This is a genomic window from Pseudomonas sp. Xaverov 259 (assembly GCF_019352915.1).
Classification (GTDB): Bacteria; Pseudomonadota; Gammaproteobacteria; order Pseudomonadales; family Pseudomonadaceae; genus Aquipseudomonas.
On sequence record NZ_JAAAFV010000057.1, the window covers coordinates 1,057,371 to 1,141,108 of the forward strand.

Consider the following 83,738-nt stretch of genomic DNA (forward strand, 5'->3'; position numbering starts at 1 on the left):
CAAGCCAGCTCCCACAGGTGTTTTGTGGTGTATTGGGAGGCCAAGCTAAGCCCGAAACCTTGGTTCACGGGCAGTCTTTTGATCGGTTTTGCGGTACGCCTCACCTTTGTGCAACACGCCTGAGCACGCTGACCACTTCACGTCATCTTTTGTATCAAAGACGCGTGTAAGATAGGCCGCACTTTGCCAGGGATGCTCACCATGTTCGATTCGTTGAAAGCGATCAGCCGCCGAATTCTCGGCGCTTTATTGACTGTGGTGAGTGCCGTCTTTGGCCAATGGCAGCCGCCAGCCTGGCTGCGAGCCACGGGCCGTGGCGTGGGGAGCCTGGGCAGTAAAGCCCGCGCCCATCCGCGCCAGGCGGGTGCCGGGGTCTTGGGCCTGGTGTTGCTGGCCGCCGCCGGCTTCTACGGCTGGCACTGGTATTCGAATTTGCCGCAGCCCCACACCGTGGGTTATTCGCTGCATAAGCCGAACCTGACCGATTACACCCAGCAGCCTGCGGTTGTGGATAACTTGCAGGTGCGTTTTGCCGAGTCCGTGGCTCCGCTGGCGGCGATTGGCAAGCCGGTCACTGAAGGCATTACCCTTAAACCCGCTGTAGCCGGTGCCTGGCGCTGGTCCGACGACCGCACGTTATTGTTCGTGCCCGAAAAAGATTGGCCTGTGGATGCTCATTACACACTCGACCTGGCCAAGAAAAAACTGCTGGCTGACGGCGTGCTGCTGAGCCAATACAGCAGCCAGTTCTCGACCCAACCGTTCCGCGCCACCCTGGCGCAAAACGAGCTGTACCAGGACCCGTCCAACCCGACGCTGAAACAGCTGGTGGCGACCTTTCACTTTTCCCACCCGGTGGATGAAGACAACCTGCGCAAGCGCGTCTCGGTAACCCTCGGCAAAGGCCTGGCCTACCGCGACGCCCAACTGCCCAACCGCCCGGAAATCACATTCGACGAGCTCAAACTGAATGCTTACGTGCGCTCCGCCGCCCTGGCCACGCCACTGGAAAGCACGCCGGTCAGCGCCAAGCTCGATGAAGGCATCAAGGCCCGTGACGGCGGCAATGCCAGCACCGCGCCACTGGTGGCGGAAGTCACCGTGCCCGGCCGTTATCGCCTGACGTTTACCGCTGCCGAAGTCAGCTTTGTCGACAACGAGCGCGGCGAACCGGAGCCGGTATTGATGTTCAGCAGCTCCAGCGCCGTGGCCGATGACACCATCGCCGGCAAGGTCCAGGCCTGGCTGCTGCCGGCCAAGGCCGAAGACGACACGCGCCCTTACACCAGCAACGATATCGATGACGCAATGCTGGCGCGCAGCACCAAGGTCAGCCTGACCCACGTGCCCAGCGTCGAGCCGCTGAACACCCTGCATGCCTTCAAGTTCAAAGCCCCGGCCGGCCGCGCGTTGTACGTGCGCGTGCCTGCCAACCTGGAAGCCATCGGTGGCTACCTGGCGAAAAACCCTACCGCCTCGCTGATCAGCATGCCGGCATATCCACGTACTTTGCAGTTCTTGTCCGACGGCGCGCTGCTAAGCCTCAACGGCGAAAAACGCCTAGGCTTCATGGCCCGTGGCGTGCCCGGCGCCCATGTGGAAATCGCCCGCCTGCTGCCCAACCAGTTGCAGCATTTGGTCGACCAAAGCAGCGGCAGCTTCGCCCGGCCGAATTTCGGCAATGAATACTTCGACCGCATGGTTGAGCGTCAGTCGCTGGATATTGCGCTGTCGTCCAATGACCCGGCGAAAACCGTCTACGACAACGTGGACCTGAGCCACTACCTCACCGCCAATGGCGGCCGTCGCGGTATTTTCGTGCTCAAGCTGAGCCCGCAGGATGACCCGGCCGAGCGTACCTTCGAGTACGAACGCAACAGCACCAGCGACCTGCGTTTTATCGTGGTTACCGACCTCGGCATCATCGCCAAGCGCTCCAGCGACGGCAGCCATGATGTCTTTGTGCAGTCCATCGGCAACGGCTCGCCGGTCGCCGATGCACAAGTGGACATCATGGGTCGCAACGGTCTGCCGGTCGCCAGCGGCCGCACCGACGCCGAAGGCCACGCGCATTTCGCCAAACTGGACGAACTGCGCCGTGAGAAAACGCCGCTGATGTATGTGGTCACGCGCGGCAATGACCAGTCGTTCCTGCCGATTGCCCGTCAGTCCCAGCAGTTGGACTTTTCACGCTTTGATGTAGGGGGTTTGGAAGAAGACGGCGCGATTAATCGCCTCAACGCGTATATGTTCACCGACCGTGGCCTGTACCGCCCGGGCGAAACCGCACACCTGGGCATGATCGTGCGCAGCGGCGACTGGAAAGGCGCCTTGCAAGGCCTGCCGGTAGAGCTGCAAATCACCGACCCGCGCGGCCTGGAAGTGATTCGCCAGCCGCTGAAGCTGTCCACCAGCGGCTTTGAAACCTTTGATTTCCCCAGCAGTGAAGTCGCCCCCGCCGGGGAGTACACCGCGACCTTGCAGTTGATCGGCCAGAAAAACACCCGCACCGACCTGGGCAGTGTCAGCTTCAAGGTCCGCGACTTCGAGCCGGACCGCATGAAGGTCAGCCTGAGCCTGCATGACACGCCGGTGTTGGGCTGGATCCCGCCGGACCAAGTGGTGGCCAAAGTCACCGCCATGCACCTGTTCGGCGCTCCGGCAGCCGGCCGGCGCGTCACGGCGAAGATGTCCCTGAGCCCGACGCTCGCGGCCTTTGACCGTTACCCCGATTACCGCTTCCGCCTCAACGACTCTCTGGAAGAAGCCAGCACCGAAGACCTGGCTGAAACCAGCGTCGACGACAACGGCCAGGCCGTGCTCGACCTCAACCTGCAACGCTTCGCCAGCAGCACCTATCGCCTGCAGGTGATGACCCAGGTGTTCGAGGCCGAAGGTGGCCGCAACGTGGCGGCGCAAAGTGCGCTGCTGGTGTCGTCTGCGCCTTATCTGGTCGGTGTGAAAAGTCAGGACTCGCTGTCGTACGTCGCCAAGGACGCCCCGCGTCAGGTGCAATGGCTGGCCGTCGCGCCAGACCTCACGCCGATGGCAGTGGATGGCCTGACCAGTGAAGTGGTCGAACACCGTTACGTGTCGGTACTGGTGAAACAGTCCAACGGCACCTACAAATATGAGTCACGCATCAAGAACATCAGCCAGCCGGCCTCACCGCTGACGATGACCAAGGACGGCGCCAAGCAGACGCTCAACACCGGCACGCCGGGTGATTTCACCCTGCAAGTCAAAGACGCCAATGGCCGCCTGCTCAACCAGATCGACTACAGCGTGGCCGGGCGTGGCAACACCTCGCGCTCCCTGGAGCGCAACGCCGAGCTGCAACTGCGCCTGGATAAACGCAGCTACGCCACCGGTGATGAGATTGCGATCAGCATCCGCGCGCCGTACACCGGTGCCGGCTTGATCACCATCGAGCGTGACAAGGTTTACACCCAACAGTGGTTCAAGGCCGACAGCACCAACAGCGTGCAACATATCCGCGTGCCTGCCGGGCTTGAGGGCAATGCCTACGTTAACGTGCAGTTTGTGCGCGACATGGGTTCGCCAGAGGTTTATATGAGCCCGCTGTCCTACGGCGTGGTGCCGTTCAGCATCAACCTGGATGCGCGGCGCATGGCGCTCAAGGTTGAAGGCCCGCAGAAGATCGAGCCGGGGCAGACGCTGGACATCAAGGTGACCGCCGACCGCCCAGGCCGCGCGGTAGTTTACGCGGTGGACGAAGGCATCCTGCAAGTGGCGCGTTACCAGACGCCCGACCCGTTGGGCTTCTTCTTCCAGAAACGCGCCTTGGAGGTTGGCACCAGTCAGATCCTTGACCTGATCCTGCCGGAATTCAGCCGCCTGCTCAGTGGGGCAGCGCCCGGTGGTGACACCGAAGGCGCGCTGGCCAACCACCTCAACCCGTTCAAGCGTAAACACCAGCCGCCAGTGGCCTGGTGGTCCGGGCTGGTTGACCTGCCCGCCGGTGAAACCGTACTGCACTACCAAGTGCCGGACAGCTTCAACGGCAAGCTGCACCTGTTTGCAGTGGCGGTGGACAGCGACAGCGTGGGTGTCAGCGAGGCCAATACCGAAGTGCGCGGGCCGATTGTGATCACGCCGAACGTGCCGGCCTTTGTGGCACCGGGGGATGTGTTCAATGTGAGCGCCGGGGTGTTCAGTAACCTCGACGCGGCAGCGGACGTGAAGTTTGAAGTGCAGACCAGCGACGGCCTCAATGTGCAGGGCGACAAAGGCAGCACCCTGTCGCTGCAACCGCGCAAGGAAGGCACCGCCGAGTTCAAGATCAAGGTGGGTGAAACCCTCGGCTCGGCGGACCTGCGTTTTGTCGCGGTACTGCCGAACGGCAAACGTATCCAGGTGGCGGAAACCACTTCGATCCGCCCACTGAGCGAGCATCGCGTGGCCTTGAGCCTGGGCCGGTTCGACAGCGCCAGCAAAGAGCTGAAACCGACCCGCGAACTGTTCAGCCAATTGCGCGATGTGCAGTTGGGTGTGGCCGCCTCGCCGCTGGTATGGGCCAACGGCCTCAAGCATTACCTGGATGACTATGGCTACGCCTGCACCGAGCAATTGGTGTCCAAGGCCATGCCAGCGTTGATCTGGGGCGGTACCGCACCAGAAGCCGAACAAGCCTTCAGCGGCGCGGTGCGCATGCTGCGCCAGCGCCAGAACTCGGCCGGTGGCTTTGGTTTGTGGGCCGCCAACCCGGACGTGGCGCCGTATGCCAGCCTGTACGCCACCGACTTCCTGATCGAAGCCAAGGAACGCGGGCTGCCGGTGCCGGAAGACCTGCTGGCGCGCTCCAACGCCTACCTGACCGACTTGGCCAATGGCCCGAGCGAAGGTCTGTCGGAATTGCGCAACCGTGCCTACGCCAGTTACCTCTTGAGCCGTCAGGGAATTCTGGTGAGCGGCGCCTTGAGCGATATCCGCGAGCGTTACGAGAGCTACTTCAAAGACACCTGGCAGAACGACTTGGGCGCCGCTTACCTGGCGGCCAGTTACAAGCTGCTCAAGCAGGATCGTCAGGCCGATACCTTGTTCCGCAAAATCCCGTGGCGTTCGCTGGTGGATAAGTGGGAGAGCGATGGCCTGTATTACGACCCGCTGGTACACGATGCCGAGCACTTGCACCTGCTGGCGCGTCACTTCCCCGAGTTGCTTGACGATGTACCGACGGCGCTGCTGGATAAACTCGGCAAGCGCCTGAACGAACAGCGTTACAACTCGCTGTCGGCCGCCCTGCTGCTGCGCGCCCTGGACAACTATGGCCAGCGTGCCCAGAGCGACATGACCCTCAAGGCGACCGCCTGGCTGGGTGACAAGCAACAGCAATTGCTGGAGATGGCCGGCCAGCCACCGCGCGCCGCCGTGCCGGGTAAAACGCAGAAGCTGGTGATGGAAAAAACCGACGGACCGGCCGCCTTCTACATGCTCAGCGAAGCCGGTTTCGACAAGGGCGCCAAGCTCAAGCCGATCAACAATGGCCTGGAAATCATCCACGAATACCTCGACCTCAAAGGCGAGACGGTGAGCAAAGTCGCGGTGGGCGACGAGTTCCTGGTGCGCCTGCGCCTGCGCGCCACCGACCGTGACCAAGTGCAGCAAGTGGCCGTGGTCGACTTGCTGCCAGGCGGTGTCGAGCCTGTGTATAACTTGCCACCGGAGCCGGAAGCGGCCGCCAGCAACGAAGAAAGTGAAAGTGAAGGCGACGATTCCGAGTACGTGGAAACCGCCGACGGTGATGAACTCGATGCCTGGCAGGCGCCGATCGGCGAGACCGAGCTGAGCAACTGGCAGCCGGACTACGTGGACGTGCGCGATGATCGGGTGGTGTTGTACGGCACCGCGCTGCGTGATGTAGGCACTTTCGTGTACCGCGTGCGCGCCACCAACGCGGGGACGTTCAATACGCCACCGGCCTACGCCGAAGGCATGTACGAAACCACCCTGCAAGGGCGCGGCAAAGTAGGCCAGCTTGAAATTACCAAGCCTTAAACGCCTGACGCCGCTGCTTGCAGCGGCGGGGCTCGTTACAGGCACGCTGGCGGGGCTGCGATGGTGGCCCCACGCCCCCCTCGAACAGGCCGTCACCTCGTCCCGCGTGGTGTTGGCCGACGACGGCGCGCTGCTGCGCATGACCTTGGCGCAGGATGGGCAATACCGCCTATGGCTGCCGCTTGCGCGCATGTCGCCATCACTGGTCGAAGCCTTGTTGCTCAAGGAAGACCGTAATTTCTATTGGCACCCGGGCATCAACCCCCCGGCGTTGCTGCGTGCGGCCATGGCCACCTACAGCGGCGGCCAGCGTCAGGGCGGTTCGACCTTGAGCATGCAGTTGGCGCGGCGGCTGTGGGACCTCAACACCCGCCAAGTGCCAGGCAAATTGCAGCAGATGGCCCTGGCGCTGTGGCTGGAAGCGCGCTACAGCAAGCACGATATCCTTGAGGCTTACCTGAACCTGGCGCCCATGGGCGGCAATATCGAAGGTGCCGAAGCGGCCAGCCGGATTTACTTTGGCAAGTCGGCGGCGCAGTTGTCGTTGTCCGAAGCGCTGGCGCTGGCGGTGATCCCGCAGCAACCGGGGCGGCGCGCACGCTTCGGGCCGTCGCTGCAACATGCGCGGCTGCGCTTGATGGCCGACTGGCGCGAAACTTATCCACAGGACCCGCGTAACGACAGCTTGCTCGACTTGCCCCTGGAGGCGCGCAACCGCCAGCAGATCCCGTTTCTGGCGCCGCACTTGAGCGAACAGTTGCTGGCGTCGCAGCCCGGCAACGAGTTGAACACCACCCTCAACCTGCCTTTGCAGCAACTGCTCGAACGCCTGATCACCGGTTTTATTGCCGAGCGGCGCAGTACCGGTGTGGAAAACGCCACGGCCATCCTTGTGGACAGCCGCGACCAGAGCGTCAAGGCGCTGGTAGGTTCGGCGGATTACTTATCCACAAGCATCCACGGCCAGGTCAACGGCGTGTTGTCACGGCGCTCGCCGGGGTCAACGCTCAAGCCATTTCTGTATGGGTTGGCGCTGGATCAGGGGGTTATCCACCCCATGAGCATCCTCAAGGATTTACCCAGTAACTTCGGCTACTTCCAACCGGAAAATTTCGACGGCAGTTTTGTCGGGCCACTGACGGCGCGGGACGCGTTGATCCGTAGTCGCAATATTCCAGCGGTATGGCTCGCCAGCCAGGTGCAGTCGCCCTCACTGTATGGCTTGCTGCAACGCGCCGGTATCAAAGGCCTGCGCGGTGAAGCCCATTACGGCCTGGCCTTGGCCTTGGGCGGCGGCGAAATGACGCCCGAAGAGCTGGCGCGCTTATATGTGATGCTCGCCGGTGACGGGCACTTGCGGCCGTTGCGCTATTTGCAGGAACAGCCGCAAACCACCGGCGCGCAACTGCTCACGCCCCAAGCGGCGTTTATGGTGCGCGACATGCTGCGCCGCAACCCGCGCCCGGATGGCCTGCCCGGCCGCCACTGGCGTACCGCGTGGAAAACCGGCACGTCCTGGGGCTTTCACGATGCCTGGAGCGCGGGCCTGGTGGGGCCGTATGTGCTGGTGGTGTGGGTGGGCAACTTTGATGGGCGGCCGAACCCGACGTTTATCGGCGCCAAAACTGCTGCGCCGCTGTTCTTCCGGATCGCCGATGCATTGCCCCTGGCCTTGCCCAATGTGGTGATCAAACCCGACAAGCCGCCCGCCGGGCTGGTGCGCATCGACGTGTGCGCGGCCTCCGGCGAGCTGCCCAACCGCTGGTGCCCGCAAACTCGCAAGACCTGGTACATACCCGGCGTGTCGCCGATTCGCGTGTCCAACCTGCATCGCCCGGTACTGATCGATACGCGCACCGGCAAGGCCGCGTGCCCGCCGTTCGAGCCGCAATACACCCGCGAAGAAGTCTTCGAATTCTGGCCAAGCGATGTGCAGCGCCTTTACCGCGCCGCCGGCCTGCCCCGGCGCACACCGCCTAATGTGATGAAAAATTGCCAGCCCAACCGCATCAGCGACCAAAGCGAAGCGCCGCAGATTCGCTCGCCGCTGACCCAGGTGAGCTACCAGTTGCGCCTGTCCCAGCCGCAGGAAAGTATCCCGCTCAATGCCAACGCGGCCAGCGACGCGACCACGCTGTACTGGTTTGCCGACCAGACGCTGATCGGCCAAGGCCCGCCGCAGACCACGTTGAACTGGCGGCCGGGCAAGTCGGGCGAATACCAGTTGCGGGTAAGTGATGATCAGGGCCGCAGTGCGAGCCGCAGGCTGAAAGTGGAGTTTGTGCCCTGATCCCACAGTTGATCTTTGCTGCTTTGAGGGTTGTGGTCTTGCCTCTTCAATCGCCCTGATCAGGCGTCTTCATCGCCGAAGCTGGCTTTGCCCACGCGCTTGGCATAATGGTTGTACGCCGCGCCAAGTTTTCTCTGCTCGAAGATTGAGAACACCAAGGTGCCCAGCAGGATCAGCATCCACACCAGAAACAACTTCATCGTATCCACATGGGCAACGAACAGCAGCAGGGTCACTACGCCGCCAATCACCATGCCCAAGCCCATCCATGCTCCCAGTACGCGCCCCACGGCCAGGCGAATACCTTTGGGCAGGACTAGCCGGGTAGCCATCATGACGACGATAAGGGCCAAAAAGAAGCCAAACGCAGCCATGAACGGAATCTGAAAGCCGCCCTCGCGGTACAGCCAGGCGAGCAATTGATAGAACGGGCCCCGTTCGGCCATCTGTGGATAAGTCTCGGGGCCGGGCAAATGCAGTTGAGCGAAATGCGCTGGCGTCATGGCCATGACGCCCACCCCGAGCAGCCCAACCACCGCGCCATAAAAACCACCGGCGCGCCATAACGGCGCCAGCACTCGGCGGTTTTCCACATCCTCAGTCAGTACTACGCCGAACACCGCCTTCGGGTGTCTGCCCTGTGAAATAACCGTTTGGCCTTCTCGCTCACCGGCGTCGCCAATCAGCATCACGTCCAGGTCCTGGACCAACAGGATTTCACCCTGGCGGCGGGAACTACCGAGCAGCTCATACTCGACAGGCGATTTATTACCAAACAGGTCAATCCCTTCAGCAATCACGCGGACCTCACCGCTGGCGTCCCGCAGCCGGAAGTCATGACAGCGCGCCTCACCCAACACCCGGCTCCAACTCCAATCGCCGTCCTTGTCTTTGGTCCCCTCTTCGACAATCAGCACATAACCCACACACGGCTTGCCATAGACCGGCGACAGCATGGTCTGGTCGGCAATCACCTTGCCGCGCACTTCCACCAGGCCCATGGCCAGCGAACGAATCTGACTGGTGGCCAGGCGCTGCTCGGTTTTGTAGAAGCTGGGGCCAAAGCTGACCAGCAATCCGAACAGAATGCCCACAGGGAAAAACAGCGCAATCAGGATGTTTGGCGCATAAACCAACAAGGCGATAAAGCCGGCGAGGAACACCAGCGCCAGCGCGGTTTTCCACTTCGGCTTTTTCACCACAACGCCTGCCTGGGTGGTTTTCATGCCCCCGGCACCTCAAGTTTCACGCCTTCGTAGCGGGTTTCTTCGGCGCTGATGGCCAACAGCGGAATACGCTGATAGCTGAGCATCCGCGCAAAGAACAGGTCGGGGAACACCGCGATGGCGATGTTATAGAGGTTCACCGACTCATTGAAGAACTCACGCCGGTCAGCAATGCGCTCCTCCACAGCCGAGATAGCCTGTTGCAACTCGACCATGTTCGGCCCCGAGATCAGCGCCGGATAACTCTCCGCCACCGCAATCACCGACTTGAGCGCCGCGTTGAGCTGGTTGGACGCATCGACCTTAGCGTTGAGGCTGCTGGCGTTCAGGTATTGAGTGCGCGCGTCGCTGAGGCGGGTAAACAATGCGTTCTCATGGTTCATGGCGGTCTGCACCACGCGCATCAGGTCGGGGATCTGATCGGCCCGTTGCTTGAGCAGCACGTCAATATTGGCGAAAGCTTTATCCACATCGTTGCGCCGCATCACCAGGCCGTTGTAGACGCCGACCATCCAGCCGATCAAGCCCACGACAATGATCAGCACGACGATACCGGCGATAAGCAGTTCTATGTTCATGGTGAAGGCGTTCCCTGGCTGAGTTATCCACAGGGAGGCATTCTAGGGCTAAAGCGCAGTGAAGCACCCGGACTTAGCGCACAGAACCGACAAGCGCATCGTTCAAGGCTAGAAACGTCTGTGCAAATCGGGAAAGATCAACTGTGCAAACCACACAGGCAGTCCCGGAAAGATCGACCGTGATTTTGCTGAAGAGGCTTCAACTACGCCCAAATCAATGAGTTTTCTGAGTTGCTCACTGGCAACTCGGTCGTGCAGGCCGGAAAACGTCTTGAAGTCGGCTCGAAGCATCTCGCCTTGGGTCAGCAAGATATGGATCGCTTTGGCCATTTCCTGCTTCACGCCTGCCTGGATAAATCGCGGCTCAAGCCCGACGACCCGTTCCAGCCGGTGGCGCAAGGACACAAGGTCCATGGCTTGCTCGACATAGTCCATTTGATCGATGCAAACCTGCAGCATGAATTCCACAAAGCCAAACAAACCCGCTTGGGTGAGTTGACCCCGACCATCCAGATCGCCTCGGCGAGGCTGATCCGCTGCGCGCAGATGGGCATAGTATTCATCCTGCTTCCGTGCCAACCCTCTGGACAGTGACCACAATGGTGAAGCAAGCCCAAGCCGCATCAGTTGCAGGTGGGTCATCATGCGTATAACCCGGCCATTACCATCTTCAAAAGGGTGCACGAAAGCAAGGCGATGATGGTAAGCCAGCGAGCCAAGGATTCGCGGGGTCAGGTCAGGTTGTCTGCCATAGACCTGCTGAAGCCGAGTGAGCATGGGCGTTACAGCCTCCCAGGCTGGCGCAGCATGGTCACCCACCAGAACGTTTCGCTGCGCGGCGTCACGCAGTTGGCCAGGCACCAGCAGGTGGCCGTCACCCAGCCGTAAATCTTCATCACTCGCCTCGCGGAAAAGGCGGCGATGAACAACAGACACCAGTTCTGGCGCGAAGAACAGATCCCAAGGGGCGTCCATGGATTGGGGCCGTCGCAAGGCTCTCTCCAACAATTCCTGAACGCCAATATGACTTTCGGCGAGAGCTCGCAGCTCCTTGGGGTCACGCCTGGGCACGCGAGCCGACAACGTGACCGGCTCCGTAAACTGGCCCTCGATCAGGTTGCTGTAATAGCTACTGGTGATCCGCATCAAACCGCCTATGCGGTTGGCCGTTTGCCTGGGCAAGAGCCCTGTCAGCTTTCCAGCGCGAAAGCCGAGGGACTCTGCCGTACGCACTGTCGACGCAGGAAACCCCGGGGAAGGCCAGATAGGCTCAAGCCAATGGTTTCCAGAAATAAATTCCTGCGCCATTACGGTTACCTTTTTCCGATTTGTTTTCCGATATTTTTTTTCACAATGATCAATATTAGCTGGGCTTATCCCGGTTTTAATATCGATATTCAGATTTATTTTTCCGATATTTTTTCCGACTTTTTAATTTAGGAAAAATCTGCATTCAATGCCATACGTATTTCCTCGTCCGGTATGAGTTCGATATAGCTGGATTTCCCGCCGCCGGTCGCCCCCGACAGCCAGCCCCACTCGAAGCCCAGCGTAGTACGCCCGACGTCGTCATAGCCGACAGTGCCACGGGACCAGCCGGCAAGGAGCTCTCCTTGCGTGGTCAGGCACTGGTACAGAAGCTCGATGGAATCCTCGCCTGTCACACGCCCGACCTGCTGCCCCAGGTGGATTCGGCCGCCTTGGTAAGTGCCGGTAATAGCATCACCCTCGACCAGGTAGTGAAACACCGTGCCGGAGCCGGAAAGCCCGTGGGTGTTGTTGGCGACAGCGAACCTGCGATTGTTCAAACGCTCGCGGATCGTTGAAAAGGGAGTTTGCTTCAAAACCGAATCCTTTCGTATGACGAGGTCCATTTCGACAGCAAGCTGGAGACCCGAGGGCCTCCAGGGTATGGCCTGTTACTCCACCGTCACCGACTTCGCCAGGTTACGCGGCTGGTCAACGTCAGTGCCCTTGAGCACGGCAACGTAATACGACAGCAGTTGTAACGGGATGGTGTAGAGGATCGGCGACAGGGTGTCGTGGATGTGCGGCATGTTGATCACGTGGGTGCCTTCGCCGTTGGTCATGCCGGCTTTTTCATCGGCGAACACGATCAGCTGGCCGCCACGCGCGCGTACTTCCTGCAGGTTGGATTTGAGCTTTTCCAGCAGTTCGTTGTTCGGCGCGACGGTGACCACCGGCATGTCGTCATCCACCAGGGCCAATGGGCCGTGTTTGAGTTCGCCGGCCGGGTAGGCTTCGGCGTGGATGTACGAGATTTCCTTGAGCTTGAGCGAGCCTTCCATCGCCACCGGGTATTGCGCGCCACGGCCGAGGAACAGGGTGTGGTTCTTGTCGGCGAACAGTTCGGCGACTTTTTCCACGGTGCTGTCCATCGCCAGTGCTTCGCCCAGGCGGGTCGGCAGGCGGCGCAGTTCTTCGACCAGGGTGGCTTCGACGCCTTCGGCGAGGGTGCCGCGCACCTGGCCCAGGGACAGGGTCAGCAGCAACAGGCCAACGAGTTGGGTGGTAAAGGCTTTGGTGGACGCCACGCCGATTTCGCGACCGGCCTGGGTCAGCAGGGTCAGGTCGGACTCACGCACCAGCGAGCTGATGCTGACGTTGCAGATCGCCAGGCTGCCGAGAAAGCCGAGCTCTTTAGCGTTACGCAGCGCGGCCAGGGTGTCGGCCGTTTCGCCGGACTGGGAGATGGTCACGAACAGGGTGTCAGGCTGCACCACCACCTTGCGGTAGCGGAACTCGCTGGCGACTTCGACCTGGCACGGGATGCCGGCCAGTTCTTCGAGCCAGTAACGGGCAACCATACCGGCGTGGTAGCTGGTGCCGCAGGCGACGATCTGCACATTGCGCACTTTGGCGAACAGCTCGGCGGCTTGCGGGCCGAAGGCGTTGACCAGCACTTGGTTGTGGCTCAGGCGGCCTTCCAGGGTGCGTTGCACCACGGACGGTTGCTCGTGGATTTCCTTGAGCATGAAGTGGCGGAATTCGCCTTTATCAGCGGCCTCGGCACCATCACGGTATTGCACGGCTTCGCGCTCGACCGGCACGCCGTTGACGTCCCAGATCTGCACGCTTTCACGGCGAATATCGGCGATATCGCCTTCTTCCAGGTACATGAAGCGGTCAGTCACTTGGCGCAGGGCCAGTTGGTCGGAGGCGAGGAAGTTTTCGCCCAGGCCCAGGCCAATCACCAACGGGCTGCCACTGCGTGCAGCCACCACGCGGTCGGGTTGGCTGGCGCAGACCACGGCCAGGCCGTAGGCGCCGTGCAGTTCCTTGACGGTGGCCTTGAGGGCGACGGTCAGGTCGCCAAGGTCCTTGAGCTTGTGGTTGAGCAGGTGAGCGATGACTTCAGTGTCGGTGTCCGAGGTGAACACGTAGCCCAAGCCTTTGAGTTGTTCGCGCAGCACTTCGTGGTTTTCAATGATGCCGTTGTGCACCACGGCCAGGTCGCCGGAGAAATGCGGGTGAGCATTACGTTCGCACGGCGCACCGTGGGTGGCCCAGCGGGTGTGGGCGATACCCAGACGGCCCACCAGCGGCTCGCCGAGCAGGGCTTGTTCCAGCTCGCTGACTTTGCCTGGGCGACGCATGCGCTCGAGTTTACCGGCGTTGGTAAATACGGCTACACCGGCGCTGTCATAGCCGCGGTATTCCAGGCGCTTGAGGCCTTCAAGCAGGATGGCGGTGACGTTGCGTTCAGCGACTGCGCCTACAATTCCACACATGGTGTATCTCCTAGATGATTGCCGCGCATATCAGCGTAATGCCGCGGGCTTGGATCTGGTCGCGGGCCTCAAGCGGCAGGCGATCATCGGTAATTAGGGTATGGACGCTGCTCCAGGGCAGTTCCAGGTTGGGAATCTTGCGGCCGATCTTGTCGGATTCGACCATCACCACCACTTCACGGGCGACCTCGGCCATTACACGGCTCAGGCCCAGCAGTTCGTTGAAGGTGGTGGTGCCACGTTCCAGATCGATGCCATCGGCTCCGATAAACAACTGATCAAAATCGTAAGAACGTAGCACTTGTTCGGCGACCTGGCCCTGGAATGAATCCGAATGCGGGTCCCAGGTGCCGCCGGTCATCAACAGCACCGGCTCATGTTCCAGCTCGCTCAAGGCGCGGGCCACGTGCAGGGAGTTGGTCATCACCACCAGACCGGGCTGCGGGCCCAGTTGAGGAATCATGGCGGCGGTGGTGCTGCCGCTGTCGATGATGATGCGCGCGTGTTCACGCAAGCGCATGACGGCCGCACGGGCGATGGCGCGCTTGTAGGCCGAGATGGGCTGCGCGGCGTCGCCGACCAGTTCTTGGGGCATGGTGATCGCGCCACCATAGCGGCGCAGCAGCAGGCCATTGCTTTCGAGGGCGGCGAGGTCCTTGCGGATGGTCACTTCCGAGGTTTCGAAACGCTTGGCCAATTCGTCCACGCTGACTTCGCCCTGTTCATTGAGCAGGGTCAGAATGTTGTGGCGCCGTTGGGGTGTATTTCGTTTCGACATGGTGATGATAAGTTTCGCTTCGAAAGATAACGAAGGCAATCAAAACCTATTGGCAGGAAATCGTCAAGCAGATGGAAAAGTTTTTGCACAACACTGAGCACAATGTGGGAGCGGGCTTGCTCGCGAATGCGGTGTGTCAGTCAACTTTTCAGTGCCTGACCGAACGCTTTCGCGAGCAAGCCCGCTCCCACATTTGAACTGTATTGATCTTTGGGTTGTGGATAACTCAGGTCTTTTTGATTTTGACCGGGCGTTTCCAGCCGTCGATGTTGCGCTGGCGGGCGCGGGCCACAGCCAGTTGCGACTTATCCACATCCTGGTTGATGGTCGAACCTGCCGCAGTGTTGGAGCCATCACCGATAGTGACCGGCGCAATCAGCGAGTTATTGGAGCCGATAAACACATCTTCACCAATGGTCGTCTGGTACTTGTTGGCGCCATCGTAGTTGCAGGTGATGGCACCAGCGCCGATGTTGCTGCGCGCGCCGATCACTGCATCGCCGAGGTAGGCCAAGTGACCCGCCTTAGCGTCGTCGCCCATTTTTGCGTTTTTAAGTTCGACGAAATTGCCGACGTGCGCACGGGCACCCAGCACACTGCCCGGACGAAGGCGCGCAAACGGGCCGGCATCGCTGCCCTCGCCCATCACCGCGCCATCAAGATGGCTGTTGGCCTTGACCACCACGCCTTTGCGTAAGGTGCTGTCCTTGATGACACAGTTGGGGCCAATCACCACGTTGTCCTCGATGATCACGCGGCCTTCAAGGATCACGTTGATATCGATCAGCACGTCGCGGCCAACCGTGACTTCACCGCGCACATCGAAGCGCGCCGGGTCGCGCAGGGTTACGCCCTGGGCCATCAGGCGGCGGCCTTCGCGCAGTTGATAGTGACGCTCAAGCTCGGCAAGCTGCTTGCGGTCGTTGGCGCCCTGCACTTCTATCGGGTCGTGGGGCTGTTCGGTGGCAACCAGCAGGCCGTCACTTACCGCCATTTCGATGACGTCGGTGAGGTAGTACTCGCCCTGGGCGTTGTTGTTCGACAAACGGCTCATCCAGTCAGCCAGCTTGTTGGCCGGCACGGCGAGAATGCCGGTGTTGCCTTCAGTAATCGCACGTTGGGCTTCGCTGGCGTCTTTGTGCTCGACGATAGCCGCGACCTTGCCGCTGGCATCGCGCACGATGCGACCGTAGCCGGTAGGATCGTCCAGCTCAACGGTGAGCAGCCCCATCTGGCCGGATATTACGTGCTTGAGCAGGCGTTGCAGGGTTTCAACCTCGATCAGCGGTACGTCGCCATAGAGGATCAGCACGGTGTCGGCGCTGATGAACGGTACAGCTTGCGCCGTCGCGTGGCCGGTACCCAGTTGCTTGTCCTGCAACACGAAATTCAGGTCATCCGCGGCCAGGCGTTCACGCACCACGTCAGCGCCGTGGCCGATCACCACGTGGATGCGCTGTGGGTCCAGTTGTCGGGCGCTGTGGATAACATGGCCAAGCATGGAATTGCCCGCGACCGGGTGCAGCACCTTGGGCAGGGCCGAACGCATGCGTGTGCCCTGGCCTGCGGCGAGAATGACGATTTCAAGAGACATTAATGGCTACCAATCCTGGGCGGTCCGACTTCAGACCTGAGAAGTGTTTTGCTGAAAAAGAAAAAGGGTAGCCGAGGCTACCCTTTTTAATCAATCGCGCTTGAAGCATTGCGGCCAGGCCGCTTACTTCTTGCGGATCTGCTGGAGCGTGCGCAGCTGAGCTGCAGCCTCGGCCAGACGTACAGCAGCAGCGCTGTAGTCGAAGTCCGCACCCTTTTCGTTCAGGGCCTTCTCGGCAGCCTTGACGGCTTCCTGAGCGGAGGCTTCATCCAGGTCGCCAGCACGTTGCACGGTGTCGGCAAGTACCTTGACCATGTTCGGCTGAACCTCGAGGAAGCCGCCGGAGATGTAAAACACCTCACGTTCCCCGCCTTGCTTGGTCAGAGTGATCGGACCTGGCTTCAAGCTGGTGATCAACGGTGCGTGACCCATGGCGATACCAAGATCACCCAGATCGCCGTGTGCAATCACCATTTCTACCAGACCGGAGAAAATTTCCCCTTCCGCGCTGACGATATCGCAATGGACTGTCATAGCCATCTGATTGCCTCAACCTGATGAGCGCCCGTTTCCGGGCGCCGAGATTACAGTTTCTTGGCTTTCTCGATCGCTTCTTCGATGCCGCCGACCATGTAGAACGCTTGTTCTGGCAGGTGGTCGTAGTCACCGTTGAGGATGCCTTTGAAGCCAGCAATGGTGTCTTTCAGGGAAACGTATTTACCCGAAGCACCGGTGAAGACTTCAGCCACGAAGAACGGCTGCGACAAGAAGCGCTGGATCTTACGAGCACGGTTTACCAACTGCTTGTCGGCTTCCGACAGCTCGTCCATACCCAGGATCGCAATGATGTCCTTCAGTTCTTTGTAACGCTGCAGCACGTACTGAACGCCGCGAGCGGTGTCGTAGTGCTCCTGGCCGATCACGTTCGGATCCAGCTGGCGCGAAGTCGAGTCGAGTGGATCGACCGCTGGGTAGATACCCAGGGAAGCGATGTCACGGGACAGAACGACGGTGGCGTCCAAGTGGGCGAAGGTGGTCGCAGGCGACGGGTCAGTCAAGTCATCCGCAGGTACGTATACCGCTTGGATCGAGGTGATCGAACCTTCTTTGGTCGAAGTGATACGTTCCTGCAGAACGCCCATCTCTTCGGCCAGGGTCGGTTGGTAACCTACTGCAGAAGGCATACGGCCCAGCAGTGCGGATACTTCAGTACCGGCCAAGGTGTAACGGTAGATGTTGTCGACGAACAGCAGAACGTCGTTACCTTCGTCACGGAACTTCTCGGCCATGGTCAGGCCAGTCAGTGCAACGCGCAGACGGTTACCCGGCGGCTCGTTCATCTGACCGTAAACCAGTGCCACTTTGTCCAGAACGTTGGAGTCCTTCATCTCGTGGTAGAAGTCGTTACCCTCACGAGTACGCTCACCAACACCTGCGAACACGGAATAACCGCTGTGCTCGATGGCGATGTTACGGATCAGTTCCATCATGTTTACGGTTTTGCCTACACCGGCACCACCGAACAGACCGACTTTACCGCCTTTGGCGAACGGGCAAACCAGGTCGATAACCTTGATACCGGTTTCGAGCAGATCGTTGCCGCCAGCTTGTTCGGCGAACGAAGGAGCTGGACGGTGAATGCCCCAGCGCTCTTCGGTGTCGATCGGGCCAGCTTCGTCAATCGGGTTGCCCAGTACGTCCATGATCCGGCCCAGGGTCGCTTTACCGACCGGTACGGAGATGGCAGCGCCAGTGTCAAGCACACCCAGACCACGTTTCAGGCCTTCGGTGGAACCCATTGCAATGGTCCGTACCACGCCGTCGCCCAGCTGCTGCTGAACTTCCAGAGTGGTGCCGGCATCGCTTTGTACTTTCAAAGCGTTGTAGATGCTCGGTACGCTGTCGCGTGGAAATTCCACGTCGATAACGGCGCCGATGATTTGAACGATACGTCCGCTACTCATAGCTGGATCCTCTGAATATTTGAACCGTTAAACCGCGGCAGCGCCGCCGACGATTTCCGAGATCTCTTGGGTGATCGCAGCCTGACGCGCCTTGTTGTAGATCAGCTGCAAATCGCTGATCAGATCACCGGCGTTATCGGTAGCGTTTTTCATCGCGATCATCCGCGCCGCTTGTTCAGCTGCGTTGTTCTCGACCACCGCCTGGTACACCTGCGACTCCACGTAGCGCACCATCAAGCCGTCAAGCAGCTCTTTGGCGTCTGGTTCGTAGAGGTAGTCCCAGTGGTGCTTGAGTTCCTGATCCGGAGTCGCCACCAGTGGAATCAATTGCTCCACGGTTGGCTGCTGGGTCATGGTGTTGATGAACTTGTTGGATACCACGGACAGGCGGTCAATCCGGCCTTCCAGGTACGCATCCAGCATCACCTTCACACTGCCGATCAAATCATTGATCGACGGCTCTTCACCCAGGTGGCTGATAGCTGCAACGACGTTACCGCCGAAGTTACGGAAAAAGGCCGCACCCTTGCTACCAACAACACACAGATCGATCTCGACGCCCTTTTCGCGGTTTACCGCCATGTCCTTGACCAGGGCCTTGAACAGGTTGGTATTCAGACCACCGCACAAACCACGGTCACTGCTCACTACCACATAACCCACACGCTTAACTTCGCGGTCGATCATGAACGGGTGGCGGTATTCCGGGTTGGCGTTAGCCAAATGCCCAATTACCTGGCGGATACGCTCCGCATAAGGACGGCTAGCAGCCATGCGCATTTGTGCCTTGCGCATTTTGCTGACCGCCACTTTTTCCATGGCGCTGGTAATCTTTTGCGTGCTTTTGATGCTCGCAATCTTACTGCGAATCTCTTTTGCGCCTGCCATGTAACACCTATCAGGTTAGCAAGCGGGAGCCTTGCGGCCCCCGCTGCGGCTTACCAGGTTTGGGTGGCCTTGAACTTCTCGATACCGGCTTTCATGCCAGCGTCGATTTCGTCATTGAAGTCACCCTTCACGTTGATCTTGGCCAACAAGTCGGCGTGATCGCGGTTGAAGTAAGCAATCAGCGCTTGTTCAAAGCTGCCGACCTTGGTGATTTCGACGTCAGTCAGGAACCCACGCTCAGCGGCATACAGCGACAACGCCATGTCAGCGATCGACATTGGGGCGTATTGCTTCTGCTTCATCAGCTCGGTAACGCGCTGACCATGCTCAAGTTGCTTACGGGTCGCTTCGTCCAGGTCAGAAGCGAACTGGGCGAATGCCGCCAGTTCACGGTACTGAGCCAGAGCGGTACGGATACCACCGGAGAGCTTCTTGATGATCTTGGTCTGAGCGGCACCACCCACACGGGATACCGAAACACCGGCGTTCACAGCAGGACGGATCCCGGAGTTGAACATGGCCGATTCCAGGAAGATCTGACCGTCGGTGATGGAAATCACGTTAGTCGGAACGAACGCGGAAACGTCGCCAGCCTGGGTTTCGATGATCGGCAGTGCGGTCAGGGAACCGGTTTTGCCGGTTACTGCGCCGTTGGTGAACTTCTCTACGTATTCTTCCGAAACGCGGGATGCGCGCTCCAGCAGACGGGAGTGGAGATAGAACACGTCGCCTGGGTAAGCTTCACGGCCTGGTGGACGGCGCAGCAGCAGGGAAATCTGGCGGTAAGCCACTGCTTGCTTGGACAGATCGTCATAAACGATCAGCGCGTCTTCACCGCGGTCGCGGAAGAATTCACCCATGGTGCAACCGGAGTACGGTGCCAGGAACTGCAGCGCAGGAGATTCCGAAGCACTGGCAGCCACGATGATCGTGTTGGCCAGGGCGCCTTTTTCTTCCAGCTTGCGAACCACGTTGGCGATGGTCGATTGCTTCTGACCAATGGCTACGTAGACGCAGAAAATGCCGCTGTCTTTCTGGTTGATGATCGCGTCGATCGCCAGAGCGGTTTTACCGATCTGACGGTCACCGATGATCAGCTCACGCTGGCCACGGCCGACTGGGATCATGGCGTCGACAGCCTTGTAGCCAGTCTGTACAGGCTGGTCTACCGACTTACGCCAGATCACGCCTGGAGCAACTTTCTCGACCGCGTCGGTCTCGGTGTTGCCCAGTGGACCTTTACCGTCAACAGGGTTACCCAGTGCGTCGACTACGCGACCCAGCAGTTCCTTACCAACCGGAACTTCCAGGATGCGGCCTGTGCACTTGGCGCTCATGCCTTCGGCAAGAGACTGGTAAGCGCCCAATACAACGGCACCTACGGAGTCTTGCTCCAGGTTGAGGGCCATACCGTAGACGCCGCCCGGAAACTCGATCATCTCGCCGTACATTACGTCGGCCAGACCGTGAATCCGCACGATGCCGTCAGATACGCTGACGACAGTGCCTTCGTTACGGGCTTGGGAGGTCACATCGAGCTTGTCGATGCGGCCCTTGATAATTTCACTTATTTCGGAAGGATTGAGTTGCTGCATTGCTCTGCTGCCCCTTCAAACTCAAGATTTCAATGCTTCGGCAAGTTTCGCGATTTTGCCGCGAATCGAGCCATCGATAACCAGGTCGCCGGCACGGATAACAACACCACCAATCAGGGATGCGTCCTCCGAAGCTTGCAGGCGCACTTCCCGATTGAGTCGTGCACTGAGAACCTTGGCGAGTTTGTCTTGCTGTTCTTGGTTCAATGCAAAAGCACTGGTCACTTCAACGTCTACCGATTTCTCTTCTTCGGCCTTGTACAGGTCGAACAGAGCGGCGATCTCCGGCAAAAGCGGGAGACGGTCGTTCTCGGCAACGACGTGAATGAAGTTCTGTACCTTCACATCAAACTTGTCGCCGCACACTTCAATAAAAGTGGCGGCCTTGTCTGCGCTCGTCAGTCGCGGGGCCTTGAGCACGCGCTGCATGGTGTCGTCTTGCGACACTGCTGCAGCCAGGCCGAGCATGGCTGACCAAGAGGCCAGCTGCTGGTGGGCCTGGGCGTGCTCGAAGGCTGCCTTAGCGTAAGGTCGGGCCAACGTGGTCAATTCTGCCATGATCGCCCTCGCTTAGATTTCAGCAGCCAGTTTGTTAACCAGCTCCGCGTGCGCGTTTTGATCGATTGTGGCACCCAGGATCTTCTCAGCACCGCCGACGGCCAGAGCACCCAGTTGGGCACGCAGCGCATCTTTGACACCGTTCAATTCCTGCTCGATCTCGGCCTGAGCCTGAACCTTCACACGGTCAGCGTCGATACGGGCTTTTTCAACAGCCTCTTCAACAATCTGATTACCGCGTTTCTTGGCTTGCTCAATGATTTCAGCTGCCTGTGCCTTAGCATCGCGCAGTTGATGGCCCGCTTTCTCTTGGGCCAACTCCAGGTCGCGAGCTGCACGGGTGGCAGCGTCCAGTCCATCCGCGATCTTCTTCTGACGTTCGTGCAAAGCTGCGATGACCGGAGGCCATACGAACTTCATGCAGAAAACGACAAAAATCAAGAACGCTAAGGACTGACCAATAATGGTTGCATTAATGTTCACGCCAATACCTCGCTCGTTCGTTGCACAACACACCAATCACTCGAAAAAACGAGTGATTAACCGGCGAGTTGACCAACGAAGGGGTTCGCGAAGGTGAAGAACAGAGCGATACCAACACCGATCATGGTCACGGCGTCGAGCAGACCGGCAACGATGAACATTTTAACTTGCAGCATTGGAACCATTTCTGGCTGACGCGCTGCGCCTTCCAGGAACTTGCCGCCCAGCAGGCCGAAACCAATGGCAGTACCCAGGGCGCCCAGGCCGATCAACAGTGCAACAGCGATAGCGGTTAGACCAACTACAGTTTCCATCTTTCCTCCCGACTTTTACGTCGTATGGTTTAGGTTTTTTAGATTTTAAAGCGGTAAAACAAATCGTTTCATAGCCCTGGTGGGCCACCTTCCCGTTTCACCGGGAAGGACATCAGACTAGTCGAGACTGGTCTTAATGGTTCTCTTCGTGCGCCATCGACAGGTAGACGATGGTCAGCATCATGAAGATGAAGGCCTGCAGGGTGATGATCAGGATGTGGAACACAGCCCACGCCCACTGCAGAACAATGCCCAGGCCGCTAAGCCAGAGCAGACCACTGCCGAACATCACAGCGATCAGAATGAACACCAGCTCGCCGGCATACATGTTGCCGAACAGTCGCAGAGCCAGGGAGATCGGCTTGGCGATCAGGGTGACGAATTCCAGCAGGAAGTTCACCGGGATCAGCAGCGCTTGAACGAAAATGTTCTTGCTGCCGAACGGGTGCAGGGTCAGTTCACCGATGAAGCCGCCGATGCCCTTGATCTTGATGCTGTAGAAAATGATCAACGCGAATACCGACAGGGCCATGCCCAGGGTAGCGTTAGGGTCAGTGGTCGATACGGCACGGAATGGAATGTGCGGGTCGCCGCTGATCGCCATGGCGAGCTGAGGAATCCAGTCGACCGGGATCAGGTCGACGGCGTTCATCAGGAACACCCAGACGAAGATGGTCAGTGCCAGCGGTGCGATCACCGGGCTACGGCCATGGAAGCTGTCTTTCACGCTGCCATCGACGAATTCGACCAATACTTCAACGAAGTTCTGCAAAGCACCTGGCTGACCGGAAGTCGCCTTTTTTGCCGCCATGCGGAAAATCAGGACGAAGATCAGACCCAGTGCGACCGACCAGCCCAGAGTATCCAGGTGGAAAGCCCAGAAACCCATTTCTTTGGCTTCTGCTGCGGTGTGGGCGAAGCCCCAGCCGCCGTTGGGAAGCTGACCGAAGGTCAGGTTCTGCAAGTGGTGCTGGATATAGCCCGAAGCGGTTGTTTCTGCCATGGTTGCCTCAAACGCCCTAAGGTTTCGAAAGTCTTGTTTTCATTAGCAGGGGAGCGAACCAGCTGACCAGTTGGGTCAACACGAAGACGCCGAATACAGCCAGCGGCGCCAATGGCTTCACACCTGCAAAGGTCAGTGCAAACAGCACTGCCGTCAAAATCAGTTTCCCCGCCTCGCCGGCATAAAATGACCGGACGATAGCCTGGGCTGCTCGGGCGCCGGAAAACCGAAAGGCCCTGTGAGCAAAATACATATTGGGCAGCAAGGCTATCAGGCCTCCGCAGAGTCCTGAATATCCGGCTACGACTCCATGCCAGTACCAAAGCGCCAACGCGGCGATTAATAAAATGACAAATTGAGCCAATAAAACCGGGAAAACAGCCAAGCGATGGAACGGCAACGTGTTTGGCGTGCGGGTTTCCATCACTCTTGCTCCTCAATGGTCGGCTGCCGAGAATCAATAACTTGGCATAATTTGTGCCGACAAAATGCGCGCAGAGTATAGGGGCGGTTCAGCCCCTATTCAACTGTCGGGTAGTGTTTTCCGATCGCGCGCTACATAAGCAAATGTTTCAGCGGATGTGGGCAAGGACGCCCTGAAGCTCGTCAAGCGAGTTATATCCGATGACCAATTGCCCTTTGCCCTTCTTGCCGTGACGAATTTGTACCGCAGAGCCCAGCCGCTCGGCCAGGCGCTGCTCGAGGCGTGCGATATCCGGATCAGGTTTGGCGGTTTCGACCGGTGCAGGTTTGCCGCTCAGCCACTGGCGAACCAGCGCCTCCGTCTGACGCACCGTAAGCCCCCGTGCGACAACGTGTCGCGCCCCTTCAACCTGTTGATTTTCCGGCAAACCGAGCAAAGCACGGGCGTGGCCCATTTCCAGGTCACCGTGGGACAACATGGTCTTGATGACTTCCGGCAACGCGATCAGACGCAGCAAGTTGGACACGGTGACGCGGGATTTACCCACCGCGTCGGCCACTTGTTGCTGGGTCAGCTGGAATTCCTGCTGCAAACGCTGCAACGCAATCGCTTCTTCGATCGGGTTGAGGTCTTCACGCTGGATGTTTTCGATCAACGCCATGGCGATGGCGGTTTCATCCGGTACATCGCGCACCATTGCCGGGATGGTTTCCTTGCCGGCCTGCTGGCTCGCGCGCCAGCGGCGTTCGCCGGCGATGATTTCAAAACGACCGCCGCCGATCGGGCGCACCACAATCGGCTGCATCACGCCCTGGGCCTTGATCGAGTTTGCCAGTTCTTCCAGCGCCTGAGGGTCCATATCGCGGCGTGGCTGGTATTTGCCACGCTGGATCAGGTCCAACGGCAGGTGTTGCAGCTCGCGCTCGTCGGCCTGCACCGCTTGTTCTTCAAGCGAAGTGACAGTCGGACCACTCAGCAGTGCATCCAGTCCACGTCCGAGACCTCGTTTCTTGACGGCCATGGGGATTCCTTAAGTTGGCTGGGCTGCAGCGGTGCGTGAGTTGCGGCGTTGACGGCGAACCATCTCGCCGGCCAGTGCCAGGTAGGCAATGGCACCACGCGATGATTTGTCGTACGCCAGCGCGGGCATGCCGTAGCTTGGCGCTTCGGCCAGGCGGATGTTGCGTGGGATCACCGTATCGTAGAGCTGATCACCGAAGTGTTCCTTGAGCTGCGCCGACACATCGTTCATCAGGCTAAGGCGCGGGTCATACATGGTCCGCAGCAGGCCTTCGATTTGCAGGTTCGGGTTGAGCAACTCGGCAATACGCTTGATGTTATCCACAAGGTCACTCAGACCTTCCAGCGCGAAGTACTCGCACTGCATGGGGATAATCACCCCATCGGCGGCCACCAACGCGTTGAGCGTCAGCATCGACAGCGACGGTGGGCAGTCGATCAAAATGTAATCGTAGTTCTCGCGGATCGGCGCCAAGGCGCTGCGCAGACGGCTTTCTTTCATCTGCATTTCGAGCAGCACCACTTCCGCCGCGGTCAAATCGCGGTTCGCCGGCAGCAGTTGGTAACCACCGTGCTCGGAGTAGTGCATGGCCTGGGCCAGGTCACACTCGCCAATCAGCAAGTCGTAGACTGAATTTTCCAGGCCGTGTTTATCCACACCGCTACCCATGGTGGCGTTGCCCTGTGGATCAAGATCAATCAACAGCACCCGACGCTTGGTGGCGACCAGGGATGCTGCGAGGTTGATGCAGGTGGTGGTTTTGCCCACGCCACCTTTCTGGTTCGCTATCGCGAATACCTTAGCCATTCTTGCTTGTGTTCCCAATCATGCCGTGCGGCGCAGTATCAGCAGATGGCGTTGGCCTTGGCAACCGGGTACGGCCAAGGCGTGTTCGCTATCGAGGTGGAAGTCTGTCGGCAATGCTAACAGCTCGTCGCTTGGATGAACGCCCTTCATTGCCAGCCAGCGGGTATCGCGGTCGCCCAAGTGGCGCGTCCAGCTGCTGAAGTTCTCCATACTGCTGAAGGCCCGGGAAACAATTCCGTTGAAGGGCAGTTCAGGTGTGAACTCTTCTACGCGACTGTGGATAACTTGCAGGTTGTCCAGTTTGAGCTCGAGTTTGACCTGGGTCAGGAAGCGGGTTTTCTTGCCGTTGCTGTCCAGGCACGTCACTTGCGACTCGGGAAACAGGATTGCCAGCGGAATGCCAGGCATTCCACCGCCACTGCCCACGTCAAGCCAACGGCCATTTTCGATAAACGGCATCACGCTCAAGCTATCGAGCAAATGCCGCGAAACCATTTCGTCAGGGTTACGCACCGCAGTCAGGTTGTAAGCCTTGTTCCACTTGATCAACAGGGCCAGATAGCCCAGCAGCAATTCGTGCTGGGCTGCGGTCAGGTCCACGCCCAGCTGGCGTGCACCTGTGGATAACTCTTCGGCGTGTTGCGAGGTGACCAACGAACTCAAGCGCTTTGCTCCAACTGACGGCCCGCGCCGCGTTTTTTCAAATGAATCATCAACAGCGAAATGGCTGCTGGTGTGACGCCGGGAATACGCGAAGCCTGGCCCAGCGTCTCCGGCCGAGTTATCCCCAGCTTGCTTTGGATTTCTTTCGACAACCCGGAAATCCCGGTGTAATCGATATCCACAGGCAGCTTGGTGTTTTCACTGGCGCGCAGGCGAGCGATCTCGTCCTGTTGGCGGTCAATGTAACCGGCATATTTGGTCTTGATCTCGACCTGCTCGGCAACCTGTGGGTCTTCTGCGCCCTGCCCTGTCACTTCGACCAGACCAGCGTAGTCGATTTCCGGACGCGACAGCAGGTTCAGCAGGTTGTATTCGTGGGTCAGCGGCGTGCCGAATTTTTCCGCAATCGCGTCGCCCTGCTCGGTGCCGGGGCGAACCCAGGTACTTTTCAGGCGTTGTTCTTCGAGCGTGATGCTTTCGCGTTTTTTGCAGAAGGCTGCCCAACGCGCGTCATCGACCAGGCCCAGTTCGCGACCTTTTTCGGTCAGGCGCAGGTCGGCGTTGTCTTCGCGCAGGATCAAACGGTATTCCGCCCGGGAAGTGAACATCCGGTACGGTTCCTGGGTGCCCAGGGTAATCAGGTCATCGACCAATACGCCGATGTACGCTTCATCGCGACGCGGGCACCAGCTGTCTTTGCCCTGCGCGCGCAATGCAGCGTTGGTCCCGGCCAGCAAACCTTGGGCGCCGGCTTCTTCGTAACCGGTGGTGCCATTGATTTGGCCGGCGAAAAACAGACCGGCGATGACTTTGGTTTCGAGGCTGTACTTCAGGTCACGCGGGTCGAAGTAGTCGTACTCGATGGCGTAGCCCGGACGCACGATGTGCGCGTTTTCCATACCGCGAATCGACTGCACGATCTGAATTTGCACGTCGAACGGCAAGGATGTGGAAATCCCGTTCGGGTACAACTCATGGGTGGTCAAGCCTTCCGGCTCGATGAAGACCTGGTGGCTTTCCTTGTCGGCAAAGCGATGGATCTTGTCTTCGATCGACGGGCAATAACGCGGGCCGATACCTTCGATCACCCCTGAATACATCGGCGAACGGTCGAGGTTCGCGGCAATGATTTCGTGGGTGCGGGCGTTGGTGTGGGTAATCCAGCAGCTCACCTGTTTCGGGTGCTGTTCTTTGTTGCCCATGAACGACATGACCGGGATCGGTGTGTCACCGGCTTGTTCGGTCATCACCGAGAAATCCACAGAACGCCCGTCGATACGTGGCGGGGTTCCGGTTTTGAGGCGACCGACACGCAGCGGCAATTCACGCAGGCGTTTTGCCAGGGCAATCGACGGCGGATCACCGGCGCGACCGCCGGAATAGTTCTGCATACCGATGTGGATAAGTCCGCCCAGGAATGTACCGGTGGTCAACACCACGGATTCTGCGAAGAAACGCAGGCCCATCTGGGTGACAACGCCCTTCACCACGTCCTGTTCGACGATCAGGTCATCGGCAGCTTGTTGAAATATCCACAGGTTCGGCTGGTTTTCCAGGGTTTCACGCACCGCAGCCTTGTACAGGATGCGGTCGGCCTGTGCCCGAGTAGCGCGTACGGCCGGGCCTTTGCGGCTGTTGAGCACGCGAAATTGAATACCACCTTTGTCAGTAGCCATGGCCATGACACCGCCAAGGGCATCAATTTCTTTAACCAGATGGCTTTTGCCGATCCCGCCAATGGCGGGGTTGCAACTCATGGCGCCGAGGGTTTCCACGTTATGCGTCAGCAACAGGGTTTTAACCCCCATGCGTGCTGACGCCAGTGCTGCCTCGGTACCGGCATGACCGCCGCCGATGACGATCACTTCAAAACGGGAAGGGAAATCCACCACGCACCTCGTGCCTGCTTATGTAGGTAATCAGGAATTGTTTGTTGAAAGAGTTTTAGAGCTTTGGCGGCAAGTATAGGGACTTAGCCCTTCCTAAAGAACCCTTTGCACAAAATTTAACCAGCTGTGGATGAATCACAGACAATAGAAATTAAAAAAGAAGAAATTTATAAGATCTTTGTTTTTATGTTTATTTCTACTGAGCCTGTTTTCTGTGGATAGATCTCTACAGGCCTTAATTTACTTTATGTACAGAGATTCAAAAGTCTGTGGTCATGTGCCAATGAGGCCCTTGGATAAGTGCTTTAAGCCTGTGGATTAAAGAGGTGGTTATCCACAGAGGGGTTTTTACTCAGGTTTCAGGCCCTGTTATCAACTGGGCACAGGTGCGGTTATTCACAGGGCTTAATCCACAGAATTCCCTCCTTGAGGGCATGGCAAGGCCACCAAAGCTTTCGATTCGGTGTATGGATCTAAAAAAAAGCAGAGCTATTGTGAGAATTCGGCGGCGCAGTTAATAATAGCGATTATCATTAACCTGTCCTGTCGCGCCCTATGCCCTTTCCTTCACACACGGCTGCCGTCCAGCACATCTATGAGCAGCACCATTCATGGCTGCACGGGTGGCTTAAAGGCAAGTTGCACAACGCTTGCGATGCAGCCGATGTGGCACATGACACCTTCGTGCGTATCCTGGGCGGTCGCCATGCAGGGCAAATCCTTGAACCGCGTGATTACTTGGCCACAATCGCCAGGGGTTTGGTGATTGACCGCTATCGTCGATCCGCCATTGAACAGGCTTATAAACAGTCGTTGGCCGAGCGTTCTGAAGCCACTGCCATCAGTGAAGAAGACAAGGCAATCATCATCGAAACCCTGGTGGCTGTGGATAAAGCCCTGTCGGATTTGGGGCGGCGCACACGCCATATTTTCATGCTGTCGCAGATTGAAGGTCTGACTTATCAACAGATCGCCCAGCAGTTGCAGGTATCGCTGACGACGGTCAAGAAACACATGATCCGTGCGCTCACCGAATGCTCATTGATCATGGCGACCCTGTAATGCCCGCGCCGGATCGCAAGGTTTTCGAGGCGGCTGCCAGCTGGTATGTGCAGTTTCAAGCGCAGGTGCCAACGGCGGCCGAACGGCATGCCTGGCAGCAATGGCTCAACGGCGACCCCTCTCACCAAGTGGCATGGAACCAGTTGGAGCAATTACAGCGTAGCCTCGGCGCCCTGCCCCAGGATTTCACGCGTCGCGCTTTATCGGCTACGCAACAACGGCGCCAGGTGCTCAAGTGGATGTTGGTATTGGGCGCCACCGGCTATCTGGGCTTCAATGTCCAACAACACACGGCCGTGGGCAATTTCTGGGCGGATTATCGAACACGCGTCGGTGAACGCCGGCGCATCGAGTTGGCTGACGGTACTCAGATTGATCTGAACACCAGCACCGCAATTGATGTGGTGTTTGATCAACGCCAGCGTCTGATCCGCCTGCGCGACGGTGAGGTACTTATCCACACCGGCAAACTGGGTGGGCAAACGCCTTTTTACGTCGAAACTCACGAAGGCCGCGTCCAGGCACTGGGGACTCGGTTTACCGTGCGTCAACTAACGGGCTCAACTCGGGTGGGAGTGTTGGAAGACCAAGTGAGCCTTTCGCCTGCCGACATGCCGGATCACAAGCGATTGCTCAATGCCGGCGAAAGTGCTGACTTCGACCGGGAAAATGTGCAGCCCAGTCATCTCTATCGCCGCACGCAAGCGGCGTGGGTCGAGGGTCAGGTCATCGTTCTCGACGCTCGCCTTGGGGATCTGCTTGCCGACCTTGCGCGCTACCGCCCCGGCGTTCTGCGATGCGATTCGGCTTCGGCACGCTTGCGAGTCTCCGGGACGTTCCGCCTGGACTCCACCGACGCGGTACTCGCTAACCTGCAAGCCACGCTGCCGATACAGGTGAAATATTTCAGCCGCTATTGGGTCGCGGTCACGCATCTGGGCTGAAAGCAAAAAATAACCCACAGGGGGGTTATCTTTTTTTTACCTGGCCCGGCCCTACAGGTAATCACGACGCTACCTACAGGGCTTCACCACCTATGCGCCTTCCTACCAAACTACGCCAACGCCTTTCTCACCATGGCATGACCTACAGTTTATTACTGTGCTCGGCCGCCACCGCAGGTTTATTGCTGCCAGCCGGTGCCATGGCCGCCAGCACGGCGCAGTACTTCACCATCGCTGCCGGCCCGCTGGACGCAGCCCTCAGCCAGTTTGCTGCCAGGGCCAATGTGATCCTGTCGTTTTCCCCTGAGCAAACCGCAGGTTTAAACACGCCAGGGTTGGAAGGTGATTATTCGGTTGATCAGGGCTTTGCACTGCTGCTGCAAAACTCGGGGCTGCAGGCTACGGTGCAGGCGCCCGGCAGCTATGTGTTGCAAGCCGCGCCCGCCGGGCAACTGACGTTGGCACCCACGACCATCAGCACGTATCAACAACTGGGTTTCAACCAGGATAGTGCCGGTGACGTGGGCTACAAGGCACAAAACAGCCGTATCGGCACCAAGACCAGTACGCCGCTGTCGGAAACGCCCCGGTCGGTATCGGTGGTCACCGGCCAGCGCATCAAGGACCAGAAGTCGCAGACGCTGACTGAAGTCTTGGGTTATGTACCGGGGATCTTCGCCCCACCCTTTGCCGCCGGCGATGGCTTGGCCGGTGATCTGTTCTTCATTCGCGGCTTTAACGCCACGGATTATGGCTACGGCCTGTTGCGCGACGGCCTACGAGTGCAAGGTAACCGGTATGACACCACCAGCGAGCCCTATGGCCTGGAGCGCGTGGAAATTTTCCGCGGTCCTTCATCCCTGCTCTACGGCGAAAACGCACCGGGTGGCTTGGTGAACCTGGTCAGCAAACACCCGACTGCCACGCCGCAAGGCGAGGTGCAATTGGGCTATGGCTCCAACAATCGGCGCCAATTGGGTGTTGATATCTCCGGGCCGCTCAATGACAACGCCAATGTGCTTGGCCGCGTGGTCATGCTGGGCCGCAAGTCCGACACCCAGACCGACCATGTACCCGATGATCGCCTGTATATCGCACCATCCCTGACCCTGAACTTCGACGACTACAACACCCTGACGCTGCTGGCCAACTACCAGAAGGACCACACCAACCTGGAACTCGGCCTACCGGCCGCCGGCACGTTGCTCAGTAACCCCAACGGCAAGCTGTCCAAACACACCATGCTTGGCGATCCGGATTGGAACACCTTTGAACGCGAAGCCTGGAGCACCGGTTACGAGTTCAGCCACAGCTTCAATGACGACTGGCAGTTCCGTCAGAACTCGCGCTACATGCAGTCGCGCATCAACCGCCATGAAACCTGGCCGAGTGCCTTGAATAATCGCGGCTTTGGCACCCAGCTGAACATGACCGCCTACGACCGTTACAACAAGTCGATGGTGTATTCCCTGGATAACCAACTCGAAGGTAAATTCCAACTGGGTGACCTGCAAAACACTGTGTTGTTCGGCGCCAGCTATGACCGCACCTCGTTCAATCAGGACTGGGACGCAGGGTTTGCCGGCACTATCAATGTGTATAACCCGGTGTATCTGCGCGACCCACTCACGCCGATCGCGGTACAGAACACCTTGCTTGAGCAGCAGATGAAAGGGGTTTATGCACAGGTGCAGAGCAAGTACGACCACTGGCTGTTCCTGCTGGGTGGTCGCCAGGACTGGGTCAACAGTGATTTTCGCGACAAGGTAAACAAGGCCAGCAACACCGGCTCTGAGGACAAGAAATTCACCTATCAAGGCGGGGTGATGTACCAGTTCGACAACGGGCTGACCCCGTATGTCAGCTACTCCACCGCCTTCGTCCCGGTGCAGCAGATTTCCAACGCCGGTTCGCCGTTAAAGCCGATTACCAGCCGCCAATACGAAGTGGGGGTTAAATACGAGCCGATCGGCTGGGACACCGCGATGACATTGTCGGTGTATGACCTGCGCAAGCAAGACGACACCTACCTGGACGCCACCACCAACAGCTATCGCCAAGTCGGTGAAAGTCGCGCCAAAGGTGCAGAAGTCGAGATCAACAGCAATCTCACGACTAACCTGAATATCACCGCCGCCTACACCTATACCGACGCAAGGATTACCAAGGATTCTGCGACGTCACTGGTTGAAGGGCATCAAATGACAGGGGTTCCACGTAACCAGGCGTCGGTATGGAGCAAGTACCGCTTCCTCGATGGCCAGCTCAAGGGTTTGTCCCTGGGCGGTGGTGTGCGTTACTTCGACAGTACCTTTTCCTACACCGCCCCTACGCTATACGGCAAGTTGGATGCGGGAAGCGTGACGTTGGTGGATGCGGCCGTGGGTTATCAGATCAACCCACACTGGTCAGTGGATCTGAACGCCAAGAACCTGTTCGACAAGGAATATGTATCCGGTTGCAACGATGCCGGGCGTTGCTACTGGGGTGACAGCCGTACCTTGCTCGGCACGGTGTCCTACAACTGGTAAGGCGCTGTGGATAACTTGGCTACTTACCAATACAGAAGCTGGAAAAGATCCGTCCCAACAAATCATCGGAGCTGAACGCACCGGTGATTTCCCCAAGCAGCTGCTGTGCCTGGCGCAAATCTTCAGCCAGCAGCTCGCCAGCCCCCGCCAAGGTCAGTTGAGCCCGACCGTGTTCCAATGCCGCACTGGCATGGCGCAGCGCCTCCAGGTGCCTGCGGCGTGCGCTGAAGCTGCTTTCGGAGGTCTGCTCATAGCCCATGCAGGCCTTGAGGTGGTCGCGCAGCAATTCCAGCCCATCGCCAGCCGACTTTGCGCTCAGGCTGATGGTGACGTGGCCATCGTCGCTGGTCTGCATGGCAATGGCTTCGCCGGTCAAGTCGGCCTTGTTACGGATCAAGGTAACTTTGGCCGGGTCTGGCCGCTGCTCGAGAAATTCCGGCCACAGGGCAAAAGGATCCATAGCCTCTGGCGCAGTGGCATCCACCACCAGCAATACACGGTCCGCTTCACTGATCGCCTTGAGCGCCCGTTCCACACCGATCTTTTCCACCTGGTCGTCGGTATCGCGCAAGCCGGCGGTGTCAACCACGTGCAGCGGCATACCATCGATGTGGATATGTTCGCGCAAGATGTCCCGGGTGGTGCCGGCAATCTCGGTGACGATCGCAGCTTCTCGGCCAGCTAACGCATTGAGCAGGCTGGACTTGCCAGCATTGGGTCGCCCGGCGATCACCACTGTCATGCCGTCACGCAACAAAGCACCCTGCCCGGCCTCGCGTAGGACGGTGGATAACTCATCACGGACTTTATCCAGCATCGCCAGGACGTGGCCATCAGCGAGGAAGTCGATTTCTTCCTCTGGGAAGTCAATCGCAGCCTCAACGTAGATACGCAGACTGATCAACTGCTCGGTCAAGTTATGCACACGCAGGGAAAAAGCCCCCTGCAGCGAGCGCAGCGCATTGCGCGCCGCCTGTGCAGAACTGGCTTCGATCAAATCGGCAATCGCCTCGGCTTGGGCCAGGTCGAGTTTGTCGTTGAGGAACGCCCGCTCGCTGAATTCGCCTGGTCGCGCCAGACGGCAGCCCAATTGCAGGCAACGCTGCAGCAACATATCCAGTACCACCGGGCCGCCATGGCCCTGCAGTTCCAGGACGTCTTCACCGGTGAACGAGTTAGGCCCGGGAAAATACAGCGCCAACCCCTCATCCAATACCGTTTCATCAGCATCCAGGAATGGCCCGTAATGGGCATATCGGGGTTTCAACTCACGGCCGCTGATGGCCTGGGCTGCCATGCTGGCCAGCGGCCCGGAAATTCTAACGATACCGACACCGCCGCGACCTTGAGCGGTAGCGACAGCAGCGATGGTTTCACGAGGAGCGCTCATCAGCAGGTTCCAGAACAAAAGTGACAGAAAGCAAAACGCCCCACTAGGGGGCGTCTTGAGTGGTTATCCACAGAGTAAATTACGCCGCAGCTTTTTTGGTAGCCGCTTCGATTTTACGTGTGATGTACCACTGTTGAGAGATCGACAACACGTTGTTGACCACCCAGTACAGCACCAGACCAGCTGGGAACCACAGGAAGAAGAAGGTGAAGATGATTGGCATCATTTTCATCACCTTGGCCTGCATCGGATCCGGCGGAGTCGGGTTCAGGCGCTGCTGGATAAACATGGTCGCGCCCATGATGATCGGCAGAATAAAGAACGGGTCTTTAATCGACAGGTCAGTTATCCACAGAATGAACGGTGCCTGGCGCATTTCGACGCTTTCCAGGAGCACCCAGTACAGCGACAGGAATACCGGCATCTGCACCAGAATCGGCAAGCAACCACCCAGCGGGTTGATCTTCTCTTTCTTGTACAGCTCCATCATGGCCTGCGACATTTTCTGCCGGTCGTCACCATGTTGCTCTTTCAGAGCCGCCAGTTTTGGCGCAACGGCACGCATACGCGCCATCGACTTGTAGCTGGCTGCCGACAACGGGAAGAAGATCCCTTTGATCAGCATGGTCAGGAAGATGATCGAGAAGCCCCAGTTACCCACAATGCTGTGGATATGTTGCAGCAGCCAGAAAATAGGCTGGGCAATGAACCACAGAATGCCGTAATCCACAGTCAGTTCCAGACCTGGGGACAACTCTTTGAGCACAGCCTGGCTTTTCGGGCCGGCGTACAGGGTAGTGCTGGTTTCAGCCTTGGCACCTGGAGCGACGGTCAACGCCGGGCCAGTAAAACCAATGATGTAGTTGCCTTGGCTGTCTTTGCGGGTTTGAACCAGGTTGGCGTCACCCTTGTTCGGGATCCATGCGGTCACGAAGTAGTGTTGCAACCAGGCAACCCAGCCGCCTTGGACGGTTTCTTTCAGCGTGCCCTTGTCGATATCTTTCATCGACACTTTTTTGTACGGCTCGCTACTTGTCCACAGGGCGGCGCCCAGGTAAGTCGCGGTGCCGGTGGCGGTGCTGGAAGAAGGGTCGGCGCTGTTGTCACGCTTGAGCTGGGCAAACAGGTTGCCGGTCCATGGTTTGGCGCTTTCGTTGTCGATCAGGTAAGTGACCTTCAAGTCGTACAGACCACGGGTGAAGCTGAAACGCTTGATGTAGTTGACGCCGTCGAGGCTGAATTTCAGGTCGACATTCAGCTGGTTCTGGCCATCGGCCAGTTGATAAGTCTTCTGTTCGGTCGAATAAACCGGACGACCGGTAGCACGAGCATCCGGACCGTCAGTGCCGGTCAGGCCGCTTTGCGCCAGATAAGTACGTTCACCACCGTTATCGAACAGTTGGAACGGAACATCCGGATGGTCTTGGCGACGTGGATACAGCGGCAGTTTCAACTGCGCGATATCACCACCTTGTGGGTCGATAGCCAGGTCGAGCACATCCGTTTTCACGTGGATGAGGTCTTTATTGGTGACCACTGGCGTTTCTAGAGGGGCGCTTGTCTCGCCATTCGCGCTGGGAACATCGGCACTCGCGGACGCATTGTTACCCAACGGGGTGTCCGGAATAGCCGGCGCAGCCTGGTTGGTAGCAACATTCTGAGTCGGCAGGGCAGCCTGGCCGTAGTCTTGGTTCCACTTAAGAACCATGACGTAGGACACGATTGCCAGGGCGACGATCAGGATCGTGCGTTTAATATCCATGATTACTCGGCCATCGAAGAAGAACGGGAGGTAGGGATAGGTGGAACCGGGTCGAAACCACCGGGATTCCACGGATGACAGCGGCCTAAACGACGAAAGGCCAGCCAGCCACCGCGCAGAAGACCATGATTTTCTATGGCCTCTAACGCGTAGCAGGAACAGCTGGGGTAGAAACGACAGTGGTCTGCCATCAGAGGACTAATGGCATAACGGTAAAACTGGATCGGAACGAGCGCCAGTTTACGCATTGGTGCTGTCTACCCCTACAGTTTCGGTGCTGACTGCTGGTGCTGGCTTGTTGGTACGCGCCAAACGTTTCCAGAGCTTGCCGAAATGCTGAATCAATTCGGGGTTTTCTACATCCCCCAAGCCTTTGCGCGCGACGATAACAATATCCCAACCAACCAGAGTGTCCTGGTGGAGGCGAAACGATTCGCGCATCAGACGCTTGAGGCGATTGCGCTCAACGGAGAGCTTTACGCTCTTCTTGCCGATCACCAACCCGAGACGGGGGTGATCCAGATCGTTGTTACGCGCAAGGAGCAGGAGATTTTTCCCCGGAACCTTGCCGGTGGGGGAGTCAAAGACTGCCTTGAAATGCCGGGGGGTTAGCAGACGCTTTTCCCGACTGAAGTCCTGACTCACCACCAGTACCGGATTATCAAACTGCCAGACGCGCACGACCTTTGGCGCGGCGACGCGACAGGACAGCACGGCCGTTCTTGGTAGCCATGCGAGCACGGAAGCCGTGAGTACGGGCGCGTTTGATGGTGCTTGGTTGGAAAGTACGTTTCATGGCGTTGTTACCTGGTTCGTCCACAACGGGCCGGAATGGCCCCCGTTTTAAGAGACCGGCGATTCTAGAGAAAGCAAGCCTCTAGGTCAATTTCCAACCAGCTTTTCCTTCAATTAGATCTTCTATGGGTAATCGGTCCTTTTCTGTACGCCAGGCTTTCACGAGCAATGCCATAGATATAAAAATAAAGAAGGAAGTTATTTAAAGCTTTTCTGTAAAGCTTATAAAAGCTAGGCAGGCGATCATCTGTGGATAACTGCCTTGAGGCCATATTCCACCTGCTGTACAGAGAATGACAAGTACGGGGGAAAACGGTGCTCTGCCTGTGCTGCGCTGTCGGATAAGCTGTGGGTGGAATGGGTTGTTATCCACAGGCCAGTTACCCACAGACTTTTGACCCCACTTGTACAACGGGCTTAGGTGCGCTTATCCACAGAGCTTATGCACAGACCATTGGTCGGCTTTTTTGTACTTAACACATTGATTTTGGCTGCCCTGTGAGCAACCTACATGTGGATAAGTGGGCGACTGGCCGCTACAATGGCGGCTGTTTTTGCCTCACCGGCTTTCAACTTAGGGGATATCCGTGTCAGTGGAACTTTGGCAGCAGTGCGTGGAGCTTTTGCGCGAAGAGCTGCCTGCCCAGCAATTCAACACCTGGATCCGTCCGCTACAGGTCGAAGCCGAAGGCGACGAGTTGCGTGTCTACGCGCCGAATCGTTTTGTTCTCGACTGGGTCAACGAAAAATACCTGAGCCGCGTTCTCGAATTGCTCGATGAACACGGCAACGGCATTGCGCCCGTGCTTTCCTTATTAATAGGCAGCAAACGCAGTTCTGCACCTCGCGCTGCGCCGAATGCGCCGTTGGCTGCTGCTGCGTCGCAAGCCCAAGCGGCACCGGCACCTGTTAATAACTCGTCGGCGCCCGTTGCCCAGGCACCGTCGAAATCCTCATCGCAGAAAAACGCGCCTATAAATGAAGAGCCGTCGCGTGACAGCTTCGACCCGATGGCCGGCGCCAGCTCCCAACAAGCACCGGTTCGCGCCGAACAGCGCACCGTGCAGGTGGAAGGTGCGCTCAAGCACACCAGTTATCTGAACCGTACGTTTACCTTTGAGAACTTCGTCGAAGGTAAATCCAACCAGTTGGCCCGCGCGGCCGCCTGGCAGGTAGCCGATAACCCCAAGCATGGTTACAACCCACTCTTCCTTTATGGTGGGGTTGGCTTGGGTAAAACCCACTTGATGCACGCTGTGGGTAACCATCTATTAAAGAAGAACCCGAATGCCAAGGTTGTGTACCTGCATTCGGAGCGCTTCGTCGCTGACATGGTCAAGGCCTTGCAGCTCAACGCAATCAATGAATTCAAGCGCTTCTACCGTTCGGTGGACGCTTTGCTGATCGATGACATTCAATTCTTCGCTCGCAAGGAACGTTCCCAGGAAGAGTTTTTCCACACCTTTAACGCCCTGCTTGAAGGCGGCCAACAGGTCATCTTGACCAGTGACCGTTACCCGAAGGAAATCGAAGGCCTGGAAGAACGCTTGAAGTCACGCTTTGGCTGGGGGCTGACCGTTGCGGTAGAACCGCCGGAGCTGGAAACCCGCGTGGCGATCCTGATGAAAAAGGCCGACCAGGCGAAAGTCGACCTGCCCCACGATGCGGCCTTCTTTATCGCCCAACGCATTCGCTCCAACGTGCGTGAGCTGGAAGGCGCGCTCAAGCGGGTCATTGCACACTCGCACTTCATGGGCCGCGACATCACCATCGAGTTGATTCGCGAATCCCTGAAAGACTTGTTGGCCCTGCAAGACAAGCTGGTGAGTGTGGATAACATCCAGCGCACCGTGGCTGAGTACTACAAGATCAAGATTTCCGACCTGCTGTCCAAGCGCCGTTCGCGCTCGGTGGCACGTCCACGCCAGGTGGCGATGGCGCTCTCTAAAGAGCTGACCAACCATAGCCTGCCGGAAATCGGTGATGTGTTTGGCGGTCGCGACCACACCACGGTCTTGCACGCGTGCCGCAAGATCAATGAACTTAAGGAATCCGACGCGGATATTCGCGAGGACTACAAGAACCTGCTGCGTACACTGACTACCTGATGGCACCAGCGCAGCTTATTAAGGCAAGGGACTAGACCATGCATTTCACCATTCAACGCGAAGCCCTGTTGAAACCCCTGCAACTGGTCGCAGGCGTCGTCGAGCGCCGACAGACCTTGCCGGTGCTTTCCAACGTATTGCTGGTGGTCGAAGGCCAGCAATTGTCTTTGACCGGTACCGACCTGGAAGTCGAACTGGTGGGTCGTGTGCAGCTGGAAGAACCGGCTGAGCCCGGCGAAATCACCGTGCCAGCACGTAAGCTGATGGACATCTGCAAGAGCCTGCCCAACGACGCGCTGATCGACATCAGGGTTGATGAGCAGAAGTTGGTGGTCAAGGCCGGTCGCAGCCGTTTCACGCTGTCGACCTTGCCGGCCAATGACTTCCCTACCGTCGAAGAAGGCCCAGGCTCGCTGACCTGCAGCCTGGACCAAAGCAAACTGCGCCGTTTGATCGAGCGCACCAGCTTCGCCATGGCCCAGCAGGACGTGCGTTACTACCTCAACGGTATGTTGCTGGAGGTCGCTGAAGGCGTTATCCGTGCAGTGGCCACCGACGGTCACCGCCTGGCCATGTGTTCGATGCGTGCAGATATCGGCCAGCCGGACCGTCACCAAGTCATCGTGCCGCGTAAAGGTATCCTTGAACTGGCGCGTCTGCTCACCGAGCCGGATGGCAATGTCAGCATCGTCCTGGGTCAGCACCACATTCGCGCCACCACCGGCGAGTTCACCTTCACGTCCAAGCTGGTCGACGGCAAATTCCCGGATTACGAGCGTGTGCTGCCAAAAGGTGGCGACAAGCTGGTGATCGGCGATCGTCAGGCGCTGCGTGAAGCGTTCAGCCGTACTGCGATTCTGTCTAACGAAAAGTACCGTGGTATTCGTCTGCAACTGGCCAACGGTCAGCTGAAAATCCAGGCCAATAACCCGGAGCAGGAAGAAGCGGAAGAAGAAGTCGGCGTTGACTACAACGGCGGCTCGCTGGAAATCGGCTTTAACGTGAGCTACCTGCTGGATGTACTGGGCGTGATGACCACCGAACAGGTTCGCCTGATTCTGTCGGACTCCAACAGCAGTGCCCTGGTGCAAGAATCCGACAACGACGACTCGGCTTACGTTGTTATGCCGATGCGCCTGTAATCATGCTCAGCAGAAGCTAGATGTCCCTCAGTCGCGTCTCTGTCACCGCGGTGCGCAATCTGCACCCGGTGACCTTCTCCCCCTCTCCCCGCATCAATATCCTTTACGGCGCTAACGGTAGCGGCAAAACCAGCGTGCTGGAAGCCGTCCATCTGCTAGGGCTCGCCCGTTCCTTCCGTAGTGCTCGCTTGTTACCGGTGATTCAATATGAACAGCCAGCTTGCACAGTGTTTGGTCAAGTTGAACTGGCAGAAGGTGGGCATAGCGCACTGGGGATATCCCGCGATCGCGGCGGTGAGTTCCAGATTCGCATCGACGGGCAAAATGCCCGCAGCGCCGCGCAATTGGCAGAAATCCTGCCGTTGCAGCTGATCAACCCAGACAGCTTCCGCCTGCTGGAAGGTGCGCCGAAAATCCGCAGGCAGTTCCTCGATTGGGGAGTGTTCCACGTGGAACCGCGCTTCATGGCCACTTGGCAGCGCCTGCAGAAGGCCCTGCGGCAGCGGAACTCATGGCTGCGGCATGGTACACTTGACGCCGCTTCGCAAGCAGCCTGGGACCGGGAACTGTGCCTGGCCAGCGACGAAATAGATGAATACCGCCGTACCTATATCAAAGCCTTGAAACCAGTCTTTGAGCAGACCTTGAGTGAGTTGTTGGAACTCGAGGGGCTGACGCTGAGCTACTACCGTGGTTGGGATAAAGAACGTGAGCTGAGCGCAGTGCTCGCCACGTCCTTGCAGCGGGATCAGCAAATTGGCCATACCCAGGCAGGCCCACAACGTGCTGATTTGCGTCTTAGATTAGGCGCACACAATGCCGCGGATATCTTGTCCCGTGGTCAGCAAAAGTTGGTGGTGTGTGCACTGCGTATTGCTCAAGGGCATTTGGTTAGCCAAGCCCGGCGCGGTCAGTGTATTTATCTGGTGGATGACTTGCCGTCCGAACTCGACGAGCAACACCGCCGCGCGTTGTGCCGCTTGTTGGAAGACTTACGCTGCCAGGTGTTTATCACCTGTGTAGACCACGAATTATTGAGGGAAGGCTGGCAGACGGAAACGCCAGTCGCTTTGTTCCACGTGGAACAGGGCCGTATCACCCAGACCCACGACCATCGGGAGTGAAGGCATGAGCGAAGAAAACACGTACGACTCGACCAGCATTAAAGTGCTGAAAGGTTTGGATGCCGTACGCAAACGTCCCGGTATGTACATCGGCGACACCGATGATGGTAGCGGTCTGCACCACATGGTGTTCGAGGTGGTCGACAACTCCATCGACGAAGCTTTGGCCGGTCACTGCGACGACATCAGCATTATCATCCACCCGGATGAATCCATCACCGTGCGCGACAACGGTCGCGGCATTCCGGTTGATGTGCACAAAGAAGAAGGCGTATCGGCGGCAGAGGTCATCATGACCGTGCTTCACGCCGGCGGTAAGTTCGACGACAACTCCTATAAAGTCTCCGGCGGTTTGCACGGTGTAGGTGTGTCGGTGGTGAACGCCCTGTCCGAAGAGCTGATCCTGACTGTTCGCCGTAGCGGCAAGATCTGGGAACAGACCTACGTCCATGGTGTTCCACAAGAGCCGATGAAAATCGTTGGCGAAAGTGAAACTACCGGTACGCAGATTCACTTCAAACCTTCTGACGAAACCTTCAAGAATATCCACTTCAGCTGGGACATCCTGGCCAAGCGTATTCGTGAACTGTCGTTCCTTAACTCCGGTGTCGGTATCGTCCTCAAGGACGAGCGCAGCGGTAAGGAAGAACTGTTCAAGTACGAAGGCGGCCTGCGTGCGTTCGTTGAATACCTGAACACCAACAAGACTGCGGTCAACCAGGTGTTCCACTTCAACATCCAACGTGAAGACGGCATCGGCGTTGAAATCGCCCTGCAGTGGAACGACAGCTTCAACGAGAACCTGTTGTGTTTCACCAACAATATTCCACAGCGCGACGGCGGTACTCACTTGGTGGGTTTCCGTTCCGCACTGACGCGTAACCTGAACACCTATATCGAAGCGGAAGGCTTGGCCAAGAAGCACAAAGTGGCCACTACCGGTGACGATGCGCGTGAAGGGCTTACTGCGATTATCTCGGTGAAAGTGCCGGATCCAAAGTTCAGCTCCCAGACCAAAGACAAGCTGGTGTCTTCCGAAGTGAAGACCGCAGTGGAACAGGAGATGGGCAAGTACTTCTCCGACTTCCTGCTGGAAAACCCGAACGAAGCCAAACTGGTCGTCGGCAAGATGATCGACGCGGCACGTGCCCGTGAAGCGGCGCGTAAGGCCCGTGAGATGACCCGCCGTAAAGGCGCGTTGGATATCGCTGGCCTGCCGGGCAAACTGGCTGACTGCCAGGAGAAGGACCCTGCCCTCTCCGAACTGTACCTGGTGGAAGGTGACTCTGCTGGCGGTTCCGCCAAGCAGGGTCGTAACCGTCGCACCCAGGCCATCCTGCCGTTGAAGGGTAAGATCCTCAACGTCGAGAAGGCTCGCTTCGACAAGATGATTTCTTCTCAGGAAGTCGGCACCTTGATCACGGCGCTGGGCTGCGGTATCGGCCGCGACGAGTACAACATCGACAAGCTGCGTTACCACAACATCATCATCATGACCGATGCTGACGTCGACGGTTCGCACATTCGTACCCTGCTGCTGACCTTCTTCTTCCGTCAGTTGCCGGAGCTGATCGAGCGTGGCTACATCTACATCGCTCAGCCGCCGTTGTACAAAGTGAAAAAGGGCAAGCAAGAGCAATACATCAAAGACGACGACGCCATGGAAGAGTACATGACGCAGTCGGCCCTGGAAGACGCCAGCCTGCACTTGAACGACGAGGCCCCGGGCATTTCCGGTGAGGCGCTGGAGCGGTTGGTTAACGACTTCCGCATGGTGATGAAGACCCTCAAGCGTCTGTCGCGCCTGTACCCTCAGGAGCTGACCGAGCACTTCATCTACCTGCCTTCCGTGAGCCTCGAGCAGTTGGGCGATCACGCCCACATGCAGAATTGGTTGGCTCAGTACGAAGTGCGCCTGCGCACCGTCGAGAAGTCTGGCCTGGTGTACAAAGCCAGCCTGCGTGAAGACCGTGAACGTAACGTGTGGCTGCCAGAGGTCGAACTGATCTCCCACGGCCTGTCGAACTACGTCACCTTCAACCGCGACTTCTTTGGCAGCAACGACTACAAAACCGTGGTCACCCTCGGCGCGCAATTGAGCACCCTGTTGGACGACGGTGCTTACATCCAGCGTGGCGAGCGTAAGAAAGCGGTCAAGGAGTTCAAGGAAGCCCTGGACTGGTTGATGGCCGAAAGCACCAAGCGCCACACTATCCAGCGATACAAAGGTCTGGGCGAGATGAACCCGGATCAACTGTGGGAAACCACTATGGATCCTGCTCAGCGTCGCATGCTGCGCGTGACCATCGAAGACGCCATTGGCGCAGACCAGATCTTCAACACCCTGATGGGTGATGCGGTCGAGCCTCGTCGTGACTTCATCGAGAGCAATGCCTTGGCGGTGTCTAACCTGGATTTCTGATCAGGCTACCCGCTAAAACAAAAAGGCCAACGTTTAGCGTTGGCCTTTTTTATTGCGTGAAACTAAAGGGTTTTACAATTGCTCCACGTGGAACATCAGCGTTTTTAACCCTGGGCCGCCGCCGCCACACTCTCCAACCGGTAGCCGTACCCATAGATGGTCAGCAGCTGCCAACCTCTGTCGGCGGTCAACCCCAGCTTGTTACGCAGCCGATAAATATGTGTATCCAGTGGCCGTGAGGAGACCATTTCTTCATGGCTCCAAAACCGCTCATACAGATACTCCCGAGACAGTGGCCGTGCCAGGTTGGCGAACAAGCAACTGGCCAGGCGGTATTCACGCTCAGTGAGATTGATCGGCTTACCCGCGCGTGTCACCGTCAGCTCGGCATCATCAAAGGTAAGGTCGTTGAAACTCTGTACCTCATTAGTCGCTGGCTTTTGCAGCCCATGGCGGCGTAGCACTGCGTTAACCCGAGCCTTGAGTTCATTTGGCCGAAACGGCTTGCTGACGTAATCGTCCGCCCCGCTGTTGAGTGCGGTGACGATATCGCTCTCGGCATCTCGGCTGGTCAACATGATCACGGCGGGTGGTGAGTCCATGTGCTCGCGCGTCCAGCGCAGTAATGCGATACCCGTGATGTCGGGCAGTTGCCAGTCGAGTATCAACAGGTCAAAGGTTTCGCGGCGCAGTTGGCGCAGCAGGTCTTCTCCGCGCTCGAAGAAATGCAGGGACCAGGGTTGCTCTGCGGTGCTGGGGATCTGTCGCAGCGTCTGTTCAACCCGACGCAATTCAGCGGGTTCGTCGTCCAGTATTGCGACACGCATGGGTGGGTCCTTTCTACAAAAAATACGACAGCCGACGGCTTGTTCAATCGCGTATGTAATGCGTAGATGCCTGTAGTTGAATCTGAACAATTGTGGCCAGACTCAATGCTCACAGGATCTATCGGTACGCTGATATCAAAGGGCCGTAAACCCGTTTAAAGTCTTCGTACCTGCTAGTCGAAAGATACCGGCTCCCACCCCTGAGGAAAAGGATCAGCCGACACATGCGCTGCCGTAAACCTCTGCGTGCCGAGGTCAGATGCCGTCTGAAATTACCCGGGTGATGAGCACCATGACCTGTTCTGCCTATCGATTATGGTGTGCCCTACCCGCGTTGCTGCCTTTGGTCATCGATACTGCGCAGGCGGCCACGCCCTATCGCCCCGCTCATATTGACGAGCCGTACCAGTGCCGCGCACAACCGCTGCCGGCCGTTGTGCAGCATTTGACGGGTGAAGCCTGGAAGCTCGATGCCAAAGGCAGGGCACAGCCCCTGCTGGAAGGGATGAGCATTGATGAGCAAGAAGGCGTGAAGACGTCGGAATCGGCTTTTGTCAGCCTGCGCCTGGGTGATGGTTCCAGCGTGGTGCTGCCCTCCAGTTCACAGGTGCGCCTGCACCTTGTGGAGAAACAGGCGATTCCCCAGGTCATTCTGGAACAGGGCCAGGTTGAGACCTATGTGATCAAGCGGTCCAGTGACTACGACCGTTTTCAGATCATGACGCCCGTCGGCGTTCTGGGCGTGCGCGGCACGCACTTTCGCGTGCGCAATGACGGCGAGCAATCTGTGCTCGAAGTGCTTAATGGCCAGGTAGCGGTTAACCGCGCAGCAGGCAGCGCCGCAGCCGAAGTGAAGGTGGACGCACGCCAAGGTCTGCTGATCAGACAACAAGGTGAACTCAAGACCATGGAGCTTTTGCCCGCGCCTGTATTGGTTGGCCAGGACGGCCAGAAAGGCCAGTCGCCGGTCTGGAGCCTGTACCTGCGGCCATTGCCCGGTGCACTGCGCTACCGTGCCCAAGTGGCGACCGACTCAGCCTTTATGAACATCAAGCAGGAAAACTTTTCCAGTGAGCCGAAAATGCGCTTCACTGGGCTCAAAGCATCGTTTTACCACGTGCGTTTGTCCGCCTATGACGCGCAGGGCCTGGAGGGAGAAACCGGGGTTTATGACATCTTCTATTACCCACCCGCCACCCAGGCACAGGCCAGCGGTGGTTAACCCATGATGCTTTGGCGCAAGGCCGAGAAACGCCAGCCCACCCATGCCCAGCGCCTGTTCCACGGCCTGGTGCGCGAGTGGTTGTGGATAGGTTTGCTGTTATTGCCAATGACCGCTTACCTCTCGTTGAGCCCGGGCCTGGCGCTTAACAACCCGCTATATGACAGCCTCAGGCGCCTGGCGCCCCTGCCGGTAGACCCGCGCATTGTGCTGGTGACCATCGACGACCCTAGCCTGAAAGAGCTGGGCCGCTGGCCCTGGCCGCGCAGTTTGCACGCCGACCTGATTAACCGCCTGAGTGCCGCGCAACCGGCGGCCATCCTCTTCGATGTGATCTTCAGTGAGCCCGGTGTGCTCGCCAACGACCAACGCCTCGCGGCCGCTGTATGCGGCGCCGGCAACGTGGTACTGCCACTGTTGCGTGAGGAGGCGGCCAGCTACAGCGCGCCCGACGCGCAAGTTCTGCCGCTGCTCAAATGCGCTAAAGGCCTGGGGCATATCAATGTCGAAGCGGACAGTGACGGCGTGGTGCGCAGCCTTTTTTTGCGTGAGGGCCCACCCGGTGACACTACGCCGCAGTTGGCGTGGATGGCCTACGCATTGAGCGGCCAGGCGTCTGAGATGCCAGGAGAGCCCCTGCCGCAAATCAACCCGTCGTGGCATCGCGAGCACGCCATTCGGATCCCGTTCATCGCTGCCGACACCCGTTTTCCTACAGTCTCCTATGCCAGCGTCCTGCGCGGTGAGGTCGATCCAGAACGGCTGCGGGGCCGGCTTGTTCTGGTAGGCGCCACAGCGTCCGGCATGGGCGATCGTTTCGTCACCCCGCTCTCCTCGACTGTCGGCACCACGGCGGGTGTTGAGATCCAGGCCAACGTGCTCAACGGCCTGCTGCAAGGGCGCAGCATTGTGGATCTGCCCGGCGCAGTGTCGGCACTGATGGCGACTATCTGGGTAGCATTGTTACTAGGCCTGTTGTTGTATCGCCCCCGCTACGCACTCTGGATGACCCTGGGCTGTATGGCCACCGCATTGCTTGGCGCGTGGGTGTTGCTGCGCCTGGGCCACTGGTGGTCGCCGGCTGCGTGCCTGATTGGTTTGCTGCTCAGCTACCTGATATGGAATTGGCGGCGCCTCAGCGTGATCCTGGCCTACTTCGGCTGGGAACTGGCGCGCCTGGATAATGAGCCCAAAGTGCTACCCGAGCGTCGGCGAGCTCCCGCGAGCAAGGGCGATGTGCTGCAAGCGCGGATCTTTGCCCTGGAACAAGCGGTAAGCCGTACACGTGACACGCGGCGGTTTATGGCTGATGGCCTCGAGTGCCTGCCGGTGGCCACGCTGATTACCGACCCCAGAGGCAACATCCTGCTGGCCAATAGAATTTCGCGTGAAGTGTTCAGTAACGAGCTGGTCAACCAAAACCTGCTCGAACAACTCGCCGATCTGGGTTATCCGCCGCTGCACAATGGCGTACGCCCTGCTCTCTCAGCGTTGGAACTCGTTGAGTTTCGCGACATCCATCAGCGCAGCCTGCGCATTGAGCTAGCGCCCTTGCTACCGGCCGAAGGTGACGTTGCCCTTGGCTGGCTGCTGAGCCTCACAGACCTGAGCAAAGAGCGCGAAGCGCAGCAGCACCGTGAAACCATGCTGCGCTTCCTGTCCCATGACCTGCGTGCGCCGCACTCGGCGATCCTGGCGTTGCTGGACGTGCATAACGGTGAGTCGCCGGTGTTTGCTCAGATCGAGCAACAGGTCAGGCGCGCGCTGAGCCTGACTGAATCCTTCGTGCAACTGGCCAAAGCCGAAGCCGACGGCTATCAGTTTCAGCCCACGCTGTTTGCCATGCTGGTCATGGATGCTTTCGATCAAGTGGCGGTCATTGCCCAACTCAAAGGCATTCAACTGGTCCATGACCTGGACGAGGCCGATGAAGGCATGGTCTGCGCCGACCAGTCGCTGCTGACCCGCGCGTTATTCAACGTGCTGGAGAATGCGATCAAGTATTCCCCTTCCGGCACCACCGTCACCTTGAGCCATAGCAGCGCGCAAGGGTGGCTGGAATGCCGTATCAGCGATCAAGGACCTGGCATTGCGCCAGAGGATTTACCGGAGTTGTTCAGCCAGTACCGACGCTTTGACTCGGCTCAGGGCAGTGAGGGCCTGGGGTTGGGATTGACCATGGTCAAGGCTGTGGTGGAGCGCCATGGCGGTCGCATTCTGTGTGAAAGCCAGGTGGGTAAAGGCTCGACTTTCAGCGTGCAACTGCCGCTGCTCGACGAATGAAAAACGTACTTTTTTACTGTGCATAAAAAACCGGTCACAAGGACCGGTTTTTTTATGCTGAAAAACTTATGCACGTTTTTCGCGGTTTTATGAGCTTGAGAAATATGTAAGTAAATCAGCTTGTTATGAAGCAAAAACGTCAATTCGCCAACAAACCGTACACAGGTTATCCACAGATCGCTAAATCGCCGGTGTCTCGATTACAACGGGCTCAGGCGGCAGCGAACCCATGGCCCGTTGCTGAGCTTCATTCCACGCCTGTGCGCGGTCATTGAGTGCGGCAATGGCGCGTGGCCCTTCACCTTCTGCGTACATCGGCTCGCCAATGATCACGGTGATCGTGCCTTCGCGTTTGGCCCAACCGGTCTTCGGCCAGAACTTGCCGGCGTTATGCGCAATCGGCAGCACGGGTAGATGGGCGTTGACCGCCAATGCAGTACCGCCGCGTGAGAACTTGCCCACGGTGCCATACGGCACACGCGTACCTTCCGGGAAGATCAGCACCCAAACGCCATCCTTGAGCAGCTCGTCACCCTTTTTGGCCACGTGCTTGAGCGCCGCCTTGGGGTTGTCACGGTCAATGGCGATCGGCCGCAGCATGGCCATTGCCCAGCCGAAGAACGGCACGTACAGCAGCTCACGCTTAAGCACCTGGCTCAGCGGCGAGAAGTACGCCGACAGGAAGAACGTTTCCCACGTGCTCTGGTGATTCGACAGAATCACGCAGGGCTGGTCCGGGACGTTTTCAGCGCCCTTGACCTCGAAACGGATGCCCAGGAATACCTTGGTCAGCCACAACGCACAGCGGCACCAATAGACGTTGATAAAGCGATAGCGCGCCTTGAACGGCAGGAACGGCGCGATAAAAAAGCTCAGGGTGCACCACAGAAACGAACTGGTGCCCAGCAGCAGGTAAAAGAAGAAGGTTCTGATGGCCTGCAAAATCGACATGGCAGCATTTACCGTTGCGGGACATGGCCCGCCTGCTAAAAGCACACTCCCGAGCAATCCTTGTTCAGGAAGTCGAGGGCGGCTAGTTGTTAATAAGTTCTGCGGCAACCGCCGCCAGATCGTCAAAAATCAGAGTGCCTACCGGCAGGTTTTTCGCCTGGGTCTTTTCGCCTTTCCCGGTCTTAACCAAAACTGGCTGAGAGTCGACGGCTTTGGCCGCCTCCAGGTCACCGAGGCTGTCCCCGACGAACCATAGCCCAGCAAGAGGCACCTTGTAATGTTCTGCAATGGTTTTCAACATGCCAGGCTTGGGTTTGCGGCACTCGCAGCCCTCATCCGGCCCGTGGGGGCAGTACACCACCAGCCCCACCTCACCGCCCTGCTCGGCCACCAGCGTGCGCAAACGCGCGTGCATGGCGTCCAGGGTGGCGATGTCGTAGTAACCGCGGGCGATGCCGGACTGGTTGGTGGCGATGGCCACCGTCCAGCCGGCTTTGCTCAACTGCGCGATGGCCTCGATCGAGCCGGGCAGCGGAATCCATTCCGCCACCGACTTGATGTAAGCGTCGGAGTCGTAATTGATTACCCCGTCCCGATCGAGAATCAGCAGTTTCAACATGGTCAGCCCAGTACGGAAATGTCAGCGATGTTGATGAACAAGCCGCGCAGGCGCGCCAACATGGCGTAGCGATTTTTCCGCACGCCGGCATCGTCGGCATTGATCATCACCGCTTCAAAGAACGCATCCACCGGCTCACGCAAGGTGGCCAGGCGCGCCAAGGCTTCGGCGTAGTTGCGTTCGGCGAGCAGCGGCTTCACGGCGTTTTCCGCTTTGGCGATGGCCGAGTTCAACGAGAACTCCTTGGCATCGGCAAACAGGCCAGGGTCGACTTCGGCATTGCCGAGGTTGTCGGCCTTGCTCAGCAGGTTCGACACACGCTTGTTCACGGCGGCCAGGGCGTCGGCTTCCGGCAGCTTGCGGAAGGCTTGTACGGCCTGTACGCGCTGATCGAAGTCCAGCGCCGAACCCGGTTGCAGGGCACGTACCGACAGGTAGACGGAAACGTCCACGCCTTCGTCTTCATAACGCGCACGCAGGCGGTCGAACACAAATTCCAGCACTTGCTCGGCCAGGCCGGCTTGCTTGACCTTGGTGCCGAACTGGCCGACTGCAAACACCACGGCCTGGGTCAGGTCGAGGTCGAGCTTTTTGTCGATCAGGATACGCAGCACGCCCAGGGCCGCACGGCGCAGGGCATACGGGTCTTTGCTGCCGGTAGGCAACATGCCGATACCGAAGATACCGACGAGGGTGTCCAGCTTGTCAGCGATGGCCACGGCCGCACCGGTCAAGGTGCTTGGCAGCTCAGCGCCAGCGCCGCGCGGCATGTACTGCTCGTTCAGTGCCAGGGCCACATCGTCCGGCTCGCCGTCGTTGAGGGCGTAGTAGTAACCGGCAACGCCTTGCATCTCCGGGAACTCGCCGACCATTTCGGTGGCCAGGTCGCACTTGGACAGCAAGCCAGCGCGGGCTGCCCAGGCAGCGTCACCGCCAATGCGCGGGGCAATGTAGGCGGCCAGCTTGGAAACGCGCACGGCCTTGTCGTAGACGCTGCCGAGTTTTTCCTGGAACACCACGTTTTGCAGGCGCAGGTTGAAGTCTTCGAGCTTCTGCTTCTTGTCTTGCTTGAAGAAGAATTCGGCGTCAGTCAGACGCGGGCGCACGACTTTCTCGTTACCAGCGATGATCTGCTGCGGGTCTTTGCTTTCGATGTTGGCCACGGTGATAAAACGCGGCAGCAACTTACCGTCCACATCCAGCAGGCAGAAATACTTCTGGTTGTCCTGCATGGTGGTGATCAGTGCTTCTTGCGGCACGTCGAGGAAACGCTCCTCGAACGAGCACACCAGCGGCACCGGCCATTCAACCAGCGCGGTCACTTCGTCGAGCAGGCTTGGCGGCACGATGGCGGTGCCTTCCTGCAGGCGGGCTAGCTCTTCGGTGCGCTTGCTGATCAGCTCGCGACGCTCATTGGCATCGGCCAACACATAAGCGGCGCGCAGGTCGGCGGCATAGTTGGCGGGCGAGGTGATGCGCACGGCCTCTGGGTGATGAAAGCGGTGACCACGGGAATCACGGCCAGCCGTCTGGGCGAGGATCGTGCAGTCGATGACTTGGTCACCGAGCAACATCACAAGCCATTGGGTTGGGCGTACAAATTCTTCCTTGCGCGCACCCCAGCGCATGCGTTTGGGGATCGGCAGGTCGTTCAGCGAGTCTTCAACGATGGTCGGCAACAGGCTCGCCGTTGGCTTACCGGTGATGACTTGGCTGAAGCGCAGTTTCGGGCCGCTCTGGTCGATCTCGCTCAGCTCGACGCCGCACTTCTTGGCGAAACCAAGGGCGGCTTGAGTCGGATTGCCTTCAGCGTCGAAAGCCGCCTGACGCGGCGGGCCGTCGAGGTTGATGCTGCGGTCCGGCTGCTGGGTTTCCAGCGCGGTCAGCAACACCGCCAGGCGACGTGGCGCGGCGTAGACTTTTTTCGCAGCGAATTTCAAACCGGCGCTGTGCAGGCCTTTTTCGATACCGGCCAGGAACGCATCGGCCAGGGTATTGAGTGCCTTGGGTGGCAGCTCTTCGGTGCCCAGTTCAACCAGGAAATCTTGAGCACTCATTGTGCAGCCTCCAGCTTAGCCAACACTTCATCACGCAGGTCCGGGGTTGCCATCGGGAAGCCCAGCTTGGCGCGAGCCAACAGGTAGGCTTGGGCGACGGAACGCGCCAGGGTGCGTACACGCAGGATGTATTGCTGGCGCGCGGTCACCGAAATAGCACGGCGGGCGTCCAGCAGGTTGAAGGTATGGGACGCCTTCAACACCATTTCATAGCTCGGCAACGGCAGCGGCTGGTCGAGTTCGATCAGGCGCTTGGCTTCGCTTTCATAGAAGTCGAACAGTTCGAACAGCTTGTCGACGTTGGCGTGTTCGAAGTTGTAAGTGGACTGCTCCACTTCGTTCTGGTGGAACACGTCGCCGTAGGTGACTTTGCCGAACGGGCCGTCAGCCCACACCAGGTCGTAGACCGAATCCACGCCCTGCAGGTACATGGCCAGGCGCTCGAGGCCGTAGGTGATTTCGCCGGTTACCGGGTAGCACTCGATGCCACCGGCTTGCTGAAAGTAGGTGAACTGCGTCACTTCCATGCCGTTGAGCCAGACTTCCCAGCCCAGGCCCCAGGCGCCCAGGGTTGGCGACTCCCAGTTGTCTTCGACAAAACGGATGTCGTGCACCAGTGGGTCCAGGCCGACATGCTTCAGCGAGCCCAGGTACAGCTCCTGGAAGTTGTCCGGGTTGGGCTTCAGTACCACCTGGAACTGGTAGTAGTGCTGCAGACGGTTCGGGTTTTCGCCGTAGCGGCCGTCAGTCGGGCGACGACTGGGCTGCACATAAGCGGCGTTCCAGGTTTCCGGGCCGATGGCCCGCAGGAATGTTGCGGTGTGGAAAGTGCCGGCGCCTACTTCCATATCGTAGGGCTGAAGTACCACACAACCTTGCTCGGCCCAGTATTGCTGGAGGGCGAGGATCAAGTCTTGGAAGGTACGCACGGCTGGCGTAGGCTGGCTCACGAAATTCACCTGTTACTTGGGCTGCGATTTAAAGAGCGGGAGTATACCCGATTCGGCCCTGCCACCACTCCCTGGAGCCTTATGCCACGCTGCTTTTGGTGTTCTGAAGATCCGCTGTACATGGCTTATCACGATCAGGAGTGGGGAACGCCGCTGCGCGATGCGCAGGGCTTGTTCGAGTTGCTTTTGCTCGAAGGGTTCCAGGCGGGCCTGTCCTGGATCACCGTTTTACGCAAACGCGAGCATTATCGAAAGGTCTTGTTCGGCTTTGATGCGCAGCGTTTGGCCAGGCTGACCGATGCTGAAATCGAAGCGCTGATGCTCGACCCGGGCATCGTGCGCAATCGCCTCAAGCTCAACGCCACTCGTCGCAACGCCGCTGCCTGGCTGGCGCTGGAGGATCCGGTGGGCTTGCTCTGGTCGTTTGTCGGCGGTGTGCCCAAGGTCAACCACTTTACCGATCGCAGCCAAGTCCCGGCGATTACGCCCGAGGCCGAAGCCATGAGCAAAGCGTTGAAAAAGGCCGGTTTCACCTTCGTCGGCCCGACCATCTGCTATGCGTTCATGCAGGCTTCGGGCATGGTCATGGACCACACTCAGGACTGCGACCGTTACGCGGACTTGGCCAACGCCGGTTAGAATGCCCGCTTTGCGCACCACACACGATCAGGAGTGACCTGTGGAAAAGTTTAAAGGCGCCTTGCTGGTAGGCGCTCTCCGGTTGTTTGCCCTGCTGCCCTGGCGCGCCGTACAAGCCGTCGGCACGGCGATTGGCTGGCTCATGTGGAAAACCCCCAACCGCTCCCGCGACACGGTGCGGATCAACCTCTCCAAATGCTTCCCGGACATGGACCCGGCCGCCCGCGAGCGTCTGGTAGGCCAAAGCCTGATGGACATCGGCAAGTCGCTGACCGAAAGCGCTTGCGCCTGGATCTGGCCGGCGCAGCGCTCCATCGACCTGGTGCGCGAAGTCGAAGGCCTGGAAGTGCTGCATGAGGCATTGGCCTCTGGCAAAGGCGTGGTCGGCATCACCAGCCACCTGGGCAACTGGGAGGTGTTGAACCACTTCTATTGCAACCAGTGCAAGCCGATCATTTTCTACCGCCCACCCAAGCTCAAGGCGGTGGATGAGTTGCTGCAAAAGCAGCGCGTGCAACTGGGTAACCGCGTGGCGGCTTCCACCAAGGAAGGCATCCTCAGCGTGATCAAGGAAGTGCGCAAAGGTGGCCAGGTGGGCATTCCCGCTGACCCGGAGCCGGCGGAATCTGCGGGCATCTTCGTGCCGTTTTTCGCCACCCAGGCGCTGACCAGCAAGTTTGTGCCGAACATGCTGGCAGGCCATAAAGCCGTCGGCGTGTTCCTGCACGCCCTGCGGCTGCCGGACGGTTCGGGTTACAAAGTGATTCTGGAAGCGGCGCCGGAAGACATGTACAGCACCGACACCGCCACCTCCTGCGCGGCGATGAGCAAGGTGGTGGAGCGTTATGTCGGCGCCTACCCGAGCCAGTACATGTGGAGCATGAAGCGCTTCAAGAAGCGCCCGCCGGGTGAGGCGCGGTGGTACTGACCACGTGATCGTTCCCACGCTCCGCGTGGGAACGCCGCCTGTGACGCTCCGCGTCACGGTTTTAAGGGCAGGCGCAGAGCGCCCAGGGCTGCATTCCCACGCAGAGCGTGGGAACGATCATAAAACAAATGTGGGAGCGGGCTTGCTCGCGAAGGCGGTGTATCAGACACACATTAGGTGACTGACACGGCGCCTTCGCGAGCAAGCCCGCTCCCACATTGGGTTCCGCTTAAGCCAGGCGATCGAGTTTCTTCAGAAACACCGTCATCTCTTTTTCGGCCTGTTTGTCGCCATGTGCCAGGGCTGCTTCTATGCCCTTTTCCCAAGCTAAACGTGCTGCAGCGTTATCACCCTGCCCCTGCTGAGCCTTGCCCAACAGCTTCCATGCCGCCGAATACTTCGGATCGAACTCGACGCATTTCTGCAAATGCTCGGCTGCTTTAGCATTGTCCTTCAAGTCCAGATAACCCTTGCCCAAGCCAAAGCGCAGCAATGAATTATCCACACCCTTGGCGAGCATTTTTTCCAGGGATTCGAGCATTTATTGTCACCTTGAGTGAAAGAAGGCTGTTGTGGCTGCCTAGAAGAAACTCAGCCCCACGTGGAACAGTTTCTCCACATCGCGAATATGTTTCTTATCCACAAGGAACAAAATTACATGGTCGCCCGTGGCGATCACCGTGTCGTCGTGGGCGATGATCACCTCTTCATCACGAATGATTGCACCAATGGTGGTACCCGGCGGCAGGCCGATATCGCGGATCGCCTTGCCGATCACCTTGCTCGACTTCGAATCACCATGGGCAATCGCCTCGATGGCTTCCGCCGCGCCTCGGCGCAGGGAGTGCACGCTGACGATATCGCCACGGCGCACGTGGGCCAGCAAGGTGCCGATGGTGGCCAGTTGCGGGCTGATGGCGATGTCAATATCACCGCCCTGGATCAGGTCGACATAGGCCGGGTTGTTGATGATGGTCATCACCTTTTTCGCCCCCAGCCGTTTGGCCAGCAACGAGGACATGATGTTGGCCTCGTCGTCGTTGGTCAGGGCCAGGAAGATATCGGCGTCGGCGATGTTTTCTTCCATCAGCAGGTCGCGGTCCGAGGCACTGCCTTGCAGGACCACGGTGCTGTCGAGGGTGTCGGACAAATGCCGGCAGCGTGCCGGGTTCATCTCGATGATCTTCACCTGGTAGCGGCTTTCGATGGCCTCGGCCAAGCGCTCTCCAATCTGCCCGCCGCCAGCGATGACGATGCGTTTGTAGCTCTCATCGAGTCGACGCATTTCGCTCATCACGGCGCGAATATTCGCTTTGGCAGCGATGAAAAATACTTCGTCGTCCGCTTCGATCACCGTATCGCCCTGGGGCAGAATCGGCCGATCGCGACGGAAAATCGCCGCCACACGGGTTTCCACATTCGGCATGTGTTCGCGCAGCTGGCGCAGTTGCTGGCCCACCAGCGGCCCGCCGTAATAAGCCTTCACCGCCACCAGTTGCGCCTTGCCTTCGGCGAAGTCGATCACCTGCAAGGCACCGGGAATTTCGATCAGACGCTTGATGTAGTGGGTCACCACCTGTTCCGGGCTGATCAGCACGTCCACCGGAATCGCATCGTTGTTGAATAGACCGGCGCGGGTCAGGTAGGCGGCTTCGCGCACGCGGGCAATCTTGGTGGGCGTGTGGAACAGGGTGTGGGCGACCTGGCAGGCGACCATATTGGTCTCGTCACTGTTGGTCACCGCCACCAGCATATCGGCATCGTCGGCACCGGCCTGGCGCAGCACCGTCGGGAATGACGCACGGCCTTGTACGGTGCGGATGTCCAGGCGGTCGCCGAGGTTGCGCAGGCGTTCGCTGTCGGTGTCGACCACGGTAATGTCGTTGGCTTCGCTGGCCAAATGCTCGGCCAGCGTGCCGCCGACTTGCCCTGCACCAAGGATGATGATCTTCATCCGGTCACTCCCTTAAACCCATTAGCTGCGCGCGGCAGCAATCTTGATCAGTTTGGCGTAGTAGAAGCCATCGTGTCCGCCTTCTTGCGCGAGCAACTGGCGGCCATGGGGCTGCTTGATACCGGCCGCTGTGGCGAGGTCCAGTTCCCGCGCGCCACTGGTGCGGGCGAGGAAGGCTTGGATCACCTCGGTGTTCTCGGTGGGCAAGGTCGAGCAGGTGGCGTAAAGCAGGATGCCGCCGACCTCCAGCGTTGGCCACATTGCATCGAGCAGCTCGCCTTGCAGCACGGCCAGGGCGGCGATGTCGTCGGGTTGGCGGGTGAGCTTGATATCCGGGTGACGGCGGATCACACCCGTGGCGGAACATGGCGCGTCCAGCAGGATGCGCTGGAACGGTTTGCCGTCCCACCAGGTGGCGGTATCGCGGCCGTCGGCGGCGATCAGCTCGGCGCTCAGGCCCAGGCGTGCAAGGTTTTCACGCACACGCACCAGGCGCTTGGCCTCCAGGTCGACGGCGACTACACCGGCCAGGTCTTTTTCGACTTCCAGAATGTGACACGTCTTACCGCCTGGCGCGCAGCAGGCGTCTAGCACGCGTTGGCCGGGGGCCAGGTCGAGCAGGTCGGCGGCCAGTTGTGCGGCCTCGTCCTGCACGCTGATCCAGCCTTCGGCAAAGCCCGGCAAGCTGCGCACGTCGGTGGCCGCTTCCAGCACAATACCGTCGACGCTGTACACGCACGGCGTGGCGATGATGTCGGCCTCGGTGAGCAATTGCAGGTAGGCGTCACGGTTGTGATGGCGACGGTTGACCCGCAAAATCATCGGCGGGTGCGCATTGTTGGCGGCGCAAATGGCTTCCCATTGCTCGGGCCAGAAGGCTTTCAGGGATTTTTGCAGCCAGCGCGGGTGCGCCGTGCGCACCACTGGGTCATGTTCCAGCTCGGCCAGCAGCGCTTCGCTCTCGCGCTGGGCGCGACGCAGCACGGCGTTGAGCAAGGCCTTGGCCCAAGGCTTCTTCAGCTTGTCGGCGCAACCAACGGTTTCACCGATGGCGGCATGCGCGGGCACGCGGGTGTAGAGCAGTTGATAAAGGCCCACCAGCAGCAGCGCCTCTACATCGGCATCGGCGGCCTTGAACGGCTTTTGCAGCAGCTTGGCCGCCAGTGCCGACAAGCGCGGCTGCCAGCGGGCGGTGCCAAAGGCCAGGTCCTGGGTGAAACCGCGATCACGGTCTTCAACCTTGTCCATTTGCGTAGGCAGCGAACTGTTCAGCGATGCCTTGCCGTTGAGTACGGCAGCGAGAGCCTTGGCGGCGGCCAGACGCGGGTTCATTGAGCAACCGCCCCGAGAACCGTGCCCAAGGCGAATTTCTCACGACGGCTGTTGAACAGGTCGCCGAAGTTCAGTGCTTTGCCGCCAGGCAATTGCAGGCGGGTCAGGCACAGCGCCTGTTCACCGCAGGCGACCACCAGGCCGTCCTTGCTGGCGCCGATGATTTCACCCGCAGCACCTTTGCCCTCCGCCAAGGTGGCGGCCAGCACTTTCAAGGCTTCGCCATTGAGGGTGCTGTGGCAGATCGGCCACGGGTTGAAGGCGCGCACCAGGCGCTCCAGCTCTACGGCCGGGCGGCTCCAGTCGATTCGGGCTTCGTCTTTGTTCAATTTGTGCGCGTAGGTGGCGAGGCTGTCGTCCTGCACTTCGCCTTCCAGCGTGCCGGCCGCCAGGCCAGCAATGGCCTGGATCACGGCGGGTGGGCCAAGCTCGGCCAAGCGGTCGTGCAGGCTGCCGCCGGTGTCTTCAGCCGTGATCGGGGTGGCAACCTTGAGCAGCATCGGGCCGGTATCCAGACCCGCCTCCATGCGCATCACGGTCACACCGCTTTCAAGGTCACCGGCTTCCACCGCGCGCTGGATCGGCGCCGCACCGCGCCAGCGTGGCAGCAACGAAGCGTGGCTGTTGATGCAGCCCAGGCGCGGGATATCCAGCACGGCTTGAGGCAGGATCAAACCGTAAGCCACCACCACCAACAAATCCGGCTTCAACGCAGCCAGTTCCGCTTGCGCATCGGCGTTGCGCAGGGTGGGCGGTTGCAGCACAGGGATGTTGTGTTCAAGCGCCAACTGCTTGACCGGGCTCGGCATCAGTTTTTGCCCGCGACCGGCCGGGCGATCCGGCTGGGTGTACACCGCCACGATGTCATAAGGGCTGGCAAGCAGCGCCTTGAGGTGTTCGGCAGCAAATTCGGGAGTGCCGGCAAAAACAATGCGCAGTGGCTCGGTCATGGGAGGTCTCGGTTAAAAACAGTCACAAAAGAAAAAGGCTTGCCGCAGCAAGCCTTTGGAAGAAGGGCATCAAGCTTGCTGGCGATGCTTTTTTTCCAGCTTCTTCTTGATCCGGTCGCGTTTAAGCGTGGACAGGTAATCAACAAACAGCTTGCCGTTGAGGTGGTCGCATTCATGCTGGATGCACACCGCCAGCAGGCCTTCGGCGATCAGCTCGTAGGGCTTGCCGTCACGGTCCAAGGCCTTGATCTTCACGCGCAGCGGGCGTTCGACGTTCTCGTAGAACTCCGGCACCGACAGGCAGCCTTCCTGGTATTCGCCCATCTCTTCGGTCAGCGGTTCGAACTCGGGGTTGATAAACACCCGCGGCTCACTGCGATCTTCCGACAGGTCCATGACCACGACGCGCTGATGCACGTTGACCTGGGTGGCGGCGAGGCCGATGCCCGGGGCTTCATACATTGTTTCAAACATGTCATCGACCAACTGACGAACCTTGTCGTCCACTACGGCCACCGGTTTGGCGATCGTGCGCAGGCGCGAGTCGGGAAATTCGAGGATGTTCAAAATAGCCATAAGCGTAATTGCTGCACATGTGAGGTAGAGGCAAATCGGCGTTGGGATGGACCCAGACCGCCGGTGTGAAAGGTTCGAAAGCCGCTAAGGCTCTGGCATTTCACGCGAACGTACATAATAAAGGAGATTGACCCCATGAGGAAATCGCTACTCGTCTTGCTGTTGTGGGCGCCGCTCGCCATGGCCCTGGTTCCCCAGCCCGGCCCGCGCCTGGAACAGGCCACGCAACACGCCATCCGCCACTTTTTGCTGCACAACCGCATTTTCGATACTCCCCAGGACCTGGACAACGCGCCTTACATTGTTGCCGCCGACGCAGGAAGAGTCTTGGGCGCCAACGGTGAACGCGTGCATGCCCGCGGTGACCTGGACCCGACCCAACCGGACTATGGGATCTTTCGTCGCGGCAAAACCTACACCGACCCGCAAACCCAGGAGCTGCTGGGCATCAATGCCGACGACATCGGCAGCGCACGCTTTGTGATGGCAGGCGACCTCAGCACCCTGGCGGTGCAACGGGTGACCCAGGAAGTGCGCCCGGGCGACCGCTTGCTGCGCGCCGAACCGCCCGCCGAATGGGCCAACCTGGGGCCTGCGCCTTTCATCGAAGGGCGCATTATCGATATTCCCAAGGGCGTCACCCAGATCGGCGTAATGGATGCCGTGACCTTGAACAAGGGTCGCCGTGACGGCCTGGCCGAAGGCCACCTGCTCACGGTGATCAAGGCCGGCGTGAGCGTACGCGACAGCCTCACGGGCGCCCCGACCCAACTCCCCGATGAAGATGCTGGCACGCTGCTGGTGTTTCGCACCTACGAAAAACTCAGTTATGGCCTGGTGCTCAGAGCCTCGCGTTCACTCGCGGTAATGGATCGATTCGAGACTGCCCGACAAACGCAATAAATAGCCTGCTAAATAAGTTACCAACAGAGTTATCCACAGCTTGTTCAGATCAAGGACGATCAAATGTATCCGACAAACAGCCCTGAAATTTCCCCTGCAGAACTGGAAGCCCGACTACGCTTGCACAGGCTGCCGGAACTGGGCCCCAAGCGATTTCGTGTATTGATCGAGGCATTTGGTTCTGCCTCCAAGGCCATCAGCGCACCGGCGAGTGCCTGGCGTTCTCTCGGGTTGCCACCCATTAGCGCCGATGCCAGGCGCAGCCCTGAAATTCGCGATGGCGCCAGTGCTGCGCTCGCATGGTTGGAGCGCCCGGCCCAGCATTTACTGATGTGGGACCAGCCTGAGTACCCTGCATTGCTGGCGCAGATTGACGATGCACCGCCGTTATTATTCGTTGCTGGCGAGCCGAACATCCTCGAAAAACCGCAGCTGGCCATGGTCGGCAGTCGCCGTGCATCCCGCCCTGGGATGGACACTGCCGCCGCCTTTTCGCGCAGCCTGGCGAGCGCCGGTTTTGTCATTACCAGCGGCTTGGCCTTGGGCATCGATGGCGCTGCGCACCAAGCGGCATTAGATGTCGGGGGGCAGACAATCGGCGTGCTCGGCACCGGCCTCGAAAATTTTTATCCACAACGCCACCGCCAGCTTGCAGCGGCGATGATTGCCCAAGGCAGCGCGGTAGTTTCCGAGTTCCCGCTGGACGCCGCGCCCCAGGCCGCCAACTTCCCACGGCGTAACCGGATTATCAGCGGCCTGTCGCTGGGGGTACTGGTGGTGGAAGCCAGCATGGCCAGCGGTTCGCTGATCACGGCCAAGCTTGCCGCCGAGCAAGGGCGCGAGGTGTATGCGATTCCGGGCTCCATTCATCACCCGGGCGCCAAGGGCTGCCATCAGCTGATTCGCGACGGCGCAACGCTGGTGGAGTCCATCGAGCACATCCTGGACGGCTTACGCGGCTGGCAGGCGTTGTCGCGGCCGGCGCCAATACCCGTCACCCATCCGCTGGTGGCGCTGCTGCATGCGGCGCCCCATACCAGCGAGGGCTTGGCGATTGCCAGCGGGCGGCCTTTATCCCACGTACTGGCGGCGCTCACCGAGCTTGAGCTTGAAGGGCAGGTGATCTGCGAAAGCGGTCGCTGGCTGGCGCGTGGCACGCTTATGTAATTAGTTTTTGCAAAGAACATCGGTAAACTGCCCACAGCTTTAGTCCGGAGAGTGAGCAATGGTCAACAGGTGGCGTGTGCTGGAAGCCGCACGAGAAATTCGCGCAGGCGCGGTGATTGCCTATCCGACCGAAGCGGTCTGGGGCCTGGGCTGCGACCCGTGGAACGAAGACGCGGTGGACCGGCTGCTGGCGATCAAGAATCGCTCGGTCGACAAGGGGCTGATCCTGGTGGCGGACAATATCCGCCAGTTCGATTTCCTGTTTGAAGACTTCCCGGACACCTGGATCGACCGCATGGCCAGCACCTGGCCGGGGCCCAATACCTGGCTGGTGCCGCATCAGGGCATGTTGCCGGAATGGGTGACCGGTGTGCATGACACCGTGGCGCTGCGGGTCAGCGATCATCCAGTGGTGAGGGATTTATGCGCGCAGGTGGGGCCGTTGATCTCTACCTCAGCCAACCCGCAAGGTCGCCCGGCGGCGCGCACGCGGCTTCGTGTGGAGCAGTATTTCCGTGGCCAAGTGGATTTGGTACTGGGTGGTGCCCTGGGTGGGCGCAAGAACCCGAGCCTGATTCGCGATTTGGCGACGGGTGAGGTGTTGCGGCCGTCTTGAGACCGAGGCGCGGCCATCGCGGGCAAGCCCGGCTCCCACAGGGAAATGCATTCCAAATGTGGGAGCCGGGCTTGCCCGAGATGAGGCCCTTACTACCTTTAAAAATCTCTCGCCTTACGGCAGAAGAATGGTCGACCCGGTAGTCCGCCGCCCCGACAACTCTGTCTGCGCCTTCGCCGCATCCGCCAGCGCAAATCGCTGGTTGATATCAATACGCACCTTGCCGCTCTTGATCATCGCGAACAGATCATCGGCCATCGCCTGCAAGTCTTTCGGGTTGCTGGCGTAAGTCGCCAGTGTCGGCCGAGTGACATACAACGAGCCCTTCGCCGCCAGAATCCCCAGGTTCACGCCATCCACCGCGCCGGACGCATTGCCGAAACTCACCACCAAACCCCGTGGCGCCACGCTGTCCAGCGAGGTCAGCCAGGTGTCTTTGCCGACGCCGTCATAGACCACCGGGACTTTTTTGCCGTCGGTCAATTCCAGTACGCGTTGTGCGACGTTTTCCTTGCTGTAGTCGATGGTTTCCCAGGCGCCGAGGGATTTGGCCAGTGCGGCTTTTTCTGGCGAACTCACGGTGCCGATCAGCTTCACGCCCAGCGCCCTGGCCCATTGGCAGGCCAGCGAACCCACGCCACCGGCAGCCGCGTGGAACAGAATGGTTTCGCCACCCTTCAACTCGTAGGTCTGACGCAGCAGGTACTGCACGGTCAGGCCCTTGAGCATCGCGCCAGCGGCCTGTTCGAAGCTGATGTCGTCGGGCAAGTGCACCAGGTTGGCGGCAGGCAACACATGCAGCTGGCTGTACGCACCCAGTGGGCCGCTGCCGTAGGCCACGCGATCGCCGACCTTGAACTGCGTGACTTCGCTGCCAACCGCGTCCACCACGCCAGCGCCTTCTGCGCCAAGGCCAGATGGCAAGGCTGGCGGCGCATACAGGCCACTGCGGAAATAAGTGTCGATGAAGTTCAGGCCGATGGCCTCGTTACGCACGCGAACCTGCTGTGGGCCAGGTTCTGCCGGGGTGTAGTCCACATACTCAAGCACTTCGGGGCCGCCATGGGCGCTGAACTGGATACGTTTGGCCATCTGCACTTCTCCTGAGGTCGAATCGCGTAGCCCCCTATCCCACTCCTAAGCTTGATCTTCGTCAACTGCGGCGCGGTCGGGTGCAGTGGTATCCTGTGCGCCCATTTGCCGCCGACGCCCGATGGCCTCGCGTAGCTTTGCCCGATTCAAGGTGATGCCATGACTACCCGCACCGAGGCTGTAAAGGCCTACCTGCTTGACCTGCAAGACCGCATTTGCAGCGCCCTGGAAACCTTCGAGACGGACACTCGCTTTATTGAAGACGCCTGGACCCGGCCTGCCGGCGGCGGCGGTCGCACCCGTGTGATCGAAAACGGTTCGGTGATCGAAAAAGGCGGCGTCAACTTTTCCCACGTATTCGGCAGTGGCCTGCCACCGTCCGCCAGCGCGCATCGCCCGGAGTTGGCCGGCCGTGGCTTTGAAGCACTCGGCGTGTCGCTGGTGATCCACCCGCACAACCCGCATGTGCCGACGTCCCACGCCAACGTACGTTTTTTCATCGCCGAAAAAGACGGCGAAGAACCGGTGTGGTGGTTCGGTGGCGGCTTCGACCTCACGCCCTACTACGGCAATGAAGAAGACTGCGTCCACTGGCACCGCGTGGCCGAGCAGGCCTGTGCGCCGTTTGGCGCGGATGTGTATTCGCGCTACAAGGCCTGGTGCGACACCTACTTCCATATCAAGCACCGCAATGAACCGCGCGGCATCGGCGGCCTGTTCTTTGATGACTTGAACGAGTGGGACTTCGACACCTGCTTCGCCTTCATCCGCGCCATCGGCGATGCCTATATCGACGCTTACTTGCCAATCGTGCAGCGCCGCAAGGCTATGGCTTACACCGAGCAGCAGCGCCAGTTCCAGGAATTCCGTCGTGGCCGCTACGTCGAATTCAACCTGGTCTACGACCGTGGCACCCTGTTCGGCCTGCAGTCGGGCGGGCGTACCGAGTCGATCCTGATGTCGCTGCCGCCGCAAGTGCGCTGGAGCTACGACTGGAAAGCCGAAGCCGACAGCGAGGAAGCGCGCCTCACCGATTACTACCTGCAAGATCGCGACTGGCTGGGTGTTGCTGCGCCCATGGCGGCTGTCTGATGGACCGTTATGTGGTGTTCGGCAACCCCATCGGCCACAGCAAGTCGCCGTTGATTCACCGCATGTTCGCCGAGCAGACCGGCGAGCAACTGGACTACAGCACCTTGCTCGCGCCGCTGGAGGATTTTACCGGCTGTGCCCGTGAGTTCTTTGCACAAGGCCGGGGCGCCAACGTCACCGTGCCGTTCAAGGAAGACGCCTACCGGCTGGCCAACAGCTTGACCGAACGCGCCCAGCGCGCAGGCGCGGTGAACACCCTGAGCAAGCTCGCCGACGGCACCCTGCTGGGCGACAACACCGACGGCGCCGGGCTGGTACGCGACCTGACGGTTAACGCCGGGCTGAGCCTGCAAGGTAAACGCATCCTGCTGCTGGGCGCCGGTGGCGCGGTACGCGGGGCGCTGGAGCCGTTGCTGGCCGAGCAGCCCGCCTCGTTGATCATTGCCAACCGCACCGTGGAAAAGGCCGAGCTGCTTGCCGAGTTGTTCGATGACCTGGGGCCGGTGTCTGCCAGCGGTTTCGACTGGCTGCGTGAGCCGGTGGACGTGATCATCAATGCCACGTCCGCCAGCCTGTCAGGCGATGTACCGCCGATTGCCGGCAGCCTGATCGAACCGGGCAAGACCTTTTGCTACGACATGATGTACGCCAAGGAGCCGACAGCGTTCTGTCGCTGGGCCACCGAGCAAGGCGCGGCGGTGGCGATGGACGGTTTGGGCATGTTGGTGGAGCAGGCCGCAGAAGCCTTCTACCTGTGGCGCGGCGTACGCCCGGAGTCGGCACCGGTGTTGGCTGAGTTGCGTAGACAACTGGCCTGACAAAAATCTAAATGTGGGAGCGGGCTTGCTCGCGAAAGCGGTGTGTCAGTCAATAATTACTTAACTGAGCCACCGCATTCGCGAGCAAGCCCGCTCCCACAGTTTCAACCGTGTTTATTCTTCAAAATGGATGGGGCATTTTTCGGCTCCTTCCAGCTTTTTCAGTTCCTCGACGACTTGCGGCCGCGCCCGGCGCAACGTCAGGCTGCGCCCCAAACCGACCAACCGCCGCGCCTCCTGGTGCAGCATCTCCACTCCGGAATAGTCGATAAAGTTGATCTGCTGCGCCTCGATCACCACCCGCTCGCCCTGCAAGCTTTGTAGCCGCACTTGCAGGTAATGGCTGGCGCCGAAAAAGATCGAACCGCCCACCCGCAACACATCTTCATCACCGTCGCGCCATTGCTGAACCCGCGGCTGCGAGGTGCGTTTGAGGTAGAAAAACAACGATGCCAGCACGCCCGCATAAATCGCCGTTTGCAACTCCAGCAGCAAGGTCGCGACGCAGGTCAGGCTCATCACCACAAACTCGGCGCGGCTGACGCGGAACAGCGCGCGAATGCCACGATGATCCACCAAGCCCCAGCAAATCAGCAGGATGCTCGCGGCCATACTCGGGATCGGAATGTGCGCGATCAACGCCGCGCCGAACAACGCAAACAATGCTACCCAGAGCGCGGAAAACACGCCCGCCAACGGCGAGCAGGCGCCCGCTTCATAGCTCAGGCCAGAGCGGGTAAAGGAGCCGGCCGACAAGTACCCGGAGAAAAAGCCGCCGACGATATTGGATAAACCCTGTGCGCGGACTTCCTGATTAGCGTCGAGCAGTTGCTGCGAACGTGCCGACAACGAGCGCGCAATCGACAGGCTGGTGACCAGCCCGAGCATGCCCACTGCCACGGCGCTGGGCAGCAGGCGCAGGAGCATGTCCAGGTCCATCGGCAGCGGGCTGAACGGCGGCAGTTTGCCGACAAACGAACTCACCAGTGCCACATGCCCAAACATCGCCGGCCACAGCCACGCCACCAGGCTGCCCAGCGCCAGGGCAATCAACAGGGTTGGCCAACGCGGGACCAGGTATTTGAGCAGCGCGCCCACCAGCAAGGTGCCCAGGCCCAGCGCCAGTGAGGCGTGGTCCCATTCCCCGGCATGGTCTACCAGTGCCAGCAAGCTATTGATCGCCGTGGCCTGGCTGGGCAAATCCAGCCCCAGCAAGTTGGGCAGTTGCCCCAAGGCAATCACCACGGCAGCGCCCAGAGTGAACCCCAGCACCACCGAATGCGAGACGAAATTCACCAGTGCGCCGAAGCGCAGCATGCCCAGCAACCACTGGAACACACCGGCCAGGAACGTAAGCAACAGGGTCAACGTGATGTAGTCCTGCGAGCCAGGCACGGCCAGCGGACTGACGCTGGCATACAGGACGATGGAAATCGCCGCCGTCGGCCCACAGATCAGGTGCCACGACGAACCCCACAAGCACGCGATCAACACCGGGATGATGGCGGCATACAGACCGTATTCGGGTGGGAGCCCGGCGATCAGCGCGTAGGCAATCGACTGCGGCAAGGCGAGCACGGCGCCGCTGAGCCCGACAATCGCATCGCGGCCGACGCTGGCGCGGGTTTGGCGCGGCAGCCAGGCGAGGAAGGGCAAGAGAGTGTGGCGGTTGGGCCGGGGCATCGAAAACTCGGGTTAAAAGGATTGGCTTAGAGTATCAGTACACACTAGTCCCCTGTGGGAGCGGGCTTGCTCGCGAAAGCGGTGTGTCAGCTCGCACATGTATCAACTGAACCACCGCTTTCGCGAGCAAGCCCGCTCCCACATTTGGATTATGTTCGACCCTAAAGTTTGGCCTTTACGGCAGACAGTGCATCTTTGCCATCAAGGGTTTTTACGCCATCCAGCCACTTATCCAGCACCGCCGGGTTAGCCTTGATCCACGCCTTCGCCGCCTCGGCATTGCTGACCTTGTTGTTGACCACCTGCGCCATGATGCTGTTCTCCATCTCTTGGGTAAAGCTCAGGTTGGTCAGCAACTTTCCTACGTTCGGGCAGGCCTGTGCATAACCCTTGCGGGTCAAGGTATACACGCTGCCGGTGTCACCAAAATACTTCTCACCGCCTTTGAGATAATGCATCTTCAACTGCACGTTCATCGGGTGCGGTGTCCAGCCGAGGAAGGTCACGAACTTCTGCTTTTTCACCGCCCGCGACACTTCGGCCAGCATCGCCTGCTCGCTCGACTCGATCAGCTTCCACTGGCCCAGGTCGAAGTCATTCTTCTTGATGATCTCCTGCAGCGAAATATTTGCCGGCGCGCCGGAGCCGATGCCGTAGATCTTCTTGTCGAACTTGTCGGCAAACTTGTTCAGGTCGGCAAAATCATGCACACCGGCGTCCCACACATAGTCCGGCACGGCAAGGGTGAACTCGGTGCCGTCGAGGTTTTTAGCCAATTGCACCACATCGCCATTGGCCACGAACTTGTCGTAGAAACCCTGCTGTGCCGGCATCCAGTTGCCCAGGAACACATCCACCTGGCCATCCTTGAGCCCGCCAAACGTGATCGGCACCGCCAGGGTGTCGACCTTGGCCTTGTAGCCCATGCCGTTCAACAGGAAGCCGGTGATGGCATTGGTGGCGGCGATATCGCTCCAGCCTGGATCGGCCATCTTCACCGTGTCACAGCTGGTGTCTGCGTAAACATTGGCGCTGCTCAACGCCAAGACTCCGAGTATCACCGTTAACTTTTGCATGGCCTTCCCTCTGTTTATTTATTGGTTTTGGCAGGGTTGTGGATAACGTGCCTTGCGCTCCAGGTCGTCGAGGTCGATATGGTTGCGCATGTACTGCTGACTGGCGTCCACCAGTGGCTGGTGATCCCAGCTCTTCAGCTTGCCTTGGGTCAGCGCCTCGAATACCAGGCGGCGACGGCGTTGGCTGGCGAGCACCTGCTGGTGGATCGCCGGGATGTCCCATTTGGCCCGCGCCTCAGTCAAAAACGCCTCGAACAGTGGCCGGTGTTCCGGTGACTGGCTGAGGTCTTCCCGCTCGTGCGGGTCGTTGTGTACATCGAACAGTAGACAAGGGTCGTCTTCGCTGTAGATGAATTTGTAGGCGCCACGCCGAATCATCATCAGCGGGCTGATGGTGCCTTCGGCCATGTATTCGCCAAACACTTCGTCGTGCCCGCCCTGCCCTTGCAAGTGCGGGACCAGCGAGCGGCCGTCCAGCGCCAGGCGCGGGTCCAGTTCGCCGCCGGCCAGTTCCACCAGGGTGGGCAAAAGGTCGGCGGTGGACACGGCTTTCCCCACGCGGCCTGCCGCAAACTGGCCTGGCGCGCTTACCAGCAACGGTACGCGGGCGGCCATTTCGAACCAGTGCATTTTGTACCAGAGGCCACGCTCGCCGAGCATGTCGCCGTGGTCACCGGAGAAGATGATGATCGTGTCGTCGGCCAGGCCGGTGTCTTCCAGGGTTTGCAGGAGTTTGCCGACGTTGCTGTCGATATAGCTGCACGCGCCGAAATACGCGCGACGCGCATCGCGGATCTTGTCCACAGGCAGCGGCTTGTCCCACAGGTCGTAAACCTTGAGCAGGCGTTGGGAATGCGGGTCGAGATCGCCTTGCGCGGGGGTTGCCGGCATTGGGATGTCGCCGTCGTCGTACAGGTCCCAGAATGGCTTGGGAATCGTGTACGGGTCGTGTGGGTGCGTCATCGACACGGTGAGGCAGAACGGTTGGTTGCCGTCTTCACGGATATGGTCGAACAGATACTGCTGGGCCTTGAACACCACCTCTTCGTCGAAATCCAGCTGATTGGTGCGCACGCACGGTCCGGCTTGCAGCACCGAGGACATGTTGTGGTACCAGGTGGGACGCACGTGCGGTTCATCCCAGTTCACCGCCCAGCCATAGTCGGCCGGGTAGATGTCGCTGGTCAGGCGTTCTTCATAACCGTGCAGCTGATCCGGCCCGCAGAAATGCATCTTGCCCGACAGCGCCGTGCGGTAACCCAGGCGGCGCAGGTAGTGGGCATAAGTCGGTACATCGGCGGGGAAATCGGCGGCGTTGTCGTAGGCGCCGATCTTGCTCGGCAACTGGCCACTGACCAGGGTGAAGCGCGAAGGCGCGCACAACGGGCTGTTGCAGTAGGCGGCATCAAACACCACGCCCTGTGCAGCCAGGCGGCTCAGGTTCGGCAACTTGATCGGGGAAGGTCCGTAGAACGGCAGCATCGGCGCGGCCATTTGATCGGCCATGATAAAAAGAATGTTCTTGCGCTTCATGATCTATCGGCATTCCATAGGCGGTGTTTATGCGAATGAGCATGCGGCCCATGGAAAATGGGGTAAAGCCCATGAAAAGCAATGTCTAGGATAAGCACAGCTTATGTATGAAGCCCTCGGTGATCTGTCCCTCGACCTGCTGCGTGCCTTTGAAGCAGCGGCGCGCCATCGCAGCTTTACTGCCGCCGCGATGGAGTTGGGCACCACGCAGCCAGCCATCAGCCAGCAGATCAAGCGCCTTGAAGAACAGCTGGCGATCCGCCTGTTCGATCGCATCTACCGAGGCATCGAACTGACGGATGCGGGCGCGCTGCTCTTCGAGCATGTGCAAGGCGGTATGCAAACCATCAACCAAGGCCTCAGCGCGATCACCCAGCAGGACCAGCACGAAGTGCTGCAAGTGGCCACCGACTTCGCCTTCGCCGCCTACTGGCTGATGCCGCGCCTGCATCGCTTTCACCAGGCCAACCCGCAGGTGGACGTCAGCCTGGTGACCAGCGAACGCAACCACGCCACGTTGCGCAGCGATATCGACGTGGCGGTGTTGTTTGGCGATGGTCGTTTCAAGCAGGGCGAGAGCTTGTGGCTGTTCAACGAGGAAGTGTTTCCGGTGTGCAGCCCGCAATGGCTCAAGGCCCAGTCCACGCCATTGACTGTACAAAATTTGCACGATTACCCGCTGCTGCACCTGCGCCAGGAAAACAACAGCCAGTGGTTTGACTGGAGCGGCGTGTTTCGTGAGTTGGGTATCACCACGGCGCCCACGCCTGGGCAATTGCGCTTCGACAATTACACCTTGCTGATCCAGGCCGCGATTGCCGGCCAGGGCGTGGCCATCGGCTGGCGCCATTTGGTGGATAACCTGCTGGAGCAGAACTGGCTGTGCCGGCCGATCAGCGACACAGTGATTTCGCGTTTCGGTTATTACGTGGTGCAGCCCCAGCGCAAGCGCCGAGGGCAATTGGTCGAGCGCTTTGTTGACTGGCTAGTGGCCGAGCAAGCCAGCAGCGCGCAGTCGTTGACCGGGCTAGCCCTGCCGTCGATTGCGGTCTAGGATCGGCGCATATTGGATCCGGATTTCGCCATGCAACGTATCAAGGGCTACCACGCCCATATCTACTTTGACGCCAGCACCATCGACCAGGCGCGCAAGCTCTGCGAAGACGCGGCCAAGCTGTTCCCGCTGCGCATGGGCCGTGTACACGAAAGGCCGGTTGGCCCGCACCCGGACTGGAGCTGCCAGCTGGCGTTCGAGCCGGAATACATCGGTGTGGTGTTGCCGTGGCTGGCGCTGCATCGCGACGGGTTGGTGGTGTTCCTGCACCCGGATACCGGCGATGACTTGAAGGACCACACCGATTACGCGATCTGGATGGGCGCGATGCGCGAGTTGAACCTGTCTATTTTTTAACCACCGTTGCACCTAATCCCATCACCCTGTGCGAGGCGATGGGATTTTTTATTACAAAAACCCAATATATGGGACTGTTATTTATATATTGAGATATCGCCAGTCATAGGTTTATATTCGCCCATCTGCTTTTTTCAGCACCCACTCATTTCAGGTGAAGCGATGCAGGCGCAATTGATCGCGCTCGATTGGGGGACCAGCTCCCTTCGTGCTTACAAACTCGGCCCGGCGGGCTGCGTGCTCGAACAGCGCGCACTGGCGTTCGGCATCATGCACCTGCCCAGCGAACCTCGGGAGATTGCCGGCGTGCGTTGCAGTGACGGCTTTGAGTTGGCGTTCGATGCGGCCTGTGGCGACTGGCTCGACGCGCAGCCTGGCCTGCCGGTGATTGCCTGCGGCATGGTCGGCAGCGCCCAGGGCTGGAGCGAAGCGGCTTACCGCCAAACGCCCGTCGACGTCGCCAGCCTTGGCCAGGCTTTGCACCCGGTGCGTAGCGTGCGCGGGGTGCAGGTGCATATTGTGCCGGGTGTGATCGAGCAGGTCGGCTTGCCCAACGTGATGCGCGGCGAAGAAACCCAAGTGCTCGGTGTGCTGCAGGGCCTGGGCGCCGACGTGTTGATCGGCCTGCCGGGCAGCCATTCCAAATGGGTCGAGGTGGTTGAAGGCTGCATCACCCACTTCGACACATTCATGACCGGCGAGCTGTTTGCGGTACTCAGCAAGCACAGCATTCTTGGGCGTACCCAGCAACCGTCCGAAAAATTCCAGGGCGAGGCGTTTGATCGTGGCGTGCACGTGGCGCTCTCGGAGGATGGCCAGCGCGGCGTGCTGTCGACGTTGTTCAGCGCCCGCACGCTGGGCTTGACCGGCGAACTGGCACCCGACGAGCAGCCCGATTACCTGTCCGGCCTGTTGATCGGCCACGAACTCGCGGGCTTGCCACCGCAGGCCAAGCACAAGCCTATCGTCCTGGTCGGTGCCGCCAACCTCTGCGCCCGCTACCAACGCGCCCTCGCCCTCTGCGGCTTTGCCCACGTCAGCCTCGCGCAGGAGGCCACCGAGCGCGGCCTGTGGCAATTGGCCGTCGCCGCTGGGCTCACTCAACCTGTACTGGAGGCCTGACATGCTTAAGCAAGCACTCGCACACAACGGTTTGGTCGCAATTTTGCGCGGCGTGCGCCCGGATGAAGCGCAGGCGATTGGCCAAGTGCTCTATAAGGCCGGTTTTCGCGTGATCGAAGTGCCCCTGAATTCGCCGGAGCCTTACACCAGCATCCGCACCTTGCGCGACACCTTGCCCGCCGATTGCCTGATCGGCGCGGGCACCGTGCTGACCCCGGAACAGGTCGAGCAGGTCAAAGCCGCCGGCGGCCAAGTCATCGTCATGCCCCACAGCGATGCCAAGGTATTGCGGGCCGCCAAGGCGGCGGGCCTGTTCCTGTCGCCGGGTGTGGCGACGCCGACCGAAGCCTTCGCCGCATTGGCCGAAGGAGCCGACGTATTGAAGCTGTTCCCGGCCGAGCAAATGGGCCCGGCGGTGATCAAGGCGTGGCTGGCGGTATTGCCCATGGGCACGTTGCTGCTGCCGGTGGGCGGTGTGACACCCGACAACATGCAGGTGTATTTCGACGCGGGTGCCAAGGGCTTTGGCCTGGGTTCCGGGTTGTTCAAACCGGGCATGTCGGTGGACCAAGTGGCGAGCAATGCCCAGGCCTATGTCGCGGCCTGGAACGCGCTTAACTGAACTCAAGGTTTGCGCCCCTGGCGCTGCATCGATAAGAGAGATAAGAAGATGAAAATCACCAAACTGACCACCTTTATCGTCCCGCCGCGCTGGTGCTTCCTCAAGGTCGAGACCGACCAGGGCGTGACCGGTTGGGGCGAACCCGTGGTCGAAGGCCGCGCCCACACCGTGGCTGCCGCCGTCGAGGAACTCTCCGACTACCTGATTGGCAAAGACCCACGCAATATCGAAGATATCTGGACCGTGCTCTATCGCGGCGGCTTCTACCGTGGCGGCGCGGTGCATATGAGCGCCCTCGCCGGTATTGACCAAGCGCTGTGGGACATCAAGGGCAAGGCGCTCGGCGTGTCGGTCAGCGACCTGTTGGGTGGCCAGGTGCGTGACAAGATCCGCGTGTATTCCTGGATCGGCGGCGACCGCCCCGCCGACACCGCCCGCGCCGCCAAAGAGGCCGTGGCCCGTGGCTTCACCGCCGTGAAAATGAATGGCACCGAAGAATTGCAGTTCGTCGACAGCTTTGAAAAAGTCGACCTTGCGCTGGCTAACGTGGCTGCCGTACGCGATGCGGTCGGGCCTAACGTCGGCATCGGCGTCGACTTCCATGGCCGCGTACACAAGCCCATGGCCAAGGTGCTGATGAAAGAGCTGGACCCGTACAAGCTGATGTTTATCGAAGAGCCGGTGCTCAGCGAAAACTACGAAGCGCTCAAGGAGCTGGCGCCGTTGACCAGCACGCCGATTGCCTTGGGCGAGCGGCTGTTTTCGCGTTGGGACTTCAAGCGTGTGCTCAGCGAAGGTTACGTCGACATCATCCAGCCGGATGCGTCCCACGCCGGCGGCATCACCGAAACCCGCAAGATCGCCAACATGGCCGAAGCCTACGACGTGGCCCTGGCCTTGCACTGCCCGCTGGGTCCGATTGCCTTGGCGGCGTGCCTGCAATTGGACGCGGTTTGCTACAACGCGTTTATTCAGGAGCAAAGCCTGGGCATTCACTACAACGAGAGCAACGACCTGCTTGATTACATACGCAATCCAGGCGTGTTCAACTATGACAAAGGCTTTGTGAAGATCCCCAACGGGCCGGGCCTGGGCATTGAGGTCAACGAGGAATATGTGATCGAACGCGCCGCCATCGGCCACCGCTGGCGCAACCCGATCTGGCGGCATGCTGATGGCAGCTTCGCTGAGTGGTGATTGCTCACTGAAGGAATGCGGTCAAGTGTGGGAGCGGGCTTGCTCGCGAATGCGGTAGCTCAGTTGCGGATGTGTTGAATGACACACCGTATTCGCGAGCAAGCCCGCTCCCACAGTTTTGATCCAGTTTCTTCAGTCAGGCCCCATTCCGGACCTCAATAAATATAAGAAGAGGCAACCCCCCATGCACCCTGAATCCTTCACCGGGCAGGCTTCTCTCGTCACGCCTAGCAGAAAGCGTTTCTTCATCATGGTGCTGCTGTTTATCACCGTGGTGATCAACTACCTCGACCGCAGCAACCTGTCGATTGCCGCCCCGGCGCTGACCAGCGAACTGGGGATCGACCCGGTGCATGTCGGGCTGATCTTCTCCGCGTTCGGCTGGACCTACGCCGCCATGCAAATCCCCGGCGGCTGGCTGGTGGACCGCGTGCCGCCGCGCATTCTCTACACCGTGGCGCTGCTGTTGTGGTCCATCGCCACGGTGATGCTGGGGTTTGCTGCCAGCTTTATTGCGCTGTTCGTGCTGCGTATGGCCGTCGGCGCACTGGAAGCACCGGCCTACCCGATCAACAGCCGCGTGGTCACCACCTGGTTTCCCGAGCGCGAGCGTGCCACCGCGATTGGTGTTTACACCTCTGGGCAGTTTGTCGGGCTGGCGTTCCTCACGCCGGTGCTGGCCTGGCTGCAGCATGCGTTTGGCTGGCACATGGTGTTTGTCGCCACCGGTGGCGTCGGCATTCTGTGGGCGTTGATCTGGTACGCGGTGTACCGCGAGCCAAAGGATTTCAAAGGCGCCAATGCGGCAGAAATCGAGCTGATCCGCGAGGGCGGCGGCCTGGTGGATATGCAGGCGAAAGCGGTCAAGGCACCGTTCAGTTGGGTCGACCTCGGGATAGTGCTAAGCAAGCGCAAGCTGTGGGGCATTTACCTGGGGCAGTTCTGCCTGAACTCGACACTGTGGTTTTTCCTGACGTGGTTCCCGACCTATCTGGTGAAATACCGCGGCATGGACTTCATCAAGTCCGGGCTGCTGGCGTCGCTGCCTTTCCTCGCTGCGTTTATCGGCGTGCTGTGTTCCGGGATTTTTTCTGATTGGCTGATTCGCCGGGGTACGTCGATAGGTTTTGCGCGCAAGCTGCCGATCATTAGTGGGCTGCTGATTTCCACGGCGATCATCGGCGCCAACTATGTGGATTCGACGGCCTGGGTGATTGCGTTTCTGGCAGTGGCGTTCTTTGGCAATGGCCTGGCGTCGATCACCTGGTCATTGGTGTCGACTTTGGCGCCAGCGCGGTTGCTGGGGCTGACGGGTGGGGTGTTTAACTTCATCGGCAACTTGTCGGCGATTACCACGCCGATTGTGATTGGCTTTCTGGCCAGTGGTGATTCGTTTGCGCCGGCGATTACCTATATCGCCGTGCTGGCGTTGCTCGGGGCGCTTTCCTACGTATTGTTGGTAGGCAAGGTCGAGCGCATAGAACTGTAAATCCATTGTTGTACCCAAAACCCTTGTGGCGAGCGGGCTTGTTGTGGCGAGCGGGCTGTTGTGGCGAGCGGGCTTGCCCCGCGTTGGGGTGCGCAGCAGCCCCAATAAGGCCACTGCGTTTTTTCCAGAAGGAACCGTGTTGTCGGGTTTTGGGGGCGCTTCGCACCCCAACGCGGGGCAAGCCCGCTCGCCACAACAAGCCGCTCGCCACGATAAGCGGTCCTTACTCACAACAAGCGGGCCTTGCTCAAAAGTATTCCAGGCCTAGTAAAGGGCGCCATCCAGGATCTGATAGACGATGCTGGTGCCGATGGCGATCAATACGATATCGCCGCCGGACCGGCGCCATTCATACCCTGGGTATTGCGGCAGATGTGCCAAAGCGCGGTTGTCGAGGCGTTCGCCGTAGTAGTTGCGTGGCAGCGGTTGGCCCCGTACCAGGCGCACGCCGGGAGGTGGTGGCGCGCCACGGCGGAAGTCGTTGTGGTTGTCACGGATCACCTGACGCACGGGGCCGAAGTCTTGCGGCGGGCCACGACGGTTATCCTGTGGGCCGCGATGGTCGTCGCCGCGTTGCTCGTACTGGCCTTGCGGGCCGCCACGGCCTGGGCCATCACCACGTTGGTCGGGCGGCGCGGCTTGCGCCAGGGCACTTGCGCCGAGCATCAACACGCCAAGACCTGCGATCCAGCGTTTAGGCATTTTCATGGGGGCTTTCCTCAGTACTGCACGAACAAAAAAGGGATTTCGAACGAGGCTCGAAATCCCTTGGTCTTGTCAGTTTAGGTACTGGATTACCCAGATGATTCCTCTGTATCAGGAACTTTACCCATTGCTACACGCCGCTTACTTACGGGCGTTACGGACACCTTCCGACAGCGCCGCGCACAGGCTCAAAACACCATCGATTGCTTGCTGATCATTTTTCGCAGTGGCGATGTGATCGATCAGCGCCGAACCGACCACCACACCGTCTGCCAGACGCGCGATAGCGGCGGCTTGTTCCGGGGTACGAATACCAAAGCCGATGCTGATTGGCAGGTCGGTATGCCGACGCAGGCGGGTCACGGCTTCTTCGACGTGCTCCAGGGTGGCGGCACCGGCGCCGGTCACACCGGCCACCGACACGTAATACACAAAACCGGAGCTGCCGTTGAGTACGGTTGGCAGGCGCACGTCGTCGGTGGTCGGCGTGGTCAGGCGGATAAAGTCGATGCCTGCCGCCTGGGCCGGGTCGCACAGCTCGCCGTTATGCTCAGGCGGCATGTCGACCACGATCAGGCCGTCTACGCCGGCTTCTTTGGCGTCGGCGATGAACTTGGGCACACCGTATTTGTGGATCGGGTTGAAGTAACCCATCAGCACCAGTGGCGTGTCCTGGTTGTCTTTGCGGAACTCGCGGACCATCTGCAGGGTTTTCAGCAGGTTCTGTTTGGCTTCCAGCGCACGGATGTTGGCTAGCTGAATCGCCGGGCCGTCGGCCATCGGGTCGGTGAAGGGCATGCCCAGCTCGATCACGTCGGCACCGGCAGCGGGCAAGCCCTTGAGGATCGCCAGCGAAGTGTCGTAACCCGGGTCGCCGGCGGTGACGAAGGTCACCAGGGCGGCGCGGTTTTGTTCTTTCAGTTGCGCAAAACGGGTTTGCAGGCGGCTCATCAGTGTTTCTCCTGCTTCGACTGCTCTTGTTGAGAGAGGTCCATGTGGTGCATCACGGTCTGCATGTCTTTGTCGCCACGGCCGGACAGGTTCACCACCATCAGGTGATCTTTCGGCAAGGTTGGTGCGCGTTTGAACACTTCAGCCAGGGCATGGGCGCTTTCCAGCGCAGGAATAATCCCTTCCAGGCGGCAGCATTTGTGGAAGGCTTCGAGGGCTTCGTCGTCGGTCACCGAGGTGTACTGAACGCGGCCGATATCATGCAACCACGCGTGTTCAGGGCCGATACCTGGGTAGTCGAGGCCGGCGGAAATCGAGTGGGCGTCGATGATCTGGCCGTCGTCGTCCTGCAACAGGAAGGTGCGGTTGCCGTGCAGCACGCCCGGTACGCCGCCGTTGAGGCTGGCGGCGTGCTTGCCGGTTTCGATGCCGTGGCCGGCGGCTTCAACGCCGATGATCTCCACGCTGGTGTCATCCAGGAACGGGTGGAACAGGCCCATGGCGTTGGAGCCACCGCCGATGCATGCCACCAGGCTGTCCGGCAGGCGGCCTTCCTGGGCTTGCAGCTGGTCGCGGGTTTCCTTGCCGATCACGGCCTGGAAATCACGCACCATCGCAGGATACGGGTGTGGGCCGGCCACGGTGCCGATCAGGTAGAAGGTGCTGTCGACGTTGGTCACCCAGTCACGCAGGGCTTCGTTCATCGCGTCTTTAAGGGTGCCGGTGCCGGCCACGACCGGGATCACTTCTGCGCCCAGCAGCTTCATACGGAACACGTTGGCCTGCTGGCGCTCGATGTCGGTGGTGCCCATGTAGATCACGCAATCGAGGCCAAAGCGCGCTGCCACGGTGGCAGTGGCCACGCCGTGCATGCCCGCACCGGTCTCGGCGATGATGCGTTTTTTGCCCATGCGCCGCGCCAGCAGGATCTGGCCGATGCAGTTGTTGATCTTGTGCGCGCCGGTGTGGTTGAGCTCTTCGCGCTTGAGGTAGATCTTGGCGCCGCCACAGAACTCGGTCAGGCGCTCGGCAAAGTACAGCGGGCTTGGGCGCCCGACATAGTCGCGTTGGAAGTAGGCCAATTCTTCGTTGAAGGCCGGATCGATCTTGGCCGCTTCGTATTCACGGGCCAGGTCGAGGATCAACGGCATCAGGGTTTCAGCGACGTAGCGGCCGCCGAACGCGCCAAACAGGCCGTTGGCGTCGGGGCCGTTGCGAAGGTCGGTCTGGGACTGAGTCATGGGGCGCTCCAGGGAAGAAGGTGAGGAGAGGCAATGACGGCCACTCTACCCCTGACGCTCCACGCTGAAAACCGATAAGATCGCCACAACCTGTCAGGAAAACTCACAGATGAGCCGAGACCTTCCGCCCCTCAATGCCCTGCGTGCGTTTGAGGCCACTGCCCGCTTGAACAGCGTCAGCCAGGCGGCTGAGCAACTGCATGTGACCCATGGTGCAGTCAGTCGCCAGTTGAAGGTGTTGGAAGAACACTTGGGGGTCAGTCTGTTCGCCAAAGATGGGCGCGGCCTTAAACTCACAGATGCAGGCGTTCGGCTCAGGGATGCCAGTGCCGAAGCGTTCGAGCGTTTAAGGGATGTTTGCGCCGAGCTGACCCAGGCCAGCGCCGACGCACCTTTTGTACTCGGCTGCTCGGGCAGCTTGCTGGCGCGCTGGCTGATTCCACGCTTGGGCCGCTTGAACGCAGACTTGCCCGACTTGCGTCTGCACCTGTCGGCGGGTGACGGCGACCTCGACCCACGGCGCCCCGGCCTCGATGCCCTGCTGGTCTTCGCCGAGCCGCCGTGGCCAGCGGACATGCAGGTGTACGAATTGGCGAGTGAGCGAATCGGCCCGGTAATGAGCCCGCGTTTTGCCGGTTACGAACGCCTGCGCCAGGCGCCGCCCCAAGCCCTGTGCGGTGAAGCCTTGTTACACACCACCTCGCGCCCGCAAGCCTGGCCCAGTTGGGCGCAGCAACACGGCATTGAGCCCGGCGCGTTGAAGCACGGCCAGGGGTTTGAGCATTTGTATTATTTGCTGGAGGCGGCGGTGGCGGGTTTAGGTGTGGCGATTGCGCCCGAACCGCTGGTGGCAGAGGACCTGCGCGCGGGTCGCCTGGTGGCGCCGTGGGGTTTTAGCGAAACCCCGGCGCACCTGGCGTTGTGGCTACCCAAGCGCGCCGCAGACGGGCGCGCGGGTCAGTTGGCGCAGTGGCTCAAGGCTGAGCTGTTGCGCCAGCCCGTTTAGTCACCACGTTTGCACAGCAGGTAAGCCGCCAGCAGGCCCAGCGCGCCAACGGCAACGCCAGCGGTAGTCCATGGGTGCTCTTGTGCGTAGTCACGGGTTGCCGCACTGGTTTCGCGGATTTTGACTTTGCTTTCTTCGTAGGCATCGCTGATCAGGTGGCGGGAATGCTTGAGGGCATTCTCGGCATTGCTTTTCAGGGCCTTCAGCGTTTTGCGCGACTCATCGGACGCATCGTCCTTGAGGCTCTCAAGGGACTTGAGCAGGCTCGAAATCTCGGCTTCCATGCTTTCCAGCGACGCTTTGCGTAAAGAAGTGTTGGCCATGTGGAACTCTCCTGAAGTGATTGAGTGGCATGTGTAGATACCGACTCCACGGTTTTCAGAAAGTGCAGTAAATCTGAACTTTCGAGTGGGATTGGTCGCCAGAAGCAGTACGAAGATTCACTGCTACGCTCACTAGAGACCTCAGGAGAAACGTAATGTCTGATCATCACACCTACAAGAAAGTCGAACTGGTCGGCTCCTCGACCACCAGCATCGAAGATGCCATCAACAACGCCATCGCTGAAGCGCATAAGAGCATCAAGCACTTGGAGTGGTTTGAAGTGACCGAAACCCGTGGTCACATCAAGGACGGCAAGGCCGCGCACTTCCAGGTCACGCTCAAGGTGGGATTCCGAATTGCCAGTAGTTGATCCCGTGAGTTGAACTTGCTGACTGGCCGATTGCCATAACCTGCGCTACAACCATTGGGTGCCGACGCCATAAGCGTCGGCACGCTCTTTTCGATCAGCGCAAGGAAAGTAACGGATGAAGAAGTTCCTGTTAGCGGTAGGTTTGTTGAGCATTGCGGGCACTGCCCTGGCGGCGGGCAAGCCTTGTGACGAACTGAAAAGCGAAATTGCAGCGAAAATCGACGCCAAGGGCGCCTCGGGTTACTCGCTGGAAGTGGTAGATAAAGGCGCGGCACCCAGCGACCACACAGTCGTTGGCAGCTGCGAAGGCGGCACCAAGGAAATCGTCTACAAGCGCGGTTAATCCCGTGCTCCAGACATAAAAAACCGACGCGAGTGCGTCGGTTTTTTTTCGCCTGCGGGTTATCAGCCCTTCATCACCTGCGCCAGCAGCTCGTAGGAATGAATCCGGTCGGCATGCTCATACAGGTCGCTGGTAAAGATCAGCTCATCGGCGCCGGTTTGCTCGATCAACACTTCCAACTTCGCGCGGATCTTCGCTGGGCTACCGACCATGGCCAGGCCAAGGAAGCTGCCGACTGCGTCTTTTTCATGGGGCAGCCACAGACCGTCCATGGTTTTCACCGGCGGGCGCTGCACCAGGCTTTGCCCGCGCATCAGCGCCAGAATACGTTGGTACACCGAAGTGGCCAGGTAGTCGGCCTGCTCGTCGGTATCGGCGGCCACCAGCGGAATACCGAGCATCACGTAGGGCTTGTCCAGCACGGCTGAAGGCTTGAAGTGATTGCGGTACACGCGAATCGCCTCATGCATCAAGCGGGGTGCGAAATGGGAGGCGAAGGCGTAGGGCAAGCCGCGCTCACCGGCCAGTTGCGCGCTGAACAGGCTGGAACCGAGCAGCCAGACCGGCACGTTGGTGCCGGTGCCGGGTACGGCGATAATCCGTTGGTCAGGCGTGCGCGGGCCCAGGTAGGCCATCAGTTCGGCCACATCTTCCGGAAACTCGTCAGCGCTGCCGGAGCGTTCACGGCGCAGGGCGCGGGCGGTCATCTGGTCAGAACCGGGGGCGCGGCCCAGGCCCAGGTCGATGCGGCCGGGGTACAGGCTTTCCAGGGTGCCGAACTGCTCGGCAATCACCAGCGGCGCGTGGTTAGGCAGCATCACGCCGCCGGAGCCGACGCGAATCGTCGAGGTGCCGCCAGCCAAATAACCCAGCAACACCGAGGTGGCCGAGCTGGCGATGCCGTCCATATTGTGGTGTTCAGCTACCCAGAAACGGTTGTAGCCGAACTTTTCCACGTGCTGGGCCAGGTCCAGCGAGTTGCGCAATGACTGTGCGATGCTGCCGTTGGCGCGCACGGGCACGAGGTCGAGGGTCGAAAACTTCACGTCGGACAGCGATTTCATAAGCCTGCTTCTCCATTAGGTGCGCAGGCTTATAGACGAACCAAAACCTGCCGCTTCATGTGCATGCTCTATGCAATGAGGGCATATACCCGAGATTCAATAGTAGCCTGTTAAATTTCCTACTGAATCGCTGGGTTTCTCCGACAAGATGAACTTTGCCGGGCCGTCTATCCTCAGAACCCTTACTGACGCAAAACCACCGTTCGAGGAGAAAGCTATGAGTATCGTTAAAAAAGCATCCGCGCATTGGGAAGGTGATCTGAAGACGGGTCTGGGTTCCATTTCCACGGAAACCGGTGTGCTGCGCGAAGCACCCTACGGCTTCAAGGCCCGCTTCGAAGGCGGCAAGGGCACCAACCCTGAAGAATTGATCGGCGCGGCCCACGCGGGCTGTTTCTCCATGGCGTTCTCCATGATTCTGGGCGATGCGGGGCTTAAGGCTGACAGCATCGACACTCAGGCTGAGGTGACCCTGGACCAGGTAGACGGCGGCTTTGCGATTACCGCTGTGCATCTGGTGCTGAAAGCCAAGATTCCGGGCGCAAGCCAGGCGCAGTTCGAGGAGCTGAGCAAAAAGGCGAAGGAAGGCTGCCCAGTGTCGAAAGTGCTGAACGCCAAAATCAGCCTGGATGCCACGCTGGTCTAACTGACACAGCGATATCCCCAATGTGGGAGCGGGCTTGTGTGGGAGCCGGGCTTGCCCGCGATAGGTTCACCTCGGTTATCCAGTTGTATCGAGGCGTCGCCATCGCAGGCAAGCCAGCTCCCACATTTTGTTTTTAGATCGTTCCCACGCTCCGGCGTGGGAATGCAGCCCGTGACGCTCTGCGTCACACCTGCGCAGAACTTGAATGCTGTGGGCGGGACGCGGAGCGTCCCAGGCGGCATTCCCACGCAGAGCGTGGGAACGATCTGGCAGCAAGGTCCCCGTGTGGGAGCCGGGCTTGCTCGCGATAGGTTCACCTCGGTTATTCAGTTGTATCGAGGCGTTGCCATCGCAGGCAAGCCAGCTCCCACACAGGCCAGCTCCCACACTTTGTTCTGCGTTAAATCAGAACTCGTGTTTCCTGGATGTGGTCCTATAGGCTATGCAGCCTTAGGCGCACACCCGTGCGCAGTGCATTCACGGAGCTTCACACATGAAACGTTTTGCCTTGGCGATCATTTGCGGTGTATTGGCCACTTCGGCTGTGGCCGCGCCAAAAGATTGTGAAGAGCTCAGGAAAGAAATTGAGGTAAACATCCAGGCCAAGGCGATTCCGTCTTACACACTGGAAATCATCACCGAGGAAGAAGCCAAAAACCACGATAGCGCCATGATCGTCGGCTCCTGCGAAAACGGCACCAAGCGCATCCTCTATCAGAAGAACAACGACTGATCAGATGCAATTAACACTGTGCTCCTCAGCCAACAGCTGACGCGCCGTGTTGTACAGCCGGATGTTGGGCGTAAAAGCCAGCGAGCGCCCTTCCAGCACATAGCGCTGGCCTGCCTGGAAGTTGTCGTATTGCAGGGTCATGAAGCAGGTTCGGTCGTGGGTCTGGTCCAGGCCGCCAAAGCCGGTCCCGGTGTTCACTTCGAAATCAAAGCGCACCATCAGCTCATGGCTGCCGGGTGGCACTTGGAAGAAACGCCCGTCATTGAGGTTCTTGCCGTCCAGGCGCTGGGCCATCACCAGTTTGGCGCCGGGTGTCGGCGTGGCGAAATCGATCCAGGCCTGGTGCGGGTCGACCGGCGGGATGGGGGTCGAAGCGCAGGCGCTGAGAAACAAGGCGGTGACGGGTAGCAACAGCTGGCGCATGGCGGGCACTCAACGGTGGGTAAGAATTGAACCTGGCTGCCTGTGGCAACAGACTCTGTATCAGTATAAACACGCCACGGCATGGAAAAATTCCGTGCCGGCAGGATAGTCTGGCAGGCAAATAACCCAGGGGCGGTCGGGCATGGTCAGGCGTTTTCTTCCAGGGTTGATGGTGCTGCTGCTCAGCGGCTGTTCCAGTGTGAGTTATTACAGCCAGTTGGCCAGCGGCCAGTGGCAATTGCTGCGGGCTCGGGAGCCGGTTGCCGAGGTCATCGCCGACCCTGCTCGCCCACAGGCGTTGCGCGATCACTTGGTGCAATCGCAAAAGGCCCGCGCCTTTGCCAGTGAGCACCTGCACCTGCCTGACAACCAGAGCTACCGCCTGTACGCCGACATTGGCCGGCCTTATGTGGTCTGGAACGTGTTCGCCACGCAGGAGTTTTCCCTGTCGCCTGAAACCCACTGCTTCCCTATCGCTGGGTGCGTGGCCTATCGCGGTTATTACAACCAGGGCGCAGCACGCGGCGAAGCGGCGGTGTTGCAGCAACAAGGCATGGACGTGTCGATTGGCGGCGTCGAGGCCTATTCCACCCTGGGTTGGTTCAACGACCCGATCATGAGTTCGATGATGAGTTGGGGAGATGAGCGTCTGGCCACGCTGATCTTCCACGAACTGGCGCACCAGCGTTTTTATGTGAAGGACGACACCGAGTTCAACGAATCCTACGCCAACTTCGTCGAACAGGAAGGCACCCGCCAATGGCGCGCAGCGCGGGGTTTGGCGCCGCTGAGCAATGCGGCGTTGCTGCAGCGTGATCAATTTATCCGGTTGGTGCTCGATACCCGCAAACGCTTGGAGGCGTTGTACGCCCAGCCCTTGGCGGTGGATGTGATGCGCCAGGCCAAGGCGGCAGAGTTCGAGCGCCTGCGCAGTGAGTACCGGCACATGCGCGACAGCCAATGGGGCGGCGATAAGCGTTATGACGTGTGGGTCAACCAGCCGCTGAACAATGCGCGGTTGCTGCCGTTCGGGCTGTATGACCAGTGGGTGCCGGCGTTTGCGGCGTTGTTTGCGCAGCAAGGCGGGGATTGGGTGAAATTTTTTGCGGCGGTGGAGAAGCTGGGTGGATTGCCGGTGGAGCAGCGTAAGGCGGCGTTGCGGCAGTTGGAAGGTGGTGGCCAGTAGGGCCTTATTGCAGCATAAGTATCCACACTACCTGTTAACACGAAGTCTGTGGCAGGTGGACTGGTGTGGCGAGCAGGCTTGTCCTGCGTTGGGTTGCGAAGCGGCCCCAGTAAAGGCACTGCAATTTTCCTGAAAGAACTCAGCGTCTGGGTTTGGGGCTGCTTCGCAGCCCAACGCAGGACAAGCCTGCTCGCCACAGGAGAAATTGGCTGCCTTCAAAAGTTGTAGATACCCATGCCCATCGCAGGCAAGCCAGCTCCCACAGTTTGAATTGTGAACCGGGTCAAATGTGGGAGCTGGGCGGGTTGCCGGTGGAGCCGCGGAAGGCGGCGTTGAGGCGGTTGGAAGGTGGTGGCCGTTACCGGTTAACACGAAGTCTGTGGCAGGTGGACTGGTGTGGCGAGCAGGCTTGTCCTGCGTTGGGCTGCGAAGCGGCCCCTGTAAAGGCACTGCAATTTTCCTGAAAAAACTCAGCGTCTGGGTTTGGGGCTGCTTCGCAACCCAACGCAGGA

Annotated in this window: 75 protein-coding genes; 30 read left to right on the forward strand and 45 right to left on the reverse strand. The window is 59.5% G+C overall.

Annotated elements, in window-relative coordinates:
* Positions 1-201: 201 nt before the first annotated feature.
* A complete protein-coding gene (locus tag K0H48_RS27675; RefSeq protein WP_219337496.1) occupies positions 202-6,018 on the forward strand; it encodes an MG2 domain-containing protein in 5,817 nt (1,938 codons plus the stop codon).
* Positions 5,999-8,308: a penicillin-binding protein 1C gene (pbpC, locus tag K0H48_RS27680; protein WP_219337497.1), complete on the forward strand. Its 2,310-nt coding sequence runs from the start codon at positions 5,999-6,001 to the stop codon at positions 8,306-8,308. The genes K0H48_RS27675 and pbpC overlap by 20 nt, the downstream gene beginning before the upstream one ends.
* Positions 8,309-8,367: 59 nt before the next feature.
* On the opposite strand, the gene K0H48_RS27685 is transcribed toward pbpC, so the two are convergent.
* The 20 genes from K0H48_RS27685 to mnmG form a co-directional block, all read right to left on the reverse strand.
* A complete protein-coding gene (locus K0H48_RS27685) occupies positions 8,368-9,534 on the reverse strand; it encodes a hypothetical protein (protein WP_219337498.1) in 1,167 nt (388 codons plus the stop codon).
* Entirely contained in the window at positions 9,531-10,112 is a 582-nt protein-coding gene (locus K0H48_RS27690; RefSeq protein WP_219337499.1) for a LemA family protein, read from the reverse strand. Before K0H48_RS27690 ends, K0H48_RS27685 begins: the two co-directional genes overlap by 4 nt.
* A gap of 108 nt (positions 10,113-10,220) precedes the next feature.
* On the reverse strand, positions 10,221-11,420 hold the full coding sequence (locus K0H48_RS27695) for a Fic family protein (RefSeq protein WP_219337500.1): 1,200 nt from the start codon (positions 11,418-11,420) through the stop codon (positions 10,221-10,223).
* A gap of 128 nt (positions 11,421-11,548) precedes the next feature.
* Complete coding sequence (locus tag K0H48_RS27700; RefSeq protein ID WP_257627112.1) at positions 11,549-11,956, reverse strand: hypothetical protein; 408 nt, start codon at positions 11,954-11,956, stop codon at positions 11,549-11,551.
* Between the two features lie 75 nt (positions 11,957-12,031).
* On the reverse strand, positions 12,032-13,864 hold the full coding sequence (glmS, locus tag K0H48_RS27705) for a glutamine--fructose-6-phosphate transaminase (isomerizing) (protein ID WP_219337502.1): 1,833 nt from the start codon (positions 13,862-13,864) through the stop codon (positions 12,032-12,034).
* Positions 13,865-13,874: 10 nt separating this feature from the next.
* Positions 13,875-14,642, reverse strand: coding sequence for a DeoR/GlpR family DNA-binding transcription regulator (locus K0H48_RS27710; protein ID WP_219337503.1), 768 nt, complete (start codon positions 14,640-14,642; stop codon positions 13,875-13,877).
* Positions 14,643-14,868: 226 nt separating this feature from the next.
* On the reverse strand, positions 14,869-16,236 hold the full coding sequence (gene glmU / locus K0H48_RS27715) for a bifunctional UDP-N-acetylglucosamine diphosphorylase/glucosamine-1-phosphate N-acetyltransferase GlmU (protein WP_219337504.1): 1,368 nt from the start codon (positions 16,234-16,236) through the stop codon (positions 14,869-14,871).
* Positions 16,237-16,359: 123 nt separating this feature from the next.
* Positions 16,360-16,776, reverse strand: a complete 417-nt coding sequence (locus K0H48_RS27720) for a F0F1 ATP synthase subunit epsilon (protein WP_017135117.1) — start codon at positions 16,774-16,776, stop codon at positions 16,360-16,362.
* A gap of 44 nt (positions 16,777-16,820) precedes the next feature.
* Positions 16,821-18,200: a F0F1 ATP synthase subunit beta gene (gene atpD, locus K0H48_RS27725; protein ID WP_056860940.1), complete on the reverse strand. Its 1,380-nt coding sequence runs from the start codon at positions 18,198-18,200 to the stop codon at positions 16,821-16,823.
* A gap of 27 nt (positions 18,201-18,227) precedes the next feature.
* Complete coding sequence (gene atpG / locus K0H48_RS27730) at positions 18,228-19,088, reverse strand: F0F1 ATP synthase subunit gamma (RefSeq protein ID WP_010207685.1); 861 nt, start codon at positions 19,086-19,088, stop codon at positions 18,228-18,230.
* Positions 19,089-19,138: 50 nt separating this feature from the next.
* Positions 19,139-20,683, reverse strand: coding sequence for a F0F1 ATP synthase subunit alpha (gene atpA, locus K0H48_RS27735; RefSeq protein ID WP_219337505.1), 1,545 nt, complete (start codon positions 20,681-20,683; stop codon positions 19,139-19,141).
* A 21-nt stretch (positions 20,684-20,704) separates the two neighbouring features.
* Positions 20,705-21,241, reverse strand: a complete 537-nt coding sequence (locus K0H48_RS27740) for a F0F1 ATP synthase subunit delta (protein ID WP_017135121.1) — start codon at positions 21,239-21,241, stop codon at positions 20,705-20,707.
* A gap of 12 nt (positions 21,242-21,253) precedes the next feature.
* Positions 21,254-21,724, reverse strand: a complete 471-nt coding sequence (locus K0H48_RS27745) for a F0F1 ATP synthase subunit B (protein ID WP_083355998.1) — start codon at positions 21,722-21,724, stop codon at positions 21,254-21,256.
* A gap of 56 nt (positions 21,725-21,780) precedes the next feature.
* Positions 21,781-22,038, reverse strand: a complete 258-nt coding sequence (gene atpE, locus K0H48_RS27750; protein WP_002555987.1) for a F0F1 ATP synthase subunit C — start codon at positions 22,036-22,038, stop codon at positions 21,781-21,783.
* A 133-nt stretch (positions 22,039-22,171) separates the two neighbouring features.
* Complete coding sequence (gene atpB / locus K0H48_RS27755) at positions 22,172-23,041, reverse strand: F0F1 ATP synthase subunit A (protein WP_017135123.1); 870 nt, start codon at positions 23,039-23,041, stop codon at positions 22,172-22,174.
* A 16-nt stretch (positions 23,042-23,057) separates the two neighbouring features.
* Positions 23,058-23,465 (reverse strand): F0F1 ATP synthase subunit I, encoded by a 408-nt coding sequence (locus tag K0H48_RS27760; protein WP_010565865.1) that lies wholly within the window; start codon positions 23,463-23,465, stop codon positions 23,058-23,060.
* Positions 23,466-23,613: 148 nt separating this feature from the next.
* Positions 23,614-24,486 carry a ParB/RepB/Spo0J family partition protein gene (locus K0H48_RS27765; protein ID WP_056860943.1) on the reverse strand — a complete coding sequence of 291 codons (873 nt, stop codon included), beginning with the start codon at positions 24,484-24,486 and terminating at the stop codon, positions 23,614-23,616.
* 9 nt (positions 24,487-24,495) lie between these two features.
* Complete coding sequence (locus K0H48_RS27770; RefSeq protein ID WP_017477894.1) at positions 24,496-25,293, reverse strand: ParA family protein; 798 nt, start codon at positions 25,291-25,293, stop codon at positions 24,496-24,498.
* Between the two features lie 18 nt (positions 25,294-25,311).
* A complete protein-coding gene (gene rsmG, locus K0H48_RS27775; protein WP_219337506.1) occupies positions 25,312-25,956 on the reverse strand; it encodes a 16S rRNA (guanine(527)-N(7))-methyltransferase RsmG in 645 nt (214 codons plus the stop codon).
* A complete protein-coding gene (mnmG, locus tag K0H48_RS27780; RefSeq protein ID WP_058420583.1) occupies positions 25,953-27,845 on the reverse strand; it encodes a tRNA uridine-5-carboxymethylaminomethyl(34) synthesis enzyme MnmG in 1,893 nt (630 codons plus the stop codon). Before mnmG ends, rsmG begins: the two co-directional genes overlap by 4 nt.
* Before the next feature lie 555 nt (positions 27,846-28,400).
* Between mnmG and K0H48_RS27785 the strand changes: the two genes are divergently transcribed.
* The 3 genes from K0H48_RS27785 (at position 28,401) to K0H48_RS27795 (ending at position 32,382) form a co-directional block, all read left to right on the forward strand.
* Positions 28,401-28,907, forward strand: a complete 507-nt coding sequence (locus K0H48_RS27785; RefSeq protein ID WP_219337507.1) for a sigma-70 family RNA polymerase sigma factor — start codon at positions 28,401-28,403, stop codon at positions 28,905-28,907.
* On the forward strand, positions 28,907-29,851 hold the full coding sequence (locus K0H48_RS27790) for a FecR domain-containing protein (RefSeq protein WP_219337508.1): 945 nt from the start codon (positions 28,907-28,909) through the stop codon (positions 29,849-29,851). Before K0H48_RS27785 ends, K0H48_RS27790 begins: the two co-directional genes overlap by 1 nt.
* 92 nt (positions 29,852-29,943) lie before the next feature.
* Complete coding sequence (locus K0H48_RS27795) at positions 29,944-32,382, forward strand: TonB-dependent siderophore receptor (protein WP_219337509.1); 2,439 nt, start codon at positions 29,944-29,946, stop codon at positions 32,380-32,382.
* Positions 32,383-32,401: 19 nt separating this feature from the next.
* Here K0H48_RS27795 and mnmE read toward each other — a convergent pair whose 3' ends face one another.
* The 5 genes from mnmE to rpmH form a co-directional block, all read right to left on the reverse strand.
* Positions 32,402-33,772, reverse strand: coding sequence for a tRNA uridine-5-carboxymethylaminomethyl(34) synthesis GTPase MnmE (gene mnmE / locus K0H48_RS27800; protein ID WP_219337510.1), 1,371 nt, complete (start codon positions 33,770-33,772; stop codon positions 32,402-32,404).
* A gap of 79 nt (positions 33,773-33,851) precedes the next feature.
* Positions 33,852-35,534, reverse strand: a complete 1,683-nt coding sequence (yidC, locus tag K0H48_RS27805) for a membrane protein insertase YidC (protein WP_138813200.1) — start codon at positions 35,532-35,534, stop codon at positions 33,852-33,854.
* 2 nt (positions 35,535-35,536) lie between these two features.
* Complete coding sequence (gene yidD, locus K0H48_RS27810; protein ID WP_073636650.1) at positions 35,537-35,782, reverse strand: membrane protein insertion efficiency factor YidD; 246 nt, start codon at positions 35,780-35,782, stop codon at positions 35,537-35,539.
* On the reverse strand, positions 35,775-36,179 hold the full coding sequence (gene rnpA / locus K0H48_RS27815) for a ribonuclease P protein component (protein ID WP_026013533.1): 405 nt from the start codon (positions 36,177-36,179) through the stop codon (positions 35,775-35,777). The genes yidD and rnpA overlap by 8 nt, the downstream gene beginning before the upstream one ends.
* Positions 36,180-36,195: 16 nt before the next feature.
* Positions 36,196-36,330, reverse strand: coding sequence for a 50S ribosomal protein L34 (rpmH, locus tag K0H48_RS27820; protein ID WP_003213577.1), 135 nt, complete (start codon positions 36,328-36,330; stop codon positions 36,196-36,198).
* 586 nt (positions 36,331-36,916) lie between these two features.
* Here rpmH and dnaA point away from each other — a divergent pair.
* The 4 genes from dnaA to gyrB are packed head-to-tail and all read left to right on the forward strand — an operon-like array spanning position 36,917 to position 43,125.
* The gene (dnaA, locus tag K0H48_RS27825; RefSeq protein ID WP_138813199.1) at positions 36,917-38,437 is read left to right on the forward strand and encodes a chromosomal replication initiator protein DnaA; all 1,521 of its coding nucleotides are present in this window, start codon (positions 36,917-36,919) and stop codon (positions 38,435-38,437) included.
* Positions 38,438-38,475: 38 nt separating this feature from the next.
* On the forward strand, positions 38,476-39,579 hold the full coding sequence (dnaN, locus tag K0H48_RS27830; RefSeq protein ID WP_219337511.1) for a DNA polymerase III subunit beta: 1,104 nt from the start codon (positions 38,476-38,478) through the stop codon (positions 39,577-39,579).
* A gap of 20 nt (positions 39,580-39,599) precedes the next feature.
* On the forward strand, positions 39,600-40,703 hold the full coding sequence (gene recF / locus K0H48_RS27835; protein WP_219337512.1) for a DNA replication/repair protein RecF: 1,104 nt from the start codon (positions 39,600-39,602) through the stop codon (positions 40,701-40,703).
* Positions 40,704-40,707: 4 nt separating this feature from the next.
* Positions 40,708-43,125 (forward strand): DNA topoisomerase (ATP-hydrolyzing) subunit B, encoded by a 2,418-nt coding sequence (gene gyrB, locus K0H48_RS27840; RefSeq protein WP_219337513.1) that lies wholly within the window; start codon positions 40,708-40,710, stop codon positions 43,123-43,125.
* Positions 43,126-43,229: 104 nt separating this feature from the next.
* On the opposite strand, the gene K0H48_RS27845 is transcribed toward gyrB, so the two are convergent.
* On the reverse strand, positions 43,230-43,952 hold the full coding sequence (locus K0H48_RS27845) for a response regulator transcription factor (RefSeq protein ID WP_056860953.1): 723 nt from the start codon (positions 43,950-43,952) through the stop codon (positions 43,230-43,232).
* Between the two features lie 292 nt (positions 43,953-44,244).
* Here K0H48_RS27845 and K0H48_RS27850 point away from each other — a divergent pair, with 292 nt between their 5' ends.
* Positions 44,245-45,174: a FecR domain-containing protein gene (locus K0H48_RS27850; protein WP_257627139.1), complete on the forward strand. Its 930-nt coding sequence runs from the start codon at positions 44,245-44,247 to the stop codon at positions 45,172-45,174.
* Positions 45,175-45,177: 3 nt separating this feature from the next.
* Positions 45,178-47,457 carry a CHASE2 domain-containing protein gene (locus K0H48_RS27855; RefSeq protein ID WP_219337514.1) on the forward strand — a complete coding sequence of 760 codons (2,280 nt, stop codon included), beginning with the start codon at positions 45,178-45,180 and terminating at the stop codon, positions 47,455-47,457.
* A gap of 180 nt (positions 47,458-47,637) precedes the next feature.
* On the opposite strand, the gene K0H48_RS27860 is transcribed toward K0H48_RS27855, so the two are convergent.
* From K0H48_RS27860 to glyQ, 4 genes are all read right to left on the reverse strand, one after another.
* Entirely contained in the window at positions 47,638-48,408 is a 771-nt protein-coding gene (locus tag K0H48_RS27860; RefSeq protein WP_219337515.1) for a 1-acyl-sn-glycerol-3-phosphate acyltransferase, read from the reverse strand.
* A gap of 82 nt (positions 48,409-48,490) precedes the next feature.
* Positions 48,491-49,027, reverse strand: coding sequence for a D-glycero-beta-D-manno-heptose 1,7-bisphosphate 7-phosphatase (gmhB, locus tag K0H48_RS27865; RefSeq protein ID WP_219337516.1), 537 nt, complete (start codon positions 49,025-49,027; stop codon positions 48,491-48,493).
* Positions 49,028-49,029: 2 nt separating this feature from the next.
* Positions 49,030-51,084: a glycine--tRNA ligase subunit beta gene (gene glyS, locus K0H48_RS27870; protein WP_219337517.1), complete on the reverse strand. Its 2,055-nt coding sequence runs from the start codon at positions 51,082-51,084 to the stop codon at positions 49,030-49,032.
* On the reverse strand, positions 51,081-52,034 hold the full coding sequence (glyQ, locus tag K0H48_RS27875) for a glycine--tRNA ligase subunit alpha (protein WP_003187265.1): 954 nt from the start codon (positions 52,032-52,034) through the stop codon (positions 51,081-51,083). Before glyQ ends, glyS begins: the two co-directional genes overlap by 4 nt.
* A gap of 81 nt (positions 52,035-52,115) precedes the next feature.
* On the opposite strand from glyQ, the gene K0H48_RS27880 reads away from it, so the two are divergent.
* Both K0H48_RS27880 and K0H48_RS27885 read left to right on the forward strand, forming a co-directional pair.
* Positions 52,116-52,673, forward strand: coding sequence for a DNA-3-methyladenine glycosylase I (locus tag K0H48_RS27880; RefSeq protein WP_017135140.1), 558 nt, complete (start codon positions 52,116-52,118; stop codon positions 52,671-52,673).
* A 40-nt stretch (positions 52,674-52,713) separates the two neighbouring features.
* Positions 52,714-53,601 carry a lysophospholipid acyltransferase gene (locus K0H48_RS27885; RefSeq protein ID WP_219337518.1) on the forward strand — a complete coding sequence of 296 codons (888 nt, stop codon included), beginning with the start codon at positions 52,714-52,716 and terminating at the stop codon, positions 53,599-53,601.
* 229 nt (positions 53,602-53,830) lie between these two features.
* On the opposite strand, the gene K0H48_RS27890 is transcribed toward K0H48_RS27885, so the two are convergent.
* The 5 genes from K0H48_RS27890 to def all read right to left on the reverse strand — a co-directional run bounded on the left by K0H48_RS27890 (position 53,831) and on the right by def (position 58,413).
* Entirely contained in the window at positions 53,831-54,142 is a 312-nt protein-coding gene (locus K0H48_RS27890; protein ID WP_065932011.1) for a lipopolysaccharide assembly protein LapB, read from the reverse strand.
* Positions 54,143-54,181: 39 nt separating this feature from the next.
* On the reverse strand, positions 54,182-55,555 hold the full coding sequence (trkA, locus tag K0H48_RS27895) for a Trk system potassium transporter TrkA (RefSeq protein WP_219337519.1): 1,374 nt from the start codon (positions 55,553-55,555) through the stop codon (positions 54,182-54,184).
* Between the two features lie 21 nt (positions 55,556-55,576).
* Entirely contained in the window at positions 55,577-56,887 is a 1,311-nt protein-coding gene (gene rsmB, locus K0H48_RS27900; RefSeq protein WP_219337520.1) for a 16S rRNA (cytosine(967)-C(5))-methyltransferase RsmB, read from the reverse strand.
* Positions 56,884-57,837 (reverse strand): methionyl-tRNA formyltransferase, encoded by a 954-nt coding sequence (gene fmt, locus K0H48_RS27905; RefSeq protein ID WP_219337521.1) that lies wholly within the window; start codon positions 57,835-57,837, stop codon positions 56,884-56,886. The genes rsmB and fmt overlap by 4 nt, the downstream gene beginning before the upstream one ends.
* A gap of 69 nt (positions 57,838-57,906) precedes the next feature.
* A complete protein-coding gene (def, locus tag K0H48_RS27910) occupies positions 57,907-58,413 on the reverse strand; it encodes a peptide deformylase (protein WP_017135146.1) in 507 nt (168 codons plus the stop codon).
* Positions 58,414-58,548: 135 nt separating this feature from the next.
* Here def and K0H48_RS27915 point away from each other — a divergent pair, with 135 nt between their 5' ends.
* The 3 genes from K0H48_RS27915 (at position 58,549) to K0H48_RS27925 (ending at position 61,099) form a co-directional block, all read left to right on the forward strand.
* Positions 58,549-59,316 (forward strand): peptidoglycan-binding protein, encoded by a 768-nt coding sequence (locus K0H48_RS27915; RefSeq protein WP_219337522.1) that lies wholly within the window; start codon positions 58,549-58,551, stop codon positions 59,314-59,316.
* Positions 59,317-59,379: 63 nt separating this feature from the next.
* On the forward strand, positions 59,380-60,483 hold the full coding sequence (gene dprA / locus K0H48_RS27920; RefSeq protein ID WP_219337523.1) for a DNA-processing protein DprA: 1,104 nt from the start codon (positions 59,380-59,382) through the stop codon (positions 60,481-60,483).
* A 58-nt stretch (positions 60,484-60,541) separates the two neighbouring features.
* The gene (locus K0H48_RS27925; RefSeq protein ID WP_219337524.1) at positions 60,542-61,099 is read left to right on the forward strand and encodes an L-threonylcarbamoyladenylate synthase; all 558 of its coding nucleotides are present in this window, start codon (positions 60,542-60,544) and stop codon (positions 61,097-61,099) included.
* 114 nt (positions 61,100-61,213) lie between these two features.
* On the opposite strand, the gene K0H48_RS27930 is transcribed toward K0H48_RS27925, so the two are convergent.
* Complete coding sequence (locus tag K0H48_RS27930; RefSeq protein WP_219337525.1) at positions 61,214-62,191, reverse strand: NADPH:quinone reductase; 978 nt, start codon at positions 62,189-62,191, stop codon at positions 61,214-61,216.
* A gap of 159 nt (positions 62,192-62,350) precedes the next feature.
* Here K0H48_RS27930 and hemF point away from each other — a divergent pair, with 159 nt between their 5' ends.
* Positions 62,351-63,283 carry an oxygen-dependent coproporphyrinogen oxidase gene (gene hemF / locus K0H48_RS27935; protein WP_219337526.1) on the forward strand — a complete coding sequence of 311 codons (933 nt, stop codon included), beginning with the start codon at positions 62,351-62,353 and terminating at the stop codon, positions 63,281-63,283.
* Positions 63,283-64,101 (forward strand): shikimate dehydrogenase, encoded by an 819-nt coding sequence (gene aroE / locus K0H48_RS27940; protein WP_219337527.1) that lies wholly within the window; start codon positions 63,283-63,285, stop codon positions 64,099-64,101. Before hemF ends, aroE begins: the two co-directional genes overlap by 1 nt.
* Before the next feature lie 114 nt (positions 64,102-64,215).
* Here the strand turns inward: aroE and K0H48_RS27945 are convergent, their stop codons facing one another.
* The 3 genes from K0H48_RS27945 to betC form a co-directional block, all read right to left on the reverse strand.
* The gene (locus K0H48_RS27945; RefSeq protein WP_219337528.1) at positions 64,216-65,784 is read right to left on the reverse strand and encodes a SulP family inorganic anion transporter; all 1,569 of its coding nucleotides are present in this window, start codon (positions 65,782-65,784) and stop codon (positions 64,216-64,218) included.
* A 161-nt stretch (positions 65,785-65,945) separates the two neighbouring features.
* Entirely contained in the window at positions 65,946-66,860 is a 915-nt protein-coding gene (gene choX / locus K0H48_RS27950; protein WP_219337529.1) for a choline ABC transporter substrate-binding protein, read from the reverse strand.
* Between the two features lie 18 nt (positions 66,861-66,878).
* A complete protein-coding gene (betC, locus tag K0H48_RS27955) occupies positions 66,879-68,393 on the reverse strand; it encodes a choline-sulfatase (protein ID WP_219337530.1) in 1,515 nt (504 codons plus the stop codon).
* 103 nt (positions 68,394-68,496) lie between these two features.
* On the opposite strand from betC, the gene K0H48_RS27960 reads away from it, so the two are divergent.
* From K0H48_RS27960 to K0H48_RS27985, 6 genes are all read left to right on the forward strand, one after another.
* Positions 68,497-69,447, forward strand: coding sequence for a LysR family transcriptional regulator (locus tag K0H48_RS27960; RefSeq protein ID WP_219337531.1), 951 nt, complete (start codon positions 68,497-68,499; stop codon positions 69,445-69,447).
* A 30-nt stretch (positions 69,448-69,477) separates the two neighbouring features.
* On the forward strand, positions 69,478-69,804 hold the full coding sequence (locus tag K0H48_RS27965) for a DOPA 4,5-dioxygenase family protein (RefSeq protein WP_200430990.1): 327 nt from the start codon (positions 69,478-69,480) through the stop codon (positions 69,802-69,804).
* Between the two features lie 162 nt (positions 69,805-69,966).
* A complete protein-coding gene (locus tag K0H48_RS27970) occupies positions 69,967-70,926 on the forward strand; it encodes a 2-dehydro-3-deoxygalactonokinase (RefSeq protein ID WP_219337532.1) in 960 nt (319 codons plus the stop codon).
* A 1-nt stretch (position 70,927) separates the two neighbouring features.
* Positions 70,928-71,548, forward strand: a complete 621-nt coding sequence (locus tag K0H48_RS27975) for a 2-dehydro-3-deoxy-6-phosphogalactonate aldolase (RefSeq protein ID WP_219337533.1) — start codon at positions 70,928-70,930, stop codon at positions 71,546-71,548.
* Positions 71,549-71,596: 48 nt separating this feature from the next.
* Entirely contained in the window at positions 71,597-72,745 is a 1,149-nt protein-coding gene (gene dgoD, locus K0H48_RS27980; protein WP_219337534.1) for a galactonate dehydratase, read from the forward strand.
* 184 nt (positions 72,746-72,929) lie between these two features.
* Positions 72,930-74,234: an MFS transporter gene (locus K0H48_RS27985; protein WP_219337535.1), complete on the forward strand. Its 1,305-nt coding sequence runs from the start codon at positions 72,930-72,932 to the stop codon at positions 74,232-74,234.
* Between the two features lie 264 nt (positions 74,235-74,498).
* On the opposite strand, the gene K0H48_RS27990 is transcribed toward K0H48_RS27985, so the two are convergent.
* From K0H48_RS27990 to trpB, 3 genes are all read right to left on the reverse strand, one after another.
* Positions 74,499-74,942: an anti-virulence regulator CigR family protein gene (locus K0H48_RS27990; protein ID WP_058420550.1), complete on the reverse strand. Its 444-nt coding sequence runs from the start codon at positions 74,940-74,942 to the stop codon at positions 74,499-74,501.
* A 138-nt stretch (positions 74,943-75,080) separates the two neighbouring features.
* Entirely contained in the window at positions 75,081-75,890 is an 810-nt protein-coding gene (gene trpA / locus K0H48_RS27995) for a tryptophan synthase subunit alpha (RefSeq protein ID WP_056860978.1), read from the reverse strand.
* Complete coding sequence (gene trpB, locus K0H48_RS28000) at positions 75,890-77,131, reverse strand: tryptophan synthase subunit beta (protein ID WP_056860979.1); 1,242 nt, start codon at positions 77,129-77,131, stop codon at positions 75,890-75,892. The genes trpA and trpB overlap by 1 nt, the downstream gene beginning before the upstream one ends.
* Positions 77,132-77,240: 109 nt before the next feature.
* Here trpB and K0H48_RS28005 point away from each other — a divergent pair, with 109 nt between their 5' ends.
* Positions 77,241-78,137 carry a LysR family transcriptional regulator gene (locus K0H48_RS28005; RefSeq protein ID WP_138813174.1) on the forward strand — a complete coding sequence of 299 codons (897 nt, stop codon included), beginning with the start codon at positions 77,241-77,243 and terminating at the stop codon, positions 78,135-78,137.
* Here K0H48_RS28005 and K0H48_RS28010 read toward each other — a convergent pair.
* Complete coding sequence (locus K0H48_RS28010) at positions 78,134-78,460, reverse strand: YqjD family protein (protein WP_003187304.1); 327 nt, start codon at positions 78,458-78,460, stop codon at positions 78,134-78,136. The two genes, K0H48_RS28005 and K0H48_RS28010, sit on opposite strands and share 4 nt — an antisense overlap.
* Before the next feature lie 155 nt (positions 78,461-78,615).
* Here K0H48_RS28010 and K0H48_RS28015 point away from each other — a divergent pair, with 155 nt between their 5' ends.
* Positions 78,616-78,831, forward strand: a complete 216-nt coding sequence (locus tag K0H48_RS28015) for a dodecin (protein ID WP_016969657.1) — start codon at positions 78,616-78,618, stop codon at positions 78,829-78,831.
* Between the two features lie 115 nt (positions 78,832-78,946).
* Positions 78,947-79,174, forward strand: a complete 228-nt coding sequence (locus K0H48_RS28020) for a DUF1161 domain-containing protein (protein WP_219337536.1) — start codon at positions 78,947-78,949, stop codon at positions 79,172-79,174.
* Between the two features lie 62 nt (positions 79,175-79,236).
* Here K0H48_RS28020 and K0H48_RS28025 read toward each other — a convergent pair whose 3' ends face one another.
* On the reverse strand, positions 79,237-80,238 hold the full coding sequence (locus tag K0H48_RS28025; RefSeq protein ID WP_017137920.1) for an LLM class flavin-dependent oxidoreductase: 1,002 nt from the start codon (positions 80,236-80,238) through the stop codon (positions 79,237-79,239).
* A 217-nt stretch (positions 80,239-80,455) separates the two neighbouring features.
* Here K0H48_RS28025 and K0H48_RS28030 point away from each other — a divergent pair, with 217 nt between their 5' ends.
* Both K0H48_RS28030 and K0H48_RS28035 read left to right on the forward strand, forming a co-directional pair.
* Positions 80,456-80,884: an OsmC family protein gene (locus K0H48_RS28030; RefSeq protein WP_017137919.1), complete on the forward strand. Its 429-nt coding sequence runs from the start codon at positions 80,456-80,458 to the stop codon at positions 80,882-80,884.
* A 493-nt stretch (positions 80,885-81,377) separates the two neighbouring features.
* Entirely contained in the window at positions 81,378-81,617 is a 240-nt protein-coding gene (locus K0H48_RS28035; RefSeq protein WP_219337537.1) for a DUF1161 domain-containing protein, read from the forward strand.
* Here the strand turns inward: K0H48_RS28035 and K0H48_RS28040 are convergent, their stop codons facing one another.
* Positions 81,618-82,040 carry a hypothetical protein gene (locus tag K0H48_RS28040; protein WP_219337538.1) on the reverse strand — a complete coding sequence of 141 codons (423 nt, stop codon included), beginning with the start codon at positions 82,038-82,040 and terminating at the stop codon, positions 81,618-81,620.
* A 142-nt stretch (positions 82,041-82,182) separates the two neighbouring features.
* Between K0H48_RS28040 and K0H48_RS28045 the strand changes: the two genes are divergently transcribed.
* Positions 82,183-83,226 carry an aminopeptidase gene (locus K0H48_RS28045; protein WP_219337539.1) on the forward strand — a complete coding sequence of 348 codons (1,044 nt, stop codon included), beginning with the start codon at positions 82,183-82,185 and terminating at the stop codon, positions 83,224-83,226.
* The last annotated feature ends 512 nt before the right edge of the window (positions 83,227-83,738 follow it).

What these genes read in the sequence shown, in the direction of transcription:
- K0H48_RS28020 (WP_219337536.1), top strand. Translation starts at nt 78,947, where the DNA reads ATGAAGAAGTTCCTGTTAGCGGTAGGTTTGTTGAGCATTGCGGGCACT.
- atpA (WP_219337505.1), bottom strand. Translation starts at nt 20,683, where the DNA reads ATGCAGCAACTCAATCCTTCCGAAATAAGTGAAATTATCAAGGGCCGC.
- fmt (WP_219337521.1), bottom strand. Translation starts at nt 57,837, where the DNA reads ATGACCGAGCCACTGCGCATTGTTTTTGCCGGCACTCCCGAATTTGCT.
- K0H48_RS27860 (WP_219337515.1), bottom strand. Translation starts at nt 48,408, where the DNA reads ATGTCGATTTTGCAGGCCATCAGAACCTTCTTCTTTTACCTGCTGCTG.
- atpB (WP_017135123.1), bottom strand. Translation starts at nt 23,041, where the DNA reads ATGGCAGAAACAACCGCTTCGGGCTATATCCAGCACCACTTGCAGAAC.
- K0H48_RS27845 (WP_056860953.1), bottom strand. Translation starts at nt 43,952, where the DNA reads ATGCGTGTCGCAATACTGGACGACGAACCCGCTGAATTGCGTCGGGTT.
- K0H48_RS27740 (WP_017135121.1), bottom strand. Translation starts at nt 21,241, where the DNA reads ATGGCAGAATTGACCACGTTGGCCCGACCTTACGCTAAGGCAGCCTTC.
- K0H48_RS28035 (WP_219337537.1), top strand. Translation starts at nt 81,378, where the DNA reads ATGAAACGTTTTGCCTTGGCGATCATTTGCGGTGTATTGGCCACTTCG.
- K0H48_RS28045 (WP_219337539.1), top strand. Translation starts at nt 82,183, where the DNA reads ATGGTCAGGCGTTTTCTTCCAGGGTTGATGGTGCTGCTGCTCAGCGGC.
- K0H48_RS27765 (WP_056860943.1), bottom strand. Translation starts at nt 24,486, where the DNA reads ATGGCCGTCAAGAAACGAGGTCTCGGACGTGGACTGGATGCACTGCTG.
- K0H48_RS27850 (WP_257627139.1), top strand. Translation starts at nt 44,245, where the DNA reads ATGACCTGTTCTGCCTATCGATTATGGTGTGCCCTACCCGCGTTGCTG.
- K0H48_RS28015 (WP_016969657.1), top strand. Translation starts at nt 78,616, where the DNA reads ATGTCTGATCATCACACCTACAAGAAAGTCGAACTGGTCGGCTCCTCG.
- atpD (WP_056860940.1), bottom strand. Translation starts at nt 18,200, where the DNA reads ATGAGTAGCGGACGTATCGTTCAAATCATCGGCGCCGTTATCGACGTG.
- gyrB (WP_219337513.1), top strand. Translation starts at nt 40,708, where the DNA reads ATGAGCGAAGAAAACACGTACGACTCGACCAGCATTAAAGTGCTGAAA.
- K0H48_RS28030 (WP_017137919.1), top strand. Translation starts at nt 80,456, where the DNA reads ATGAGTATCGTTAAAAAAGCATCCGCGCATTGGGAAGGTGATCTGAAG.
- K0H48_RS27960 (WP_219337531.1), top strand. Translation starts at nt 68,497, where the DNA reads ATGTATGAAGCCCTCGGTGATCTGTCCCTCGACCTGCTGCGTGCCTTT.
- K0H48_RS28010 (WP_003187304.1), bottom strand. Translation starts at nt 78,460, where the DNA reads ATGGCCAACACTTCTTTACGCAAAGCGTCGCTGGAAAGCATGGAAGCC.
- K0H48_RS27710 (WP_219337503.1), bottom strand. Translation starts at nt 14,642, where the DNA reads ATGTCGAAACGAAATACACCCCAACGGCGCCACAACATTCTGACCCTG.
- yidC (WP_138813200.1), bottom strand. Translation starts at nt 35,534, where the DNA reads ATGGATATTAAACGCACGATCCTGATCGTCGCCCTGGCAATCGTGTCC.
- dgoD (WP_219337534.1), top strand. Translation starts at nt 71,597, where the DNA reads ATGAAAATCACCAAACTGACCACCTTTATCGTCCCGCCGCGCTGGTGC.
- K0H48_RS27690 (WP_219337499.1), bottom strand. Translation starts at nt 10,112, where the DNA reads ATGAACATAGAACTGCTTATCGCCGGTATCGTCGTGCTGATCATTGTC.
- aroE (WP_219337527.1), top strand. Translation starts at nt 63,283, where the DNA reads ATGGACCGTTATGTGGTGTTCGGCAACCCCATCGGCCACAGCAAGTCG.
- choX (WP_219337529.1), bottom strand. Translation starts at nt 66,860, where the DNA reads ATGCAAAAGTTAACGGTGATACTCGGAGTCTTGGCGTTGAGCAGCGCC.
- trpB (WP_056860979.1), bottom strand. Translation starts at nt 77,131, where the DNA reads ATGACTCAGTCCCAGACCGACCTTCGCAACGGCCCCGACGCCAACGGC.
- K0H48_RS27985 (WP_219337535.1), top strand. Translation starts at nt 72,930, where the DNA reads ATGCACCCTGAATCCTTCACCGGGCAGGCTTCTCTCGTCACGCCTAGC.
- K0H48_RS27790 (WP_219337508.1), top strand. Translation starts at nt 28,907, where the DNA reads ATGCCCGCGCCGGATCGCAAGGTTTTCGAGGCGGCTGCCAGCTGGTAT.
- K0H48_RS27880 (WP_017135140.1), top strand. Translation starts at nt 52,116, where the DNA reads ATGCCACGCTGCTTTTGGTGTTCTGAAGATCCGCTGTACATGGCTTAT.
- atpG (WP_010207685.1), bottom strand. Translation starts at nt 19,088, where the DNA reads ATGGCAGGCGCAAAAGAGATTCGCAGTAAGATTGCGAGCATCAAAAGC.
- gmhB (WP_219337516.1), bottom strand. Translation starts at nt 49,027, where the DNA reads ATGTTGAAACTGCTGATTCTCGATCGGGACGGGGTAATCAATTACGAC.
- K0H48_RS28040 (WP_219337538.1), bottom strand. Translation starts at nt 82,040, where the DNA reads ATGCGCCAGCTGTTGCTACCCGTCACCGCCTTGTTTCTCAGCGCCTGC.
- mnmE (WP_219337510.1), bottom strand. Translation starts at nt 33,772, where the DNA reads ATGAGCGCTCCTCGTGAAACCATCGCTGCTGTCGCTACCGCTCAAGGT.
- recF (WP_219337512.1), top strand. Translation starts at nt 39,600, where the DNA reads ATGTCCCTCAGTCGCGTCTCTGTCACCGCGGTGCGCAATCTGCACCCG.
- K0H48_RS27965 (WP_200430990.1), top strand. Translation starts at nt 69,478, where the DNA reads ATGCAACGTATCAAGGGCTACCACGCCCATATCTACTTTGACGCCAGC.
- K0H48_RS28005 (WP_138813174.1), top strand. Translation starts at nt 77,241, where the DNA reads ATGAGCCGAGACCTTCCGCCCCTCAATGCCCTGCGTGCGTTTGAGGCC.
- K0H48_RS27685 (WP_219337498.1), bottom strand. Translation starts at nt 9,534, where the DNA reads ATGAAAACCACCCAGGCAGGCGTTGTGGTGAAAAAGCCGAAGTGGAAA.
- K0H48_RS27795 (WP_219337509.1), top strand. Translation starts at nt 29,944, where the DNA reads ATGCGCCTTCCTACCAAACTACGCCAACGCCTTTCTCACCATGGCATG.
- K0H48_RS27925 (WP_219337524.1), top strand. Translation starts at nt 60,542, where the DNA reads ATGGTCAACAGGTGGCGTGTGCTGGAAGCCGCACGAGAAATTCGCGCA.
- dnaN (WP_219337511.1), top strand. Translation starts at nt 38,476, where the DNA reads ATGCATTTCACCATTCAACGCGAAGCCCTGTTGAAACCCCTGCAACTG.
- K0H48_RS27785 (WP_219337507.1), top strand. Translation starts at nt 28,401, where the DNA reads ATGCCCTTTCCTTCACACACGGCTGCCGTCCAGCACATCTATGAGCAG.
- K0H48_RS27930 (WP_219337525.1), bottom strand. Translation starts at nt 62,191, where the DNA reads ATGGCCAAACGTATCCAGTTCAGCGCCCATGGCGGCCCCGAAGTGCTT.
- trkA (WP_219337519.1), bottom strand. Translation starts at nt 55,555, where the DNA reads ATGAAGATCATCATCCTTGGTGCAGGGCAAGTCGGCGGCACGCTGGCC.
- K0H48_RS27970 (WP_219337532.1), top strand. Translation starts at nt 69,967, where the DNA reads ATGCAGGCGCAATTGATCGCGCTCGATTGGGGGACCAGCTCCCTTCGT.
- atpE (WP_002555987.1), bottom strand. Translation starts at nt 22,038, where the DNA reads ATGGAAACTGTAGTTGGTCTAACCGCTATCGCTGTTGCACTGTTGATC.
- K0H48_RS27770 (WP_017477894.1), bottom strand. Translation starts at nt 25,293, where the DNA reads ATGGCTAAGGTATTCGCGATAGCGAACCAGAAAGGTGGCGTGGGCAAA.
- def (WP_017135146.1), bottom strand. Translation starts at nt 58,413, where the DNA reads ATGGCTATTTTGAACATCCTCGAATTTCCCGACTCGCGCCTGCGCACG.
- dprA (WP_219337523.1), top strand. Translation starts at nt 59,380, where the DNA reads ATGTATCCGACAAACAGCCCTGAAATTTCCCCTGCAGAACTGGAAGCC.
- betC (WP_219337530.1), bottom strand. Translation starts at nt 68,393, where the DNA reads ATGAAGCGCAAGAACATTCTTTTTATCATGGCCGATCAAATGGCCGCG.
- hemF (WP_219337526.1), top strand. Translation starts at nt 62,351, where the DNA reads ATGACTACCCGCACCGAGGCTGTAAAGGCCTACCTGCTTGACCTGCAA.
- K0H48_RS27915 (WP_219337522.1), top strand. Translation starts at nt 58,549, where the DNA reads ATGAGGAAATCGCTACTCGTCTTGCTGTTGTGGGCGCCGCTCGCCATG.
- yidD (WP_073636650.1), bottom strand. Translation starts at nt 35,782, where the DNA reads ATGCGTAAACTGGCGCTCGTTCCGATCCAGTTTTACCGTTATGCCATT.
- K0H48_RS27675 (WP_219337496.1), top strand. Translation starts at nt 202, where the DNA reads ATGTTCGATTCGTTGAAAGCGATCAGCCGCCGAATTCTCGGCGCTTTA.
- K0H48_RS27990 (WP_058420550.1), bottom strand. Translation starts at nt 74,942, where the DNA reads ATGAAAATGCCTAAACGCTGGATCGCAGGTCTTGGCGTGTTGATGCTC.
- K0H48_RS28025 (WP_017137920.1), bottom strand. Translation starts at nt 80,238, where the DNA reads ATGAAATCGCTGTCCGACGTGAAGTTTTCGACCCTCGACCTCGTGCCC.
- rpmH (WP_003213577.1), bottom strand. Translation starts at nt 36,330, where the DNA reads ATGAAACGTACTTTCCAACCAAGCACCATCAAACGCGCCCGTACTCAC.
- trpA (WP_056860978.1), bottom strand. Translation starts at nt 75,890, where the DNA reads ATGAGCCGCCTGCAAACCCGTTTTGCGCAACTGAAAGAACAAAACCGC.
- K0H48_RS27945 (WP_219337528.1), bottom strand. Translation starts at nt 65,784, where the DNA reads ATGCCCCGGCCCAACCGCCACACTCTCTTGCCCTTCCTCGCCTGGCTG.
- rsmB (WP_219337520.1), bottom strand. Translation starts at nt 56,887, where the DNA reads ATGAACCCGCGTCTGGCCGCCGCCAAGGCTCTCGCTGCCGTACTCAAC.
- K0H48_RS27890 (WP_065932011.1), bottom strand. Translation starts at nt 54,142, where the DNA reads ATGCTCGAATCCCTGGAAAAAATGCTCGCCAAGGGTGTGGATAATTCA.
- K0H48_RS27975 (WP_219337533.1), top strand. Translation starts at nt 70,928, where the DNA reads ATGCTTAAGCAAGCACTCGCACACAACGGTTTGGTCGCAATTTTGCGC.
- K0H48_RS27720 (WP_017135117.1), bottom strand. Translation starts at nt 16,776, where the DNA reads ATGGCTATGACAGTCCATTGCGATATCGTCAGCGCGGAAGGGGAAATT.
- glyS (WP_219337517.1), bottom strand. Translation starts at nt 51,084, where the DNA reads ATGAGTGCTCAAGATTTCCTGGTTGAACTGGGCACCGAAGAGCTGCCA.
- glmU (WP_219337504.1), bottom strand. Translation starts at nt 16,236, where the DNA reads ATGTCTCTTGAAATCGTCATTCTCGCCGCAGGCCAGGGCACACGCATG.
- K0H48_RS27760 (WP_010565865.1), bottom strand. Translation starts at nt 23,465, where the DNA reads ATGGAAACCCGCACGCCAAACACGTTGCCGTTCCATCGCTTGGCTGTT.
- K0H48_RS27855 (WP_219337514.1), top strand. Translation starts at nt 45,178, where the DNA reads ATGATGCTTTGGCGCAAGGCCGAGAAACGCCAGCCCACCCATGCCCAG.
- K0H48_RS27695 (WP_219337500.1), bottom strand. Translation starts at nt 11,420, where the DNA reads ATGGCGCAGGAATTTATTTCTGGAAACCATTGGCTTGAGCCTATCTGG.
- glmS (WP_219337502.1), bottom strand. Translation starts at nt 13,864, where the DNA reads ATGTGTGGAATTGTAGGCGCAGTCGCTGAACGCAACGTCACCGCCATC.